Here is a 114018-nt window from a genome sequence, read left to right on the forward strand (position 1 = left end):
GAAAAGCCGGCGGTGAAGCCGCAGCCGGCGAGGGCGTCGAGCTCGGCCGGGGCCAGGCCCGGGGTCCACAGCCAGAACTCCGGTCCGCGGTCGCCGGCGAGTGCGGCGATCAGGTCGCGCCAGGCCTGTGCCGGGACGCGCTGCGCCCACAGGCAGCGGAACCCGGCGACGCCCGCATCGCGCCAGTCGGCAAGCGTGCCGCGCCACCAGTCCGTGAGCGCGGCCGGGTGGCTGCGGAAGCGGGCGATCGCAGCGCTCGGTGCCGCCGGCGCCTGGCGTGGGTCCGGCGGCGGCCCGTCGCTGCTGCGCCGCGGCCGGAAGCAGTCCGGATGCGCGGCGACCAGGGGCGACGTCGCCTCCACCTCGTCGAGCCGCAGGTCGATGACCAGTTCGAGCCCCGCCTTGCGGGCATCGGCCGCCAGCCGCGCGAGTCCTTCGCGCGCCGTCCCGGTCCAGTTCCAGGCAGCGCCGAGCCGGGACGGATCGCCAAGCCGCGCGGCGAGGACATCGTCCCCGCCAGCGAAGGGCGAGGGAATCACGGCGTGGGAAAAGCCGAGTGCGGCGCATCGCTCGAAGACCGCGGCCATGCCGGCCAGCGGGCTCAGCTGCGACGGAGGGAGGTAGCAGGCGCGAATAGGATGGACACGACTCATGGGGAATCCGTGGAGGGGGCGGAGGACAACAGCCGGCGCGTGGGCCCACTCGACTACAGCCGGCGTCAACGCGGCGCAGTCGTCCGCCCCGCCGCTGGCCGTTGCCCACGTCAGTGCCGCGGCCGCGGCGGCCTTTTGTCGGCATTGCGTTACGCGTACAGTGCCGGCGTAGCCCGGCTCGTCCCCCACCGACCCGGCTTGCCACGATCGTCGCCCCGCGGCGCGTGGCGCTTGGCCCAGTCGACCATCACTACAGGGGGACCCCCGATGCGCTCTTGCGACCTGCAACGCCATCCGCTCAGCACCGCCGTGTTCGCCGTACTCGTCTCGCTCACGTTCAGCGGCACCGCGCTGGCGCAGGACGCGCCGCCCGCCGAAACCCCCACCACCCTTTCGACCATCACCGTGACCGCGCAGAAGCGCGAGGAAGCGCTGCAGGACGTGCCGATCGTGGTCAACGTGCTGCCCGAGCAGCTGCTGCAGGACACCGGTGTTCGCGACATCAAGGACATGCAGGTGCTGGTACCCGGCCTCACCGTGACCAGCACGCAGTCCGCCGCGCAGACCACCGCGCGTATCCGCGGCATCGGCACCGTCGGCGACAACCCGGGCCTCGAGTCGTCGGTGGGCGTGGTGATCGACGGCGTCTACCGCGCACGCAACAGCGTCGGCTTCGGTGACCTCGGCGAGATGGAGCGCATCGAGGTGTTGAAGGGCCCCCAGGGCACCGTGTTCGGCAAGAACACCTCCGCCGGGGTGATCAACGTGATCACCCGCAGGCCGAGCTACACCCAGGCCGTGGAGGGTGAGGTCACCGTCGGCAACTACGGGCTGGTGGGCGTGTCCGGGTCCTACAACGACGCGCTCAACGACAATGCCGCCTTCCGCATCTACGCCACCAAGCGCGCGCGCGATGGCGTGGACGACGTCAACACCGCCGGCGGCCCGCGCCGCGAGACCGACGACGGCGACCAGAACTACCACTCACTGCGCGGCCAGCTGCTGCTGGAGCCCAGCGAGGCGCTCAACATCAACTTCATCGCCGACTACACCAGTCGCGAGGAGAACTGCTGCGTCACCGTCACCACCCACCGCGGCCCGACGGCGGCGATCATCGATGCGCTGACGCCGGGCGGGCAGGGGATCATCCCGGTGCCGGACATCGACCGCCGCCTGTCCTACGCCAACCGCACCACCGAGCAGGACATCAAGGACAAGGGCGTGTCGATGGAGGTCAACTGGACCTCGCCCTGGGCCAACGAGGCGGTGCTGACCTCGATCACCGCATTGCGCAACTGGGATGCGATCACCAGCATCGACTTCGACTACAGCGGCGCCGACATCATGTACCGCCCGCCGCAGGAGGATGTCTCGCTGGCGGCGTTCGAGAACTTCAGCCAGGAACTGCGGCTGACCGGCTCCAGCGACCGCGTCGACTGGATGGTGGGCCTGTTCTATTCCGACGAGGACCTGGCACGCAACGATTCCTACTACATGGGAGCCGCGTACGAGCCCTACCTGTCGACGCTGGTCGGCACGCAGGTGCTCGGTGGCCTGGCACAGCAGCTGGCGCCGCTCGGGCTGACGGTCAACACCGCCAACCCCGCGACGTTCCTGTCGCAGGTCAGCGGTCGCCCGTTCGGCACCAACTACACCGGCGTCGGTGCGCTCGACCGTTACAACCAGAACGCCAAGAGTGCGGCGCTGTTCACCAACAACACCATCCACATCAACGACGAGCTCGATGTCACCGTCGGCCTGCGCTACACCCGCGAAAAGAAGACCCTGCAGTCCGACTTCTCCAACCCCAACGGCAGCCTGGCCTGCGGTGCGGCGCTGTCCAATCCGGCCGCTCGCGTGGGCGGGGCGCTCGCGCAACGCATCAACGGATTCGCCAGCCTGCCGCCGGGGTTGCAGCAACAGCTACTGGGCCAGCTGGTTCCGGTGATCGCGCCGCAGGTGGCCGGCTTCATGTGCCTGCCCTGGGCCAACGTGCAGCACAACGGCCGCAGCACCTGGCAGGAGCGCACCGAGAAGGAGTGGTCGGGCACGGTCAAGGTCGCCTATGACTTCTCCGACGACGTGATGGGCTATGTCTCGGCCGCGCGGGGCTACAAGTCCGGTGGTTTCAATCTTGACCGCGTGCAGTCCTCCAACGGGCTGTCGTCGGGTGTCGGCGGCATCACCCCGGTCGACGACACCTCGTTCCCGGGCGAGTTCGTCGACAGCTACGAGCTGGGCCTGAAGACCGCCTGGGCCGACGGCAACCTGGTGTTCAACACCGCGCTGTTCCACCAGGAGTACGAGGACTTCCAGCTCAACAGCTTCCTCGGCACCGCGTTCGTGGTGCGCTCGATCCCGAAGGTGACCTCGACCGGTATCGAGGCCGAGGTGCTGTGGCAGCCCACCATCGAGGGGCTGATGGTGCAGGGTGGCGTGACTTATGCAGACACCAAGTACGGCAACGACCTGCTGCCGGATCCGGAACTGGTGGAGCTGCCGGGCAACCAGATGAGCTTCGCGCCGAAGTGGTCGGGCAACGCCTCGGTGACCTACGAATGGGACATCGGCTCCAACCTGCTGGGCCGCTTCAACGTCGGTGCCAAGTACATGTCGGAATACAACACCGGCTCCGACCTTGACCCGCAAAAGTTGCAGGACGGCTATGCGCTGGTCAACGCGCGCGTCGGCTTCGGTCGCCAGGACCAGCGCTGGATGCTGGAATTCTGGGGCCAGAACCTCACCGACGAGACCTATATGCAGGTCGGCATCGATGCGCCGATCCAGGCCGGTTCGTGGAACGCCTTCCTGGGCGCGCCGCGCACCTACGGCATGACCCTGCGCATGCGCTACTGATCCATCCGCACCGCCGTGGAAGGCCCGCCCGATGGCGGGCCTTCCTGTTTCCAGGGCCCGGCATCGGCATCGGCTACGCACCGGCCGCGGAAAGACTTCGCCCGGCGGATGGTTTACAACAGGCCTCCCCGCCGAACCCGGATCCGCGATGCCCGTTCCCTCCGATGCCGAGCTGCAGGCGCTGGCTGCCGCCACCGGCGAGCGTCTGACGTCCACGCACGACACCCTGGTGACCGCCGAGAGCTGCACCGGTGGCTGGATCGCCAAGGTGGTGACGGATATCGCCGGCTCGTCGGCCTGGTTCGACTGCGGGATGGCGGTTTACAGCTACGAGGCCAAGCAGGCGCTCCTTGGCGTGCGCCCTCAGACGCTGGAAGACCACGGTGCGGTGAGCCGCGAGACGGTGCTGGAAATGGTCGCCGGCGGGCTGGTGCATTCCGGCGCCACCCTCGCTGTCGCGGTCACGGGCATTGCAGGCCCGGGCGGCAGCACTGCCGACAAGCCGGTCGGCACGGTATGGATCGCCTGGAAGCGGCGTGGCGGCTACCCGCGCGCGGAATTGTTCCACTTCGATGGCGATCGCGAAGCCGTGCGGCGGCAGACCGTGGCCGCCGCACTGCACGGGCTGGAAGCGCTGTGATGCCCGTCGCTGCCGGAGGTCGCCGCTGATGTGGGAGACCCTCGGCACGGTGCGCGATCTCGGGCGTCTGCAGGAGATCGCCGTGGTGCTGGTGCGCTACGGGTTCGGTGATGTCGTCCAGCGCATCGGCCTGGCTGGCGCACTCGAACGCGCCGGGCGCCTGCTGCACCGGCAACACGCCAACGAGAAGCCGCGGATGTCGCCGCCCGAACGGCTGCGCCACGCATTCCAGGATCTCGGCCCGACGTTCGTCAAGCTCGGCCAGGTGCTGGCCACCCGCGTCGACCTGCTGCCGCCGGAGTGGATCCGCGAACTGTCGGAACTGCAGAACGCGGTGCCGGCGCTGCCGTTCGAGACCATCCGCCCGCAGCTGGTCGCCGACCTCGGTGCCGAGCCGGAGGACATCTTCGCGCGCATCGACACGCGCCCGCTGGCCGCCGCCTCGCTGGCGCAGACCCATCGCGCCTGGCTCGAGGACGGCACGCCGGTCGTGCTCAAGGTGCGGCGGCCGGGCATCCGCGAGGTGGTGGAAGCCGACCTGCGCCTGCTGGCGAGGCTGGCCGACATCATCGAGGCGCAGGCCCCCGACCTGCGCCGCTACCGCCCGGCCGACGTGGTCGCCCAGTTCGCCACCTCGCTGCGTGGCGAGCTCGACTTCGCCGCGGAATGCCGCCACGCCGAGCGCATCGCCGCCAACTTCGCCGGGCACGACGGGATCGAGATCCCGATCGTGTACTGGCACTGGACGTCGGAGCGGCTCAACGTGCAGGGCTTCATGGACGGCGTGGCCGGGCGCGACCTCGCCGGTGTCGATGCCCTCGGCCTCGACCGCCACGCACTTGCACGCACCGGTGCGGCAATCGTGTTGAAGATGGTGCTCGAGGACGGCCTGTTCCACGCCGATCCGCACCCCGGCAACATCTTCTATCTCGAGAACGGCGGCATCGGCCTGATCGATTTCGGCATGGTCGGTCATGTCTCGGAGCGCCGGCGCATGCAGGTGGCGCAGCTGCTGTACGGCCTGGTCGACCAGGACACCGAAGCGGTCACCGACATCCTGCTGGACTGGACCGAGGGCACCAGCGGCGTGGACGAGAGCCGGCTGCAGGTCGAGGTCGGCGCCCTGATCGACCAGTACCGCGGCCTGCCGCTGAAGGAACTGCGGATCGCCTCGATGCTGGCCGACGTCGCCGGCCTGCTGCGCCGGCATGCGCTGACCCTGCCGCCCGACCTCGCGCTGATGATCAAGGCCTTCCTGACCCTGGAAGGGCTGGGCCGGCAGCTGGACCCTGACTTCGACATGGCCACCGAGGCGCGGCCGTTCCTGCGCCGGGCGATGCTGGAACGCTGGTCGCCGCGGATCCTGGCCCGGCGCGGGCGGCGCACGGTGTCCGGCGCGCTGGATCTGCTCGGCGACCTGCCGCGCGACCTGCGGCGGGTGATGCAGGCCGCGCGGCACGGCCGCCTGCGCGGGCAGATCGAGATCACCTCGCTCAAGGCCTTCGGCGACCAGCTCAATGCCGCGGCGAACCGCCTGACCATCGGCGTGATCACCGCGGCGCTGATCATCGGCTCGTCGATCGTCATGAACGCCGTCGGCGGCGTGCCCAACCGATGGCTGATGGCGATCGGCGTGCTCGGCTTTGTCGGGGCCGCAGTTACCGGCATCTGGATCGTGCTGTCGATCTGGCGCAGCGGCCGCCGACGTTGACCGTCGCCGTGGTTAGTAGTAATACTACTAACCATGAAACTCACCGCCACCCAGCACGCCGTCCTCGCGCTCATCGCCGAGCGAATCGAGGCGGAAGGCATGCCGCCCTCGCAGACCGAGATCGCCCGCGCGCTGGGTTTCAGCAGCGTGCGCGCGGCGCAGTACCACCTCGAGGCGCTCGAGGCTGCCGGTGCGATCGAACGCGTGCCCGGCCGTGCCCGTGGGATCCGCCTGCTGGTGCAGGCGCCGGCCCCGCACCAGGACAGCCTCGACCTCGCCGGTGACCTCGCATCCCAGGCGTTACGGTTGCCGGTGCTGGGGCAGGTAGCGGCCGGCCTGCCGATCGGCGCAGGTGCACCCGACGTGCTTGCCGCGGCCGAGGATCACGTGGTCCTCGACCGGGTGCTGTTCTCGCCGGCGCCCGACTACCTGTTGAAGGTGAAAGGCGACTCGATGCGCGACGAGGGCATCTTCGATGGCGACCTCATCGGCGTGCACCGCACGCCGCAGGCGCGCTCCGGCGAGATCGTGGTGGCGCGCATCGACGACGAGATCACGGTCAAGCTGCTGCGCATCGGCAAGGACCGCATCCGGCTGCTGCCGCGCAATCCCGATTTCGCGCCGATCGAGGTGCAGGCCGGGCAGGACTTCGCCATCGAGGGCCTGTACTGCGGCCTGGTCAGGCCCAACCGCTGATGCGCAGCGCGTCGCACCTTTTCCGTTCGATGCACGGGGCGTTTCCTGACAGTCGCGGTCGCCGCCGGCCGATCGCGGTGTCCGGGCCAGCAACCGACGATGCAGGGCAGGCGGACGTGGTCGCAGCCCGTGCGACCGCCGCCACCTAGGCTGCGTCCCGACAGATCCTCTTCAACAGATTTCCCACTTTCCGGAGACCACGATGGACGAGAACAAGAAGCGCGCGCTCGCCGCCGCGCTGGGCCAGATCGAAAAGCAGTTCGGCAAGGGCTCGGTGATGCGTATGGGGGACCGGGTGGTCGAGGCCGCGGAGGTCATCGGCACCGGTTCGCTGATGCTCGACATCGCGCTGGGCATCGGCGGCCTGCCCAAGGGCCGCGTGGTCGAGATCTACGGCCCGGAATCCTCGGGCAAGACCACGCTGACGCTGCAGGCGATCGCCGAGTGCCAGAAGAACGGCGGTACCGCGGCCTTCATCGACGCCGAGCATGCGCTCGACCCGATCTACGCCGCCAAGCTCGGCGTGAACGTCGACGACCTGCTGCTCAGCCAGCCCGACACCGGTGAGCAGGCGCTGGAGATCGCCGACATGCTGGTGCGCTCGGCCGCGGTGGACATCGTGGTGGTCGACTCGGTCGCCGCACTGACCCCCAAGGCGGAGATCGAGGGCGAGATGGGCGACCAGCTGCCGGGCCTGCAGGCACGGCTGATGAGCCAGGCGCTGCGCAAGCTCACCGGCAACATCAAGCGCTCCAACACCCTGGTGGTGTTCATCAACCAGCTGCGACACAAGATCGGGATCATGATGCCGGGCCAGAGCCCGGAGACCACCACCGGCGGCAACGCGCTGAAGTTCTACGCCTCCGTGCGCCTGGACATCCGCCGCATCGGCGCGATCAAGAAGGGCGACGAGATCATCGGCAACCAGACCAAGATCAAGGTCGTCAAGAACAAGATGGCGCCGCCCTTCAAGCAGGTCATCACCGAGATCCTGTACGGCGAGGGCATCAGCCGCGAGGGCGAGCTGATCGATATGGGCGTGGATGCCAAGATCGTCGACAAGGCCGGTGCCTGGTACAGCTACGACGGCGAGCGCATCGGCCAGGGCAAGGAGAACGCGCGCCAGTACCTGAAGGAGAATCCCACGGTCGCGGTGCGTCTGGAAACCGCGCTGCGGGCGCAGTTCGTGCCGGCGGAAATTCCGCGCAAGGAAGCCGAAGACGCCGCGGAGGACGACTGACGACGCTGACGATTCCGCACGCACGACGATGGGCGCGGCTGCCGCTGACGCCGAGGCCGCCGCGCCGAAGCGCCGGCGGACGAAGCGTTGACCATGGGGCGGCCACGCCGCCCGCCGGCGGAACCTGCAGAAGACGCAGGGTCCACGGACCCCGCGCTGCCGGCGCAGGGTCCTGACGCGGTGTCAACGGACGACGCCACGGCACGGAAGAAGTCCCGCCCGCGCAGGGAGCAGACACCGGCGCAGCGGGCACTGGCATTGCTGGTACGTCGCGAGCACTCGCGTCGCGAGCTGGAGCGCAAGCTCACGGCCCGTGGGATCGAGCGCCATGACGCCAGGGCGGCGGTGGACCGGATGGCCGAGGCGGGCTGGCAGGACGACGGACGTTTTGCCGCGTTGCTGGCGCGTTCGCGGGCGGTCTCCGGATACGGGCCGCTGAGCATTCGCGTCGAACTCGAAAGCCACGGCCTGGGTGCCGAGGTGATCGACGATGCCTTCCGCGCGCTGGCCGAGGCCGGCGATGACGGCTGGCTGGAACAGGCCTGCGACCAGGTCCGGCGCCGGTTCCCGGTCGCCGCCGACGAGGACACCGAGGCCATGTGGAAGCGGCGTCGCAAGGCGGCCGATTTCCTGGTCCGCCGCGGTTTCGACAGGGACACCGTGCGCCGCGCCAGCGCGTTCGAGCTCGAGGATTAATGAGCGTCGGCCTGCTCCTGGTGTCGCGCGAACGGGTCATGGCAGCGGGGCTGCCGTTGCGCGATTTCCTTGCTCCACACATCCGGGCGTCGGTGCGCCGGGCGTTCGACAGGGATTGCGTTGACCCAGGCACGGGCAGACCGGAGCCAGGTCGTGTACCGGAACTGACCTGTGGCCCGCTGCCGGCAGGCGCGGGCATGCGCACGCCTGCAGCGGTGCCTGTCGCCCTGTTAACCTTCCCGGCCCCGGGTTGTCTGTTCCTCGTCGTGGCCGCATGCGTTGTGGCTGGCGCCGGATGGGTGCCCGTCCACGCCGCAGCCCCGCACGCATGAAGACCACAGCCGATATCCGTTCCGACTTCCTCGAATTCTTCCTGGGCAAGGGCCACACCATCGTGCCCTCCGCCCCGCTGGTGCCGGGCAACGACCCGACCCTGCTGTTCACCAACTCCGGCATGGTCCAGTTCAAGGACGTGTTCCTGGGTGCCGAGAAGCGCAGCTACGTGCGCGCGGCGGACGTGCAGCGCTGCCTGCGCGCCGGCGGCAAGCACAACGACCTCGACCAGGTCGGCTACACCGCGCGCCACCACACCTTCTTCGAGATGCTGGGCAACTGGTCGTTCGGCGACTACTTCAAGAAGGACGCGATCGCGTGGGCGTGGGAACTGCTGACCGAAGTCTGGAAGCTTGCTCCGGAACGCCTGCTGGCGACGGTCTACCACACCGATGACGAGGCCTATGCCATCTGGCGCGACGTGATCGGCCTGCCCGAGGACCGCATCATCCGCATCGGCGACAACAAGGGTGCGCCGTTCGCGTCCGACAACTTCTGGCAGATGGCCGACACCGGCCCCTGTGGCCCGTGCACCGAGATCTTCTACGACCACGGCGCGCACATCGCCGGCGGGCCGCCGGGTTCGCCCGACGAGGACGGCGACCGTTTCATCGAGATCTGGAACCTGGTGTTCATGCAGTTCGACCGTCAGCCCGACGGCACGCTGCTGCCGCTGCCGGCGCCGTGCGTGGACACCGGCATGGGCCTGGAACGCCTGGCGGCGATCCTGCAGGGCGTGCACAGCAACTACGAGATCGATGTCTTCGATGCGCTGATCCGCAAGGCATCCGAACTCACCGGCACCGCTGACCTCTCCAACAAGTCGCTGCGCGTCATCGCCGACCACATCCGCGCCTGCAGTTTCCTGATCGTCGACGGCGTGCTGCCATCCAACGAAGGCCGTGGCTACGTGCTGCGGCGGATCATCCGCCGCGCGTTGCGCCATGGCTGGATGCTCGGCGTGCGCCAGCCGTTCTTCTCGGCGATGGTGGCCACGCTCGACGGGCTGATGGGCGATGCCTATCCGGAGCTGCGCGCGCAGCGCAACCTGGTCGAGCGCAGCCTGCGTGCCGAGGAGGAACGCTTCGCCGAGACCCTCGATGCCGGCATGCGCATCTTCGACGACGTCGCCGCGCGCAGCAGCGGCACCATTCCGGGCGAGGATGCATTCCGCCTGTACGACACCTACGGCTTCCCGCTTGACCTCACCGCCGACATCGCCCGCGAGCGCGGCCTGCAGGTCGACACCGCAGGCTTCGACGCGGCGATGGAGAAGCAGCGCGAGACCGCACGTGCCGCCGGCAAGTTCGGTTCCGGGACAGGGCTGCCCGCCGACCTCGTCGCGCAGATCCTGCCGACGACCTTCCTCGGCTACCAGCAGCTCGAGGCCGAAGGCCTGGAAGTCGTTGCGCTGCTGCGCGACGGCCGCCCGGTCGAGCGCATCGAAGCAGGCGAGGACGCGGTGGTGATCCTCGACCGCACGCCGTTCTATGCCGAGTCCGGCGGCCAGGTGGGTGATACCGGGGCGCTGGAAGGCGAGGGCGGGCTGCGCTTCGAGGTCACCGACACGCGCAAGTTCGCGGGGCAGTTCCATGGCCATATCGGCCGTCTTGCAAGCGGTGCGCTTGAACGCGGCCAGCGCCTGGGCGGTCGGGTGGATGCGGCACGTCGCGGCACGATCATCCTCAACCACAGCGCGACCCACCTGCTGCATGGTGCGCTGCGCGACCAGCTGGGGACGCATGTCGCGCAGAAGGGTTCGCTGGTGGCGCCCGATCGCCTGCGCTTCGATTTCTCGCATTTCGAAGCGCTCACTGCGGACCAGCTGATCGCGATCGAGCGCGAGGTCAACGCCCAGGTGCGTGGCGACCACGCGGTGACCATCCGCGAGATGGACATGCAGGAAGCGCTGGACGCCGGCGCGATCGCGCTGTTCGGCGAGAAGTACGGCGAACGCGTGCGGGTGGTGACGATGGGCGAATCCGTCGAACTCTGCGGCGGCACGCACGTGGCGCGCACCGGCGAGATCGGCCTGTTCAAGCTGGTGTCCGAAGGTGGCGTGTCGGCCGGCGTGCGTCGCGTCGAGGCACTCACCGGCCAGGCCGCGCTCGAGCACGTGGCGGCCGAACAGCGGCAGCTGCAACAGGTGGCAGGCCTGCTCGGCACCACCACCGCCGAGGTGGCCGACAAGCTGAAGAGCGTGCTCGACCGGCAGAAGAAGCTCGAACGCGAGCTCGAATCGCTGAAGGCGAAAGCCGCCAGCGGCGCGACCGCCGACCTTGCCGGTGCCGCGGTCGACGTGGGCGGCATCAGCGTCCTCGCTGCACGCATCGAAGGCCTCGATGCGCGCGCGCTGCGCGATGCGATGGACCGCCTCAAGCAGCAGCTCGGCGATGCCGTGGTGGTGCTTGCCGGTGCCAGTGGCGGCAAGGCCGCGCTGGTGGCAGGCGTGAGCGGCGCCGCGGCCGGCCGCATCAAGGCGGGCGAACTGCTCGCGCACGTGGCCAGCCAGGCCGGTGGCAAGGGCGGCGGCCGTCCGGATCTCGCCCAAGGCGGCGGCGACGATGGCCCGGGTCTTGCAACGGCGCTCGCGGGCGTGGCGGCGTGGGTGTCGTCGCGCCTGCAATAAGCGCAGGCGTGACTTCCGACCTACTTATCCTTCAGCCAGCGGCCGGTATCATGTCGGATTGTCGTAACCAAATTGCAAGTGCGAGGTCGGGCTGGATCGCCCGGATCGCCGCTGGCAGGAAAGCCTGCCAGTCCATGGAGAAGTACTCATGTTGATTCTGACCCGGCGTGTCGGCGAAACCCTGATGATCGGCGACTCCGTCACCGTGACCGTGCTCGGTGTGAAGGGGAACCAGGTGCGCATCGGCATCACTGCACCGAAGGACGTTGCGGTGCATCGCGAAGAAATCTACCAGCGCATCCGCCGTGGCGAAGGCGCCGAGGGCATGGAAGGCGACACGGACGAAAATTGAGTTTGCCGCGTCCGGGCCGAACCGGTATCCTTCACCGCCCGGGTCGCACGGCCAACGTGCCGGCCCGGTGAACGGAGAGTTGCCCGAGAGGCCGAAGGGGCTCCCCTGCTAAGGGAGTATGGGGTCAAAAGCTCCATCGAGGGTTCGAATCCCTCACTCTCCGCCATTTTCTAGAGCACTTGTGCAAGGGAAATGTGTTCCGCCCGATCCCGTGCATCCATGCATGGGATCGGCTGGAAAAGCCGCTCGTTCCGAGCTGTTTTTCCGCAGCGTGGAACGAGCGTCATGACGATACACATCGATGCGGAAATGCATTGACGGCATCGGACACGACGGTCATAATTCCGCGCCTCACGCGCCCGTAGCTCAGCTGGATAGAGCACCAGGCTACGAACTTGGGGGTCGGAGGTTCGAATCCTTCCGGGCGCGCCATATCGAAGAAGCCACCCTCACGGGTGGCTTCTTTTTTTGTGTCCCTGCAGCCCCGGCCGGCGGCGACCGGACATCCACCGCTCACGCAGTTGCGGGGTGGGCGCGTTATCGTCGAGGCATGCACGCTCTGGTACCCGCAACACACGGCGCGATGTCGCCGCAGGACCTCGCCACCCTGGCCGAGGCACGCGCACTGCTCGAAAGCCCCGGCATCGCCGCGCAACTGGCGAACCTGGTGGGTGCGCCGGTGGAGTATCTGCTGGCGTACAGGCTTCCGCGCGGTGCCAGCCGTGCCATCAACGCGGCCGTGCGCCTCGCGTTGCGGCAGTCACTGCGGGTGGCGACCGCGACCCTGGGCAACGCGCGGCAGGTGCGTCCCACCCACGAGCGCATGCATACGGCCGCGGTGGCAGCGACCGGCGCCGCGGGCGGTGCGTTCGGGCTGGTCGGCCTGGTGGCGGAGTTGCCTCTCACCACCACGCTGATCCTGCGCTCGGTGGCGGAGATCGCCCGCAGCGAAGGTGAACGCCTCGACGATCCGCAGACCATGCTCGCCTGCTACGAGGTGCTGACGATGGGAGGAAGCAGCACCGCCGACGATGGCGCGGAGTCGGGTTACTTCGCCGCGCGTGCGGTGCTGGCGCAGCAGATCGTGGCTGCAACCGAATACGTCGCCGCGCACGGGCTGGTCAGCAGTGGCGCACCGGCACTGGTGCAACTGCTGAGCACGGTGGCGTCGGGGTTCTCGATCCGGATCAGCCACAAGTTGGCAGCGCAGAGCATGCCGGTGATTGGCGCGGCCACCGGGGCGACCCTCAATACGTTGTTCATGCGTCACTTCCAGCGCGCGGCGCACGGGCATTTCAGCGTGCGTCGCCTGGAGCGCAAGTACGGGCCGGAGATGGTGCGCCAGGCCTACGGGCAGCTGGCGGGGGCCGATGGCCGCGGACACCGCACGGTCGCATCCACGCCATAGCAGCGGCAGCAGGTGCCTGCGATGCGTGCCGGGCGGGTGCGCAGCGTCGATGCAGTCATGGACGCCAGGGTCGGGACGACCGGTCTTGCGTGCGCGAGCCGTCCGGCCCCGGCTGGCCGCTTGATCCGAGGCCACTGGGCCTTGCCATCGCGTGCTTGCTGTCGAGCACCCGGTGCGGCGCCGCGTGCGGCTGCGTCGTTCGCGGCGGGCAGCTCACACGTGGCGTCAGTCGTCGAAATGCCCGAATGGGCCGGCCAGCACCGCCGCCACCGCTGCGGGCGTGCGCATCCAGGCGAAATGGTCCGCACGGGTGCCAAGCATTTCGGCGTCGAGGGTCGTGACCTGCGCGCGGTGGCCGCTGCCGAGCTTGTCGAGCAGGAAGCGCAGCGACGGCTCGGGGCCCAGCCAGTCCTGCGCCATCACCACCGCGGTGGCGTCCACGTCCACGTCGCGAAGTCGGGCTTCCAGATCGGTTTCGAGCCCGGCGGCCGCGTAGCGTCCGCTCAGCCCGGTGCGTGCCCAGTCGGCGATGAGGCCGCGCGCCTCGTTGCCACCGAAGCCGATGGCGCGACCCGGCAGTGCGCCACGGCGCGCCGCAAGCCATGGCAGGAAACGGTAGACCAGCGGCAACACGTACCGTCGCGGCGCCGAAAAGGCGCGCCACCAGGGTGCGCCGCTGGCCACCAGCCACAGGCGGGATGCCGGCATTGGCGCGATCGCCAGACGGCAGCACGCCAGCTGCCCGCCCAGACTGTGGCCGCCGACGATGCGCGGCAGCCCCGGGAGCGCGGTGTCGACCGCGGCTTCGGCAGCCGGCAGGTCGGTGCACAGCAGGGTGCGGTAGCCCCAGTCGCAGTCGCGCGCCGCGCGCAGGCTGCTGCTGCCATGCCCGCGCCATTCGTGCAGGAACACCGCAATACCGCGCGCGGCCAGGGCCTCGGCGAACGGCAGGTAATGGCGCGCCGCCACCCCGAGCGCCGGCAGCCACAGCAGGCTCGCGCGCGGCGAATCGGGCACGCAGGCCAGCAGTTCACTGCGATGGCCATCTTCGGCGTGGACCGCGAGCGCGTGCACCTCGAACGCCGCTGGGGTCATGCCAGGCCGGCGCCGAAATGGTCGAGCACGCGGACGTCGCCACGGCCGGGCCGGTAGCCCCCGCGCAGCGCACGATGCACGTAGTCGGTGGCCGCTTCGGCCGATTCGGCCATTGCCATGCCAGTGCTCAGCCGCGCGGCGACCGCCGATGCCAGCGTGCAACCGGTGCCGTGGGCGCTCTCGGCCAGCCGCGGATGGCGCAGCACGCGCACGCCGTCGGCATCGGCGTACAGGTCGATGACGTCGTCCGCAGCGTCCTCGAGATGGCCACCCTTGAGCAGCACCGCGCGCGCGCCGAGCGCCAGCAGTTCGGCCGCGGCCGCATGCATGGCCTCGCGCGATGCGATGGCATGTCCCAGCAGCAACTCGGCTTCGGGCAGGTTGGGGGTGACCAGGGTCGAGAGGGGAATCAGCCGGGTGCGCAGTGCGTCCAGCGCGTCGGATTCGAGGAGACGTGCGCCGGAGGTGGCCACCATCACCGGATCGAGCACGATGTGCACCGGTGCATGTGCATCCAGCGCATCGGCGACGGCATGGATGAGGCCCGCGTGGGCGAGCATGCCCAACTTGACCGCACCGATATCGAAGTCGTCGAAGCAGGCGTCGATCTGCGCGCGCAGGAACTCCGGTGGCGGCGCGTGCACCGCGGTCACCGCGCGGGTGTGCTGGGCGGTCAGCGCCGCGATCGCCGACAGGCCATGCACGCCGTGCGCGGCAAAGGTCTTGAGGTCGGCCTGGATGCCGGCGCCGCCGCCGGAATCGGAACCGGCGATGGTGAGTGCGGAAACGATCGATGGGGTCTGCATGGGCCGCATTCTACGATCCGGCGTCCGTCACCGGCCCGGCCGCGCGCGCCGATGCCAGCAGGGCACGTGCAACCGCGATCGCCTGGGCGTAGTCCTCGGCGAAGCGGACATCGCCGGCATTCCGCTCGAAGCCCATGTCGGCCAGGATCCGTCGCGGCTGGGGCTGCAGGCCGGAAATCACCAGCGCGATGTCCTGCCGACGGCAGCGTGCGGCAAGGTTCTCCAGCGCATGCACGCCACTGGCATCGATGATCGGCACCAGCCGCATGCGCAGGATGAACACCCGCGGGGTGTCGGGCAGGCGGTCGAGCAGGGTGTCGACGCGATTGCTGGCGCCGAAGAACAGCGGACCGTTGATGCGGAACGCTTCCACGCCCGGCGGCAACAGCGTGCGCTGTCCCTCGTCCTCGTCCTCCGGGGCGCCGGGCCCGACGTCCACCGATTGCGCCATGCGGTGCATGAAGACGAAGGCGGCCGCCACCACGCCGGCCTGGATCGCCAAGGTGAGGTCGACCAGCACGGTCACCGCGAAAGTGAGCAGCAGGACCACGCGATCGCCCCATGGCGCCGACAGGGTGTGGCGGAACTGCTGCGCCTCGCTCATGTTCCAGGCCACCACCAGGAGCACGGCGGCGAGCGCCGCCAGCGGCACGTACGACATCAGCGGCGACAGCGCCAGCATGAACACCAGCAGGAAGCCTGCATGAAGGATCCCCGACACTGGCGAGCGTGCGCCGGCGCGGATATTGGTGGCCGTGCGTGCAAGCGCACCGGTCGCCGGCAGCCCGCCGAACAGCGCCGAGCCGACATTGGCCACGCCCTGCGCGACCAGTTCACCGTTGGAGCGGTGGCGCCCTCCCATCATGCCATCGGCGACCACGGCCGACAGCAGTGATTCCACGCCCGCCAGGAAGGCGATGGTGAACGCGCTGGGCAGCAGTTCGAAGGTGCGTTCGAGCGGGATGTGCGGGATCGCGAAATCGGGCAGCGACGAGGGCAGGGCACCGAAGCGCGTACCCACGGTTTCCGCCGGCAGGGCCAACGCCAGCGCCACCATCGTGCAGGTGAGCAGCGCGAACAGGAAACTGGGCCAGCGTGGGCGCCAGCGCCGCAGCGCGATGATCACCGCGAGGCCGGTTACGGTCAGTGCCACCGCCGCGGGCTGGGTGGTCGCAAGATGCTGCGCATACGCGGTCCAGCGGTCGACGAAACCGGCTGGCACCTCGCCCATCCGCAGGCCCAGTGCATCCTTGACCTGGCTTGAGAAGATGCTGACCGCGATGCCCGCGGTGAAACCGGTGATCACCGGCTGCGGCATGTAGCGCATCAGTGCGCCCAGCCGCAGCAGGCCCGCGGCGATCAGCATCAGCCCGGCCAGCAGCGTGCACAGGATCAGCCCACCGTAGCCGAAGCGCTCGATCACCACGAACACCACCGGGATGAACGCCGCCGTGGGCCCGCCGATCTGCACCCGCGAGCCGCCGAACGCGGAAATCAGGAAGCCGGCGACGATCGCGGTGTGCAGGCCCCTGTCGGGCGTGGTGCCGGAGGCGATGGCCAGCGCCATCGCCAGCGGCAGCGCGACGATGGCGACGGTGAGGCCCGCCACCGCGTCGGCACGCAGGTCGCCCCATCCGTAGCCGGCGCGCAGCACCGTCCACAGCTTGGGCTCGAACTCGCGCCGCCACGCCGGGGGCCGCGTGCCGCTCATCGATGGCTCCGCGATGGACAGGGTGCCGCGCGCATGGCGCGTTCGGGGGAACTGGTCATCACGCTGGTATCGGTGCTGGCGGGGATGCAGTCAAGCACCGGCCCGGCAGCCATGACCCGTAGCCGCCGGCACTCAGCCCTGCGGTTGGACCAGTTCCAGCACCCGTTCCGGCGGTCGCCCGATCACCGCCCGGTCGCAATGGACAAGGATCGGCCGCTCGATCAGCTCCGGGTACGCGACCATCGCAGCGACGGCGCGCGCGTCATCCAGGGCCGGGTCGCCCAGGCCGAGCGCGGCGCATTCCTCCTCGCCGGCGCGCAGCAGGGCGCGTGCGGGGATTCCCAGTGCAGTGACCACGGCACGCAGCGTGGCGGCGTCCGGGGGTGTGTCGAGGTAATGCACCACGCGCGGTGCGATACCGCGCGTCTGCAGCAGATCGAGCGCCGCGCGCGATTTCGAACAGCGCGGGTTGTGGTAGAGCACATACTCGCTCATCGCGGCCTCCAGGATGATGTGGGCCAGGGTACCCGGGCGCACGCGGAGATCTTCAAGGGGCGATCGCGGGGTCGTCGCCTGGGGCGGGCATTGCACCGCTGCGCCGCGTCACGATGGCGGTGGCGGTGACCTGCGCGGTGGTGTTACCGACGGTGGAGAACACGTCCGGGATCGTATCGACCGCCAGCAGCACGCCCAGCGGTTCCACCGGAAGGCCCATCGCCTGGGTGACCGGCATGTTGTTGGTCATGAAACTCACCTGGCCGGGCAGGCCCACCGCGCCCATGCTGATCACCAGGCTCAAGCCCACCGCAGTCGCCAGTTGTGTCGCGGTAAGGTCGACGCCGTACATCCAGGCGATGAAACAGGCCACGCCGATGTACTGCACCGGGCTGGTGATGCGGAACAGCGATACCGCCATCGGCAGCACCAGCGACGTGACCGCAAGCGGATAGCCCAGGCGCTGGCGTGCGGAATCGATCATTACCGGCAGTGAGGCCAACGAGGACTGGGTGCTGGCGGCGATCGCCTGCACCGGCACCAGCGCGCTCGCGAACCGTCGCAGCTTCTCGCCGGCCACCAGCACCGCCACCGCGTACAGCGCGATGGTCACGCTGATGTAGAGCAGGCACTGCACCGCGATGTAGGTGCCCAGCGCGCCGAGCACGCTCAGACCCACGCGTGCGCACACCGCAAGCACGAGTGCGAACACGCCGACCGGCGCCGCCCACAACACCCAGCGCACGATGACGATCATGGCGTCGCCCACGGTGCGCACCAGCTCCAGCATGCGCGCACGGCGGTCGGCCTCGAGCCGGGTCAGCGCGAAGCCGAAGAACATCGCAAACACCACGAGCGGCAGCATCGCGCTTGCCGCAGCGGCTGCCAGCGCATTGTTGGGGATCACCGCCGACAGCCACTCGCCCAGCGGCGGCGGCGTGGACAGCGTGGCCGGGCCCGCGATCGCGGCGCGGAAGGTTTCCGCCATGGTGTCGGCGCGCGGCATCAGCGACAGCAGCGTGGGCGCGGCGACCGCCGCGAAGCTGCCGGATGCCACCAGCAGCACCGCGAACACGATCATCGCCATGCGCGCGGTGCGCCCCGAGGCTGCGGCATCGCTTGCGGAGTTGATGCCGACCACCACCAGCGCCACCACCAGCGGCACCACGGTCATCTGCAGGGCGTTGAGCCACAGCCGGCCGATCGGTTGCACCGCATCGGCCACCTGTACGGCGGTTGCCGGATCGCGTGCCGCCAGGCCGAGGCCGACGGCGGCGCCCGCCAGCAGGCCGATCAGCACGCGTGCCGGGGCCGACAGGCGGAACCGACGGCGGGGCGGGGTGTCGTGCGTGGTCATGCGTCGGGAAATCCCGGGGGTGGAGGCGGCTGGGGAATGGGCAACATGGCGGAGACCGCAGGCCTCACGGTGCGGGCACCGGCAGGTCCCAGGCTTCGCGCAGGCGCGCGTGTTCGCGCGCCGGCAGCAGCACGAACACCGGACGCAGCTGCGGATCCAGCCAGTCCAGCAACTCGCGCATGCGCCCTTCGCCCATGGCGGTGCAGCCGGCGGTGGGCACCTCGGGGGCATCCCACAGGTGCGCGAAGATGCAGCTGCCACCACCCGGCTGGGCATCGGCGTTGTGCTCGATCACGAATCCGAGCTTGTAGCGCTGGTCCCCGTTCGCATGCAGGTCGCGGCGCATCGGCTCGGTGGAACCGGTGACCGCGTCGTCGCCGACGTCGCGGCTATCGACGATGCGGTTGTAGTGCGGCGAGGCCGGCACGTCGATGCACCAGTGCGAAGCCTGCATCGGGCGGTAGTCGAGTGCGGTGCGCAGCTGCCCGGGGTAGCCGAACGCGATGCCGATCGCGAATGCACCCGCCGGTGCGCGGCCGTCGCCTTCCTGTTTCATGGTGCCCGGCTGCTGCGGGTGCAGGCCGCGGCCCCAGGCCGTGCCGTTGCGGCCCACGGTCACGTCGGCGGCGCGGTCGACCTCGCGCCAGCCGCCGTCGGCCAGCCGTTCGTAGCTGCGCAGCGTGCCCGTGGTGGCGTTCCAGTCGGGCGTCACCACCAGCACCAGCTGGTTGGCGCCGGTCAGTGGCGCCGGGTCTTCCTCGGCCACGCGTCCGCCGCAGGCCGACAGCAGGGCACAACCGACGGCGAGCAGGGGCAGCAGCAGCTGTTGGCGGATCATCGGCATGCGGACGGCACCGGTCAGGATTCGAGCAACTGTCGCATCCGCGCAGTGCCGCGGTCGAGCAGCGGCATGCGCTCGTCGCCGTCCGCGCACAGCAGCAGGAACAGCAGGTCGAGCAGGTGCTGCAGGGCCGCCTGGTAGAGCAGGGGCTCCACGTGGGCACGGTCATCATGGGCCGATACCAGCAGCGCGTGGTCGGCCAGCGTGCGCAGCGGGTTGGCGGTGTGCCGGGTGATGCTGACCACACGGCCGGCACGCTCGCGGAAGATGCGCCCGAGCTCGCACAGCGCACTGCGGCGGCCGTGTTCGGACAGCACCACCAGCACGTCCTCGCGCCGCACCCGCGACAGCCCGATCGGCATGAGGGCCGGATCCGACAGGTACACCGCGAGCACGCCGGCCTGCACCAGCCGCAGCGCGAACGCGCGCGCACCGACGCTGTCCTCGCCCAGCCCGATCACGTAGACGGTGTGCGCGGTGCGCAGCGTGGCGGCGATCGCATCCAGCGTTTCCGGCGCATTGAGCGACCGCGTTTCCTGCTCCGCCGCCGACTTCGCCTGCCACAGCGCCTCGGCCAGCGCGGCGTGGCGCCCGGCCGGCGGCGCCGCCGAGGGCGCTTCCGACGAACCGTTGCCATCGCCGCGGGCGACATCCTCGCCCACCGCGAACTTGAGGTCGGGCCAGCCCTTGTAGCCGAGCTTCTGGCTGAACTTCACCACGCTCGACTGGCTGATCTCCAGTGCGTTGGCGAGCTGCAGCGAGGAGTAGTCGCGCAGCAGGTGGGCGTTGTCGAGCACGAAGTCGCCGATGCGCCGCTCGATCGCGGACATCTGGTCACGCTCGGAGCGGATCTTCAGCAGCGCCGACATCGCGCTCAGGCGGCCAGGGGTTGCAGGCCGCGGATCTCGCGGATGCCCAGTCCCGGCGCATCGCCGATCGAGATCTCCGATTCGTTGAACGTGACCCCGCCATCGACCGGGTCGTACTGCGCGAGCGACGGACCGTCGAGGTCGACCTTGCGGATGATGTCCGCCTTGGCGACCGCCACGTGCACCGCCGCGGCCACGCTGATGCTGGATTCGATCATGCAGCCGATCATGCACTCCACCCCGTGCAGGGCGGCGATGTCGGCCACGCGGATCGCGTTGGAGATGCCGCCGGTCTTCATCAGCTTGATGTTGACGATGTCGGCCGCGCGCATGCGCAGCAGGTCGATGACCTCCGCCGGGCCGAATACGCTCTCGTCGGCCATGATCGGCGTGTGCACGCGTTCGGTGACATAGCGCATGCCCTCGATGTCGCGGGCGCGCACCGGCTGCTCGACCAGTTCGAGTTCGACGCCGGCATCCTCGAGGTTGCGGATCGCCCACACCGCCTGCTTGGCGCTCCAGCCCTGGTTGGCATCCAGCCGCAGGCGGGCGCGGCCTTCGACCGCGGCGTAGATCGCCTTGACGCGTTCGATGTCGACGCCGATCTCCTTGCCGACCTTGATCTTGAGCGATTCGAAGCCGCGGTCGATCGCCGCCAGCGAGTCGGCGACCATCTTGTCGATGTAGTCGACGCTGATGGTGATGTCGGTGGTGATTACCGGGTCGCCACCGCCGAGCATGCGGTACAGCGGCGCGTCGTAGAGCTGCGCCCACAGGTCGTAGACGGCGATTTCCACCGCCGCCTTGGCGCTGGTGTTGCGCTCGGCGCTGGTGTGGATCAGCTGCAGGATGCGGTTGAGGTCGGCGACCTCCATGCCGATGATGCGCGGCGCGATCACCTGGTCGATCGCGGCGATGATCGAGCCGCGTGTCTCGCCGGTGATGACCGCGGTCGGCGCGGCCTCGCCATGGCCGATATGGCCGGTGTCGGTATGCAGCCGCACCACCACGTCCTCGACCGCGTCGATGGTGCGCAGTGCGGTCTTGAACGGGGTTTTCAGCGGCACGCGCAGCAGGCCGAGCTCGATCCTTTCGATCTTCATTGGGTCCCTTCGGAGGTCAGCGGATGCGCACGATGCTGGTGATGCGGTCGATGGTGTCGGTGTCGCGCCCGGACATCATCGGTTCGAGTGCGGTCACCACCACGCCCGACAGCGACATGCGCACGTAACCACCATCGGCACCGCGGTAGCCGGTGCCGGAGGTGTCGTGGATGACGTAGGTCATGCCGTCGTCGCGGCCGATCATCATCATCACGTGGCCCGGGATGTAGATCAGGTCGCCGACCTGCATGTCGGCAACCGCCGCCAGCCGCTCGTCGCGGGTGGAGTCGGCGGTCAGCACGGTCTTGTCGAAGGCCGGGCTCACCGCCTGGTCGCGGGTGTTGCGCGGCATCTGCACGCCCATGCTGCGATAGATCTCGGACACGAAGCCGCTGCAGTCGCGGGCGTTGAACGAATGCCCCCAGCCGTAACGCTCGCCGAGGAACCTGAAGCCCTGGCGGATCAGGTTGGCCGGCGTCAGCGGCAGCGGCTCGGCCGAGACCTCCGCCGTACGCGGCAGCAGCGCCGGCACGAACTCCAGGCTGCCGTCGCCGCGCCGCGCCGGCAGTTCGATGACGTGGCCGAACGCAGGGTGCTGGCCATGGACCTGGTCCTGTGCCGGCCAGTCCTCCAGCAGCGGCACGCGCACGCCCATGTCGAGCTGCAGCTCGGAGATGTCCGGGCGCACCGGGTTGAACACCGTGCGCGCGGTGGCGCCGGTCACCAGCAGCGACGGCGTGCGGGTGCGGTAGGCGGCCATCTGCTCGCGGGTGCCGGTGGCAAGGCGCGAGGTCTCCATCCACGCGAGGTAGCGGTCGCTCGCCACGAACGACCAGCTGCCGTCCGCGGTCGTGTGCAGCACCGCCAGTGCGTCGCCCGGGAACAGGCCGCTTTCCTGCAGGCGGTCGATGTCGACGTCGCCGGCAGTGGAGAAGATCCGCCGCGTGGTCGGGAATGCGCGCAGGTCGGCGCGTTCCACCGCCAGCCCGAAACGCGGCTGCACGCGGGCGGGGATGGCGTCGAGCGCCATCTCGCGCTCAAGCGTGTCGAAGAACGCCGGCTCGACCGGGGCGCCGTGGACATCGTAGCGATCGGCGCTCGGGCGCTCCGACAGCGCCTCGATCCAGGCCCGCACCTCGGCCCCGTCGAGTTCGCCCGGGAATGCGGCCATGTCGCGCACGCTGTCGTCCTCGGCCAGCAGGCGGGCGTTCTGCGTCTTGATGGCGGCGCGGTCGAGATGGACACGATCCGCATCCGCCCCCGCCTGGCGTACCCAGTATTCGGGGTCCAGATGACGGTCCGCGACGCCGACGATGCCGTGGGCGGGCGTGGCCAAGTCCGCGGTGGAAGGCGTCGGGGCACGTGCGTGCGCCAGTGCGCCGGTGGCCAGCAGCAGTGCGATACACAGCGCACGCGCCGGCAACGGGAGGGTCGGCCGTAGGCTCATGGGAATTCCCCGGCGTGCACCGTGCACGCTCTGTCCGGAAGTTATGGAATAGATTCTTCGCGATATCAAGGCCGGCAGAATAAATTATTGACCGGTTGTGACGCCCATGCTACATACCGCCTCACAGGGGATAGGTCCGGCAAGGGGGCAGCATGCTGCAGGTCGGGGTACGCCTGGGAGTTCCGGTTCTGGTGGTGGTCACGGGCATCCTGTGCCTGTTGTCGCTGGCCGGCCATGCGCAGGATGACCTCCCGCCGCCGGCAGCTCCCGAGGTCCATGCACTGGTGGAGCGTGGTGATTTCGCTGCCGCCGAGGCCCGCATCGCCGCACTGCTGGCGACGGACGGGCTGTTGCCGGACGAGCGCCGCGGCCTCGAGTTCCAGCGCGAACGCATGCGCCGCATCCGTCTGGATTTCAGCCTCGACACCGCGGCCGCGCGCGAATCCATCCGCCGCCAGGTGCCCGATCTCGCGGACGCCGAATTCGCGGAGTGGACCGCCGGCGGCAAACTCGAGTCGATGCGGATCGATGGCGAGACCCGCTACTTCAACCGTTCGGTCTCCAACATGTTCCGGCTGCACCCGGACATCGCCGCGCGGCGTGCACCACCCGCGCGGACGTCCGGTTCCGGCCCGTACGAACGCCCCCATCCGCACCATCGCGACGTCATCGAGGCCGCGCACGCAGCGCCCGGCGCGGGCGTGGCGCCACGCCGGGTGCGCGTGACCCAGTCGTTGACGGTGAAGCCGGACGCGGTGCCAGCAGGCGAGACCATCCGCGCCTGGATCCCGTATCCGCGCGAGATCGACGGCCAGCAGGAGGGGCTGCGGCTGGTCGCGAGCGCACCGTCCTCGCACCGCGTCGCACCGGCCGATACCCTGCAGCGCACCGTGTACATGGAACAGCAGACGGTCGCCGGCGAACCCACGCGCTTCTCGGTGAGTTACGACCTCACCGTGCATGCCCGGCATGCCCATATCGATCCGGAGCGCGTGCAGCGCATCGACGCCGCCGCCCACCCCGAACTTGCGGCGCACGTGGCCGAGCGCGCGCCGCACATCGTGTTCTCGCCTGCGATGCGGGCGTTTTCCGAGCGCGTGGTCGGCGACGAGACCAATCCCTACCGGATCGCGCAGAAGCTGTTCGCGGCGGTCGACGACATCCCCTGGGGGGGTGCGCGCGAGTACTCGACCATCGGCAACCTCGGCGAACACGCACTGCACGCCGGTCACGCCGACTGCGGCCAGGTGACCCTGCTGCTGATGACCCTGCTGCGCATGAACGGCATTCCCGCGCGCTGGCAGTCGGGCTGGGTGTATTCCGAGGACCACGAAGGCCACGACACCATGCACGACTGGGGCTGGCTGTATCTCGCGCCCTACGGTTGGGTGCCGATGGACGTGACCACCGGCCTGCTGGCGACGGACGACGAGGACCTGCGCTGGTTCTATCTCGGTGGACTGGACGCCTACCGCATCGCGTTCAACGACGATTTCGGCCGGCCGTTCGTGCCGGCCAAGACCCATTTCCGTTCCGAGACCGTCGACTCGCAGCGCGGCGAGGCGGAGTGGCGCGGCGGCAACCTGTACTTCGATCAATGGGACTACGCATTCGACTGGCAGATGCTGCCCGCCGTCGAGTGACATCCGGAATGGATTCAACACAACGACTATCACGCTGGGGAGAAAGTGGCATGAGGAGCAAGACGATTCGCAAGGCGGCACTGTATCTGGCGCTGGGCGCCTGCCTGGGCGCGATGGCGCCCTCGGTGATGGCGCAGCAGGTCACCGGTGCGGTCGCCGGCCGTGCCACGGCAGGCGACCAGATCAGCGTGACCCACCGCGCCACCGGCCTGACCCGGACAGCCACGGTCTCGGCCGACGGCAGCTACCGTCTCGGCCAGCTTCCGGTGGGCGATTACCAGTTGCAGACCCTGCGCGACGGCCGGCCCGTGGGCGAGCCGGTCACCGTCAACGTCGCCCTCGGCGGCACCACCACGGTGAACCTGGGTTCCGGCGGCGGGGTTGCGAACCTTGCGGCGGTGCAGGTGGTCGGGTCGCGCGTGGTCAACCGCGTGGACGTGCGCTCGACCGAGACCGCCACCACCGTCAACCGCGAGGAGATCGCGCGGCTCCCGGTGGCGCAGAGCCTGAGTTCGGTGGCGATGCTGGCGCCCGGCGTCATCAGCGGCAACTCCAGCCTGGGCGGTATGTCCTTCGGCGGCTCGTCGATCGCCGAGAACTCGGTCTTCATCAACGGCCTCAATGTCACCGACTTCTACCGGCGCCAGAGCTTCTCCACCGCGCCGTTCGCGTTCTTCCGCGAGTTCCAGGTCAAGACCGGCGGCTATTCGGTCGAGTTCGGCCGCAGCACCGGCGGCGTCATCAACGCCGTCACCCGCTCGGGCACCAATGAACTCGAAGGCGGCGTGGAAGTGACCTTCCAGCCCGACGCATGGCGCGCCGACTTCCAGGACCGCTACTACGACGACGGCACGATCAACACACGCGGCAGCCGCGACCGTCAGAGTTTCACCAAGGCCAACGTGTGGGCGTCCGGCCCGCTGATCCGCGACCGCCTGTTCCTGTTCGCGATGTACGAGCAGCGCGACAACGAGTCGCGCTACACCAACTCGACCGGTTCCACCTGGACCAACAGCGGCGCAGACGACGGGTTCTGGGGCGCGAAGATGGACTGGAACATCAACGACGACCATTCGCTCGAGCTGCTGGCGTTCTCGGACGAGAGCGAAACCGGCTACGACAATTTCGGCTACAACTGGGACACCAACGAACGCGGTGCCCTGTCCGGCGAGCGCACGGTGGAAACCGGCGGCAAGAGCGGTTCGGTCACCTACACCGGCCATTTCGGCGAGAACTTCACCGCCAAGGCCATGTACGGCATCAACCGCAGCCAGAGCTACTCGCGTTCACCCGCGGACACGCCCTGCGACTGGGTCACCTACAACACCGCATCGTACGGCGCGGCCTACCGCGCGATGGGGTCGCCGGTCCTGGGCTGCCACCCGGGCGCCTCGGTGGTCTCGCACGAGGACGAGCGCGAGGTCGGTCGGCTGGACTTCGAGTGGGCGCTGGGCGACCACCTGCTGCGGTTCGGCGTCGACCACGAACTGATGACCACCGACCGCGTCACCGCATACCCGGGTAGCGGCGTGCAGTACACGGCCTACGGTCGCACCAGCGCCACCCAGGTGCTCGACAACGGTGTGCCGCTGCCAGCCGGCGTCAACGCGTTCCTGATGGGGCGCGAGCGCGCCGACGGTGGCGTGTTCGACATCACCGCCACCGCCTACTACCTCGAAGACATCTGGAATGTCACGCCGAACCTGCTGATCAACCTCGGCGTGCGCGTGGACAACTTCAACAACAAGACCGCGACAGGCGACAGCTTCATCAAGCTCGACAACCTGGTCTCGCCACGGTTCGGTTTCTCCTGGGATACGCGCGGCGACGGCACCACCAAGCTGTTCGGCAACCTCGGCCGCTACTACATGCCGGTGACCAGCATCATCAGCTACAACTTTGCCGGCGGCCTGCTCGACGAGCGCAGGTTCTATCCGCTGGAGGGTTGGCGCCAGGAGACCAATCCGGTGACCGGCGCGACGTACATGGCACCGATCATGGGCGCGCAGATCGGCCCCGTGGATGACCAGTTCAACATCAGCGTGCGCGACTACCGCCAGAGCGTGGACCAGGACATCGACGCGGTGTACCAGGACGAGGCCATCCTCGGCTTCCAGTCGATGATCAACCAGGCCTGGTCGTGGGGCGTCAATGCCACCTACCGGCGCATGCCCAACGCAATGGACGACGTGCGCATCAACGCACTGTGCGGGCAGCGCCACGGCACGTTGTGGCCGATCGCCAACCCCGGCGACGAGCTCACCCTGTGGGGCACCACCGAGATGGGCTGCGCGCAGGATGGCTGGGTCACCATCGACACCTCGAAGGAGGGCTACATCACCGTCGGCAGCAACCGGATCATCGGTTACGCCGATCCGAAGCGGACCTACAAGGCGCTCGAATTCCAGATCGATCGCGCCTGGGACGACAAGTGGGCCTTCAACGCGTCGTACCTGTGGTCGAAGTCGGAGGGCAACCACGAAGGCCCGGTGAACTCCGACACCAACTACGGTGACACCGGCATGGTCCAGCACTGGGACCATCCGGCCAACAACGACCGCTACGGCTACCTGTTCAACGACCGCCGCCACCAGCTCAAACTGCGCGGCAGCTACAGGTTCAACGAGATGTGGTCGGTGGGCGGTACCTTCACCGCGCTGTCGGGCGGCCCGATCACCGCGTTTGGCGTGACCTGGCCGGACGAGAACTTCGCCGTCGCCAGCTACACCAGCGAAGGCAGTGGCGGCGGCACCGGCTGGCTGTGCGTGCAGAACTGTGCCGGCGCCTGGGACCAGCGCGTCTACGAGTTCTCGCCGCGCGGCGCGTTCGGGCGCATGCCGTGGATCTTCGACGTCGGCGCCAGCGTGACCTGGACGCTGCCGGTCGAGGGCATCGACCTGCGCGCGCGCTTCTCGGTGTTCAACCTGCTCAACCACCAGCGCGAGGTCAACGTGCGTGGTCGCTACGAGGGCAACCCGGGCGTCGTGCGTCCGTACTTCGGCACCGCGACCGGCTGGCAGGCACCGCGTTCGGCGCAGCTGGTCGTGACCTGGAACTTCTGACCGCCGGATGTACCCGGTCCGCCTCCGCGGCGGACCGGTCAACCGCGGCGCAGCCGTGCTGCGCCTCCACTGCGGAGGTCCGCGGAACATCGCGGGCCCCGCCGCATGTCCATGCGCACCGCATGACGTCGATATGCGCCTGCGGGCGTGGCGTCACGGCAACCGCGCATCGCAGACGGAAACGACGTAGACCATGACCACCCGTAGATCCTTCCCGGCGCTCGCCTGCCTGCTGGCGCTATGCCTGGCGCCATCGGCCGGCGCTGCCGGCGACCGGCCCGCCATCACCGTGGACGCGGCAGCCGTCGACACCCTGTTCGACGACACCATGTCGCGCTACCGCCTGCCCGGGCTCGCAGTGGGCGTGGTGGTCGATGGCGAAGTCGTTTACCAGCGCACCGCGGGCGAGTTGCGCGCGGGGGAGGGCGAGGCGATCACCCCGCGCTCGCTGTTCAAGGTGGCCTCCAACACCAAGGCGATGACCACCGCGTTGCTGGCGCGGCTGGTCGATCGCGGCCTGCTGGCCTGGGACGACCCGGTCATCAGGCACCTGCCGGACTTCCGCATGCACGACCCGTGGGTCACGCGCGAGATCCAGGTGCGCGACCTGCTGATCCACAACAGCGGCCTGGGGCCGGGCGCGGGCGATCTCATGCTCTGGCCCGAACCCAACCATTTCACTCGCGAGGATGTGGTCGCCGGCCTCGCGCACCTGAAGCCCTTGCACAGCTTCCGCTCGCGTTATGCCTACGACAACACGCTCTATATCGTCGCCGGGGAAGTCGCCGCAGCTGCGGGCGGTGCGTCATACGAGGAACTGATGGAGCGCGAGGTGTTCGCGCCGCTGGGCATGTCGCGTTGCGAGGCCGGTGGTTTCGACCGCGACGCGGTCGGCGATGTCGCCCAGCCGCATCGCCACGTCGGTGGGCGCAATGTGGTGTATCGCGAAGACGGAGCCGTCGTCGACACCGTGCCGATGGCCGCGGCCGGCGGCGTGCGCTGCAGCCTCGAGGACATGCTGGTGTGGACGCGCATGTGGCTGCAGCCCGCGCAACATGGCCTTGTCGACGGGCACCCGTGGCTGTCGGACGCGCGCCGCCGCGAACTGTGGACGCTGCACATGCCGATGCCGCTGGGCGGCCGCATGCGCGAGTGGGATGGCAGCCGCTTCTACGGGTATGGCTACGGTTGGCGCCTCAACGACGCGCATGGCCGCCTGAAGGTCTCGCATACCGGCACGCTGTCGGGCATGTACTCCGCGCTGACGCTGCTGCCGGAACTCGATGCCGGCTTCGTGATGATGACCAACGGCTCGGGTGCCGATGCACGCACGGTGCTGGTGCAGGCGCTCTCCGACCTGCTGGTGCGCCCGGGCGGGGCGATGCCGGTGGCCGCGTATGCGGAAGTACTGCAGCGCGAACGCGACGAGGCGCCTCCGGCGCGGCGTGCCCCTGATACCTCCGCGCGGACCACGGTCGCGGCCGATGATCCCGCCGTCCCGACCGGGCTTTACCGCGATCCGTGGTTCGGCGAGGTCCGGCTGTGTCCGGATCCCCGTGGGATGGTCTTTGCTTCGGCCAAATCGCCCACGCTCACCGGGCTGCTCATGCGGCTCGACGGGCGCATGTTCGTGGACTGGTTCGACGACAGCATCGGCACCGATGCCTGGGTGGAGTTCACCATGGATGGCGACGTCGCCGGCATGACGATGGCAAAGGTCGATCCGCAAGCGGATTTCAGCTACGACTTCGAGGACCTGGCGTTCCGGCGCGTGGGTACGTGCCAGTAGCGAATTGCGTCATGGCACCTGGGCCGCAGCGGTTGCGCAGCGTGCGGGGAACGGCTGTGGTTCTGGCGGGCCGGGAGGCCATGGTCGGAACTCGCCCTGCGGGGCCTCAGCCGTGCAGGCCGATGGCGACGGTCTCGCCGCAGAGCATGTGCACTTCCACGCCGGTGGGATGACCGGTCGAATGGTGGCGCGACCGCGCGAGGCGGGTGGCGCGGTCGATGGCGACGATCTTGTCGAGGTTGCGTTCCAGCGCGAACCCGCCGATGCGGATCAGCCACCCGGGCTGGTCCGGTTCCACGGTAATCAACGTGCGTTCCATCGAAGCCCCGGTTGAAGTGTCCCGGTCCAGCGCCGGCCGTGCCCGGATCGTCGGGCGTCTTCCGTTGAAAGCGGCGTCCGCTGTCATCGCATGGCCAGACTGCCGGGATCCATGCAGCATGGGCGCGGGCGCGACATGGCGCCGTCGGCGCAGGACGCGCCGGTGCGTAGGAAAAGTCCGAATGCGGACGCGGAAAATCCCTGCCGCAGAAACGAAAAAACCACCCGGAGGTGGCTGTTCGTACGCTGGTGGGCGGTGCAGGGATCGAACCTGCGACCCTTGCCGTGTGAAGGCAATGCTCTACCGCTGAGCTAACCGCCCGTGAAGCGATGGTGGCCGGGGAGGGAATCGAACCCCCGACACGGGGATTTTCAATCCCCTGCTCTACCAACTGAGCTACCCGGCCAGGTCACGCGACGCGGCCGAGCCGTGTGCGAGGGCGGCATGATACGGATCGCAGGCGTCCGCGGCAAGCGTTCCGGCGGCTGAATCAACATGGGGCGATGCTTGCAGCCCGCCAGTCGCACCGGCATGTTGCGGCTACCGCATTGCCACGTTGCTGGAGCACGCCATGACGATCCGCAAGGCCGCACCGTTTCCCACCTCGGCGCTGGCGCTGGCGATGCTCGTACTCGCCGGCTGCGCCACCGGCTCGATTCCCGATGCGCAGAAGCTCGACCTGCACCGCAGCCATGCCGGCGAGCCGGTCAGCAGCTTCAACTTCTTCGGCCGCCTCAATGGCTGGACGCCACTGGGCGACAGCGCGCTTGCAGTCTGGACGCGACCGGGCGAGGCGTTCCTGCTCGAGCTCACCGGCCGCTGTCCGGACCTCGATTTCGCGCAGGCGATCTCGTTGACCAGCACGCAGAACCGCGTGCATGCGCGCTTCGACAAGGTGATCCCGCTCAGCAGCAATCCGCACCGGATCCCCTGCCATATCGCGGCGATCCGGCCATTGGACACCCGCGCGCTGCGCACGGCCGAGCGCGAGCTGCGCGAGGGCGAGGTGGTGGCGGATCAGCCCTCGGGGGACGCCGGCACGTAGCCGGCGGGTTTTTCCGCGCCGCCGCCGAAGAGGAATTTCTCCATCTCGGTTTCCAGGAACGCGCGGTGCTTGGGATCCAGCGGCGACAGCCGGTTCTCGTTGATCAGCATCGTCTGGTGGGCCAGCCACGCCGACCATGCGGTCTTGCCGACACCGGCATACACGCGCTTGCCGAGCTCCCCGGGCCACGGCACGAAGTCCAGACCTTCGGTCTCGCGCTGTTCGTACTGGCAGAACACCTGTCGGGTCATCGGGTCTCTCCTGGGGCGGGGGATGGGCGCTGGGCGGCGGCATCGAGCAGGCGGCGGATGGGCGCCGGCAGGCCGATGGCATCGAACGCCGCGGGCGGCACCCAGCGCAGATCGTCATTGTCGCCCACCCGGGTGCGCGGGGTGACGCCGCGCCAGCGGTGAGGGTGGATCAGCAACCGGTAGTGGCTGAAGCCATGCGGCACCGGCGCAAGTGCTTCGCCGCATGCAAGCCGTGCATGGCTGTCGGCAAGCGCGTGTGCCGCATGCGCGTCGCCGGCTTCGGGCAGGGACCACAGCGCTGCCCAGATGCCGGTCGGCGGACGTCGCTGCAGCAGGATGCGGCCCTGATCGTCTTCCAGCACCACCATGTGGGTCTGGCGCTCCGGCAATGCCTTGCCAGGCCGCGGCGTCGGCAGCTCCGTGGTGCGGCCCTCGCGGCGCGCGATACAGCCGTCGGCCACCGGGCACAGCAGGCAGTGCGGGGCGTGGCGCACGCACACCGTCGCGCCGAGATCCATCTGCGCCTGCGTGTAGTCGGCCATGCGCGCATCCGGCAGGTGGGAGGCGGCGTGCGCCCACAGCACGCGTTCGACCGCAGGCTGTCCCGGCCAGCCACCCACGCCGTGCCAGCGCGCAAGCACGCGCTTGACATTGCCATCGAGGATCGGGAAACGGTCGCCCCAGGCCTGCGACAGGATCGCCCCGGCGGTGCTGCGGCCGATGCCCGGCAGGGCGAGCAGGGCATCGAAATCGCGCGGCAGGTCACCATCGTGCAGCTCGACGCAGGCGCGCGCGGCCGCGTGCAGGTTGCGCGCGCGCGCGTAGTAGCCCAGGCCCGACCACAGCGCGAGCACCTCGTCCTGCGGCGCGGCGGCGAGCGCGCGAACATCCGGCAACGCTGCAACGAAGCGCTCGAAGTAGGGCACCACCACGGCGACCTGGGTCTGCTGCAGCATGATTTCCGACAGCCACACGCGGTACGGCGTGCGTGGGTGCTGCCAGGGCAGGTCGTGACGGCCGCTACGGTCGAACCAGGCCAGCAGACGCGTGGCGAAGGCGTCGGCGCTCATGGTTGCATCCGTCTGTCGTCGTCGGACGGCTGGTCGTCGATGCGGATCTCCACGCCGTGCAGCGTCGCGCCGGGGATTTCCAGCACCGGTGCGCGCACGGTGCCGGCGACCGGCGGCAGCGGGGTACCGGCGCCGAGCTGCGCGAGCCAGCCGGGGATCGCGTCGGTGTGCACATGGCCTTCGAAACGGGCGTCGCCGCGTGACAGCCGCAGCGCCAGCGGTGTGGAGAGGTCGGGTGCGCCGTCATAGCCTATCGCGAAGGGCGTCGGCTCCTGCGCGCGGTCGAGCGGCGCCGGCAGCACCGGCCAGGCAGACGGCCATTCGGCGAGGCTGCCATGCATGGCAAGCGACAGCCCGTCGCGCAGCACCAGTCCGCCACCGGCGCGCAACCGCGGCAGCAGCCCCTGGCCGCGCAGGGTCACCGCCAGCGGATCGATGCGCAGCCCGCCCGCGGCGATCAGCACTTCGCCGGCAAGCCCCGCCACCAGCGGATGGGTGGAATCGTCCAGTTGCAGATTGCCGCGCAGGGACAGCGCCGTGCGTTTCACCGCGATGCGCCCACCGGCCGTATCGAGGCGGCCGGACAGGCGCAGCCACGCCGGCAACCGCCAGCTCGCAGCCGTGGGGGCCGCCGTGCCGGCAATGCCGATGCCGGCCTGCGCGGAAGCACGTGTCATCGCCACGCGCAGGTCGAACGGCGCACGCAACGCAGCCGCCACATAGCGTCCGCGCACATGCGCACGCAACGGGGCGTTCATGGCGAACTCCGGCAGCTCGATAGACAGCGCTTCCAGTCGCCAACCAGCGGCATCGATGCGGCCACCGGTGATGCCGATGCCGTCGACGAACACGGGCGCGGCCCCGTCGCCGGCCGGGCGCTGCCCCCACCAGCGCAGGAACGCCGGCAGGTCGAGCACGGGTGCATCCAGTTCCAGCCGTTGCACGTCGAGCACGGCGCCGCGCGCGCGCAGCGTCGACCAGGGCACCGACAGCAGCACGCGGTCGGCGCCCAGCAGCGGCGTCGGCTGTCCCGGCACGCGCGCCACCACGTCGTGGGCCACCAGTTCCGGGGTGCCGCGCAGGCGGTAATCGAACGCGGACGCCGTGATCTCAAGCCCGCTGGCCGTTCCTGCCATCTCCAGCAGGAAGCGCCCGACAGTCTCGGCACGGGTGGCCCAGCGCAACGCCGCCAGCGCCACCAGCAGCAGCGCCACGATCACGACCAGCGCGACCGCGCGCCGGCGGCTCACTGCGTGGCCGTGCCTTCGCTGCCCAGCGATGCCGGCAGCAACGCGTCGACAAAGGCCTGGGCATCGAATACGCGCAGGTCCTCCGGGCGCTCGCCGATGCCGGCATAACGAATCGGGATGCCGAACTCGCGCGCGAGCGCGAACACCACGCCGCCCTTGGCGGTGCCGTCGAGCTTGGTCACCACCAGGCCGGTGACGTTCACCGCGGCATGGAACTGGCGCAGCTGCGAGATCGCGTTCTGGCCGGTGGTGCCGTCGACCACCATCAGCACCTCGTGCGGCGCGGCGGGGTCGACCTTGGCCAGCACGCGGCGGATCTTGCCGAGTTCGGCCATCAGCCCCTGCTGCGTGTGCAGGCGGCCGGCGGTATCGGCGATCAGCACGGTGGTGCCGCGTGCCTTCGCGGCCTGCAGCGCGTCGAACGCCACCGCGGCGGGGTCGGCCTCCTGGCCCTGGGCGATCACCTGGACATCGTTGCGATCACCCCAGGCCTGCAGCTGCGCCACCGCGGCGGCGCGGAAGGTATCGCCCGCGGCCAGCATCAGGCTGTGGCCCTCGTCCTTGTAGCGGTGGGCCAGCTTGCCGATGGTGGTGGTCTTGCCGACGCCGTTGACGCCGACGGTGAGGATCACGAACGGCCTGGCGGCAGGGTCGATCTCCAGCGGACGTGCCACCGGCTTGAGCATCTCCACCAGTTCGGTGCGCAGGGCCGCGAGCAGTGCGTTGGCGTCGGCGAATTCACGGGCCTTCATGCGCTTGCGCATGCCTTCCACCAGCGCGGTGCTGGCGGTCACGCCGACGTCGGCAGTCAGCAGTGCGGTCTCGATCTCGTCGAGAAGGTCGTCGTCGAGCCGTGGGTTGCGCGAGAACACGCCGCCCAGGCTGCGTGCGAAGCCGGTACCACGCAGGCGCTCACGCCAGCTGGCTGCCGCGGGGGCCGGTTCCGGCTTCGGGCGCGGTGCCGACATCGCGGCGATGATCGCGTCGGGCGACATCGGGGCGCTGGCCGCAGCCGCCGGGGAAAGCGACGCGGCAGCGGCCGTCGGCAACGCCGATGCATGCGGGATCGGCGACGCGGGCGCCGCACCTGCGGCTGGCGTCGCGGCCGTCGCCTGAGCGGTGGCACTGGCCGGCGCGTGTGTTGCCGTCGTTTGAGCGGCGGCGGCGGCGGTGGCGGGCGCGGCGCCCGGAGCCGGCGTCGCGGTTGCCGTGGACGTCGGAGCGCCGCTGCCCGGTGCTTCCGTGGCGGACGATGGCACTGCTGCCGTGTCGCTGGTGGCAGCGGCCTGCACGGCAGGATCGACCGCCGGCGTCGGCGCGGGCGACTGCGACGCCAGCTCGTCGACACGGTTGCTGGTGCTGTCCGCCGGCGCCGTCGTCGGGAACGCGGCCGCAAGCTCCTCGGCGCTGAAGCCGCGGCGCGGCTTCGGGCTTTCCTCGGGTTTGCGACGGAAGAAACTGGCCATGCGTGGGGGCTCGACGTGGGGGCGACATGCTATCACCGGGGTCCGCGACGACCCGGCGACGGGAGGGCGGGAGAAGGGCGCCGGCCTCTGCAGCCGGCACCCGGGCACGTCAGCCGGCCAGTTCCAGCAGCAGCTTGTTGAGCCGCTTCACGTAGGCGGCCGGGTCCTTGATGCCGTCGCCGGCAGCGAGCGCGGCCTGGTCGAACAGCACCCGCGACAGGTCGCTGAAGCGCTGCGGATCCTGCTCGGCATCGAGCTTGGCGATCAGCGGATGCTCGGGGTTGAACTCGAACACCGGCTTCGACTCCGGTACCTGCTGCCCGCTGGCTTCCAGCAGCTGCCGCAGTTGCGGGCTCACCGCACCCTCGGTGAGCGCGAGGATCGCGGGCGAATCGGTCAACCGGTGCGAGACCCGCACCTCCTGCACGTCGTCGCCCAGGATCGCCTTGAGCCGGCCGGCCAGTGCTTCCTTGGCCTTCGACGAGGCTTCCTGTGCCTGCTTCTCCTCGTCGGTGGCGAGCTTGCCGAGGTCGAGGTCGCCGCGCGCGATGTCGGCGAACTGGCGGCCGTCGAACTCCGTGAGGTAGCCCATCAGCCACTCGTCGATGCGGTCGGTCAGCAGCAGCACCTCGATGCCCTTCTTGCGGAACACCTCCAGGTGCGGGCTGTCCTTGACCTGCGCATGGGTTTCGCCGGTGAGGTAGTAGATGCGGTCCTGGCCTTCCTTCATCCGCGCCACGTAGTCGGCAAGCGCCACCGACTGCTCGCCGGTAATGTCATGCGTGGACGCGAAGCGCAGCAGGCCGGCGATCTTCTCGCGGTTGGAGAAGTCCTCGGCCGGGCCTTCCTTCAGCACCTGGCCGAATTCGCGCCAGAAGGTGCGGTAGGCCTCCGGCTTGTCCTTGGCCAGCTTCTCCAGCATGTCGAGGCTGCGCTTCGTCAGCGCGGCCTTCATCGAGTCGATCACCGGGCCGGCCTGCAGGATCTCGCGCGAGACGTTGAGCGAGAGGTCGGCCGAATCGACCACGCCGCGCACGAAGCGCAGGTACATCGGCAGGAACTGCTCGGCCTGGTCCATGATGAAAACGCGCTGCACGTAGAGTTTCAGGCCCTTGGCGCCGTCGCGTTGATAGAGGTCGAACGGTGCGCGCCCGGGCAGGTACAGCAGCGAGGTGTATTCCAGCTTGCCCTCGACCCGGTTGTGGCTCCAGGTGAGCGGGTCGCTGAAATCGTGGGCGATGTGCCTGTAGAAGGCCTGGTAGTCCTCGTCCTTGAGTTCGGTCTTCGGACGCGTCCACAGCGCACTGGCCTGATTGACCGCTTCCCATTCCGGGGCTGCCGCATCCTTGTCGTCCTCGCCATGACGCTCGGCGCGCATCTCGATCGGCAGGCCGATATGGTCGGAGTACTTCTTGACGATGTTGCGCAGCGTCCACCCGTCGGCGAAGCTGTCGTCGCCGTCCTTCAGGTGCAGCACGATGCGGGTGCCGCGCTCCGGCTTGTCGATGGTGGCGACCTCGAATTCGCCTTCGCCGGCCGACGACCAGTGCACGCCTTCGGACGCGGGCAGGCCGGCGCGGCGGCTGTACACGTCGACCCGGTCGGCAACGATGAAGGCGCTGTAGAAGCCGACGCCGAACTGGCCGATCAGGTTGGCGTCCTTCTTCTGGTCGCCCGACAGCGCCTTGAGGAAGTCGCCGGTGCCGGACCTGGCAATCGTGCCGAGATGCGCGATCGCCTCGTCGCGGCTCATGCCGATGCCGTTGTCGTCGATGGTGACGGTGCGTGCCTGCGTGTCGAAATCGATGCGGATGCGCAGGTTCGGATCTTCCTCGAGCAGCGCGGGCTGGCCGATCGCCTCGAAGCGCAGCTTGTCGGCGGCATCGGCCGCGTTCGACACCAGCTCCCGGAGGAAGATCTCCTTGTTGGAGTACAGCGAATGGATCATCAGGTGCAGCAGCTGCTTCACCTCGGTCTGGAAGCCCAGGGTTTCCTTGTGGGTGTCCGTGGTCATCGTGGTTCCGTCGACAGAAGGGTTGGTGTGCGGGCCGCGCAAGGCACGGCGACAGCGGGCAGATGAGGGCCGCTGCCGCCGCAATCAAGGGCGGGCGCACGTGATGGCTGGTCTATGATCCTGCTCCGTCGCGTCAGCAGGACCTTTTATGGCCCGTCGAAACAGTCCCGGTACCGGTGCGTCGCGCTTAGCGCGAGGGCCGGGAATGGGCTCGGTGCGCATCGTCGGCGGGCGCTGGCGGGGCAGCCGGCTTCCGGTGCCCGATGCGCCCGGCCTGCGTCCCACGTCCGACCGCGCCCGCGAAACACTGTTCAACTGGCTGCAGCCATGGCTGCCCGGTGCGCGCGTGCTCGACCTGTTCGCGGGCAGCGGCGCGCTGGGCTTTGAAGCGGTGTCGCGCGGCGCCGCGCAGGCGGTGCTGGTGGAGCGCGATGCCGCGCTCGCGGATGCGCTCGAGGCCAGCGTCCGCCGGCTCGATGCGGCCGACAGCGTGCAGGTGGTGCGCGCCGATGCACTGGAGCTCCTGCGCGCGCCGCTGCTGGGCCGTTTCGACGGGGTGTTCTGCGATCCGCCGTTCGAGGGCGGCCTGTGGGCCACCGCACTGCAGCGGCTGGCGCCGTGGCTCGCCGACGATGCCTGGCTGTATGTGGAATCGCCGGCTGCGGCGCCGGTGCAACCCGACGGCGACTGGCACCTGCACCGCGAGGGCGGCACCCGCGACGCCCGCCATGCGCTGTACCGGCGCGGTGCCGGCTGAGCGGCGGCGGTCGCAGCGACACTGATACACTGACGGCCCTGTCGCCGCACGCCGAGCCATGCCTGCCATGAGCGCGCCCCGCAGCCGCATCGCGGTCTATCCGGGCACCTTCGACCCGATCACCAACGGCCATGTCGACCTGGTGGGCCGGGCGTCGCTGCTGTTCGAGAAGGTGATCGTCGGCGTGGCGGAAAGCGCCGCCAAGGGCCCGACGCTTCCGCGGGACCAGCGCGTCGACCTCGCCCGCGAGGCGCTGGTGCAGTTCCCGAACATCGAAGTGCGCGGCTTCGCCTCGCTGCTGGCGCATTTCGTGCGCGAGGTCGAGGCCGGCGTGCTGCTGCGCGGCCTGCGCGCGGTGTCGGACTTCGAGTACGAATTCCAGCTCGCCAGCATGAACCGGCATCTCATCCCCGAGGTCGAGACCCTGTTCCTGACCCCGGCCGAGCAGTACGGCTTCATTTCCTCGTCGCTGGTGCGCGAGATCTCCCGCCTCGGCGGTGACGTCTCGGGTTTTGTGCCCGCGGCGGTGGCCGACGCGCTGCAGGCCGAATGGCGGCGCAACGAGAAGTGATCACCACCCACATGCCGAACCATCCATCCACGGGGAGCTCCACCATGAAGACCATCAACAACGTGCTGCTGGCCGCGTGCCTGGCCCTGCCGCTGGCCGCGTGCCAGCAGGAAGAGGCGCCGCAGCAGGTCGAGCGCGCCGCGGTGCCGGCGCCCACCACGGAAGACAGCGCGGCCTGGCGCACCTACCTGCAGGACCAGGTGCCGCGCCACATGGAGGGCATCACCAACCAGCCCTACATCTACCTGGTTCCCGGCGAAAGCACCGAGGACTTCGAAGGCAGCTACGAGCGCCTGCTCGACAAGGCCCGCCTCGACCTGCAGCGCGGCATCATCCGCGGCAACCTGCTGGCCTATGCCGGCCCCAACTCGAACCGTGTCGCCGATCTCGTGGTCGCCGCGTTCGAGGGCGTTCCGGAAAACACGATGCAGGGCGTGCGCGTGGTCTACCTGGGTTCGGCGGAAGAGAACCCGCGGGTCGAGGCAGCGGTGGCGCCGGCCGGCGTCGAGTACCGCTTCGTCGAGGCGAAGTGACCGCGGATCGTCACCCGACATCCGCTTTCGCCTTCCCGGCTCCGGCCGGGAAGGTGGGCGCAGGACGCCGCCAGCGCGTCTGCGCGGAGGCGCCGCCATGGCGCTGATCATCAACGAGCTCTGCGTCAACTGCGACGTCTGCGAGCCCGTCTGCCCCAACAAGGCGATCACCATGGGCGCGGCGATCTACGTGATCGACCCGGCCCTGTGCACCGAGTGCGTGGGCCATCACGATGAGCCGCAGTGCGTGATGGTATGCCCGGTCGAATGCATCGACCCGGACCCCGCATTTCCCGAGACCCCGGAGCAGCTGCTGGCCAAGTTGCGACGGCTGGAGGATTCCGAATGACCCACGCCATCCGGCGCCCGGCAGCCTGGTGGCTGCTGCTGACGCTGTGCCTGTTCGTCGCCCCGCTGGCCGCCGCCGACGGCAGCCGCACGCCGCTCGCGGAGCGCCCGCCCGGAGCCGCGGTGGCATCCGCGCACTCGCTGGCAACCGATGCCGGCCTTCGCATCCTGCGCGAGGGCGGCAACGCGTTCGACGCCGCGATCGCGGTCTCGGCCACGCTGTCGGTGGTGGAGCCGATCAGTTCCGGCATCGGCGGCGGTGGGTTCTTCCTGCTGCACGACGCCGGCAGTGGCCGCGACATCTTCATCGACGCACGCGAGACCGCGCCGGCCGCGGCGACCCCGGAACGCTACCTCACCGCGGACGGCGGGTTCGACCGCGACCGCGCCGAGAACGGCCCGTGGGCCGCCGGCATTCCGGGGCTTCCCGCGGCATTCGTCCATCTCGCCGAACGCTACGGCAAGCTGCCGCTGGCACAGTCGCTGGCGCCGGCCATCCACGCCGCGCGGGAAGGCTTCCCCGCCTACGGCCGCATGACCCGCGGCTACGAACGCCGCCGTGCGGTGATGGAGCGCTACCCCGGCACCCGGGAAGTGTTCCTCGCCCAGGGCCGGCCACTGCGCGATGGCGACCTGTTCCGGCAGCCGGATCTTGCGCGCACGCTGGAGCGCCTCGCGGCCGAAGGCTTCGACGGCTTCTACCGCGGCGAGACCGCGCGCCTGCTCATCGACGGCGTGCGCGCCGAGGGCGGCGAGTGGACGGCGGAGGAACTGGCCGCGTACCGCGTGGCCGAGCGCGAGCCGATCCGCTTCGATTACCGCGGCTGGGAGATCGTGACCGCGCCGCCGCCGTCGTCGGGCGGCATCGCGCTGGCGCAGATGCTGCAGATCCTCGAACCCTACGACCTCGGCGCACTCGAACCGGCCACCCGTGCCCACCTCACCATCGAGTCGATGCGCCGCGCGTTCCGCGACCGCACCTTCTACCTCGGCGATCCGGACTTCGTCGACGTCCCGCAGCGCCTGCTGACCAGCCGCGACTACGCCGCCGGCCTGCGCGCCACCATCCATCCCGCCAGGGCCACGCCCAGCGACCTGCTGTCCGGCGAACCGACGCCGCTGGAAGACGAGGAAACCACCCACTTCTCGATCATCGACGCCGATGGCAACCGCGTGGCCGGCACGCAGACAGTCAACCTGCTGTACGGCTCCGGGCTGATCCCGCCCGGCACCGGGGTGCTGCTCAACAACGAGATGGATGATTTCGCCCTCAAGCCCGGCACGCCGAACGCGTTCGGGGTGATGGGTTTCGACGCCAACGCGCCGGCACCGGGCAAGCGCATGCTGAGTTCGATGACGCCGAGCTTCATGGTGCGCCCGGACCGCGTGGCGGTGTTGGGTACCCCGGGGGCTCGCGCATCATCACCATGGTGCTGCTGGGCATGCTCGGGTACGACGCCGGCTTCGGTGCGCAGGAGGTCGCGGCGCTGCCGCGCTTCCACCACCAGTGGATGCCCGACGTGGTCTCCGCCGAGCGCGGCATGTTCGACGCGGCCACCGCGGCTGCGCTGCGCGCGATGGGCCACGAGCTGAACCTGCCGCCGGACGAGGCCGCGGGTGGGCGCGGTTCCAGCCACGTCTGGGGCAACCTGCAGACGGTGCTTTGGAACCGCGTCGACAACACCCTGGAAGGCGGCACCGACCCGCGCAACGATGTCGGCGAGGCGAGGGTGGAGCTGCGCGCGACCACGCCTGCGCCATGAAGCTCTGGTCCCTGCAGGGCAATTCCCAGCAGCTCGATGGCGGCGCCATGTTCGGCAACGCGCCGCGCGCACTGTGGACGCGCTGGTCTCAGCCCGACGAGCGCAACCGCATTCCGCTGGCCACGCGCGCGCTGCTGGCAACGCCGCTCAACGGAAAGACCGTGCTGTTCGAGACCGGCATCGGTGCGTTCTTCGACCCCGCACTGCGCGACCGCTACGGCGTGGTCGAGGAGCACCACGTGCTGCTCGATTCGCTGGCCGAAGCCGGTTTCTCGCACGAGGACATCGACGTGGTGGTGCTGTCGCACCTGCACTTCGACCACGCCGGCGGCCTGCTGTCGGCGTGGAGCGAAGGCCGGGCGCCGGAGCTGCTGTTTCCGAACGCCACCTTCCTCACCAGCCGCCCGCACTGGGCGCGCGCCACGAAGCCGCACGCGCGCGACCGCGCAAGCTTCATTCCCGAGCTGCCGGGCCTGCTGGAAGCCAGCGGCCGCCTGCAGTTCGTCGAAGGCGACCGCTCGCCGCTGCTCGGCGATGCGGTGCGCTTCCGCTACAGCGATGGCCATACGCCGGGGATGATGCTGGCCGAGATCCTCGGCCCCGAGCGCGTCGACGGCCAGCCGCACGGCGGCGTGGTGTTCTGCGCCGACCTCGTGCCCGGGCGGCCGTGGGTGCACGTGCCGATCACCATGGGCTACGACCGCAACCCCGAGCTGCTGATCGACGAGAAGGATGCGCTGCTGGCCGACGCACTGGCGCGCGACGTGCATCTGTTCTTTACCCACGATCCGGACATCGCGCTGGCGCGGGTGGTGCGCGACGACCGTGGCCGCTATGCGACCACGCATGAGGTCGCCTCGTTGCAGGCGCGGACACTCGGCGGCTGAGGATGCGCATTGCCGGCCTGCTCCTGCTGCTGTTGGCCATGGGCACCGCAACAGCGCAGGCGCCGGTTGCCCCGGTGCAGCCGCAACCCGCGGAGCGCCTGGTCGACCGCGAATTCGGTATCGCCAGCAGCGGTTACGCGTTACGCCGCGACGTGCAGATCCTGCGACGGGTGCCCGGTACACAGGGCGACCGCCTTGTCTGGCAGGACGTCGAAGTGCCGTCCACGCAGCTACCGGACGGGCGTGCCGATCCCGCTCCGCCGCTCGCGGCATGGGTGTGGCTGGCGCCCGCGCGGATGCCCGATGGTGACGAGCTGCCGCACGCGCTGATCGTGGAACTGGGGGTCTGGCGGCTGCTGCATCCGGATCCGGCGCTTCTCCCACCGAACCTGGCGGCCACCTTCCAGCGCGTGGGCGACGTGCTCACCACGGCGGCCGATCCGATGGCACCGCAGGCCGGCGACCTGCGCTTGCGCTGGTCGGAACTGGTGCTGCCCGATGGCACCGGTTTCGTTGCGACCGACGACGGCTGGGTTGCAGTCGCCGCCGATGCCGGCCACGACGCCGCGGTAGCCGCGGACTCCGCCGCGGACACGCGCATTGAAGAGTCCGGGCCGTACTGGCGCTACTGGCTGGCCGCCGGTCTGTTGCTGGCGATCGTCGCCCTCATGGCCTGGCGCCGGCAGCGGCGACGCTGAGCCCGCACGGGCAGCGCGTCATCCCACCCGCGTTCCGAAGATCCGGTCCCCAGCGTCGCCGAGGCCCGGCAGAATGTAGCCCTTCTCGTTGAGGCGCTGGTCGATCGCGGCGGTGTAGACCTCGACATCCGGATGCGTCGCCTCCAGTGCACGCAGGCCTTCCGGTGCCACGACCAGGAAGATCGCGCGGATGCGTCGTGCGCCGGCGCGCTTGAGCATGTCGACGGTGGCGATCAGGGTGCCGCCGGTGGCGAGCATCGGGTCGAGAATCAGCGCATCGCGCTCGTCCAGGCGGCCGGTGAGGCGTTCGAAGTAGGGCACGGGCTGCAGGGTCTCCTCGTCGCGCTGCAGGCCGACCACGCTCACCTTGGCCGCCGGGATCAGCGACAGCACGCCGTTCAACATGCCCAGCCCGGCACGCAGGATCGGCACCAGGGTGATCTTGGCACCGGCGATGCGCCGCACTTCCACGTCACCCGCCCAGCCGCGCTGCACCGCGGGCTCGGTCTCGAGGTCTGCGGTGGCCTCGTAGGCCAGCAACGTGCCGAGTTCGGTGACCAGCTCGCGGAAGGCCTTGGTCGGCAGCTCGGCATCACGCAGCAGGCCGATCTTGTGCTGCACCAGCGGGTGGCGGACTTCGACGATCTTCATGGCGGCTCCAGGTAAGCGATGGGCGCAGTGTCGCGCAAACCGGCGTGACCGCAACGCTGTCATGTGACCGGCACATTGCTGTCATGGGTGTGCAACCGCGTGGCAACAGCATGTGCACCAGTCGTCCACACCCAACGGATCCCCGTGACCAGCAGACATCCGCTCCCGGCCGCGATCGCCATCGCACTGGCCGCCCTTGCCGCGCCCGGCGCGTTCGCGCAGTCGCTCGCACCGCCCACCCCCGGCATGGATGCCACCGATCTCGACCGCGTCGTGGTGCATGGCCAGTACGAATCGCAGATGCGCGCGATCGACTTCAAGCGCGCGTCCGATGCCATCCAGGACACCGTGTCCGCGGACTCCATGGGCCAGTACCCCGACCAGAACGTCGGCGAATCGCTGTCGCGCCTGCCGGGCATCAGCGTCACCCGCGACCAGGGCGAAGGCCGCTACGTGGTGATCCGCGGCCTCGATGCCGCACAGAATTCGGTCATGGTCGACGGCGTGGGCATGGGCACGCCGGAGGACAGCAGCCGCGCCGCACCGCTGGACGTGATCCCCTCGGACTCCACCGAGCGGCTCACCGTGATCAAGGCGCCGACGCCGGACCTGCCCGGCGATTCGCTCGGCGGCACCATCCTGGTCGAATCGGCATCGGCCTTCGACCGCGACGGCCGCAACATGCGCCTCAAGGCCGAGCTCGACCACCAGACCCTCAGTGGCGAAACCAGCCCGAAGGCGGCATTCAACTTCAGCGACATCTACAACGGCACCTTCGGCGTGGCCTTCGGCGTGAGCTGGCAGGACCGCGACTACGAGTCCGACAACATCGAGGTCGAATACGACGACCAGTTCGAGGATGTCACCGGCGAGCGCCTCACACCGGTGGAGGTCCAGCGTCGCAAGTACCAGATCAACCGCGAGCGCACCGGCGTCAACCTCAACCTCGACTGGCGGCCGGACAACAACAACCAGTACTACCTGCGCACGCTGTTCACCGACTTCACCGATGCCGAGACCCGCCAGAACCAGATCCTCCCGGTGGGCGAGGGCGACATCGTCGATTACACCGGCGACAGCTGGACGGTGGAGAACATCGCCGCCGACGATTTCGGCCGCCGCCTGCGCTACCGCACCAAGGAGGAGGACAACCTCACGATGAGCGCCGGTGGCATGAACCGCGTCGGCCAGGCGCGCTTCGACTACCAGCTCGGCTATACCAAGGCGCGCGAGCGTGTCGACGACGAGATCGAAATGCGCTTCGAGTACCTCGGCGATGACGATGTCGCGATCGGCATCGGTCCCGGCCGCATCCCCGCGTTCGATGTCATCGACCCGGCCGGCGGCGACGCCTGGCTGCGCAACGCCAACTACGGCCTCGACCGCCTGGTGATCGCGCCCAAACAGGTCGACGACGACTCCCTGAGCGCGAAGTTCGACGTCAGCTGGAACGGCGACACCATGGCCGTGAAGGCCGGCGTTCTTGGCCGCTGGCGCGACCGCGACGTCAACGTCGACGAGGCCGAATACCGCCGTGGCCCGGACGTGGACCTTGCCGCATGGACCACCGGTTCGCCCGGCTATCGGCACGGGGACTACGGAGACGGCATGTCGTCTGCAGCGATGCGCCGCTTCGTGCGCGGGAACCGCGGTGCGTTTTCCGCGCGACCGCAGGACGTCGCCGAAAACACCATGGTCTCGCTGGTCGAGGACTACACCGCAAGCGAGGACGTGCTGGCCGGCTACCTGATGGGCACGCGCGACATCGGCAACCTGCGCGTCATCGCCGGCGCGCGCGTTGAGCGCACGGAGTTCGACGCCACAGGCTGGATGGTCGACCTCGACGCGGACGGCGAGCTCACCGCCGCCCCGACGTCATCGTCGAGTTCGTACACCAGCGTGCTGCCTGGCCTGCACCTGCGCTACGACACCGGCAACGACTGGGTATTGCGCGGCGCTGTGACGAAAACGATCGCGCGGCCGACCTTCGGCGACATCTCGCCGCGGGTGAACATCCACCGCGACGACGGGGAGGTGTCGCTGGGCAATCCGCAGCTCGATCCCTACGAGTCGCTCAATGTCGATCTTTCCTTCGAGCGTTACCTCGGCGAGTCCGGCATCTTCTCCGCCGGCATCTTCCACAAATCGATCGACGGCTACATCGTCGAGACCTGGACCGGCAGCGATCCGCAGTTCCCGGGGTACGACGTCACCCGCCCGGTCAACGGCGAGGACGCGGAAGTACTCGGCGTCGAGCTCAACTGGCAGCAGAAGCTCGACTTCCTGCCCGGCGCATGGAGCGGCCTGCTGGTCGGCCTGAGCGGCACCTGGCTGGACACGGAGTTCGTTGCCGGCACCGAGGACCGCGCAGGCGAGACGTTCGCGCTGCCGCTGTCTTCGGAGCGGCTGTACAGCGCGCACATCGGCTGGGAGAACGATCGCCTCAGCACGCGGCTGGCTGTCGTGCATCGCAGCGAGTACCTCGACGAAATCGGTGACGACGCCCGCTACGACCTGTGGGTCGCGCCCAACACACAACTCGACTTCAGCCTCGACTACAGCATCAACAACGACTGGAGCGTGTACCTCGAAGCGGCGAACCTGCTCGATCGCCCGCTGGAGGTCTACCAGGGCTCGCGCGACTTCACCGTGCAGAACGAGCTGTACGGCCGCAGCTACGCGCTCGGCGTCAAATTCAACTTCTAGGGGCACACACGATGAAGCAGACAAGGGGTTTCCGCATCCCGCACGAACTCGCCGCCTGCGCACTGGCGCTGGCCATCGTCGCCTGCAGCAATGACGCGCCACCTCGACCGGCGGCGATGGATGCGGAGGATCGCGCCGACGTCGCCCGCGAAGCCAACCGCGCCGATGCCGCACGCGCGGTCGAGGTGCCCGAGGCATTCGCCACGCCGATGACGCCGGAGGACAACATCGACTCCGTTGCCAGCTGGACCGCAGCCGATGGCCGCGTGCTGCTGCTGGCCACCGCCAAGTCCACCCATCGCCTGGTGGTCTACGACGGTGCCACCGGTGAACGCGTCCGCCATGTGGGCGGGCAGGGCACGGGGCCAGGCGAGTTCGACCGGCCCAACGGTATCGCCATCGCCGATGACCTGGTGTTCGTAGTCGAGCGCGACAACCGCCGCGTGCAGGTGCTGCAGCTGCCGGACATGCGCACGGTGGCCGAGTTCGGCGCCGACGTGCTGCAGCTGCCGTACGGCATCTGGATCAACGACACCGGCGGCGGTTACGAGATCTACGTGACCGATGCCTACATGGCCGGCGAGGATGCGCAGGGCGAGGACATCCTGCCGCCGCTGGAAGCGCTGGATCGTCGCGTACACCGTTTCGCCTTCTCGCGCGAGGGAGATGGATTCAGCGCACGCCATATCGACGCGTTCGGCGACACCTCGCCCGAGGGCGCGCTGCGCGTGGTCGAGTCCCTATGGGGCGATCCCGCCAACGACCGCCTGTTGATCGCCGAGGAGGACGAGACCTACGCCAACGAGTTCAAGGTGTACGACCTGGAAGGCCGGTTCGCCGGGCGCACCATCGGCGCGCAGTTCCTGCAGGCGCAGGCCGAGGGGATCATGCTCAGGACCTGCGCCGACGGCAGCGGCTGGTGGATCACCACCGAGCAGGGCAAGGGACGTACGGCGTTCCATCTGTTCGAACGCACGTCGCTCGAGCACGTCGGCGCCGTCAGCGGGCCGACGGTCGCCAACACCGATGGCATCTGGTTGCATGACGCGCCGACCGCACGCTTCCCCGATGGCGTGCTGTACGCGGTGCACGATGACCAGGGCGCGGTCGCCATCGACTGGCGCGACATCGCCAACGCACTGGAGCTGCCCGCATGCGCGCGCTGAGCCATCGCGACCGCGCGGTTCCCCCGGGCCCGCGCCGGGCCGCTTCCTTCGCGGGTTGCCGGCGGCTGATGACGGCACTGCTGCTGGTCGTGCCGTTGACGGCGCCGGTGCTCGCCGCTGATCGCTTCGGCCCGGGCATCCATGCGCTCGAGCCGAACACCCTGGTGCCCTCCGGCGACCTGCACTACGCGCCAGCCGCCCGCCCGGATCGCATCCTCGCCACGCCGGCGGCCGACCCCGCACGCGGCTTCCAGGTCTCCTGGCGCACCTCGGCGGGCATCGAGGCGCCAAGGCTGGAACTGGTGGTGGCCGACGATTCCCCGGCCGTGGGCGAGCCGCGCAGCCTGGCCGCGCGCAGCAGTGCCTTCGCGACCGGCAATGGCGCGGGCCACCAGCACCGGGTGGACGTGGACGGGCTCGAGCCCGACACGCTGTATGCCTTCCGCGTCGAGGGCGGCAACGGCTGGTGGAGCCCGTGGCGGCAGCTGCGCACCGCCGCCGCACCGGGCGCCGCGCTGGAGTTCCTGTACTTCGGCGACACCCAGAACAAGAACGCAAGCCACGGCAGCCGGGTGCTGCTGGAGGCGTTGCGGCATGCGCCGCAGGCGCGGCTGGCGCTGTTTGCCGGCGACCTCGTCAGCGGCGGCGATGGCGAGGACGACAACGAGTGGGGCGAGTGGGCCGACATCACGGCAGCGATCGCCGCGACGATGCTGGTCGCCCCGGTGGCCGGCAACCACGAGTACTTCAAGCAATTCGAGGACACGCCCCGGGAGCGCCGCGTGCTCGGCCAGCACTGGCCGCACATGTTCGCGCTGCCGGACAACGGTGCGCCGGGTGCGGAGCGCACCACGTACTGGTTCGACATGCATGACGCGCGCTTCGTCGTGCTAGACGGCACCTCCGCGCTCGACCTGGGCACCGCGGCCGCGCAGGCGACGTGGCTGGATGGCGTGCTGCGCGACAACCCGCGCGCGTGGTCGATCGTGGCCATCCACCAGCCGCTGTACTCGCCACGCGAGGGGCGCGACAACGCGCTGCTGCGCGAGCACCTGATGCCGGTGCTGGAGCGGCACCAGGTCGACCTGGTGCTGCAGGGCCACGACCACACCTACGGCCGGCGCGCGGGCGATGCCGGTGCGGCCACGCCCCAGTACGTGGTGTCGGTGGCCGGTGCCAAGCAGTACCTGCTCTCGCAGCAGGCGCGCGACACCATGGCGCCGGTGGCCGAGGACACCCAGCTGTTCCAGGTGCTGCGCATCGACGGCGACACCCTGCGTTACGAGGCGCGCACCGCCACCGGCAGGCTTTATGACGCGTTCTCGCTGGTCGGTACTGCGCGTGGCGCGCGCACGCTCGTCGAGCATCCGGAAGGGCGCGTCGCCCAGCGCGAATGCGGCCGCGAGGCCACGCTCAAGGGCCGCACCGACCGCTGCTGGGAATAGCAGCGGGGGCGGCGCGGTAACCCTGCGTTCCACTGCTGGCAGGTGACGCCGGCACCGGGCGTCCCCATCCTTGGGGCATGTCCACCCTGCGGAGCCCGCCATGAGCGCCATCGACCCGACCCGCTACGCCCGTGTTGCCGGCCGGCTGCGCGGCGCGCCCACCTCCGATGGCGCCGGCGTGCGCCTGACCCGCGTGATCGGCAGCCCGCAGCTGCCGGATCTCGATCCGTTCCTGCTGCTCGACGAATTCGGCACGGAACGTGCCGAGGACTACATCGCAGGCTTTCCCGAGCATCCGCACCGCGGCTTCGAGACCGTCACCTACATGCTCGACGGCCGCATGCGCCACCGCGACAACAAGGGCCACGAGGGCCTGCTGGTGCCCGGCGGCGTGCAGTGGATGACCGCCGGCAGCGGCCTGGTGCACTCGGAAATGCCCGAGCAGGAAGCCGGCCGCATGCGCGGCTTCCAGCTGTGGGTGAACCTGCCGGCGAGGGACAAGATGACCGCCCCGCGCTACCAGGAGTTCGGCCCCGAGCGCATCCCGGTGGTGCGCCCGGCCGAAGGCGTCGAGGTCAGGGTGATCGCCGGCGAGGTCGACGGTGTCGCGGGCCCGATCGCCCAGCCGGCCACCGACCCGCTGTATCTCGACCTCGCCCTGGACGCAGGCCGTGACTGGACGCACCTGCTGCCTGAAGGCCACAACGCCTTCGTCTATGTCTACGAAGGCGCGCTGACCGTGGGCGAGGGCGATGACGCGCGGCCGCTGTCGGCACAGGAATTGGCGGTGCTCGGCGGTGGTGATGTGCTGCGCCTACGGGCGGACGTCGCGACGCGCGCGATCATCGTCGCCGGTCGCCCGCTGCGCGAGCCTGTGGCCCGCCACGGCCCGTTCGTCATGAACACCCGCGAGGAACTGATGCAGGCCTTCGTCGACTTCCAGGAAGGCCGCTTCTAGCGGGCTGCAAGGCGACCGTATCGCGGTCGCCGCAGCCCTCAGTTCGCCGAGAACCGCGCCTCGTCGAAGCGCAGCGATTCCACCAGCCGCTGGTTCTCCTGCAGCTGCTCGCTGGTGCGCGCATGCAGCCACACGTGCATCACCTGCCCGTTGTCGAGTTCCACCAGCGTCTCGCGCACCAGCGTCGACGGATCCGCCGCCACCTCGCCGCGATACCAGCGGATCTCCTGCCCGGCCACCACGCCGCGCTCCTCGCGGTTGCTGCGTGCCGGCTCGAACGGCGAACTGCCGGCCAGGTACAGGCCGAATGCCTCGCGGCCGTCGGCATCGGTGGCCCGGCAGATCAGGAATGAATCGCTGCTGCGCTGCGTCCAGGTGAGCGCCGCATCGCCGGGCAGGCGAGGGCATTCGTCGGCCTGCTGGGCGTATGCCAGCGGCGCGAACAGCGTGGACAGCAGGATGGCGGCAGCGGCGCGCGGCAGCCGGCGTGTGGTTCTGGTCATTCGACATTCCCCCTTGTTGGTCACCGCGCGATCCCCATCGCGCATCGGACCTTCCCGCCCACGACCTTAGACCTGTGCGGGCGCCATTACAAATTGCGAACTGCGTCGCACTTCCGTGTGCGTGCGATGCATACGTCGATGCACGCGCGCGTGGCCGCGCCTACGGGCGCGGCAGGCAAGGAGCGATCGCGGACCGCCAGGCATCCAGCTTCTCCTCCAGGCGCATCGCGGCATGCGCGGGGCTGGTGGACGGCAGCGCCACGCTCGCGACCTGCCGTGGCAGCCACGGCGCCACATGCCGGGCGAACAGGCGAGCCGCCGTCCCGCCGTTGAATGCCACCAGCGTGATCCGTGGACGCGCCGCGAAGAAGGCGTCGAAGTCATTGACCACGATGCTGCCGGGTTCGATCCGTGCATCCAGGCTGCCATCGCGCACGCAGTGCGCCAGCACATCCCACAGCGCGATGCCGACATCAGCGAGCCGTTGCAGTCGCTGCGGGTACGGGAACTGCGGGCCTGCGTCGGCGATCGTGCCCATGATCGGCCAGAACGCATTGCGCGGATGTGCGTAGTACATCTGCGCCGTGAGCGATGCGGCACCCGGCATGCTGCCCAGCACCAGCACGCGCGCATCGGCGGTGGCGACCGCAGGCAGGCCGGTGAGCGTCGCCGTCATGCGCGGCAGTGGAGCGAGCGGTGCGACCGCTCCTGTTTCAGAACTCGCGCTTCGACAGACGCGCATCGCCATCGGCGCGGATGCGGACCTCGTACACCTCGCCGTACACGCTCTCGTCGATCGGAGGCACCGGGCACGCGCACAGGGTGGACACCAGCATCGGCACCGTGTTGCTGTGGCCGACCACCAGCACCTGCTGGCCGACATGGCGCAGGTGCATCACGGTCACCGTTTCCGTGGGCGGTGCACTGCCGTCGTATTCGCGTACCTCGAGCCCCTTCGCATCGGCCAGCGGACGCGCGGTCTCGCGCGTGCGTCGGGTGGCGGTCGAGTAGATCGCCGACAGCGGAACATCGGCCAGCAGTGTCGCCAGCGCCTGCGCGCGTGCGCGCCCGGCCGCGGTCAGCGGTGGATCCTCGGCCGGGGCCTCGGCCTTTTCCGCGTGGCGCACCACGATGAACACGGTGTCCGACCCCGGCTTCGGCAGGCCGGCACAGGCGGACAGGAGGATCAGCAGCGGCAACAGCAGCAGGCGGCGCATCGGGGTTCCGGATCGGGGCAGCCCGTGCATGATGCCGGCGCCGGCACGCGCTGACAAAGTCGGCGGTGCCGGGCGGCCCCGCAGCAGGCGTCAGCGCAGCACATACGAAGCGAGCACGCTCTGCACTTCGTGGATGTCGAGCTGCTTGTTGAACTGCCTCTGGATCGGCACCGGATTGCCCGACAGCCAGATCTTCAGCTCCGCATCGAGGTCGAACGAACCGGCGGTTTCCACGCTGAAATGGACCACGCTGCGGTAGGGGATCGAGTGGTAGGACACCTTGCTTCCGGTCAGGCCCTGCTTGTCGACCAGCACCAGGCGCTTGTCGGTGAACACGAAGTAGTCGCGGATGAGCTTGTACGCGTGCTCCACCGTTTCCCCCGGCGCCAGCACCCGGCCGAACTCCTGCTGGATCCGCGCAGGGTCGATCTTCGACGCATTGCCGAGCAGCCCATCAAGAATTCCCATCGTCGAACCTGTGCGGTGGGGTAGTGAAGTGGATGAAAGCCACCGGGCCTACTGCACCCGGAAGTCATTGATATCGAATCCCCGCGGCGGCGGTGGCATGACAGCCGCCAACAACAGATAGACGACGATTCCGCCGGCGCCGGCCGTAAGCAGTGTGCCGAAACACCATGCGATCCGGACGCTTCCGGGCCGCCAGCCGAAGTGGCTGGCGATTCCACCGCAGACGCCGAACAACCACTTGTCCCGGGACCGGGTCAGTCGAGGCTTCTCTGGCGATGACATGGAGGCTCCCGGGTCTGGTCTCTGATCCGCGGCGCCATGCATGGCACCGGTCTGATGGGTGGTCACCCGGTCGATACGCCCGACGCAGCCGACCCGTTGTACTGCAGCAGATCCCAGAGATTGCCATACGGATCCCGGAAATACGGCCACAGTCCCACCGCCACCCAGCGTTTGCCTTCGTCGGGACGTGGCGAGTCCTCGACCAGACGGAACCCGAGGGTGCCGACGTAGAACGCCAGGGCCTCGTCGTAATCACGGACCAGAAGCGAGACGTGGGCAAGTGCCTGTTGCATGGCGAACCCGGGCCCAGCGTTACGTTTTGCCGCCCCGCGGTGCAGCCGGGCGCTGGCGGACAGACCAGCCCAACAGCACCAGCCACGACAGAAGCGCGAGATAGGTCGGCAGACGGAACACACTCGATGTGTCGAGCGAAAAACTCCGCGCCAGGAAGAAAATGCAGGCCCACAGGGCCACGTTCGCGGCCGCAATCAGGAAGCGGGAGCGGTGACGGGTTGTAAGTGCGATCACGCTGGGCATCAGCGCGACCGGCGCGGTCGCGAAAAAGAAGATGAGAACGAGTGTCTGGTTCATGCGCGAGGCTGGATTGCGGAGGCGGTCAGTTGGCCCGGCACCCGGGCCGTCGAACACGCCTCAGTCCGGGAGCAGCAGGCCATCCCGAGCAATCCTCGCATTGCGCGCCGGGCACCACCAGCCTCCGGGCATCGCCTCGCGCAAGCCCGAGGGTTTGCAAAAGCGGGGCGATGCCAACGGCCTGGGAGGCTGACCCCCACGCAACACTCCAACGGCGGCAAGCAGCGTCTCGGCGCGATCAGTCGCCGCGGCGACAGCGACCTGCGCAAGTTGCGGATCCAGGGTGCGAGAAGCAGCTTGCAGCGGGCGAATGCGGTTGCGCTGGAGACTGCCAGCGCCGAGCAGATCTGGATCCGCGGCCTGGCGCAACGAATGCCCTTCGGCAAGGTGCTGGTGGCCATCGCCAACAAGCACGCGCTACAGCTGTGGGCGATGCTGGCGTGCGACGAGGACTACGACGCCGAGCCTTGGCTCAGGCATCCGATGGTGCAGAGACCGGCGAAGCACAAAACACGCGCCATAGCCGCCTGAGGGGTCGGCACGGCGCACGAAGTTCAACGCCAGAGCGAACAGGTAGCAAGCGGTCAGACCGTCCCGGAGAGAGCCTGACTAACAAGGTGGCGCCATCGAATGACACGGCTGATCCCCGTGCACGGGCGAATCCGATGAACGAAAGAGGCCTTCGGGTGCGGTGTTTACCCTGGTCCGGATCAGCAACACCGATCCAACAAGACCGATTACGGAAATGCAGTCTGGCAACGCTTTGATCACCCATCACTCTGGCGAGTGTTCCTGCAATACCGACAACAGGAGAACAGCAAATGCCTCAACGCTCAGGCGCGGCGCTCATGCACTCGGAGTTGACCGGAAGCTCCTTGCGGAATTGTTAGATGTGAGCGGCCGAGAGCTCACGAACGCGTCCCCGAGCGGCTCACCTGGGTACCGCACGCTTTGCACACCCAGCCACCGAAGGCGGCCTGCCTGATGGAAGATGGCAAACGAATACGAGGAAGCGGCTCGGAGCAATTGGGGCAGCGAGTGCGTGGAGCCAGCAAGCTAAACGCGAGAACGACAGATCCTCCCAATAACCCAGCCCAGAGCCCGGTGACTACATGCTCGTCCATTCTTTCTCCTGCACACCTAACACCTAAGTTAAGCCGCGCCGCGTAGTGGAGCGAACCACATGGCAAGCTGTACCTGCCATGTGGTTCGCGGAACGAAGCGGTGTCGGCTTGAACGAGTAAAAAGGAGACTTCCCACTTCGGCGGCGAGCCGCTCGGCATCGAGTGCCATGATTGTGTTTCGACGAACAATCAAACGAAGGGGAAGTCTCCAATGGGCACTATAACCATGGGTGTGGACCTGGCAAAGCAGGTGTTTTCGGTGGCCGAGCTGGACGCTGCCGGGCGGGTTCGACAGCGCCGCGACCTCAAGCGCGACGCCTTTGCTGCATGGCTGGTCCAGCTGCCGCCCGGCACGGTGGTGGCGATGGAAGCCTGCAGTGGCGCGCATCACTGGGCGCGGCGCTGCCACGCGCACGGGCTGGTGCCGCGCCTGATGGCGGCGCAGTTCGTCAAACCGTTCCGCAAGTCGCAGGGCAACAAGAACGACCGCAACGATGCCGAGGCGATCGCCACGGCCGCGCGACAGGGCAACATGCGCTTCGTGGCCGTAAAGACAGTCGACCAGCAGGCGCGGCTGAGTTGGCATCGCGTGCGCGAAGGCTACAAGGCCGAAGGGCTGGCCATTAGCAACCGTCTGCGCGGTCTGCTGGCCGAGTTCGGCGTGGTGGTGGCGCGCAGTGACCACGCGCTGCGTCGCGCGCTCGGGGATGAGGTCGTACGCCAGCAGTTGCCGGCGATGCTGCACGGGCTGCTCGATGATCTGCAGCGACACTGGCAACAGGTGCGCGAGCGGGTCGCGGCCTGCGACGCTGGCATCGCCACGCACGCCAAAGCCGATGTTCGCAGCTTGCGTGCACAGCAGCTGCTCGGCGTGGGACCGCTGACCGCCGATGCGGTGATCGCCACGATCGGTGATGGGCGCGATTTCATGCATGGCCGCCAGCTATCAGCGTGGCTGGGCCTGACCCCCACGCAACACTCCAGCGGCGGCAAGCAACGGCTGGGCGGGATCAGCCGCCGCGGCGACAGCGACCTGCGCACGTTGCTGATCCAGGGCGCGAGAAGCAGCTTGCAGCGGGCGAACGCCGTTGCGCTGGAGAAGGCCAGCGCCGAGCAGATCTGGATCCGCGCACTGACGCAACGCCTGCCCTTCGGCAAGGTGCTGGTGGCGATCGCCAACAAGCACGCACGGCAACTGTGGGCGATGCTGGCGCGCGACGAGGACTACGACGCCGAGGCCTGGCTCAGGCACCCGATGGTGCAGAGACCGGCGAAGCGCTCACACGCCATGGCCGCCTGAAGGCGCGCAGGGCAAACGATGTTCAACGCCAGAGCGAACAGGTAGCAAGCGGTCAGACCGCCCCGGAGAGAGCCTGACTAACAAGGTGGCGCCATCGCATGACACGGCTGATCTCCGTGCATGGGCGAATCCGATGAATGAGAGAGGCCTTCGGGTGCGGTTTTTACCCTGGTCCGGATCAGCAACACCGATCCAACAAGACCGATTACGGAAATGCAGTCTGGCAACGCTTCGATCACCCATCACTCTGGCGCGTGTTACTGCAATACCGACAACAGGAGAACAGCAAATGCCTCAACGCTCAGGCGCGGCGCTCATGCACTCGGAGTTGACCGGAAGCTCCTTACGGCATTGTTAGGCACCAATGCTAGCCGAAGAAGCAGGCATGCTTGTCCTCTGCCACCAAGGAAAGAAACCGGTCAACTGTGCCGACCTGAGGCGTGGGTGGATAGGCATGCCACTTCAGGTCCGCTCGCATCCAGAACACCTTCCAAAGGTTTGTAGTTCTGACAAACGTAGCCTTCGCGACCGGCTGTTCGATGATCTCGCCAGGAGCGCCACGCCACCGCGGACGAACCTCAAAGATCTCAACGCTTTGCCCATTAATGCGATACGAAAGATCCAATTCATGTCGGATGTGTGGCGGCGGGCGATGCTCCTCGACGAACTTTCCGACAGCCTTTTCCACTCGCTTGGTCTCTAGCTCACTAAATGCCATGGTCACTCGGAATGGTTGGTTTGGTGCCTAACACCTGAGTTAAGCCGCGCCGCGAAGCGGCGTCGGCTTGAATGAATTGTTAGGGCTCATTGCCCAAGTCCTTCTGCTTTTGCCAAAGAGGCTTGAGGGCCAAAACTATGAAATGAGCGACGCTGTAGCCGATCGCAAAATAAGTTAACCACACCAGTTTTTGTGTCAACGTCCCGCTTCGGTCAAGGGGTGGTAGCAAGAATGTAGAGAGAACTGCGACCGCCAGAATCACAGCGATCGTGCGGGGGCGGAAGTCAAAGCTCCAGCCCGTTGTGTAAGAAACAATGAAGTACACCGCTCCAATGATTAAAACGTCAAGTGGATCGCTGCCTGTGTCCGGTGCACCTATCGCTGCCCACATGACTAGAAGGCACAAGAAGACAAGTTGGAATCTTATGCTGGGACCGAGAATTGCCATTTAGGCCTAACACCTGAGTTAAGCCGACTGCGTAGTGGAGCCAAAGCCATGGCAAGCTTTTCCTGCCATGGCTTTGGTGTAACGAAGCAAGTTCGGCTTGAACGAATTGTTAGGCCCCAGCTTACACTGCGCCAAGCCGCTAGCGGACGTGGTTTCCCGGCCGTTCCCACAATACCTCAATGGCCTCTGCGAAGCGCCGCTGGTCTGTGGGGTCGATTAGTTCTGCGGATATGACGGTTCCGCCTTGTACAACGACGCGCACAGAAATTGAAGTTCCTGTCCAGCAGTAGACAAGCCGGCCCCAATCCCAGTCGTCATAGTTCGTTGGGCGGCCGACGGCTTTAAACATGCGATCTGATGGTTGATTAGCATAGTTCGCTGGCTCTCGAAAAAATGAGCTCAGCAAGCTGTCGGACCTAGATGCTGCTGGATAGCTGGGGAGTGATGGCGGTATGGCAGGCGTGAAGACTCTACGAATGGCATGCAGCGCTTTCCACATAACGTGTTTCACCTGTCACAAGCTAGATCAGAACGTCTGTGGGGCCTAACACCTGAATTAAGCCGCGCCGCGAAGCGGCGTCGGCTTGAATGAATTGTTAGGCGCGTCTCTCTCGATCTGCATGACTACTCCATGTTGTACAGCTCGATAAGCTTTTCCATTACCGCCATTTGCTGCTCAATGAACGATGCGCCTTGAGCCTCCATCGATCCAGCTAAGTGCATGAGGGGCTTCATGACCTCTTGCTTGTTCATAACCATGGCAGAGAACAACTTGGGAACCCCATTGTGCTCCGCTGCGTTTTGTACGCCATAGATAAATTCTTCAATTTTGTCTCGGTCAGCCATCCATGATGGTAACCGTGTGCTACCGGAAACAACTTCACGATGCGCCCTTAGCTTGTCAGCATGGTGCATCCTAGTCTTGGCCTGAAGATAGCCACGAATAACGAGAAGAGAGATATACGCAACGATCGAGAGGCCAGCTGTTGGCCAAGCTAGGATCAGAGCAACAAAGAAAAGAATAACCATCAGATCGGGCGCCCCCTAGCGCCTAACACCTAAGCTAAGCCGCGCCGCAGCGGGGCGTGAAGCACATGGAAAGCTGTACCTGCCATGTGGTTTGCGCCCCGATGCGGAGTCGGCTTGAGCGCGTTGTTAGGCACCGTGCCGTTCGAAGTGAAGCACGTCGTGCCACTGGCCAGAGAGCCAGAAGCTCTGGCTTGAATGGCCGAATTGCACAAAGCCGTTTCGCAGAAGCACTTTGGCCGAGGCTTCGTTCCCTACACGAACTGCGGCCTCGACTCGGTGAAGCCGGAGCCGCACAAAAGCATAATCTAGCGCAAGCCGAACTGCCTCAGTCGCGTAGCCTTTGCCGCCATGGTCTTGGGCTACGCGATAGCCCAGTTCCGCGCTATGGAAGTGGTCGCCACGGACCCGGGTAAGGTTGACACGGGCGACAAGGTGGCCCGACCCGTTTCTCGCGAGGAACTGATACGCGCTGCCCTCTGCTGCTTCGGCCTGAGCAACTGCGATCGCCTTTGCGATTCCGCCCGGCTCATAGAAGGATGTCGCCCTCGCATTAATATGTGATTCGAAGAACGCCCGGTTTGTGAACTCAAACTGCCCCAAGTCCTGTTCGTCCTCGGCCGTGGGTGCAGATAGCGACAGCATATGGGAGGGGCCTAACACCAGAATTAAGCCGCGCCGCGAAGCGGTGTCGGCTTGAATGAATTGTTAGGCGGCACGCGACGCCATGCAACGAGCCACGCAGCGACCGGTAGAGGGACAACCTGCATGACGAGGGCCCATGACGTGTACCAAGACAGCGGAGTCTGGCCCAGCAAGTGAGCTGCGGGGAGGTATGCCCAGGCGAGGAACGCAAGCAGGGCAATCAGCACATACCAAGCGTAATGCCAGGGCTTGAGCAGGCGAAGCACAAGGACGGCTGGCATAGACAAGACGACATGTAACGCGAAATCAATGGGGAAAAGCATCGCGTTTGAGGCAACGGTACCTATTCTCAGCGAATGTACCCAAGTTGCCACGGAAAAGTGCACGGCAAGGTACGCGAACACAACCGATACAAGCACGCCGTGCGCAACGCCAATTGCAACCGCGCCGCCAACCGACACAAGCTCTCTCAAGCGCACCATATCTTCCTCCTGCCGCCTAACACCAGAGTTAAGCCGTGCCGCGAAGCGGCATCGGCTTGAACGACTCGTTAGGCCGCCGTTCCCTGGCACCTGCGCCCGACGTGCGACCGCCCAACCCCTGAGGCGAACAGTACAACAAGCGCCGTGTTTGGTGCTGCCGAAGCGCACCACGCGCGCGGCCAAGAACTCTCACCGCGCACTGACCGAGGCCGATTCGGAAGGTCGAATCTTGCGAAGGGTCGCGCCTGTCCGAAGCCGAGGTGCTGCAGGGCTGACTGCCGATGCCTGCACCGCGCGTGCAAGGTGCAAAAGCTGCGGGCAAGCGAGGCGTTACCGATTGCCTAGAACCAAGCAACAACAGTGCGGGAAACAAGGCCTAACACCTAAGTTAAGCCGCGCCGCAGCGGGGCGTGAAGCACATGGCAAGCTTTTCCTGCCATGTGGTTTGCGCCCCGATGCGGTGTCGGCTTGAACGCATTGTTAGGCCGCAGCACGTTCACTGACCGAGACCCCGCAGGATGGGCAGTGACTGAGCCTTGGCCTGAACGGACCAAGTGGAACAAGCTTGTGTAGAGATAACCACAGCCTAGCGTGACAACGGGGACAGCGCGATGCCCGGTGCAAATAGCCGAACGCAGCGAGCATGACGGCAATGACGCCGAAGCTAACTAAAACTGTAAGTTGCGGCGGCACTGTGACCATAGCGATGAGTCCCATCAACCAAACGGCAAGGACAGCGACAATGAAGTTCCGCTGTGCTTTTGCCAATGTGTCGAGGATAGTCATCTGCGGCCTAACACCAGAATTAAGCCGACCCGCGAAGCAGGTTCGGCTTGAATGAATTGTTAGAGCGCACCCGCTGCAGTAGGTGAGTGATTAGTGCAATGGGGACGCCGTACAAGCCAACGAGGTATGCAACGGCCGGCTCTATGGCCACGGAGCATACGGTAGCAACGACAAGAACAATAAGTAGCGTTGAGATAATGGAGGCGCGACCTCGTTGCAGCAGTGCCGCGTACAAAGGGCACCCGATGAGGAGCGTGGCCGGCGCGGCAAAGAGCAGCGCGATGGCGAGAAGAGGAAATGCCGCTAGCGGCACAGAGAGCCAATCATGAAGTTGCGGCGCGGGATTGGAGAAAGCGATTCCGACTCCCAAGAGCACGGATGCGAGGTAGCCACCAGCGAACAATCCGATGATCCCGCAGGGAATCGTTCTTCCAATGGCCGAGGAGTACTTCATGTGCGCGCTAACACCTAAGTCAAGCCGCGCCGCGTAGTGGAGCCAAGCACATGGCAAGCTGTACCTGCCATGTGCTTGGTGTAACGAAGCGGTGTCGGCTTGAACGCATTGTTAGGCCCTAGGCTGCGCTATTGCACCACTGACCCATACTGCGAGAACCATGGGAGTCACGTGCAGCACGGACAGGCTGTAGAGCCTGCCAAGCGAGAAATCTAGCTGGGTAGCGGTACCTTCTTTGTTTGGGTCCGATGCTCGCACACCGGTGATGGGTTGCGGAAGCCCGATCAACTCGAACTCTACAGGGCTATCCCGCCGGACTGGTTCGGTGCGCTGCTGGGGTGAACAGGTCGAAACCTCAAGCCCCAATGCGGGATGCGCTTCCTGGATCAGATCGACCTCGCAGGGAGCAATCTGCACGCTCTCTCCAGTCGCGAGTTGGAGCCAGATTTTCGACGCCGTAGCGGCACTTGGCAATCCACGTAGTGCAGGGTGCTCTAGCCGAAAAGGCAAGAGTTGAACCGATTGCACTACCTGTCCAATCAGTAGAGAACTGTCCATAGGGCCTAACACCAGAGTTAAGCCGAGACGCGTAGTGGAGCGGGCCAGGTGGCAAGCTTTATCTGCCGCCTGGCCCGCGTAACGAAGCGGCTTCGGCTTGAACGACTCGTTAGGCCGCCGCTGCCCAGCACTTGTGCCCGACCCGCGACAGCCCAACCCTTGAGCCGAACACTACAACAGCCCTTGCCAGAACGCTTGGGTTGGCGTTTGGCACGACCGGAGCTGGATGGCCGGTGCGCGCGGCCAAGAACTCTCACCGCGCTCTGTGCGAAGCCGACTCGGCAGGTTGAATCTTGCGGAGAGTCGCGGCTGTCCGAAGCCGAGTTGCTGCAGGGCTGACTGCCGATGCCTACACCGCGCGTGCGAGGTGCGAACGCTGCGGATAAGCGAGGCGCCGCAGATTTCCTGGAGCCCGGCAACAACAGTGCGGGAAACAAGGCCTAACGCCTGAATTAAGCCGACCCGCGAAGCGGGTTCGGCTTGAATGAATTGTTAGGCCGCACGCCGGTCATGATTGGCGACCTTTTGCGATCTCCTGGACGGCCTTGCGAGTGTCTTGCACGTCGTAGTGAACCGAAAGGATTGCAGCCGTAACAACAAAGTAGCCGATACCGACGGAAAAACCGAAATCCATGCCCAGCAGCACCGCCGGCACCAGAGAGAACAGGATGGTCCAGAAGAGCTTGATGGCAACGCCAAGCAGGTCGTTGGATGTGTGTGTCACGAGTTGCTCCCCTTGGTACTCGCCGCAGATCAGCCTGTGCGGCCTAACGCCTGAATTAAGCCGACCCGCGAAGCGGGTTCGGCTTGAATGAATTGTTAGAGGGCGTCACGTGGAATACGCCTGCTCTACATTGCTATTGAGAGTGACCAAGCCGCCTAGGACGACCAGTGAACAAGTGAACAACTTGAAATCTCGGTCAGACGATCCGACTGGTTGAGCCAAGAACTTGCCACCATGGAATAGGTTGTTTCTGACGCAACGAACGTAAGCGATGAGGCGTTCTGCTTGAGAGACGCCGGCGGCAACAGGTACGGCCGACCAAGAAAGGCCTGCCGCGGCAGAGTACGACTGACGCAAAGGCGGATTTGCCACCAAATAGGCGACAGATGCATCTAGTTCTGGTGTTGCAGCCGAGTTGAAGTTTGCGGCGATTGACTGGCCGAAGGTTGTCCAGTCTGGTTCCGCATAGCCGCGCTGGCTGGACTTGGCAAAGCCGCCCGCTTTTAGCGCGTACTCAAAGCGCGAAAATATGCCAAGGAACTCACATGCGAGTTCTCTGGGCATGTGGAGCTTTTGCCAAGGAGCCTTGAGCATTCAGAGCCCTCTAACACCAGAATTAAGCCGTGCCGCGAAGCGGCATCGGCTTGAATGACTTGTTAGGGCGCAACCGCATGAGCCGCACCCTTTCCGTTCTTGACTAAGTAGATGATACGGCCGGATGGCACCTCTTGATTCAGGGTGAACCGGATCTTCGCGGAACACCGGCACGCTGCCACCGGCTCACCGCCGCTGTCCGTGTCAATTGCTAAGGTGAGCGAACCCCAATCGGGCAAGAGTTGAGGTCGCGTGACGCGCTCGCCGCAACTCAGTCCGACAAGTCCAGATACTAGCAAGCGAGCATCGGCGCGCTCGACGGTAAGTCGATCTTGGCCATATGGATCGTGAGTTTCATCGCAGGAAGCGAGCTCTTCAAAGCTGAAGGACTCGGCAGAGGACGCGGTGCCTGGGGATGCAGCAACCAAGAAAGCTATGAGTAACGTGAGCCTATCCATTGCGCCCTAACACCTGAATTAAGCCGCGCCGCGAAGCGGCGTCGGCTTGAATGAATTGTTAGGCCTCGCAGGTTAACAAAGTAAGTGCAACACCCACGCCACCCGGAAAGGAAAAGGTGAGCTGGCAGACTGGGGAGGACTTCTCCGGCAAGAGACGATCCTTCATGTACAGCCAGCTCACCCAGGGTGAAAGATACACGCTGGGCGTCCTCAATCGACACGGCCTCACCGGCCGCGCCATCGCCCGAATCATGGGCCGCGACCCGAGCACGATCAGTCGTGAGCTACGGCGCAACGCCTGCCACGCCACCGACGGCGCCTACCGACCCAGCAAGGCCCAGGAGCGAACCAACGGTCGACGGCGGCGCTCCCGGCGCGTGAAGCAGCATGAGCCCGGTATTCTCGAGGCCATCGAGGAGCTTCTGCGAAGCGAGCAGTGGAGCCCCGAGCAGATCGCGAACTGGCTGGCCGACAACAACGTCGCCAGGATCAGCCACATGACCATCTACCGCCACGTGCACAGCGACGCCAGGCGCGGTGGCACGCTCCGCAGCTGCCTGCGCCAAGGCGGCAAGCGCCGACGAAAACGCACGTTCGGCCCAGAGAAACGCGGCCGCCTGCAGGGCAAGCCCATGATCGACACCCGACCCGAAGCCGTCGAGACCCGCGACGAAGTGGGCCATTGGGAAGGAGATACCGTCATGGGCTCGGTCACCGAGCGCGACTGCCTCCTGACCCTGGTCGAACGCAGCACCGGCCTCGCTCTGGTCGCCAAGCTGCCGCATCGCACTACGACTGCAGTGAACCGGGCCGCGCTGAAGCTGATCCGCGAAAGCGGCCTGCCGTTCAAGACCATTACCTGGGACAACGGCACGGAGTTCCATGGCTACAAGGAGCTCGAGCAGGCCGCCCACATCCGTTGCTACTTCGCCTACCCGCACCGCCCATGGCAACGCGGCAGCAACGAAAATTTCAACGGGCTGCTACGGCAGTACTTTCCCAAACGAAGAAGCCTTGCAAAAGTACGGCAAGGCCACTGCGACACCATCGCCCACAAGCTCAACCACAGGCCCAGGAAACGACATGGCTACAAGTCCCCGATCGAGCGACTCGAAGAACTACTCGGGGTGTTGCACTTCGCGTGTTAATTCACCCCTGTGTATTAGGCGTCTTGTCGCGAGCCCAAAACTCCACCAGGATCGTCATAAGCGCCCACGTAAGAAGTGTGGGGCGAATTTTCCCGGGCACAAGATTATTTCCGTTCAGCAGTAGGTCAATTATCTCTGGAAGAAATGCGGAATAAGCTAGGGCTAGAGCAGAGTAGACAATGCGATTTCGGCTCGATGAGATGAAAAGAATAGCGATCACGCTGCCGGCGAGGACGAGCAAGACCTGCCCGAACTGGAGATCACTCAGGTTTTCAGTTCCAGCAAAGACAAAGCCTAGGACTGCCCCAAAGAACATATTCAAGCCATTGAGATTAGCTCGATACTCGCTGGCGGACATTCGTCCGAGTCCGATCTTGGCTAGTAATGCAGTGAGCTTTTCCAAATTACTGACTCCTCTAATCCCAGGCCTAACGCTTGAGTTAAGGCGTGCCGCGAAGCGGCATCGCCTTGAACGAATTGTTAGCCGGCCGGCCGTTGATGCATTGATAGCCAACAAGCCGCTCTTCCAAGTGTGCTGCAGTCAGAAGCTCAGGATAGACACGGCCACGCAAGCTATGAATGAGCGCGCGGTCGCACGGATAACTACGTGATGACTCCAGCACTTTGATGCCAACCACCGAGCCATCCTCCACCACGGTGAAGGAGAGTTTGGCTTGGCAGGTATAAGTTCGCCCGAAACAGTCATCCGGTGGCACCGGAACCTCCGGAACCTCAAGCGGCTCCGGAGTTGATGGATTAGCCATAGCCAACCCGCTCGTGAAGATGGCAATCAGCATGAGAGCGCCAAGAGATTTCATAGCCGGCTAACACCTGAGTTAAGCCGCGCCGCGAAGCGGCGTCGGCTTGGACGAATTGTTAGGCAACATGCTAGTACACCTTGGTCGTTCTGATTTCGTAGACAAATTCGGGTGCGTTTGCGTACTGGAGTGCTGTATCCCACAGCGGATGCGTGCGGTCAGAGAGGTTTGCGGCCAAGGCCTTTATTTCTGACGGAGCGTCTTCGCGGAAGAAACTGGTGTTGCCCCGATTCCTGTCATAGCTGACGCCACGCACCTCGAACTTGAGCGGCCTAGTCTTGGCGGCCTTTTGCTGCTCGACGTCGGTGTGCGCAGTTTCCCAAGTGATTGCGCGCACCATGAGGTAGTACGCCTTCTCATCGACTTTGCCATTCACCGCAAAGGCAGCCTTCGGCGGGTACTTCGGTTGGAGCCTTCGGGGGTAAAGGCCGCCGACGACGAACCTAAAGTGCATGTTGTTCGGCGACATTTCATAGCGCTCGAAGTCCACCGGGTCTACCCAGTGACCTTTCGCCTCTACGAGGTGTTCCTTAACGAACAGGACGGCGAGAGCTTCCTCAGACCCTGCGTACTCCCGGTAGCGTGCGAGTAGCTTCTGATCCATGTGTCACCTCGCCGGAAAGCTGCCCATGTTGCCTAACGCCAGAATTAAGCCGTGCCGCGAAGCGGCATCGGCTTGAATGAATTGTTAGGTGCTGGGCAACGATGCCACGAACACCGAGAAGAGCTTCCGGTCAGCAGGGGACTCCAAAATTGCCGCGAGCTGAGCGATGTTATCGCGAGTAGCAAATGCTCTAAGCGTAGCCACGACCTGTTCCATTTGGTCTAGCCGGGCATCCAAGCCGCCGGTAACTTTGTCCAGATGCCTCGCTTCCTTGTCAGAAAGGCTGCTTACATCAACTCCTTCAAGACGGTGAAGTGCTGGCTCCAGCTCAAGGAGGTCATTGCGGACGGTGTCATAGGACTGCAGCGCAGCGATGTGAGATAGGCGCCCCACGGTCTCAGTGACGTAGTACGGCATGTCTGGCCGAGCGATACCGGACTCCAGGGCGATTTCGCGCTCGCGCTTGGTGCCTCTTCTGTTCGTGGTGATTGCCCCATCACCACTGCGCATCATCCGCTTAACGCTATCGGCGACTGGTTGGGGCACACCGGTCCCGCGTAGGGAGGTGACGGCTTTGTACGCGGGGCGAGCGCTGTCCCTGAGGTTGTCGAAGCGGGCGAGGAGCGCGGGCAGCCGGCTCTGAACAGCTTCCAACCTTTCGCGACGCTCCTTGGCGCGCAGATCCCTGTCGAAGATCTTTTGTAGGCTCGTGAAGACAACGGAGAATGCGCTCTTCCCGCATACGCTCCCGAGATTCGTAACCTGCCCGTCAGTGGTGGTTACGAGGTAGCCGTTGCCATGAGGCTGTTTGCAGCTTTTCAACCCGCAGGGCTGCCTGCTACTAAACGAGTAAACGCCAATGATCTCCTTCAGGGCTGCCGACTTTGGATCAAGTGCCCTGACGAAACCAGGGGTCTCGTACACCTCATCCCAAGAGGTGAGGCGAACGACACCTCTTTCAACGCTGATAGTGATCATCAACCAGCGCCTAACACCTAAGTTAAGCCGAGACGCGCAGTGGAGCGAAGCACATGGCAAGCTGTATCTGCCATGTGTTTTGCGGAACGAAGCGGCTTCGGCTTGAACGCATTGTTAGAGGGCGGGCGGCGGAATCTCTTCGTGCGTCCGCAAGGGCCCAATAACCTCATTGATATTGGGCCACACCTGATACGCCGTCCAGTCTCCGAGCCCATCAGGCGAGCAGTACACCAAGAACTCACTGGAAGATTTGACACTCTGCTTATACACGTAAACGCCGCACCCGCGAGCCCTGTTTCCGGCCAAGGTGCGCGTGATGTCTCCTCGGATGTCGGTTTGCCACGATCCAGGATACATCTCTGAGATAGTCGGCTCTCTCGCAGCGACTTGGTCCTGGTACGTCCTATCCGAGAAAAGGAAGTACCAGCAGGCGATAGCAACGACGATGATGACGGGCAACGCGAAAAGTGCTGATCGAAGCTCTTGGCGAGCTGCTTCTTCTTGATCCGCCGACATATGTCTCTCCAAGCCCTCTAACACCAGAATTAAGCCGCGCCGCGAAGCGGCGTCGGCTTGAATGAACTGTTAGACATCATTGGCGTGGAGCCGAGCAGACTGGCGGCTTCGTGCTTCACAAAGTAAATGAACGGAGTCAACTGATCAGCGCGTGAGGCCAAGCAATCCATCCCTTGTCCAAGGTAAGCCTGCTGGGCTTCAAGCAGCACGGGCTGATGTTGGACGGGCAGGCGTTCCATTACCCAGTTGGCAGCTACATCCTTCGGCGCGATCTTGCCGGTTGCTGCGCTGTACCAAATGCGAGACAAAGTAAGCACTACATTCCGCTCGTCGCCTGCCCAATCCGGTTGTGAGTTCCATAGTTTCAAGGTGTCGGCCAGTGCTTTGAATAGATCGCTTTCCGGGACTGGGTTGAAGAAATCTTCCGCGGCCGAACCTGCCAAGGCAAGGCTGTGTTGCCTTGCTTTAGTTAGCAGAATAGCCAGATCAACATCGGTTGTCGCGGGCTCGAAGATGCCCGCAAGAATGTCCTTGCGCTGCCACTCCCCGAATTGCAGTTCCCGTCTGGCTGGATAACGCCAAGGAACAACATCGCCGTACACGACGATGGTAACTTCCAAGGCACGGAGAGCTTCACTTTGGCCGGGAGAAGCGGAAACTTCCAGGAAATCTACGAACAGAGCCTGCCGCACAGTCTCATCGAGCTGTGCAGTCACAGTAACCAGCAAATCAATATCACTGCATGGCTTCAGGCCACCGTCGAGTGCAGAGCCGTACAAATGCACGGCCAGCAACGTCGATCCCAGATGATGCTCGATGACGTTGAGTGCCTGTGATAGCTGTACCGAAATCTCGGCGGGCACTGCGTTGCTCATGATGTCTAACGCCAGAGTTAAGCCGAGACGCGTAGTGGAGCGAAACACATGGCAAGCTTTACCTGCCATGTGTTTTGCGTAACGAAGCGGCTTCGGCTTGAACGACTTGTTAGGCCGCCGCAAGCCGAGCTTGCGCCCGACCTTGCGACAGCCCAACCCCTGAGCCGAACACTACAACAAGTCTGGCCGAACGGCCTGAGGCTGGCACTTGCCGGGGACGGAGCCAAAACCAGCGACTCGCGCGGCCAAGAACTCTCTCAGCGCCCTGTCCGAAGCCGACTCGGCCGGTCGAATCTTGCGGAGAGTCGCGCCAGTCCGAAGCCGAGGCCCTGCAGGGCTGACTGCCGATGTCTGCACCGCGCGTGAGAGGTGCAAACGCTGCGGATACGCGATGCGCTACAGATCGCCTGGAACCCAGCAACAACAGTGCGGGAAACAAGGCCTAACACCTATTCGAAGACAAATCGGGCTGTAACGTCGCCCCCGTAACCCGTTGTTTTCCCCGTCCCGCATCCGGGATTTTCCTACACCCACAACGGCTTGCGTCGGATGTGGGTGCCTAATCCTGGTGCGTAATCTTGGTGCTGGATGCCGCTGACCAGGAAGGTCGATGGGACGCTACCACCCCACGGATCGGGGAACAACGAGTGATGGAGTCAGCGCCGGTGAGAGCCGTCCGGGCGGGCTGCTGGAGCGGATGCGGGGGCGGATCCGACGGCTCGGGCTTGCCCGCAGGACGGAGGATGCCTATGTGGGGTGGGCCGTGCGGTTCATTCGCGCCAACGGCAGGCGGCATCCGCGCGAACTTGGCGGGCGCGAGGTGGAAGCGTTTCTGACCTCGCTTGCGGTATGTGGAAATGTCGCGCCTTCCACCCAGAACCAGGCCCTTGCGGCACTGCTGTTCCTTTACCGCGAAGTGCTCGGGCAGGACCTGCCGTGGATGGAGGACATCCGTCGCGCGAAGAAACCGCGCCGGCTGCCGGTGGTGCTGTCGCGCGAGGAGTGCGCGGCCGTGCTCGGAGAAATGTCGGGCGTGCACTGGCTGATGGCTTCGCTGCTGTATGGCAGCGGCCTGCGGCTGATGGAGTGTGTGCGGCTGCGGGTGAAGGACGTCGACTTTTCCCGCGGCGAGATCACCGTGCGGGGTGGCAAGGGCGGGCGGGATCGCCGCACGATGCTGCCCGGGGCGTTGTTCGCGCCGTTGCAGGCGCAACTGGAGGAGGTGCGGCGGATCCATCGCCGTGATCTCGACGCGGGATATGGTGCGGTCTGGCTGCCTTCCGCGCTCGCCGTGAAGTTTCCGACCGCGGCCCGTGAACCCGGTTGGCAGTATGTATTCCCGTCGGGCGCGCGCAGTATCGATCCGCGCAGCGGCATCACCAGGCGCCATCACCGCGATGAAAAAGGGCTGCAGCGTGCCTTCAGGCTGGCGGTATGCAATGCCGGGCTGGTGAAGCCGGCCACCTGTCACACACTGCGGCATTCCTTCGCGACCCATCTGCTGGAAGCGGGCTATGACCTGCGCACCATCCAGGAGCTGCTGGGGCACAAGGATGTATCGACCACACAGATCTATACGCATGTGCTCAACCGCGGTGGTCGCGGCGTGCGCAGTCCGCTCGACACGGTGCCCGCGTGAGCACTGCGCACGTGCATCCGTTGGGGGCCGCGGTGGCCACGGCGCTGGTCGCAGGCGCCCTTGGCACATTGCTGCTGCCAGCCTTGCCGGCATGGCCCTGGTGGTGTGTGGTGGCGGTCGTCGGGCTCTACGGCTGGTGGCGCGGCGGTACATGGCGCGTCGGCGGTGCGTTTGCCTGCGGTGCGTCCCTGGCCGGCCTGCACGCGGTGTTCGCCCTCGCGCTGCAGTTGCCGGCGGAGCTCGAGCGTGCCGACGTGCCACTCTCCGGGCGGGTGGTGGGACTTCCCGAGCACGATGTCGACCGCACCCGCTTCCTGTTTCGCGTCGATCGCGGCGACGCGATGTCCGATGCGCTGCAGGGGCGCCTGTTGCGGCTGGCCTGGTATGACGACCGCGATGGCGCTTCGACCGGGCGGCATGCGCTGGAAGCCGGCAGCCGGTGGGCCTTCACGGCGCGCGTACGTGCGCCGCGTGGACTGCGCAATCCCGGCTGGTACGACAGCGAGAAGCACGCCTTTGCACGCCGCATCGCCGCGGTGGGATACGTCCGTGACCGCGAGCCGCCGGTGCCGCTGCGCGCCGGGCAGGGCATCGACCGCTGGCGCGAACAGGTGGCGCAGCGGATCGAGGCCGCGGTGCCCAGTGCGTCGTCGCGCTACGTGCGTGCGCTGGCGCTGGGCGATACGCGCGGGCTCGACGAGATCGACTGGGAAACGCTGCGCGCCACCGGCCTGACCCACCTGATCGCCATTTCCGGCTTCCATGTCGGTCTGGTCGCGGGTTTCTTCGCGCTGCTGGCCGGCGGGTTGTGGAGGTTGTGGCCGCCGCTGGGCCGGCTGCTGCCGCGGCCGCATGCGGCGGTGCTGGCAGCGTTTTCCGCGGCGCTGTTCTATGCGGCGGTCGCCGGCTGGGCGCTGCCCACGGTGCGCACGGTGCTGATGATCGGCGTCGCGATGGCCGCGCGCCTGTGGCGCCGCCCGCTGGGCGTGGCCGATGCGCTCGCACTGGCCGGCATCGCGGTGGTGGCGGTCGATCCGCTGTCGCTGCTCACTGCCGGGTTCTGGCTCAGCTTCGCCGGCGTGGCCTGGCTGGTCTGGTGTCTGCCGGATGCGCAGGGCAAGCCGGTGCTGGCCAGCTTCCTGCGCGCGCAATGGGTGGCCACGCTCGGCCTGCTGCCGCTGACGGTGATCCTGTTCGGGCAGGCATCGCTGGCCGGTCCGCTCGCCAACCTGGTCGCCATTCCATCGTGGAGCCTGGTGGTGGTGCCGCTGTCGCTGCTCGGCACGGCACTCGATGCCGTGCACGCGGGCTGGGGCGCCGGCACCTGGCGGCTGGCCGCGTGGTGCTTCGATCTGGGCTGGCCGCTGTTCGAGCGGCTGGCGGCCAGCGGCGCCTCGCTGTGGTGGCTGCCGGAGGCGCGATGGTTCGCGTTGCCGCTGGCGGTGCTGGCGGCGTTCTGGCTGCTGCTACCGCGTGGTGTGCCCGGCAAGCCGCTGGCGGCGCTGTTGTGGCTGCCGCTGCTGTGGCCCGATCGACAGCTGCCCGAGCATGGGGCCGCCGACATCACCGTGCTCGATGTCGGGCAGGGCCTGTCGGTGCTGGTGCGCACGCGCCACCACGCGCTGCTGTACGACATGGGGCCCGCGGTTCCCGATGGCTACGACGCCGGCGAACGCGTGGTGCTGCCTGCCCTGCACGCGCTGGGCGTACGCCGCGTGCACACGACGGTGGCCAGCCATGCCGATCTCGACCATGCCGGCGGGTTGGCGGCGGTGCGGCGCAGGTTTCCGGCAGCGCCATTGTTCGCGCCCGAACACGCCGGTCTCGAGGGCGCGGCGCCGTGCCTCGCAGGAAGCAGCTGGGCGGTGGATGGCGTTGGCTTCCGCTTCCTGCATCCGCCGCTGCATTTTCCCGATTTCCGCAACGAGGCCAGCTGCGTGCTGCGGATCGACACCGCGCACGGGGCGGTGCTGCTGGCCGGCGATATCGGTGCGGTCGTCGAACGCGAGCTGGCGCGCGCGGATCCGGCCGGGGTGCGTGCAGAGGTGGTGCTGGCCGCGCACCATGGCAGCGGGAAATCGTCCGATCCGCTGTTCGTTGCCGCCACCGGCGCCCGGCATGCGCTGGTGTCGACCGGCCACGGCAACCGCTTCGGCCATCCGCAGGCCGAGGCCGTCGGCCGCTGGGAAGCTGCCGGCGCGCGCGTGCACGACACCGCGGCTGCCGGCGCGCTGCGGGTCCGGCTGGATGCGCGGGGCGTCTCGGTCGCAGAACGCCGCGCCAGCCATCCACGGCTGTGGGATGCCGCCCGGCGCCAGTCGCGGCTCGCCGATAGCCAGTAGCGCCAGCCGGCACGTCGATGGGTGCCGTCGCCTGCCGCCGCTGCGCCCCACGGTGGCTACGCTATCCTAGCGCCCGGTTTTCGTGGACGGCCGCTGCGGCCCGGGGAATACGACGTGCTTGAACTGGTCAAGGCCGGCGGCTGGCCGATGATTCCGCTGTTGCTGCTGTCGGCGGTGGCGCTGGCGATCGTGGTCGAGCGGTGCTGGGCGCTGCGTCGCAAGGCGGTGCTTCCGCCGGGCCTGGGCGACGAGGTCCGCGCCTGGGCTGCGCGCGGGCGGCTGGATGCGACCCATATCGAATCACTGCGCCAGACCTCGCCGCTGGGCGCGCTGCTGGCCGCCGCGCTCGACGTGCGCAACCGCAGCCGCGAGGAGATCCGCGAGCGCATCGAGGACACCGGTCGCCACCTCGTGCACCGCATGGAGCGCTATCTGAATGCGCTTGGCACGATTGCCGCCGCGGGTCCGCTGCTGGGCCTGTTCGGCACCGTGGTGGGCATGATCCAGATGTTCATGGGGGTGATGGACCACGGCGTCGGCGATGTGAACCAGCTGGCCGGCGGTATCGGCAAGGCGCTGGTGTGCGCGGCGGCCGGCATGATCGTGGCGATCCCGGCGCTGATGTTCCACCGCCATTTCCGCGCCCGCATCGACGGCTACATCGTCGAGATGGAGAGCGAGGCGATCCGCCTGATGGACGCGATCGACCCGCGCAGCCGCCGCCCCGTAGCAACCGCCGGTGCGCCGGTGGCGCCCGCGGTGGGCGACCCGGCACTGGCCGTGCAGGGCTGAGCCATGCGCATCCGCGACCGTCGCGCCCGCGACGAGCCCGAGCTCAACCTGGTGCCGTTGATCGACGTGATCCTGGTGCTGATCATCTTCTTCGTGATCACCACCACCTTCGACGCGCGTTCGGTGATGAAGCTGGAGCTGCCGCGCGCCAATGCCGAGGACACCCAGGCGCAGACGCAATCGCTGAGCGTGCTGGTCAATGCCGACGGCCGCTATTTCGTCGACGACCGCGAGGCCCTGCGCACCGACGTCGAATCGCTCAAGCGCACCATCGCGGAAGTCGCCGGCGACGACCGCCAGCGGCCGGTGCTGCTACGTGCCGATGCACGCACCCCGCACCAGGCCGTGGTGACCGCGATGGACGCGCTGGGCCAGCTTGGTTTCCGACAGATTTCGATCGCCACCGCGCCCGACGCGGCGACGCGTTGAGCAATACCCGATGACCCAGCAGCAACCCAAGCCGCCGGCCGCCTGGCCGATCTACCGCCGCCTGCTCGGCCACGCCGGCCGCTACTGGCCGCTGCTGGTGATGGCGATGATCGGCATGGTCATCGAGGCGGTTGCCGGTGGGGCCTTCGTCTACCTGATGGGCCCGCTGACCGACGACGGCTTCGTCAATCCGCAACCCTGGGCCGCGATCTGGCTGCCGCTGGCGATCGTCGGCCTGTTCCTGATGCGTGGCGTGGCCACCTTCGCCTCCGATTACGGCATGGCGCGCACCGGCCGCAGCGTGGTGCGCGACATGCGCGAGCAGGTGCTGGGCAAGTACCTGCGCCTGCCGAGCGCGCGCTTCGACGACGAGGCGGTGCCGGCGATGGTCAGCCGCCTCAATTTCGACACCGAACAGGTCGCCCAGGCCAGCACCGACGCGCTCAAGGTGCTGGTGGCCGATGGCCTCACCATCATCTTCCTGCTCGGCCTGATGCTGTGGACCAGCGTCAAGGTGACGATGGCGATGATCGTGGTGGTGCCGCTGATCGGCGTGCTGGTGTGGGTGGTCGGCCGCCGCTACCGGCGCATCAGTTCCGGCATCCAGACCGGCATGGGCGATCTTGCGCAGAGTGCCGAGCAGTCGCTGGCCGCGCAGCAGGACGTCAAGGTGTATGGCGCGCAGCGGTTCGAGCAGGACCGCTATTCCACGCTGACCAACCGCGTGCTGCGGCTCAACATGAAGGTGGAGACCACCCGCGCCATCGCATCGGGGCTGGTGCAGATCTTCGCCGCATGCGCGCTGGCGGCGATCATCTGGGTGGCCACCCGCGAAGCGCTGGAACAGGCGCTGTCGCCGGGCGAATTCGTGCAGCTGATGACCGCGATGATGGGCATCATCCCGTCGCTGCGGCGCATCACCAACGTGCAGAGCGTGATCGGCCGCGGCGTGGCGGCTGCCGAGCGCATTTTCGCCATCCTCGACGCCGACGAGGAGCGCGATGTCGGCGGCCGCCCGCTGGAACGCGCGCGCGGCGAGCTGCGCTTCGAGGGCGTCGGCCTGCGCTACGAGCGCGACGCCGGGCATGTCGCGCTGGAGGACATCAGCTTCACGGCTCGACCGGGCACGGTGACCGCCATCGTCGGCCGATCCGGCAGCGGCAAGACCAGCCTGGTGCGCCTGGTGCCGCGTTTCTACGAGCCCACCAGCGGCCGCATCACCCTCGATGGCGTACCGCTCGACGAGTACCGGCTGGCCGACCTGCGCCGGCAGATCGCCCTGGTCGGGCAGCGGGTGATGCTGTTCGACGATTCGGTCGCGGCCAATATCGCCTACGCCGCCGATGCCTCGCCCGAGGCCCTGCGCGCCGCGGCGGAAAGCGCCAACGCCTGGGAGTTCATCGAACGCCTGCCACAGAAGATGGATACCGCGATCGGCGAGAACGGTTCGCGGCTGTCGGGCGGCCAGCGCCAGCGCCTGGCGATCGCGCGCGCGATCCTGCGCGATGCACCGATCCTGATCCTCGACGAGGCCACCGCCGCGCTCGATACCGAATCGGAGCGGCTGGTCCAGGTCGCGCTCGATCGCCTGATGCCCGACCGCACCACGCTGGTCATCGCGCACCGGCTGTCCACCATCGAACACGCCGACCAGGTGCTGGTGCTCGACCACGGCCGGCTGGTGGAGCAGGGCACGCATGCCGAGCTGCTCGCGCAGGGCGGCCTGTATGCGCACCTGCACCGGATGCAGTTCCGCGACGGCGACGCATGAGCGGTCGCACCCGCACCCCGCCGCGCTGGTGGTTCGACGGCGCCGCCCCGCCGCTGTGGTCGCGCCTGCTTGCGGGCGTCTACGGTGGTGCCGTGGCGGTGCGCCGCGGGCTGTATGCGCGTGGCCTGCGCCGACGCCTGGGTGCGGATGCGCCGGTCATCGTCATCGGCAACCTGATTGCCGGTGGCAGCGGCAAGACGCCGCTGGCGATTGCCCTGGTCGAGCGCCTGCGCGATGCCGGCTGGACGCCCGGCGTGGCCAGCCGCGGCTACGGGCGCGACCGTGCCGAGGACGCGCTGTGGGTCACCCCGGACACGCCGGTGGCGCTGGCCGGTGACGAACCGTTGCTGGTCGCCCGACGCACCGGCGTGCGTGTCCGGGTCGACCGCGACCGCGCCGCCGCTGCGCGCGCGCTGGTGGCCGCCGGCTGTGACGTGGTGGTCTGCGACGACGGCCTGCAGCACTACCGGCTGCGCCGCGACCTCGAGATCGAGGTGATCGATGGCCGCCGCCGCTACGGCAATGGCCTGCTGATTCCTGCCGGCCCGCTGCGCGAGCCGGCGGAACGCGCGGGTGGCGTCGCGTTCCGCGTGGTCAATCGCGGGACCGCGGTGCCGGGCGAAACCGGATCCGAAAGCACCGGCTTCGGCGAATGGCCGATGCGCCTGCAGTCCACGCGCGCGTTGCCGCTGCTGGGCGGCCGGCCGCTGTCGCTGGATGCCTTCGTCGGCAAGCGCGTGCACGCGGTGGCCGGCATCGGCGATCCCGAGCGTTTCTTCGCCGGGCTGCGTGCGCGCGGGATCGGCGTGGTGCCGCATGCGTTTCCTGACCATCACCGCTACCGCGCCGGGGACCTGCAGTTCGGCAGCGACCTGCCGGTGCTGATGACCGAGAAGGACGCGGTGAAGTGCGCAGCGCTCGCCGGCGAACGCCACTACAGCGTGCCGGTCGATGCCGGGCTCCCCGAGGCGTTCTGGGTGGCGCTGCTCGATCGCCTGCGGGCGTTGCGCACCGCTCCGGGCTGAGCCGCAGCCGCGCGCGTGGCATCATCGCGCGATGATTCCAGACTTTGTCGTGGCCATTCCGGCCCGTCACGCATCCACCCGTCTGCCAGGCAAGCCGCTGCAACCGCTGGGCGGCGAACCACTGGTGCTGCACGTGGCCCGGCGCGCGCTGGCCGCCGGCGCACGTGACGTCTGGGTCGCCACCGACGACCCGCGCATCGCCGCGGCCCTCGCGTCCACCCCGGTGCACGTGGCGATGACCCGCAGCGACCATGCCTCCGGCACCGACCGTCTCGCCGAGTGCGCGGAGATCGCGGGGTGGAGCGACGACACCATCGTGGTCAACCTGCAGGGCGACGAGCCGTTCGCGCCCGCCGATGGGATCCGCGCGGTGGCTGCGCTGGTGGCATCGAGCGGCGCGCCGATGAGCACGCTGGCGGCACCGGTCGAGGATGTGGAGACGCTGTTCGATCCCAACGCCGTCAAGCTGGTGCGCGCCGCGAATGGTGATGCGCTGTATTTCAGCCGCGCACCCGTGCCGTGGCCACGCGATGCCTTTGCGCAGGCGCGCGACCGTCTGCCTGCCGGCCACACCTGGCTGCGCCACATCGGCATCTACGGCTATCGCGCCGGCTTCCTGCGCGCCTTCGCGGCGATGCCGCCGGCGGTGCTGGAGCAGGTGGAGGCGCTCGAGCAGCTGCGCGTGCTCGAAAGTGGGCACCGCATCGCGGTCGGCCTGGCGCCGTCGCCGTTCCCGCCCGGGATCGACACCCCCGAAGACCTCGCGCGTGCCGAAGCGCGCCTGCAGGAGCACCGCAATGTCTGAGCCCACGCGTCTGCTGGTCGTCTGCCTGGGCAATATCTGCCGTTCGCCGATGGCCGAGGGCGCGCTGCGCCGGCAGCTGGCCGAGGCCGGCCTGGACCACGTGGAGGTGGACTCCGCCGGCACCGGCGACTGGCACGTCGGCAATCCGCCCGATCCCCGCGCGGTCGCGACTGCCGCGCGCCATGGCGTGGACCTCTCGGGCCTGCGCGGGCGCCAGCTGACCACCGCCGATTACACCCGTTTCGACTGGCTGCTGTGCGCCGACCTGCAGAACCTCGCCGACGTGCGTGCCCGCCGGCCGGCGGAGGCGACGGCAGGCATCGCGCTGCTCACCGACTGGGCCGGGGTGATGACCGGCGACGGCGCCATTCCCGACCCCTACACCGGCGGCGACGACCACTTCGAGGATGTGTGGCAGGTGGTCGAGGCCGCCGCCCGCGGTGCGGTGCGCCGGCTGCAGGCCCCGCATCGCGGCGATGACGCATAATCCCGCGATTGCGGCTTCCGGACGGCCCATGGAACACACGCTCGCCCCCGAGTTTCCGGCCAGCCTCGACTGGCTCAACACCACCGAGCCGGTGCGCATGGCGCAGCTGCGCGGCAAGGTCTGTGCGCTGGCCTTCATCAACGCGGGCTCGGCGTGGTCCACCCAGCGCCTGAACGACCTCGCGCACCTGCATGCGCGCCACGGCGAGCGCCTCAACGTGGTGGCGATCCACGTGCCGAAGTTCGAGCACGAGCGCGATGCACGCCGCGCCGGGCGGCGCCTGCGCCGGCAGAAGTTCGAGTTCCCGCTGGCCCACGACGCCGACTGGGTCGCGTGGCAGCAGTTCGGCATCGAGGCGTGGCCGACGGTGGTGCTCATCGACGGCGACGGGCGCATCCGCGACCGCGTGGTCGGCGAAGGGCCGATCCGTGAACTGGACATGCGCGTGAGCCAGCTCATCGCCGGGCTGGTGCCGCGTTCGCGCAGCACCCGGCCGATCGAACTGCGTCGCGGCGGCGAGCCGGGACTGCCGCTGCGCTTCCCGGTGGGCATCGCGCTGTCGGGCGGTTATCTCTACGTGGCCGACAGCAACCACCACCGCGTGCTCGAGTGCGACCAGGGCGGGCGCGTGTTGCGCCAGTTCGGCAGCGGCGGCCCGGGCTTCATCGATGGCCCGATGGAACTGGCGGCGTTCAACCGCCCGCACGGCATCGCCATCGAGCGTGACACCCTGTACATCGCCGACAGCGGCAACCACGCGGTGCGGCGCATCCAGCTGCGCACCGGCGATGTCGATACCGTGCTCGGGGCCGGGCGCCCGGGCACCGCGGAGCCGGGAATCGTCAGCGATCCGCGCGCGGTGATCCTCGACCAGCCGCGCGCGGTGGCGCTGGCCGGCGGGCACCTGTACGTGGCCTGCGCCGGCGACAACCGTATCTGGGATCTCGACCTCGGCCAGCGGGAACTGTCGCTGCTCGCAGGGTCGGGGGCGCTCGACGTCGTCGACGGCACCGGCGAGATGGCCGCCTTCGCCGAACCGGTCGGCCTGGCCGCCGTGCAGCAGGCGGTGTACGTCACCGATGCCGCCGGGTCCGCGATCCGCAGCGTGAACGTGCGCACCCGCCAGGTGCAGACGCTGGTGGGGCAGGGCGCGTGGGAGTTCGGCCGCGCCGACGGGCAGCGCGTGGATGCGCGCCTGCAGCAGCCGCAGGCGCTTGCACTCGACCCCGACTCGCCGCGCCTGTGGATCGCCGACAGCGGCAACGACGTGCTGCGCACGCTGCGCCTGGGCGGTGGCGAGCTGGGAACGTTCGAACTGCCGCGGCCCCTGCACGGCCCGTCCGGGCTGGCGGTGGCCGATGGCGTGGTGTGGATCGCCGATACCGATGCGCATGCCGTACTGCGGCTGGACACGCGCGACGGCACGATGAGCCACGTGCCCATTGGCGAATGATGCCCGTGGGCGGCCCATGAGCCCGGGCAGGAACCGCGGCGATGGCGGCGGGAGCTTCGACGGCAAGGCGTTCGTCAGCACGCTGAGCACCGCGCCCGGGGTCTACCGCATGCTCGCCGCCGACGGCGCGGTGCTGTACGTGGGCAAGGCCGCGTCGCTGCGCAAGCGCGTGGCCAACTACTTCAGCGCGACGCCGAAGCCGACGCGGATCATGTCGATGGTGTCGCAGATCGCGGCCATCGAGGTCACCGCCACGCGTACCGAGGCGGAAGCGCTGTTGCTGGAAAACCAGCTGATCAAGTCGCTCAAGCCGCGTTACAACGTGATGCTGCGCGACGACAAGAGCTACCCCTATGTGCTGCTCACCGGCGACGAGTGGCCGCGGCTGGCGTTCCACCGCGGCCCGCGCTCGATGCCCGGCCGCTACTTCGGGCCATACCCGAGCGCCAGCAGCGTGCGCGAGACGCTCAACGTCATGCACAAGCTGTTCCGCCTGCGCAGTTGCGAGGACAACGTGTTCCGCAACCGTTCGCGGCCGTGCCTGCAGTACCAGATCGGCCGCTGCAGCGCGCCCTGCGTGGATCTCGTGGATCCCCGGGACTACGCCCAGGCCGTGCATCGCGCCAGCCTGTTCCTCGACGGCCGCAGCAGCGAACTCAACGAGGAACTCGCACAGGCCATGGAGCAGGCGTCGGAAGCGCTGGAGTTCGAACGCGCCGCGGCGTTGCGCGACCTCATCGCCACGATCCGCGGACTGCAGGCGCGCCAGTATGTGGATGGCAGCATCGCCGACCTCGACGTGCTGGCCTGCACGATGCAGGGCAGCCAAGCCTGCGTGATGCTGCTGGCGTTCCGCGATGGCCGCAATCTCGGTACCCGCGCGTTCTTCCCGCGCACTGCCGGCAGCGAGGATCCCGCCGAGGTGCTGGCCGCGTTCGTCTCGCAGTACTACGCCGAGCAGCCACCGCCGCGCGAGATCGTGCTCGACCGCGCGATCGAGGATGTCGCGCTGTTGCAGGAGGCGTTCTCGATCAATGCCGGCCGGCGCGTGCAGATCAAGACCAGCGTGCGCAGCGAGCGCGCCGGTTACGTGGAACTGGTGCGGCGCAATGCGGCGCTGTCGCTGGCCGCGCGCATCGACAGCCAATCGGCGCAACAGGCGCGGCTGGAGGCCCTGCGCGAACTGCTGGGTCTGGACGCGGCACCACGGCGCATCGAGTGCTTCGACATCAGCCACACCATGGGCGAGGCCACCGTGGCGTCGTGCGTGGTGTTCGACGGCGAGGGTCCGGTGCGTTCGCAGTACCGCCGCTACAACATCACCGGCGTGGTGCCCGGCGACGACTACGCCGCCATGCACCAGGCGCTGACCCGGCGCTTCCGACGCGCAGCCGCCGCGCTCGCCACGCCGGAAGCTGCAGCGGACGGTGAGCCGGCCAGGGAAGCCCGCGAAGCGGTGCTCCCGGACGTGCTGCTGATCGATGGCGGCGCCGGCCAGGTGGCGCAGGCACGCGACGTACTGCAATCGCTCGGCATCCCCACGCGAAGCGCTGGCAATCCGGACGGCGTGCTGCTGGTCGGCGTGGCCAAGGGCGAGGCGCGCAAGGCCGGCCACGAGACCCTGCTGCTCCCCGACGGCCGCGAACTGAAGCCCGGGCCGGAATCCGCGGGCCTGCAGCTGGTCCAGCAGGTGCGCGACGAAGCGCACCGTTTCGCGATCACCGGGCACCGCGGGCGCCGGCAGAAGGCACGCAGCGTGAGCCGCCTGGAGGACATTCCCGGCATCGGACCACGCAGACGCGCTAACCTGTTGCGGCATTTCGGCGGACTCGCCGGCCTCAGGGCCGCCGGTGCCGAGGAGATCGCGCAAGTCGAGGGCGTCAACGCCGCGCTGGCGCGACGCATCTACGACAGCCTGCACGGCACCGATTCCGCGACCTGACCGAATGAAGCTCACCATCCCCACCTGGCTCACCCTGCTGCGGATCCTGATGATCCCGCTGCTGGTGGTGGTCTTCTATCTGCCGTTCAAATGGACCAACTTCGCGTCCGCGGCGATCTTCGGGGTGGCGGCGATCACCGACTGGCTGGATGGCTGGATCGCGCGGCGCTACCACCAGTCGTCGGCGTTCGGCGCCTTCCTCGACCCGGTGGCCGACAAGCTGATGGTGGCCGTGGCGCTGTTCCTGATCGTGCAGGGCCACCCCACGCCGTGGATGGCGTTCTGGGCGGCGGTGATCGTCGGCCGCGAGATCGCGGTTTCCGCGCTGCGCGAGTGGATGGCCGAACTCGGCCAGCGCGCCACCGTACGCGTCGCCGCGATCGGCAAGTTCAAGACCGTGGTGCAGATGGTGGCGCTGCTGTGCCTGCTGTATTCCGTCACCCCGGATCGCCCCGCGCGGGCCACGCCGTGGATGGGCGAGCTGGTCTTCCACATCGGCGACTGGCTGCTCGCCGCGGCTGCGCTGTTGACGCTGTGGTCGGGCATGCTGTATCTGCGCGCAGCGTGGCCGGTGCTGATGGAAAGCGAACAGAAAGGTGTTCAAAAAGGTGTTGACACCTCCCGAAGTCAGGTTAGAATTTCGTCTCCACCGCGGGAATAGCTCAGTTGGTAGAGCGCAACCTTGCCAAGGTTGAGGTCGAGGGTTCGAGCCCCTTTTCCCGCTCCAGTTTCCACAGGACCCCGCTTGCGGGGTCTTGTTTTATCCGCGAAGTGAACGGCTTTCCGCTAGACTTCGCACCGCGTCACCGGCCTGGTGGCAGAGTGGTTATGCAGCGGACTGCAAATCCGCGTACGCCGGTTCAATTCCGACCCAGGCCTCCAGAACAACAGGCAACGGCCAAGGCCGTCAGCCCCGCGTCCAACCGCTGCGGACACGCACGCGGAGGTCGCCGCAGAGACCCGCGCAAGCGGGTCTTCTGCGTTGTGGGGTTCGCGCATGGGCGAGACGTCCTGCACCGCTGCGGATGGTCGTCATCGGGCGGATGCCGCGGATGAAGCGGATGTAGCGGATGTAGCGGACGCGCGGGACCCTTCGCATCGAAGCGGTATCGAGTCCTGCATCGCGTGCTTCCGCTGCCGGTCGCGCTCAGGCACCCTATGCGCGCCTGCCCGGATGGCGAAACTGGTAAACGCAGCGGACTTAAAATCCGCCGGCCGCGAGGCTTTCCGGGTTCGATTCCCGGTCCGGGCACCATCCTCGAAGAAGGCGATCCCTTGACCGCACCGCCAGATCCCACCCAGGCCCGCATCGGCGTCATCGGACTCGGGTACGTGGGCCTGCCGCTGGCAGCGGCGTTCGGACGCAGCCACGACACCGTCGGCTTCGACATCGATGCGCAGCGCGTCGACGAACTGCGCGTGGGCATCGACCGCACGCGCGAAACGCAGGCCGACGAACTCGCCGCCGCGGTGCACCTGCGCTATACCGCGAACGCCGACGACCTTGGCGACCGCAACGTCTATATCGTTACCGTGCCGACGCCGATCGATGCACTGCAACGCCCGGACCTGCGTCCGCTGCAGGATGCGAGCGCGCTGCTGTCGAAGCTGATCGCGCCCGGTGACCTGGTGATCTACGAGTCGACCGTGTATCCGGGCACCACCGAGGAGATCTGCGTGCCGATCCTTGAGGCGGGCTCCGGGCTGCGCTTCAACGTGGACTTCTACTGCGGCTACAGCCCGGAGCGCATCAACCCGGGCGACCGCACGCGGCGGCTGGCGGACATCCCCAAGGTGACCTCGGGCTCGACGCCGGAAGTCGCCGCGGTGGTGGATGCGCTGTATGCCGGCATCGTCACCGCGGGCACCCACCGTGCGCCGTCGCTGCGGGTGGCCGAGGCCGCCAAGGTGGTCGAGAACATCCAGCGCGATGTCAACATCGGGCTGATCAACGAACTGGCGATGATGTTCGATCGCCTCGGCATCGACACCCTCGACGTGCTCGAAGCCGCCGGCACCAAGTGGAATTTCCTGCCGTTCCGTCCCGGCCTCGTGGGCGGCCACTGCATCGGCGTCGATCCGTACTACCTCACCCACAAGTCGGAATCGGTGGGTTACCACCCGGAACTCATCCTCGCCGCGCGCGGCATCAACAACCGCGTCGGTGCGCACGTGGCGCTGCGAGTGGTCGGGCTGCTGGGTCAGCGCGGCGTGCCCGCAGCCGGCGCGCGGGTGCTGGTGCTGGGGCTGACCTTCAAGGAGGACTGCCCGGACCTGCGCAACAGCCGCGTCATGGACGTGGTCGACGGCCTGCGCACGGCCGGCGCCGACGTCGACGTGCACGACCCCTGGGCCGATCCGGACGAGGCACGGCGCATGCATGGCATCGAACCGGTCGCCACGCCGGAGCCCTGCGGCTACGACGCCATCGTGCTCGCGGTCGCGCATGCGTTGTTCCGCGACTGGTCGCCCGACGCCGTGCGCGCGCTGGGCAAGCCCGGTGCGGTGGTCTTCGACGTCAAGTCGGCGTGGCCGCGCGACCTGGTGGACGGGCGGCTCTAGCGCCAGCCGTCGTACGCTGCTGCGGCGCCGACGACAGTCGCGGCTGCAGGGCGATGACATCGACGCCGTTAGACTGCGCCCATGGCTATCTCGATCTCTTCCGGCATCGGCCGCTATCTCCTGTGGTGGTTGACGATCGCGTTGACCATTGCAGGCGTCGGCCTGGGCATGGTGTGGCCGCAGTGGTGGTGGGGTGCGGCCATCGGCGCGGTGCTTGCGACCATCGGCACCGTGGATGTGCTGCAGAAGCGCAGCACCCTGCGCCGCAACTACCCGTTGCTTGCGCATTTCCGTTACGGGCTGGAATCGATCGGCCCGGAGATGCGGCAGTACTTCATCGAGGGCGACACCGCCGAGGTGCCGTTCTCGCGCCAGCAGCGCGCGCTGGTCTACCAGCGCTCGAAGTCGGTCAGCGACGTACGTCCGTTCGGTTCGCAACACAGCGTGTACGCGGTGGACTTCGAGTGGATCAACCATTCGCTGCGACCGCTGCACCTGGAGGAGCACGACTTCCGGGTGGAAGTGGGGCCCGACTGCGCGCAACCGTATTCGGCCAGCGTGTTCAACATTTCGGGGATGAGTTTCGGTGCGTTGTCGGCCAATGCGATCCTCGCGCTCAACGCCGGGGCGAAGGCGGGCGGCTTCTGCCACGACACCGGCGAGGGCTCGATCTCGCGCCATCACCGCGTGCACGGTGGCGACCTGGTCTGGCAGATCGGCTCCGGCTACTTCGGCTGCCGCAATGCATCGGGGTTGTTCGATCCGAAGCGGTTCGCGGCAAACGCGCAGGACCCCCAGGTCAGGATGATCGAGCTCAAGCTGTCGCAGGGCGCCAAGCCCGGCAAGGGCGGGCTGCTGCCGGGCACCAAGGTGACGCGCGAGATCGCCGAGGCGCGCGGCGTGCTGGAGGGCGTGGACTGCATATCGCCCTCGCATCATTCCGCGTTCGATACGCCGGTGGGGCTGCTGGAGTTCATTGCCCGGCTGCGCGAACTGTCGGGCGGCAAGCCCACCGGCTTCAAGCTTGCGATCGGGCATCCATGGGAATGGTTCGGCATCGCCAAGGCGATGCTCGAGACCGGGATCGTGCCGGATTTCATCGTCGTCGACGGCGCCGAGGGCGGGACCGGCGCCGCGCCGGCGGAGTTCATCGACCACGTCGGCGTGCCGATGCACGAGGGGCTGATGCTGGTGCACAACACCCTGGTCGGCATCGGCCTGCGCAACCGCGTGCGGATCGCCGCCGCGGGGCGGGTGGTCAGCGCTTTCGACATCGCACGCACGCTGGCCATGGGTGCGGACTGGTGCAACTCCGGGCGCGGTTTCATGTTCTCGCTGGGCTGCATCCAGGCGCTGAGCTGTCACAACGACCAGTGCCCGACCGGCGTGGCCACCCAGGACCCGGCACGCTGGAAGCAGCTCGACGTCGCCGACAAGGCGCTGCGCGTGCAGCGCTACCACGAGAACACCCTGCGCGCGCTGCGCGACCTGGTGTCGGCCGCTGGCCTGTCGCATCCGGCCGAGATCTGCCCGGAACACATCCTGCGGCGGGTGTCGCCGACGCAGATCAGCTCGCTGTCGGCGCTCTACCGCTTCCTCCAGCCCGGCGAACTGCTGGACGGCGAACCGGAGCACGCGGTGTTCCGCACGTTCTGGGCAACGGCACGCAGCGATTCCTTTGCGCCACCGGGGCGGGTCGGGGTGCGGTGGCGCTGAGGGCGCTTCGGCCCTTCGACCGCTACAGCACCTCCGACGCGTAGTCCGCCAGACGCGATCGCTCGCCGCGGCGCAGGGTGATGTGCGCGCTGTGCGCCCAGGCCTTGAAGCGGTCGACCGCGTAGGTGAGGCCCGACGTGGTCTCGGTGAGGTAGGGCGTGTCGATCTGTTCGACGTTGCCCAGGCACACGATCTTGGTGCCGGGGCCTGCGCGGGTGATCAGCGTCTTCATCTGCTTGGGCGTCAGGTTCTGCGCCTCGTCGAGGATCAGCCAGCGCGACAGGAAGGTGCGCCCGCGCATGAAGTTCATCGAACGGATCTTGATGCGGCTGGCGAGCAGGTCATTGGTGGCCTGGCGGCCCCAGCTGCCGCCTTCCTGGTTGTGGGTGAGCACTTCGAGGTTGTCGGTGAGCGCGCCCATCCACGGCGTCATCTTTTCCTCCTCGGTGCCGGGCAGGAAGCCGATGTCCTCGCCGACCGAGACCGTCGCGCGGGTCATGATGATCTCGCGGTAGCGCTGCTGGTCCATCACCTGCGCGAGGCCCGCGGCCAGTGCCAGCAGGGTCTTGCCGGTGCCGGCGGTGCCGAGCAGGGTGACGAAGTCGATCTCGGGGTCCATCAGCGCGTTGAGCGCGAAGTTCTGCTCGCGGTTGCGCGCGGTGATGCCCCACACGCCGTGCTGGCTGGTGCGGAAGTCGTCGACGATCTGCAGCACCGCACGGTCGCCTTCCACGCGGGTGACGCGGAATTCGGCGTCCTCGTCGCCGGGCAGGTAGAGGAACTGGTTCGGATGCCAGTCGTCGTCCTCGTCCATGCGCACCTCGTACCAGGTGCGGCCGCGGTCGGTCCACGACTTCAGGTCCTTGCCGTGGCGCTGCCAGAAGTCCTCGGGCAACGCGGTGGCGCCGGTGTAGAGCAGGCTGAAATCGTCGAGCGCGCGGTCGTTCTCGTAGTCCTCGCTGGGGATGCCGGCGATCGCCGCCTTGATCCGCAGGTTGATGTCCTTGGAAATGAACACCACCGGGACTTCCGGCGTGTCGCGGCGCAGCTGCAGGATGGCGCCGAGGATGCGGTTGTCGGGCGCGACCGCACCGAACGAGGCCCTGTCCTCGCTGGGCACCGTGGTCTGGAAGCGCAGGCAGCCGCTGCTGGCGATGCCGCGCAGCTGCACCGCGCCCGGGCGGTTGAGGGTGAGCCCGGATGCGATGCGGTCGGCGCCCTGTTCCTCGATCAGCTCGTTGATGAAGCGGCTGACCTGGCGCGCGTTGCGGCTCGCCTCGGAGGTGCCCTTCTTGCCGTTGTCGAGCTCCTCGATGACCTGCATCGGCAGGTAGACGTCGTGCTCCTCGAAGCGGAACAGGGCGGTCGGGTCGTGCATCAGCACGTTGGTGTCGAGCACGTAGATCCGCTTGCCCTTGGTCATCATCATCGACGGTGTCCGTATGGAGGGAGGGGTGTGGAACGCGCACGGCCGCAGGCCACCGCGGCCCGCGTAGCGGGGCGGTGGCACGTGGCCGATGCGTGGGGAATCACTGGGAGCGGGCCGCCTGCAGGGCGTCGAGCACCGCCTGCGCATGACCTGGCACGCGTACCTTGCGCCAGGCCGTGTGGAGGCGGCCACCGGGATCGACCAGGAAGGTGCTGCGCTCGATGCCGAGCACCTTGCGCCCGTACATGTTCTTTTCGCGGATCACGTCGAACGCGCGGCACAACGCTTCGTCCGTATCGCTGACAAGCGCGAAGCGGAAGCCCTGTTTCGCGCAGAAGTTGTCGTGCGACTTCACCGAGTCGCGCGAGACGCCGAGGATGGTCGCGTCCAGCGCCTCGAACCGCGGCAGCAGCGCATTGAAGTCGAGGCCCTCGGTGGTGCAGCCGGGCGTCGAATCCTTCGGGTAGAAATAGATCACCAGCCAGCGGCCGGCGTAATCGGCGAGCGTCGCCTGCGAACCACCGGACAACGCCAGCGGTAGGTCGAGGGTGGCGCGGTCGAGCGTGTCGCCAGGCTTCATCCGGTATCCGTCGAGCGTGTCCATGCCGTCGGTCAGAACTTCATCGGGTCCATGATCGCGTCCAGGTTCAGGTGGTCGCAGAACTCGAGGAAGTCGTCGCGCAGCGCCGCGATGTGCATGTCCGCCGGCACCCCGATGGTGACCTGCGCGGAGAACATGTCCGCGCCGGTCTGCATCGCACGGTAGCGCGAGGAGTGCAGGCTTTCGATGGTGATGCCCTGGCGGTCGAAGAAGTCCGCCAGCTGGAACAGGATGCCGGGCTTGTCGGCGGCGATGACCTCCACCACGTACGGCAGCAGGTTGGACTGCATCGGCTTCGGGCCGGTGCGATACCAGACCAGCTTCAGGCCCTCGTCGCGGTCCAGCCGCGACAGCATCGCCTCGAGCTTGGCCACGGCATCCCAGGAACCGGTGGCCAGTGCCGTCACCGAGACGTCGCGGCCCACCGTGGACAGTCGCGCGTCGACCATGTTGCAGCCGCTGTCGGCGATCCGCCGGCTCACCGCAAGCAGCGGCGAGTTGGGATGCGTCGTATAGGCGTTGATCAGCAGGTGGTTCTCGTTCGGCGCAGGCCGGGAGGCGGGATCTGGATCGGTCAAGGCGGCATCCGCGGCAGTCGGGTGGGGCGGTCCGGAAAGGCTCCGGACGCCGCGGCCAGCATACTTGCCGCTGCTTCCGGGCCGCAAGTAACATCGTCGATCTTCGCGGCGCGATGCCGTGCTTTTCCGCGGGTTTTACCCGCATCAACCGGATCACGACACCTTGCGACTGACTGGAAGCATCACCGCGCTGGCGACCCCGTTCACGGCCACCGGCGAACTCGATCTGGACGCCTGGAAGCGGCTGCTCGCGCAGCAGCTCGACGGTGGCACCCAGGGCGTCGTGGTCGCGGGCTCCACCGGCGAGGCCGCCGCGCTCTACCACCCCGAATTCGACCTGCTGGTGCGCACCGCGGTGCAGGTGGTGGCCGGCCGCGTGCCGGTGATCGTCGGCACCGGCAACTCCGCCACTGCACGCACGATCGAGCAGACCCGGCGCGCGGCCGATCTGGGCGCCGACGCCGCGCTGGTGGTGACCCCCGCCTATGTACGTCCCACCCAGGCCGGTTTGCTGGCCCATTTCCGCGCGGTCGCCGACGATGGCGCACTGCCGGTGCTGCTCTACAACGTGCCGCCGCGCACCGGCTGCGACATGCTGCCGGAAACGGTTGCCGAACTCGCCGGGCATCCGGCGATCGTCGGAATCAAGGAGGCGGTGTCCACCCACGAGCGCATGCAGGCGCTGCTGGCACTGCGTGACGACGGGTTCGTGGTGCTGAGCGGTGATGACCCGACGGCGGCACGGGCCATGCTGGCCGGGGCCGACGGCGTGATCTCGGTGGTGTCGAACATGGTGCCAGCGGCGTTCCGGCGCCTGTGCGATCTGGCCACCGGCGGCGACCGGACACAGGCGGACGCACTCGACGCGCAGCTGCAGACGCTCTACGCCTTTGCAGGCGTCGAGCCCAACCCGATTCCGGTCAAGGCGGTGCTGGCGCGGATGGGCATCGGCCATGGCCTGCGCCTGCCGCTGACCACGCTGTCGCCCGCGCACGCCGCCGCGGCCGATCGCGCGCTCGAGCTCGCGCAGGCGCTGGAACGCTCCAGCCGCGATACACTCGCGTCCTGACCTGCAGGAGACCCCGATGTCCCGTTCCGATACCCGCCTTCGTACCGCCGTTCTTGCCGGCCTGGCCATCGCGGTACTGGGCACTTCCGGTTGCAGCTGGTTCCGCAAGGAAAACGCGATGTATGCGCAGGCCCCGGAAACCCGCCCGCTGGAAGTGCCGCCGGAACTCGACCGCCCGCGCACCGACGGCGCGATGCTGGTGCCGGAAGCGACGCAGTCGGTCAGCCGCTCCGAGATCGGCACCCAGCGCGCACCGGTGGCCAGCGCCACCGGCTTCAGCGTGACCGGTGAACGCGACCAGATCTTCACCCGCGTGGGCGAAGTGCTCAACACCATCGATGGCGTCACCATCGCCAGCAGCGCTCAGCTGCTCGGCACCTACGACATCAGCTACCAGGGCACCAGCTTCCTGGTTCGCGTGGCGATGACCGGCGACGGTGCATACATCTCCGCAGTGGACCCGCGTGGCGTGCCGGCTTCGGGCGATGCGCCGAGCCAGCTGATCACGCAGCTGCGCGCCGGCATGGGCCAGTGATGCAGGGGTAACGCCCCGGTGTGATCAACCTGCAACGGGCGCTTCGGCGCCCGTTTGCATTGGCACCGCGTGGCCTGCCACGTTCAGTGGGCGTCGGTGGCGGGCGTTGGCGTGGGTGTCGCCGGTGCCGAGAACGGGATCGTGTCCGGCGCCGTCGCGCCGCCTGAGATGATGAAGCTCATCGCCTGGTCGACCGTCCAGTCGGTCGGGGTGAGCTTTTCGACCGGTACCACCTCCAGGTAGCCGGACGTCGGGTTCGGCGTGGTCGGCACGTACACCGCAGCGAGCTCGCGGCCGGTGCCGGCTTCGCGCATCACCCGGGTCACCAGGCCGATGGATTTCATCTGGTCGTGCGGGAAGTCGATCAGCACCACCCGCTGGGTGGTGCCCGGCTTGGTCTGCAGGATGTCGAGCAGCTTGCGCGAACTGCCGTAGATGATGCCGGCCAGGGGCACCCGGGCCACGAACCGTTCGAACACGCGCAGCAGGCTCTGGCCCACCACGCGGCGGGTCAGCCAGCCCACCACCAGGATCGCCAGCAGCGTCGCCATCGACGCGATGGCGTTCTGTACCCACAGCGCGCTGGCCCAACCGGCCTCGTCGGGAAACCACGCCGCGATGCGCATCGACACCGGCGCCACCCACGGCAGGCTGATGTCGCTCAACAGCACGAAGACGAACTTCACCACCACCCAGGTCAGCCAGATCGGCAGCAGGGTGAGCAGGCCGGCAATGAACCACCGCTGCAGGCGGCGGTGGAACGGGATGGATTCGGACATGCGCGAAGTCTAGCGGCTGCGCGCACGCTTACCGGGTTGGCGACCGCGCTCAGGGCTCGCGGACGAGGCGGAAGCCGACGTCGTCGTAGCCGCGCCCACCGTCGCGCGCGCGGCTGTCCTCGTCGCGTCGCCAGCTGCTGCCACGCACCTTGCGCCGTACGCAGTCGCCCTCGCAGTCGAGCAGCCATTCCGCCACCGCGCGCGAACCCACTGCGGCTGCACTGCCGGACGCTTCCACGGTGGTGGGGAGGCGGTAACGGTGGCCGTTGCGCGCGCCCAGCCACTGCGCGAACGCCTGTGCGTCGTCCCACGAGACGCAGACGACGGGATCGGCGTTGTTCTGTTCGAAGCCGGGGTCGGTCCAGTCGCGGCGTGCGATCACCCGCAGCACCGAGGCACGCTCGCGGCACAGCGTGGCCGGGCGGCCGGTGGCTTCGGCGAAGCGCGCGTACTCGCTGCGGCTGATGTGGCGGCGGGTGAGCGCGTAGGCGCCGTCGCCGCTGCGCACCACCGTCATGCGTGCCGGATCGCCCGGCAGCACCGCGCCCACCGCAGGGATCGCCTCGGCCTGGCGGCGCAGGCGTCCGAGCGCGTCCGCGTCGAGGTTGGCGACCCCGGCCAGTGCAGCCGCCTTGCGCGCGGCCTCGCGATCGAAGCGCCTGGCGGCCGCGTCGATGCGCACGGCGAGCGCGGCAGTGGTGTCCCGCCGCAGCTCCCGGGCGAGATCGTCATCGGCGAGACCGGTCGCCTGTACCAGCGTGGCGATGCGCTCGAAACGGGCACGCGCGTCGGCATCGTCGCCGTTCTTCGTGGCGCGCACCGCGTCGGTGGCCAGCGCGCGCGCGAGCTGTGCGGACAGCTGCGGCAGTTCGAGGTGATCGGGTGCGATGCGCGCGACGGCGACGAGGCTGTCGTAGGCGTTGTCGTCGGACGGCGACACCAGCCGGCGCTGCTCGAGCTGGCGTCGTGCGTCCTCGACCAGCGTGCTGGCTTCCGATTCCGGTGCCGCGCGCAGCAGGGCGTCGTCGGGGTTGTCGATCACTGCGGCGCCACCCACAGCCATGCTGTCGGCCGCCGGTTGCGGTTGCGATGCACGGAAGAAACCGCGCGCGGTGTCGTCGCCATGGCGCAGGCCGAAGCCGAGGCCGGCGGCCAGGATCAGCCCGAGCACGATCCACGCCCCGCGCGGCAGGTCGCGCATGCGCGCCACGCCGGCCGCCGCGGCATCGCGCGGCGAGAAACTGCGCTGCGGCCCGTACGGGATGCGTTCCAGCGCCTGCAGCATGTCGGCGGCATCGTGGTGGCGCTTGAGCGGATACTTTGCCATCGAACGGTCGATGAACTTCTGCCAGTGACGCAGGTGCGGTGGCAGCCGCGGGATCGGATCCTGCGCATGCATCACCGCCATCGACAGCGCGTCCTGCGCCTCGAACGGCAGCCTGCCGGTGAGCATCTCCCAGGTCAGTACGCCCATGGCGTAGAGGTCGGCGCGATGGTCGACCTCCTCGCCGCGCGCCTGCTCCGGTGCCATGTAGGCGGTACTGCCCAGCGCGAGCCCGGCACTGGTGACGCGGCTGCCATAGCCGCGGCGCAGGGCGATGCCGAAATCGGCGAGCAGCGGGCGGTCGGCGTCGTCGAACAGCACGTTCTCGGCCTTGACGTCGCGGTGGATCACCCCGCGCGCATGCGCATAGGCCAGCGCCGACAGCAGCGCGCGCAGGATCTCGCGGATACGTGCCTCGTCCCCGGCCAGGTCGCGCTGGCCGAGGTGGCCGCGGGTCATGTGCGGCATCACGAAGAATGGGCGGTCGTCGGCGGTGCGGCCGATCTGGTGGATGCCGACGATGTGCGGATGGTCGAGGCGGCCGATCGTTCGCGCCTCGTTCTCGAAGCGGCGGCGGCTGACCTCGTCGCCGAGGGCTTCCGGGCGCATCACCTTGATGGCGACGTCGCGGCCCAGCGATTCCTGCCGTGCCAGATACACGGTCGACATGCCGCCGTCCGCAATCCTGCGCAGCACCCGGTAGCCGGCAACCTCCGGCAACGGCGTTGCCGCGTCGTGGAATGTGGACCGGTCCTGCATGCCGCCCCCTGTCAGGCCCGCAGCATAGCCACGCCGGCCATGGTTGTGGTGAATCGCGTGGCGTGCGGTCGCCGCCACCAGCGGTTGCAGCGGAGATCCGGCGCAGGCGCATGCCGCATCGTGCGGGTCACGCCTGGCGGCGGTCCTTCTTGCGGCGTACGTAGATCTGCTTGCGCACGCGTGCGACCACGTCGCCGTCCGCATCCACGACGTCGGTCGAGAACCAGTGCAGGTACTTGTCGCCGCCGGCGGTCTGCGCGTGCATGGTGGCGAGCGTGGCCTCGTCGAGCACGAACTGCGCGCGTACGGTGCCGCGGCCGGGCTTGAGGAATTCGATCCCGCCGGCGCGGTCCCAGACGTAGTGATCGCGGCCGATCGCTTCCTTGACCAGAAGCATCCAGAACGGATCGGTCATTGCGAACAGGCTTCCGCCGAAATGGGTGCCCACGTAGTTGCGGTTCCACGGCCGCATGCGCAGCGCCACCCGGGCGCTGCGCCAGTCGCGTGCGATGTGTTCGACGCGGATCCCCGTGCACAGGAACGGCGGCCACAGGTTCATCAGCAGGCGCAGTCGATCGGCCGTCATCTCGTCACGGAAGGGCAGGGCGCGACATTCTGCCATACGCGCAAGTACGGTTGCGGCCCGTCACCGGCGCCGCGTCGGTCAGAACAGCAGCGAGGCCATGCGGCGGCGGTAGCGGCCCACCAGTTCGGCGTCCTCGACCACGCGGAAGGCGTCGATCAGGCTGCGGCGCGGCAGGCCGTTGTCGTAGTCGCGGTCCAGGCGCAGCATCTCGATGAAGTGCTGCAGGCCGGCCTCCGGATTGCCTTCGACGATCTCGCGCACGCCGAGCAGGTGACGGGCGCGCAGGTCGGCGGGATTGCCGGTGAGGGCCTGCTCGAGTTCGGCCCGCGACGGCGCGCCCTTCAGCAGCGCGGCGAAGCCCAGGCGTGCGCGCGCCTGCACGCTGCGGTCGTCGGTGGCCAGCGCGGCCGGCAGCCCGTCGAGCAGGCCCTGGGCCTCGTCGGTCTCGCCGGTACGCAGCAGCGCCACTGCCAGATCAAGCCGCAGCTCGTCCTTGCCGGGCTCGGCGGAGACGGCATCGCGCAGGCGTGCGACCTCCGCCACGGGGTCGAGCGGCGCATCCGCGACCGGCTCCTCGGCCGCTGCCGCCGGCTGGATGCCGTGGCGGGCAAGGAGTTCGCGCAGCTGGCCTTCCGGCACCGCACCGGGAAAGCCGTCGACCGGCTGCCCGCCGACCAGCAGGAACACGGTCGGCACCGAGCGGATCTGGAATGCCGCGGCGATCTGCTGTTCGCGGTCCACATCCACCTTGGCCAGCAGGAATGCGCCGTTGTATTCGGCCGCGAGTTTTTCCAGCACCGGGCCGAGCGTCTTGCACGGACCGCACCATTCCGCCCAGAAATCGAGCAGGACCGGGACCTCCATCGACTTCTGCAGCACATCGGTTTCGAAGTTGGCGACGGTGGCGTCGAAGACGTGGGCGGGCTGTGCGGTCATGCGGCTGTTCCTGGCGATCCGGGCCAAGGACAATGGTGCCGTTGCCGGCGGAATCCAAGTGTGGCCGGCATTTCCCCACAGAACCCCGGTGTTTTTCGCATGCCTGCCGACCGCGTATCCATGTCCCCCCGACGGTTCGCGCCGGCCTGCGCCGCGCTGGCCTTTCTACTGGTGATCGTGGCGATCGCGTCCGGCGCACTGTGGTGGCCGGGGCTTTCGCATACCGGGCATCCCATGGCCCTGCCGGGCGCTGGCGGCGTGCCCCACGCGGCCGGCTACAACGCGCTGGCCTTCGTGCTGCCGGGCGTGCTGGCATGCCTGCTGGCGCTCTGGCGCTACAACGCGTTGGCGCCGGCCGCAGGCTGGGTCGCCCGGATCGGCGCACGGCTGTTGCTGGTGGCCGGTACCGCCTGGGCCGCGCAGGGCGTATTCGCGCTCGACCTGCGCGAACTCGACGGGCCCGCGGGATACCTGCACGCCGCGGCATGGACGTGCTGGTGGCTGGCCGCCGCGAGCGGGCTGGCGCTGCTCGGGTCCGGCGATCGTCGAGGGCGCCGGCTGGACTGGACCATCGCGACCCTGCTGGTGCTGCTGGCGTTGCTGCCGCACTGGCCGTGGCCTGCGGCATTGAGCCAGCGGCTGGCCGCGCTTGCCTGGTTCGGCGGCTGGCTGGCGTGGTCGCTCCGCGGGCGGCGCGTTTCAGGCCTGCGCTGAGGCGTGCAGCACCCGGTCGCGGCCTTGGGCCTTGGCGCGGTACAGCGCGGCATCGGCGATTTCCAGCAGCAGGCCGGCGTCGGCGCTGTCGTGGGGCGCGGTGGCGATACCGATGGACATGGTGACCGGCCCCAGCGGCCTGTCCATGTGGCGGATGGTCAACGATGACATCGCCCGGCAGATCTCCTTGCCGCGCAGGATCGCGGACGCGGCATCGGTTTCCGGCAGCACGATGGTGAATTCCTCGCCGCCATAGCGGCATGCGAGGTCCTCGGCGCGCACCAGCGACTGCAGGATGCGTCCGACATGCGCGAGCACCGCGTCGCCCGCGGCGTGGCCGTGCTCGTCGTTGAAGCGCTTGAAGTGGTCGATGTCGATCATCATCAGCGACAGCGGCAGGCGCCGGCGTTCGCAGCGCAGCATCTCGCGGACCAGGTTCTCCTCCAGATAGCGGCGGTTGAACAGTCCGGTGAGGGGGTCGCGGATCGACTGCAGGCGCAGTGTTTCGCGCAGCTGCAGGTTGGCGATCGCCATGCCCATCTGCTCGGCGATCGCGATGATGATGGGGGCGTCGTTGTCCTCGACACCGTCGCTGGTGCGGCCACTGACGTGCAGCAGGCCGAGCGACGCGCCCTGGGCGACCAGCGGCACGCACAGGCTGGAGACGCCCTCGACCGGCGTATCGGGGTCGATATGTTCGCAGCGCAGGCCGCCGCTGCGGCCGCGGGTGTAGTGCGGCTGGCCGCGGCGCAACGCCCAGCACTGCTCGTGCATGATCACGTCGCCGCTGCTGATCACCTGGTTGCCGAAGCTGGCCGCGCTCTCGAGGAAGTTCTGCGAGGTCCTGGACAGGTAGCAGCGGCCGCTGGAGCCGGGTACCAGGTCCTGCACCGTGCGCATGGTCAGTGACATCAGTTCATCGCGGCTCTGGCAGCTCTGCAGCAGGCCGGCGTAGACGCTCTGCGTGCGCCGCTGCTCGGCGAGGGTGTCGCGCAGCACCAGCGCCTGCTGCAGTTCGGACACCGCATGCCGCGCTTCGCGCTCGAGCTGGCGGCTGCGCCTGTTCTCGCGCGCGAGGCCGACCAGCAGCATGCCCAGCAGGATCAGGGCGATGGTCATCGCCAGCACGATGAAGAGCACCAGGGTCGTCGCCTCGCGTTCGCTGCGCTCGCGCCGCTGCTGCAGCAGCATCTGTTCGACGGCGTGCATTTCCTGGCTGAGCGCGGTGAGTTCCGCGACGCGGCGCAGGTTCACCCCGGCATCGCGTCGGCGCACGTCGGCGTCGGTGGCGTCGAGCGACTCGACGTCGAGCAGCACCTGCATCGCCGCCATGTGGCTGGCGATCGCTCCGGCCAGCGTGCGCGCGCGCGCCTGCTGCTGCGGGTTGTCGGCGGTCAGTTCCACGAGCTGGTCACCGAGCCGGTCGGCCCGTGCCATTGCCGCGAAGGCCTGCGGGCGGTACTCGGCCACGCTGGTGTTGCGGAATCCGCGCGCGTTCGCCTCTGCCGCGCGCACGGCCGCATCGGTGGCCTCGATCAGGTTGATCACCCGATAGCTGTGTTCGAGCGAGTTGCTGGCGGCCTGGAAGCTGCGCACACCCATCACCGCGGCGATGCCCGCGCCCAGCAGCAGCACCAATGCGATCGCCACCGCGGGGATGCGCAGGCGTCGGGTGCGGGAGGGGGGTACGGACATCGGCATAGTCTAGCCAGATGGACGATCCGCCCCGGCCCGGGCCGCCGCGCGCTTCGTGGCGGTGCCGGGGGGCGTAGGGTAGGCTTGCGGGCTCCCCGCAATGTCCCTTCCTGCCGTGTCCGAAGCCCAGTCCGAGTCCCGTCCGTACGACCCCGCGGCCGTCGAAGCCGCCGCCCAGCAGTACTGGGACAGCACCCGGGCCTTCGAGGTCCGCGAGGATGACAGCCGGCCGAAGTACTACTGCCTGTCGATGCTGCCGTACCCGTCGGGGGCGCTGCACATGGGCCACGTGCGCAACTACACGATCGGCGACGTCATCAGCCGCTACCAGCGCATGACCGGCAGGAACGTGCTGCAGCCGATGGGCTGGGACGCGTTCGGCCTGCCGGCCGAGAACGCCGCGATCAGGAACAGCACGGCGCCGGCGAAGTGGACCTACGCCAATATCGAGCACATGCGCGGGCAGCTGAAGTCGCTGGGCTACGCGCTCGACTGGTCGCGCGAGTTCGCCACCTGCCAGCCGGACTACTACGTGCACGAACAGCGCATGTTCGTGCGCCTGATGAAGAAGGGCCTGGCCTACCGTCGCAACGCGGTGGTGAACTGGGACCCGGTCGACCAGACCGTGCTGGCCAACGAGCAGGTCGTCGACGGCCGCGGCTGGCGGTCCGGTGCGCTGGTGGAAAAGCGCGAAATCCCGCAGTGGTTCCTCAAGATCACCGACTACGCGCAGGAACTGCTCGACGGCCTCGACGCGCTGCCGGGCTGGCCGGATTCGGTCAAGACCATGCAGCGCAACTGGATCGGCCGCAGCGAGGGCCTGGAAATCGGCTTCCGCGTCGATGGCGAGGCCGAACCGCTGATGGTCTACACCACGCGGCCCGACACGCTGATGGGCGTCACCTTCATCTCGATCGCCGGCGAACATCCGCTGGCGCAGAAGGCCGCGGCGGCGAACCCGGAACTCGCGGCCTTCATCGCCGAACTCAAGCGCGGCGGCGTGTCCGAGGCCGAGATCGAGACCCAGGAAAAGCGCGGCATGGCCACCGGGCAGTGGGCGATCCACCCGCTCACCGGCGAGGACGTGCCGATCTACGTGGCGAATTTCGTGCTGATGGGCTACGGCACCGGCGCGGTCATGGCGGTGCCCGCGCACGACCAGCGCGACTGGGAATTCGCCCGCGCCTACGGGCTGCCGGTGCGCCCGGTGATCGTGCCGGCGGCGGTACGCGATGCGCTGGATGAAGTGGTCGGCGACGTGGCGGTGGATGCCGATCCGTTCCAGGCCGCGCTGGCCGGCGGCTCGGTCGATGCCTACGACACCTCGGTCGCGGTGCGGGTGGTGCGCGAGTACCTCGACGCCATCGAGCAGCAGGGCGCGTACACCGAGCGCGGCACGCTGATCAATTCCGGCGAATACAACGGGATGGACTACGACGCCGCGTTCGCCGCACTGGCCGCGCGCCTCGAGGCGGACGGCAGCGGCCGCCGCAAGGTCAATTTCCGCCTGCGCGACTGGGGCGTCAGCCGCCAGCGCTACTGGGGCTGCCCGATCCCGGTGATCTACTGCCAGGCCTGCGGTGCGGTGCCGGTGCCCGAGGACCAGCTGCCGGTGCTGCTGCCCGAGGACGTGGCGTTCTCCGGCGTGCAGTCGCCGATCAAGGCCGATCCGGAGTGGCGCAGGACCACCTGCCCGCAGTGCGGGGCGGCCGCCGAGCGCGAGACCGACACCTTCGACACCTTCATGGAGTCGAGCTGGTACTACGCGCGCTACACCTCGCCGGGCGCCGCCGACATGGTCGATGCGCGCGCGAAGTACTGGACGCCGGTCGACCAGTACATCGGTGGCGTCGAGCACGCGATCCTGCACCTGCTGTATTTCCGCTTCTACCACAAGCTGTTGCGCGACCAGGGCATGGTGGACAGCGACGAACCCGCGGTGAACCTGCTCACGCAGGGCATGGTGATCGCGGAAACCTACTACCGCGACAACGCCGGCGGCTCGAAGGACTGGATCAACCCCGCCGACGTGGATGTCGAGCGCGACGAGCGCGGCCGCATCACCGGCGCGCGCCTGAAGGCCGACGGCCAGCCGGTGTCGATCGGCGGCGTCGAGAAGATGTCGAAGTCGAAGAACAACGGCGTCGACCCGCGCGCGATGGTCGACCGCTACGGTGCCGATACCGTGCGGCTGTTCTCGATGTTCGCCGCGCCGCCGACGCTGTCGCTGGAGTGGAACGAGGCGGGCGTCGAGGGAATGTCGCGCTTCCTGCGCCGCCTGTGGAGCCAGGTGGAGCGACATGCCGCCGCCGGCCCGGCGCCGGCGTTGGATGCATCGCAGCTCACCCCGGCGCAGAAGACCCTGCGCCGCCAGCTGCACGAGACCATCCAGAAGGTCGGCGACGACTATGGCCGCCGCCACAACTTCAACACCGCGATCGCCGCGGTGATGGAGTTGCTCAACCACGTTGCAAAGTTCAACGAGGACGGCGACAGCGCGCGCGCGCTGCGGCAGGAAGTCTTCGAGGCGATGGTGCTGATGCTCAACCCGATCACGCCGCATGCCAGCCACGCGCTGTGGCAGCTGCTGGGCCACCCGCAGACGCTGCTGGAGGACCACGGCTTCCCGGTGGCCGACCCGCAGGCGCTGGCGCGCGACGCGGTGACCCTGGCGGTGCAGGTCAACGGCAAGCTGCGCGCCACGATCGAGGTCGCGGTGGACGCCGAGCGCCCCGCGATCGAGGCCGCGGCGCTCGACGAACCCGGCGTGTCGCGCTTTCTCGACGGCATGCAGGTGCGCAAGATCATCATCGTTCCCGGCAAGATCGTGAACATCGTCGCCGGCTGACCGCCGGCCTGCTCACGCTGCTCCCCGATTCCCGCTCCCGCCCCACACAGACTCCGGCCATGCGCAGATTCCTCCCGCTCGTCCTGCTTTCGACCCTGCTGCTCGGCGCCTGTGGTTTCCACCTGCGCAGTGCGCTGAGCCTGCCGCCGGACCTCGGCGCGGTCCGGGTGGTGACCCAGGATCCGTACAGCCCGCTGCGTGATGGCCTCGAGCTGGCGTTGCGCCAGGCCGGTGCCGACATCGTGCCGCCGGCCACCGCCGACGTGGCGACGCTCGGCGTGCTGTCCGAGCGCTGGGCGGAGACCCCGCTGTCGGTCGACCAGTTCGGGCGCGCGCAGGAGTACTCGCTGCGCTACGCGGTGGTGTTCCGCCTGCGCGGTGCCGACGGTGCCGACCTGGTGCCGCAGCAGGCGATCGAACTCGCGCGCGACTACACCTCGAGCCCGACCGAGCTGATCGGCACCGAGAGCGAGCGCGAACTCCTCGGCCGCGAGATGCGCCGCGAGATGGTTGCCTCGATCGTGCGCCGCATCGACGGGGCCTCGCGGCAGCCGTAGGGCCGGGCGGGCGATGGAGCTGACCCCGGAACGTCTCGTCGCCCAGCTCGGGCAGGGGCCGCTGCGTCCGGTCTACCTGATCGCGGGTCCGGAAACGCTGCGCGTGCTCGAAGCCGCCGACGCGGTGCGCATCCGCGCGCGCGAGCAGGGCTACGCCGAACGCGAGGTCTTCGAGCCCGAAGGCCGCGACATCGACTGGAACGCGCTCGAGGCCACCCTGCGCGCGCCCAGCCTGTTCGCCGCACGCCGGGTGATCGAGATCCGGCTGCCGACCACCAAGCCCGGCAAGGACGGCGCGAAGGTGATCAGCGAATTCTGTGAGGCCCCGCCCGACGACATCCTGCTGCTGGTGACCGGCGGCGAATGGAGCCGCCAGCACGGCGGCAAGTGGAGCGAGGCAATCGGCCGGGTCGGGCAGATCGCGGTGGCGTGGGGCGTCAAGCCGCACGAGATGCCGGACTGGATCGAACGCCGCCTGCGCCGCCGCGGGGTCAGCGCCGACCGCGATGCCGTGCAGCGGCTGGCGGACCGGGTCGAGGGCAACCTGCTGGCGGCCGCGCAGGAGATCGACAAGCTGGTCCTGCTGGCCGAGGGCGCGACGCTCGACAGCGCACGGATGGACGACCTGGTCGCCGATGCGGCGCGCTTCGACGTGTTCCGGCTGGTGGATGCGGCGCTGTCCGGCCAGGCCGCGCAGGCGGTGCGCATGCTCGCCGGGCTGCGTGCCGAAGGCGAGGCGGTGCCGGCGCTGATGGGCATGGTGGTGATGGAACTGCAGCGCGCGGCGGCACTTGCGCGCGTGCAGGCGCGCGGCGGCAACCTCAATGCGGAGTTCCGCGCGCAGCGGGTGTGGGACTCGAAGCAGGCGGTCTACACCCGCGCCCTGCAGCGGCATCCCGCACCGCGCTGGGACCAGTTCCTGGCCGCGGCCGGGCGCATCGACCGCATCGCCAAGGGGCGAGCGCCCGGCGATGCCTGGCAGGCGCTGGAGCGCCTGCTGGTGGCGGTGGCCGAACCCCGCGCCGCGTCCCTGCTCGCATGACCCGCGCACTGCCCGATGTGGCTGCGGCCCGGCGCCGATGAGCACGTATCCGGGAGCCGGAGCGTTGGCGGGACGCCTGCGTCGGCGGGTAACCGGCGCCCTGGCCCCGACATGTCGGCCGCCCGTGCCGATCCGCGTCGATCCGCGGCGAAAGTGCCTGCCGGGTCGATGACCGTCGCGGACGTCACCAAGGGCGTACAGGAGGAGCCCGCGTCCCTGCTGGTGCTCTACGGCGGCACCTTCGACCCGGTCCACAACGGACATCTCGCCGTGGCGCGAGCCGCGCGCGACCTCCTCGGCGTGCCCGTCCACCTGATGCCGGCTGCCGATCCGCCACACCGCGCCGCACCCGGTGCCGATGCCGCGACCCGCGCCGCGATGCTGGACCTGGCGCTGGCCGGGGAATCGGGGTTGCAGGTGGACCGCCGTGAACTGCAGCGCCCCGGACGCAGCTGGACCGTCGACACCCTCCGCGCGCTGCGGGAGACCGCGCCGCTGAGGCCGGTCGCGTTGCTGCTGGGGGCCGATGGCTTCCGTGGCCTGCCGCAGTGGAAGGAGTGGCAGGCGCTGTTCGCGCTCGCGCATCTCGTGGTCGCCGAGCGCGCGTGCGATCCGCTCGACCGGGATCTGCCGGCTGCGCTGGCCGACGCCGTCGCGGACCGCTGGACCGCGGACCCCGGCGACCTCCGGGCCACGCCCGCGGGGCGGGTGCTGCGGCTGCGCCAGCCGCTGAGTCCGGAATCGGCGACCGAGGTGCGCCGCCGGATCGCCCGTGGCGAGTCCTGGCAGGCGATGGTGCCGCCGGCGGTGGCTGCACGGATCACGACCGACGGCCTGTATGCACACGGTGGCGACGGCGGTGCGCCGTTATAATCCGGCGCAAATCCCAGAGTCCATCGCTTTGACCAGCCCTGCCCAAGTCATCAAGACCCGTCTTCCCACCCCGCCGCCGTCCGTCGATGTCCTGCTCGAGCAGGTACGCGCGGCCACCGAAGAACTGAAGGCGCGCGACGTCGTCGAGCTCGACGTCCGCGGCAAGTCGAGCGTCTGCGACTACATGGTGGTGGCTTCGGGCACCTCCAGTCGCCACGTGAAATCCATCGCCGACGAGGTCGTCCGCTTCGCCAAGAAGCTCGACGTCCAGCCGCTGGGCGTGGAAGGCGAGCGCGAAGCCGAATGGGTGCTGGTGGACCTCGGCGACGTCGTCGTGCACGTCATGCTGCCGCGGGTGCGCGAGTTCTACGCCATCGAGCGTCTGTGGACGGTCGGCGACCAGCCACCCGACACGGGCGCCGCCGCGCGCTGATTGCGCGGTGAAGGCGCGCCTGGTCGCCGTGGGCGAGCGCGCGCCGGGCTGGGTCGCGGACGGGTTCGCCGAATACCGCAAGCGGCTGTCGTACTGGCTGCCGCTGGATCTCGTGGAGATCGAGCCCGGCCTGCGCGGCAAGGGCCGCGACGCCGTGCGTGCGCGGCAGGACGAGGGCGCGCGCGTGCTGGCGGCACTGCCGCGGCAGGCGCAAGTGGTGGCGCTGGATGTCGAGGGTCGGGCGCACTCGTCCGAAGACCTGGCCCGTCGCCTGGAGCACTGGCGCGGGCAGGGCCGCGACCTCGCGGTACTGATTGGTGGCCCGGAAGGGCACGCGCCGGAAGTGCTGGCGCGTGCCGACGAGCGCTGGTCGTTGGGGCCACTGACCCTGCCGCACATGCTGGTGCGGCTGGTCGCGGCCGAGCAGCTCTACCGCGCGGCGGCGATGCTGGCCAACCACCCCTACCACCGCGCGTAGCGCTGCTCAGCCCTCGTCGGCGGCGGTGTCCGGCGCGTCTTCCGGCTTGCGGCCGAGGCCGCCGTGGTCGGGGTCCTGGCCGCGTGGCTTGCCGACGTTTCGTGCGTCGTCACCGTCACGCGGGGTGCGCTCGGCATAGCCGGACTTGTCGGCGTCGTTACCCGCCGGGGTATCCTTGCGGGGGCTGCTGTCGTGCGGATGGTCCGGGCTCATGGGTGCCTCCTCAACGGCCGAGTTCGAAGACCACGTCGAGCGACGCGGACAGGGTGGTTTCACCGGGCGAGACCGGGCTGCTTTCCGCACGCGCGTCCATCGCTGCCATGCGCATCATCGGCATCGGCTGCATGAAGCCGCCGCCCTCGCTGATGCTGACGATCCGCCGCACGCGCAGGCCGAGCGTGTCGGCATACATCGAGGCGCGGGTGCGCGCCAGCTCCAGGGCCTTGCGGCGCGCCTCGTCGTAGACCGCCTCGGGCTGGTCGATCTCGAAGCTGGGGCCGTTGACCTGGTTGGCGCCGTTGGCCACCAGCGCATCCAGCACATCGCCGATGCGCGCGACATCGCGCAGCTTCAGGTTGACGGTGTTGCTGGCCTGGTAACCGGTGATGACCGGGGATTCGTTGTCGACATGCCGGTACTGCGGATGGATGTTGAGCCCGGAGGTCTGCACGTCGCGCTCCTGGATGCCGGCGGCGCGGATCGCGCGCATGACCCGGTTCATCTGTTCGGCGTTGGCGCGCAGCGCGGCATTGGCGTCGGCGGCGCTGGTCACCACGCCGGCGGACAGGGTGGCGACGTCGGGGGTACGGCTGGCCTCGGCGCGGGCGCTGACCGACAGCAGGGTGCTGTCGCTGGCCGCCTGCGGTGTGGCCGGGGCCGACGGGGTCTGGGCACGGGTGGGCATGCTGGTCGCCAAGGTTGCGAGGGCGAGGGCTGCCACCAGGGCGGTGGCGAGCGGGCGAAGTGTCATTGGGGTCTCCGGATGTGCCCGAAAGGGTCGAGCCGCTCCAGTGAACGGGCCGTGAGCCTGAATGGGGTTGACGGCGGCGTGCCAGCGGTGCGCCGGGGTCGCGCGGGTATCCTGTGCGCATGCTGCTGCTTGCCTCGAAATCGCCCCGGCGCCGTGAGCTGCTGGGGCGCCTGGGTGTCCCGTTCGCGGTCCTGGATATCGACATTCCCGAAGTGCGCGCCCCGGGCGAGACGCCGGAGGCCTACGTGCGCCGGGTCGCCCGTGACAAGGCCGGGGCCGGCTGGGCGGCAGCGCCGGCGGGGACCTCCGCGGTGCTCGCCTCCGACACCGAAGTCGTGCTCGACGACCGCGTCTACGGCAAGCCGGTCGACGACCACGATGCCGCATCGATGCTGCGCAGCCTCGCCGGGCGCAGCCATGAGGTGCTGACCGCGGTGGCACTGCGCTCCGCGGCGGACATCGACGAGGTGCTGGTCAGCACCACGGTGACCTTCGACGCTCTCGACGAGCACGCGATCGCCGCCTACGTGGCCACCGGCGAGCCGATGGGCAAGGCTGGCGCCTATGCGATCCAGGGCGGCGCCGAGCGTTTCGTCACCCATCTGGCGGGCAGCTATTCGGCGGTGATGGGCCTGCCGCTGCACGCGACGGCCGGGTTGCTGCGTGCGGCGGGGTTGATGCGATGAAGGCCGGCGGAACTGCGATGATCGTCGGCTTGCGCGCACGCGCGTCTGCCAAGGGATAGGTCGGTATGTCGGAGGAAATCCTGGTCAACGTCACCCCCCGCGAGACCCGCGTGGCGGTGGTCGAGAACGGCATGCTGCAGGAGCTGCACATCGAACGCGGTGCCAGCCGCGGCGTGGTCGGCAATATCTACAAGGGTCGCGTGCAGCGGGTGATGCCGGGCATGCAGGCGGCGTTCGTCGACATCGGCCTGGAGCGCGCCGCGTTCCTGCACGCCAGCGACGTGATGCGCTCGCTGCCGGCGCCGGAGATGGACGCCGAGGCCGGCGCGCTGCCGGTGCCCGCCACGGTGCCGCCGATCGCCGAGCTGCTGCGCGACGGCCAGGACGTGGTGGTGCAGGTGGTCAAGGAGCCGATCGGCACCAAGGGTGCGCGGGTCACCACCCAGATCAGCATTCCCTCGCGGTATCTCGTGCTGCTGCCGCAGTCGAGCGTGGTCGGCATTTCCGCGCGCATCGAGGACGATGGCGAGCGGCGCCGGCTGAAGACGCTGGTGTCGGACCTCGCCCAGAGCAGCGGGCCGTACGGCTACATCGTGCGCACCAATGCCGAGGGCCAGGCGGAGGAAGCGCTCGCCGACGACATCGCCTACCTCGCCCGCGCCTGGGCACTGGTCGGCGAGGCCGCGGCGTCGGCACGCGTGGGCACCTGCGTCTACGAGGACCTCACCCTGCCGATGCGTGCCGTGCGCGACCTGATGCGGCGCGACGTCGACAAGGTGCGGGTGGATTCGCGCGAGACCTACGAGCGCGTGCGCGCCTTCGCCGCGCAGTACATGCCGGCGCTGGCTGACGGTGACGGCGGCCCGCTGGCCGAGCGCATCGAGCACTACGCCGGCGCGCGGCCGATCTTCGACCTGTACGGCGTCGAGGACGAGATCCAGCGCGCGCTCGACAAGCAGGTGCCACTGAAGTCGGGCGGTTACCTGGTCATCGACCAGACCGAGGCGATGACCACCGTCGACGTCAACACCGGCTCGTTCCTGGGCCAGCGCAACCTCGAGGAAACCGTCTACCGGACGAACCTGGAAGCGGCGCAGGCCGTTGCGCGGCAGCTGCGGCTGCGCAACCTCGGCGGGATCATCATCATCGACTTCATCGACATGGTGGATCCCGAGCACCGGCGGCAGGTGCTGCGCACACTGGAGAAATCGCTGCTGCGCGACCACGCCAAGACCACCGTGTACGACTTCTCGCCGCTGGGGCTGGTGGAGATGACCCGCAAGCGCACCGTCGACAGCCTCGAGCGGCAGCTGTCGGAGACCTGCCAGACCTGCGGCGGGCGCGGCATGCTCAAGACCACCGAGACGGTGACCTACGAGGTCTTCCGCGAGATCGTGCGTGCGGTGCGCCAGTTCGAATCCGCACGCCTGCTGGTGATCGCGTCGCCGAAGGTGGTCGCGCGCATCACCGACGAGGAATCCACCGCGGTGGCCGAACTGGAGGAGTTCCTCGGCAAGTCGATCCGCTTCCAGGCCGACGAGCAGTACCTGCAGGAACAGTTCGATGTCGTGCTGCTCTGACCCCGCCACGGTCGTGCCCCTGCGGCGTCGCGGCGCCGCGCGTGCGGGCGCTGGCCGGCCATGGCGCAGGTCCATCGAGTGGTGCGCGGCGTCCGTCCGCGCCTGCATGCAGGCACCCGCGTCGCCAGCCCTGTGCGAGCCTGACAGGTGGCGGCCGGCGTGAGCCCGGTGCGCCGCCATGCGCGCCGTGCCGGCCGCTGGACCTGGTACCTGCTTGCGCTGGTGCTGGTGGTCGTCGCGCTCGCCGGCGGCATCGCCTCGCAGCTGCTGCTGCCGCTGGCCGAGCGCCACCCGGATCGCGTCGCCGCATGGCTGGGTGAGCGTGCGGGACGACCGGTCGGCTTCGATTCGCTCGACACCACCTGGACCCGACGCGGGCCGCTGCTGCAGGTCACCGGGCTGCGCATCGGCGAGGTGGACGCGCCGGTTGCGATCGGCACGGCGGAGATCCTGGTCATGCCGTACACCGGCTGGCTGCCGGGGCGCTCGCTGACCGAACTCCGCCTGCGCGACCTGCACCTGCAGCTCGAGCGGCACGATGACGGCAGCTGGCATGTCCAGGGCCTGCCCGGGCAGGCCGCCGGTGACAGCGACCCCTTCGCCGGACTCGAGCGCATCGGCGAGGTGGTGCTGCGCGATGGCAGCCTCGATATCGTCGCGCCGGGGCTCGGCATCCACACCCATGTGCCACGGATCGACCTGCGGCTGCGGGTCTCGGGCGACCGCGTGCGCGCTGCGGCCAATGCCTGGCGGGTGGAGGCCGATGCCCCGGTCCGGGCGGTGCTGGACCTAGCGCGCGGGAGCGGCGACGGCCGCGCCTGGCTGGGCATCGCCCGGGCGGATCTCGACGGCTGGTCGCCGCTGCTGCGCTACGCCGGGGTGGCGGTGGTCGATGGCCATGGCGATGCCGATGCCTGGGCGACCCTGTCCGGGCGCAGGGTGGTGGCGATGCGCGCCCGCGCGGAGCTCGAGGATGTCGCCCTGCAGGCGGTCAGCGGTGAGAGCGACGAGGCGCGCTTCGAACGGCTCGATGCCGACGTGCAGTGGCAGGCCGGCGATGCCGGCTGGCGGCTGGACGCCGGTCGCCTGCGGCTGACCGCCCATGGCGCCACCCAGTCGCTCGACGGGGCGGTGCTGGGGTCGGGCGCTGTGCTGGCGTTTGCCGCCGACCGCATCGATGCCGGGCCGCTGCTCGCACTGCTGCCGCTGTCGGACCGGCTGTCGCCTTCGCTGCGCAGCTGGCTGCGCGAGGCGTCGCCGCGTGCGGTGCTGCACGACGTGGCGCTGGTGCGCGACGCCGACGGCCGCATGCGCGTGCAGGCGCGCATCGAGGACGCGGGCTTCGTCCCGGTCGGCGAGCGCCCGGGCCTGCTGCGTGCGGGCGGGCGCCTGCGTGGCGACGCCGGGGGGCTGGTGTTCGAGCCCGACCCCGCCACGCGCTGGCGGCTGGACTGGCCGCTCGGCTTCGGCGAGCCGCATGACTTCAGCCTCGACGGCACCATCGCCGCCTGGCGCGACGGGGCCGGCTGGCAGGTGCAGACGCCCGGCCTGCGGATCGCCGGCGACGGCTATGGCGCCCATGTGCGCGGGGGGCTCGGCTTCGCGGCGGGCAGCGGGCGGCCGACGATCGATATCGCCGCCGCCGTCGACGAGGCGGAGATCCCGGTGGCGCGGCGTTTCTGGGTGCGCCATGTGATGTCGGAGGCCACCATCGGCTGGCTGGATGCAGCGCTCGTCGGCGGACGGGTACGCAACGGCCGCGCGGTGGTTTCGGGTGACCTGGATGACTGGCCGTTCCGCGCCACGGCAGGCCGCCCCGCGCCGGGGCTGTTCCACGCCGAGGCGGAGCTGGTGGATGCGCAGGTGCGCTTCCAGCCGGAGTGGCCCGCCGTCGAACGGCTCGACGGCCGGGTGCGTTTCATCGCCAATGGCTTCGACCTGCGCGGACGCGGCGCACTGGCGGGCGTGGACGTGGCGCAGCTGGAGGCGGGCATCGCCGATTTCAGCCAGGCGCCACTGCGCGTCAGCGCGGAGTCGGGCGGTGATATCGCCGCGATGTTCGCGATGCTGCGGCGGACCCCGCTGTACGCCGGCCTGTCGCCGACCCTGGACGGGCTGCGCGCGGCGGGGCCGGCCAACGCGCGCTTCGCGATGGAGCTCGACTTCGGCGAGGCGCCGCTGATCGACGGTGCGGTGCAGTTCGACGGCGTGCGCGTGGCCGAGCAGGCGTGGGGCCTGCAGCTCGACCAGCTGCGCGGACGCCTGCGCTACGACCAGCACGGCTTTGCCGCCCCCGCGCTGCAGGCGCAGATGGACGGCCGTACCGCGCACCTGCGCCTCGCCGCCGGCGAGGGACATGCACGCGATCCGCGGCTGGCTTTCGAGGGCGAACTCGGGGCGGTGGTCGGCATCGGCACGCTGATCGATCGTGTCCAGGCGCTGGAGTGGCTGCACCCGCGCGCCCGCGGACGGTCGGCATGGACGGTGGGGGTCGAGGTACCGCGCGATACCGGTGGCGACGATGCCCCGCCCAGCCTGGTGCTGCGCTCCGACCTGCGTGGCACCACCCTCGACCTGCCGGCGCCGCTTGCGAAGCCTGCCGGGGCGGCCCTGCCTGCCGAAGTGCGCGTCGAACTGCCGCTCGACGGCGGCAACGAACTGGCGGTGCGCCTGGGCCAGCGCATGGCCCTGCGCGCACGCGTGGATGGCGATGCCACCGGCCTTGCGATCGCCCTGGGCGGCGCTGCGGCCACCGCGCCTCCGGCTTCGGGGGTGGTGCTTGGTGGCCGCACCGCCGAATTCGCGGTGATGGACTGGCTGGGGCTGCTCGGGGGCGCAGGCGGGGAGGGCGATGGCGATGGCGAGGGTGGCAGCATGCCGCTGCGGCGCATCGACCTCGCGGTCGACCGCCTGAGCCTGATGGGCGGGAGCTTCCCGGATACCCGCATCCGCGCGGCACCGGCCGCGGGCGGCACCGCGCTCGGTTTCGAGGGGCCGGCGCTGGCCGGATCGCTGCAGTTGCCGGATGGCCGGGGCCCGGTGGTCGGTCGCTTCGAGCGCGTCCACTGGCAGCGCACGCCGCCGGTCGCGGGCGCCGCCGCGCGCGCGCGCGGAGCCGCTCCGGCCGACGACAGCAGCGATCCCGCGCGCCTGCCGGCACTGCAGATCGACGTCGCCGACCTGCGCCTGGGCGACGCCCGCCTGGGCGAGGCCAGCCTGCGCACCCGCCCGGTGGCCGATGGGCTGCAGCTCGAGCGCCTGCAGGTGCGCGCGCCGGGGCAGGCGATCGACGCCACCGGCGAATGGCGCGGCCGCGGCAGCGCCCAGCGCACCCGCGTGCAGCTCGATATCGACAGCCAGGATTACGGCGCCCTGCTGGCCGGCCTCGGCCAGGGCGAACGGCTGCGTGGCGGTAATGGCCGCATCGGCTTCGCGGCCGCCTGGCCCGGCAGCCCGACCGGTTTCCGCGTCGAGGCGCTGGAAGGCCGGCTGTCGCTGCTGGTCAAGGACGGGCAACTGGCCGATGTCGAACCCGGCGCCGGGCGGGTGCTGGGCCTGCTCAGCGTGGCGGAACTGCCGCGTCGCCTGACCCTGGACTTCCGCGATTTCTTCGAGCGTGGCTTCGCCTTCAACCGCATCGGCGGAGAAGTGCATTTTGCCGACGGCCGTGCGCGTGCCCAGGGACTGGCGCTCGACGGGCCGGCGGCGGAGATCCGCATCGGCGGCAGCGCCGACCTGCGCGCGCAGACCTACGACCAGACCATCGACGTGCACCCGCGTTCGGGCAACCTGCTGACCGCGGTCGGTGCCCTGGCGGGCGGGCCGATCGGCGCGGCGGTCGGCGCCGCGGCGGGTTCGGTGCTGCGCCGGCCGTTGGGCGAGATCGGCGCCTCCACCTACCGGGTCACCGGGCCGTGGAGCGATCCGCAGGTCGAGGTGATCCGACGCGAGCCACATCGCGCGGAAACCGATGCGCAACCACCGCCGGACCCGGGCGCGCCCGCGGAGTGACGGCACGGTCCATGCCACCACCGCGGTTGCCCCTGCGCATCCGCGCCCCCATCCTTTGCCGATGACCGATTCCCCGATTGCGCTTGCCCAGTCCCGCCTGCTCGCTCCCGCAGGCCTCGATACCCACCAGCTCGACCAGGCGTTCTCGGCCCTCCTGGGCCCCGGCGTCGATTTCGGCGACCTCTATTTCCAGCACTCGCGGCGCGAGAGCTGGAGCATGGAAGACGGCATCGTCAAGGACGGTGCCCACTCGATCGAACAGGGCGTGGGCGTGCGCGCGATTTCCGGCGAGAAGACCGGCTTCGCCTATTCCGACGACATCGATGCGCAGGCGTTGCTGGTGGCCGCCGGCTCGGCGCGCGCGATCTCGCGCGACGGCCGTGCGGTCGCGCCGCAACGCGTGACGCTGCCGGCCGGCAGTCGCGCACCGCTGTATCCGGCGCTCGATCCGGTCGACAGCCTCGACAACGCCGCCAAGGTGGAAGCGCTGCGTCGCATCGACCGCCTGCTGCGCGCCGCCGACCCGCGCGTGCGCCAGGTGATGGTGAGCCTGTCGGGCACCGTCGACACCATGCTGGTGGCGCGCTCGGACGGCGTGATCGCCGGCGACGTGCGCCCGCTGGTGCGGCTCAACGTGCAGGTGCTGGTGGAACAGGATGGCCGCCGCGAATCCGGCTATGCCGGCTACGGCGGGCGTTACGGTTACGAGGAACTGCTGGCAGATGGCCGCCCCGAGCACTTCGCCCGCGAGGCCTTGCGCCAGGCGCTGGTGAACCTCGACGCGGTGGATGCGCCGGCCGGGATCATGCCGGTGGTGCTGGGCAACGGCTGGCCGGGCGTGCTGCTGCACGAAGCGGTGGGCCATGGTCTCGAAGGCGACTTCAACCGCAAGGGCACCAGCACCTACGCCGGGCGCATCGGCCAGCGGGTGGCGGCACCGGGCGTGACCATCGTCGACGACGGCACCCTGGATGGCCGCCGCGGCTCGCTCAATGTCGACGACGAGGGCACGCCGACGCGCTGCACCACGCTGATCGAGGACGGCGTGCTCGCCGGTTACATGCAGGACACCCACAACGCGCGGCTGATGGGCGTGGCGCCGACGGGCAACGGGCGTCGCGAGTCGTTCGCGCATCTGGTGATGCCGCGCATGACCAACACCTACATGCTCGCCGGCAACGACGACCCGGAAGACATGATCCGCTCGGTGAAGAAGGGCCTGTACGCGGTCAACTTCGGCGGCGGCCAGGTCGACATCACCAGCGGCAAGTACGTGTTCTCGGCCACCGAGGCCTATCTGATCGAGGACGGGCGCATCACCGCGCCGGTCAAGGGCGCGACGCTCATCGGCAACGGCCCGGAGACCATGCGCAAGGTCAGCCGCATCGGCCACGACCTCGCGCTCGACGACGGCGTGGGCGTGTGCGGCAAGGACGGACAGAGCGTGCCGGTCGGCGTGGGCCAGCCGTCGCTGCTGATCGACGGCCTGACGGTGGGTGGCACGCAGGCGTGACTGCGGTGTGCTGCCACGGATCAGCGCGGGTCAACACGGATCGGGGCGATAAAGGCGAGCGCCGTCCTGCGCCCGATCCGCGCACACCCGCGTCAATCCGCGGCTGGAAGCTCCGCCCCGTCCTGCGTCGTGTCTGCAGCCAGCACATCGCGCAGCAGCCGGAACAGTTCGCGATAGGCGTGCGGCGGCCTGTTCTTCGCCCGTTCCTGCGCGGCGTTGCGGATCAGCGTGCGCAGCTGCTGACGGTCGGCATCGGGATGCTCGGCCAGCAGGTCGGCGAGCGCGGTGTCGCCGCCCTCCAGCAGCCGGTCGCGCCAGGTTTCTGCACGGTGCAGCAGCGCGGTTTCCTGTCGCGCGGCCTCGCCGCCGGCATCCATCGCATCGCGGATGGCGTCCAGCGTGTCGTCGTCCTCGCGGCGCATCTGCTTGGCCAGGAACGCCAGCTGGCGCTTGCGCGCGATGTGCGAGGTGATGCGCTGCGCGTCGCGGATATGCGGCAGCAGGTGGTCGGGCAGCGGAAGTTTTTCCAGCTGCGCCGGAGTCATGCCCACCAGTCGTTCGCCCAGTTCCAGCACTTCCAGTGCATCGCGCCGTTGCTGGCTGCGGCTGGGCGAGAGGAATTCGCCGGTTTCGTCGTCGCGTCCGCGCATCGTCGGTCCTGTGTGCAGGGCGGGGTGGATCCCCGGGTCGCCCGCGCGGGCGCGGCGGCGCGGCGGACGTCAATCATCAAAGGATAATCCATTGGACGTAGTGACTTCCCCGAAACACACCGCCGACGACAGCCTCGCGCGGATTGCCGCGCTCGAGGAGGTGGCGCGGCGCGCACTCGACCTGTGCCGCGCACGCGGAGCCAGCCAGGCCGAGGTGTCGTGCTCGGAAGAGCAGGGCCTCAACGTCGGCGTGCGCCTGGGCGAGGTGGAAACGGTCGAGGCCACCCGCGACCGCGGGGTCGCGCTGACCGTCTACTTCGGCCAGCGCAAGGGCAGCGCCAGCACCGCCGACCTGCGCGACGACAGCCTGGTCGCCACCGTCGAGCAGGCCTGTGCGATCGCGCGCTACACCGAGGAGGACCCGGCCGCCGGGCTCGCCGACCCGGCGCTGATGGCGACCTTCCTGCGCGAGTTCGACAGCTGGCACCCCTGGGCGCTGGACGCGGACGAAGCCGTTGAACTGGCACTGGCCTGCGAGCAGGCCGGGCGCGATGCCGATCCCCGGATCGGCAATTCCGACGGTGCCTCGGTGGGCAGTGGCGCGGCGGTCTCGGTGTATGCCAACTCGCACGGGTTCGTCGGCAGCAGCCGCGAGACCCACCACAGCCTCGGCTGTGCGCTGATCGCCGGCCAAGGCGAAGCCATGCAGCGCGATGGCTGGTACACGTTCGCGCTCGCACGCGACGACCTGCAGGCACCTGCAGCAGTGGGGCGCGAGGCCGCGCGGCGCGCGCTGTCGCGGCTGGATCCACGGCCCATTCCGACCGGCGCGATGCCGGTGCTGTTCTCGACCGAGATGGCGCGTTCGCTCGTCGGCCACCTGCTGGGTGCGGTGTCGGGCGGCGCGCTGTACCGGCGTGCGAGCTTCCTGCTCGACAGCCTTGGTGAGCAGTTGTTCCCCGACTGGTTCGCAATCCACGAGCGCCCGTTCCTGCCCCGCGGCCTGCGCTCGACGTCATTCGACGACGAGGGCGTGGCGACGCGCGAGTCGGCGCTGGTCGAGGCCGGCGTGCTGCAGCGCTACGTCCTCGGCAGCTATTCCGCGCGCAAGCTCGGCCTCGTGACCACCGGCAATGCCGGCGGCGTGCACAACCTCGAGGTGGCCGCCAATGCCGGCAACCTGGCCTCGATGCTGCGCGACATGGGACGTGGCCTGCTGGTCACCGAGCTGATGGGCCAGGGCGTCAACAACGTGACCGGCGACTATTCGCGCGGTGCGGCAGGCTTCTGGGTGGAGAACGGCGTGATCGTGCACGCGGTCGACGGCATCACCATCGCCGGCAACCTGCGCGACATGTTCCGCGACATCCGCGCGGTCGGCAGCGACCGTGATCCGCGCTCGCATATCGGCACCGGGCCGATCCTGCTGGACCGGATGACCGTCGCCGGCGGCGAATGACGTTAGGCTGTCGGACGGAGCACCTCTCCGTCGCCCGCGTGGTTGGCGCCGTCGCGCGGGCACTGCACCCGCGCGCCTGGGGAACGACATGAACGCACCGTACGACCACGACGCACCCACGCCCGTCAGCACCAGCGGCATCGCCGCGGATCAGCGCCAATGGGCGATGTTCGCCCACCTGTCCGCGTTGCTCGGCGGGCTCGTCACCGCCGGCTGGGCAGGGGGCGTGGGCTGCTTCCTCGGGCCGCTGGTGATCTGGCTGATGAAGCGCGAGACCATGCCGTTCGTCGGCGACCAGGCGAAGGAAGCGCTGAATTTCAACATCACCGTCGCCGCGATCATGCTGGTGCTGTTCCTGGTCGGCATCTTCACTTTCGGCATCGGCTTCCTGCTGACCGTGCCGCTGATGGTGATCGTCGCGCTGGTGTCGCTGGTCTTCATCATCATCGCCGCGATCAAGGCAAACGACGGCGTGGCGTACCGCTATCCGTTCGCGATCCGCTTGGTGAAATGACGCAGCGCGCGCCTGCGCGCATAGGTCGTCGGTTGGGTTGGACCGCGTTGCAGGCGGTCCCATGATGGTGGCCGGGGGCGCGATGTCCGCGCCCGGCAGGAGACCGTCATGGCACATGTCCAATCCATCACCACCTCCAATGAGCGCGGCTGGGCCATGGCCGCGCACCTCACCGCCCTGGTGCTGGCACTGATGACCAGCTGGCTGGTCGGCGTTGCCGGGGTGGTCGGGGCCGGGGCGATCTGGCTGCTCAAGCGCGACGACTCGCCATTCATCGCCCGCCACGCGCGCGAGGCGGTCAACTTCAACCTCAGCATGCTGATCTATGCCGCGGTGGCCTGCGGCATCGCCGCGGCGCTGGTCGGGTTGACCGTGCTGACCCTGGGACTGGGCGTGATCCTGACCCTGCCGGCCGGTCTGGCGCTGCTGATGGTGATCGTCGCGATCGCGCTGATGTGGCTGGTGTGCAGCATCATCGCCGCGGTCAGGGCGTGGAACGGCGAGGAGTACCGCTATCCGCTGACCATCCGCCTGCTGGACTGAGGGGCTTTGAAACACGCCCGCGCGCTGGCGCCTTCGGCGTCCGTCACCCGCCGCGTGATCAGTTGTTGCGGGTAATCGCGTGGCGCCCGAGTGCCGCCAGCGCCGATGCGCGCTCGCCGAACGGGGCGAGCGCCGCGTCCATCGTCGTCGCCAGTGACTGCAGGCGGGCGCGCGAGGCGTCGACGCCGATCAGCGCCGGGAACGTGGCCTTGTCCTGCGCCGCATCCTTGCCGGCGGTCTTGCCGAGGGTGCTGCTGTCGGACTCGACATCGAGCAGGTCGTCGCGGATCTGGAAGGCAAGCCCCAGCGCATCGGCAAACGTATCCAGTCGTGCGGCGGTCTGCGCGTCCACATCCGCAGCAAGCGCACCCAGCCGCACCGCGGCACGCAGCAGCGCGCCGGTCTTCATCGCATGCAGGCGTTCGAGTGCCTCGATATGGGGCACACCGTTGCCGGTAGCGGCGAGATCGCGCGCCTGGCCGCCACACATGCCGCCAGCACCTGCCGCCACCGCGAGCTCGCGCAGCATCGCCACCCGCGCGGCTGCGGGCTGCGGGGCATCGGCGAGCACCGCGAATGCCAGCGACTGCAGTGCATCGCCGCACAGCACCGCGGTGCCCTCGTCGAACGCCACGTGCACGGTCGGCTGGCCGCGCCGCAGCGCGTCGTCGTCCATCGAGGGCAGGTCGTCGTGGACCAGCGAATAGGCGTGGATCAGTTCGACGGCGGCCGCCGCCGGATCCAGTGCGTCTTCGGCGGCTCCGAACGCGGTGCCGGTGGCGTACACCAGCAGCGGACGCATGCGCTTGCCGCCGAGCAGGGTGGCGTGGCGCATCGACGCCAGCAGGCGCGGCTCGCTACCGACGAGCGGGTCCAGCGCGCTGCCGATGGCATCGTCGGCGCGCTGGCGCCAGGCATCGAAACGGCCGGAAACGGCCGCGGGCGTCTCAGACATCGTCGCCGGCGGCGGGAAACGGTTCGCCATTGCCGGGCTGGCCGGGGTCGCTCAACAGGCGCACGCGCAGTTCGGCCTGTTCCAGTGCCTGCTGGCAACGGCGATACAGGCCCACGCCGCGCTCGTAGGCGGCCAGTGAATCCTCGAGACTGAGTTCACCGTCCTCCATGCGCTCCACCAGCGCTTCGAGCTGTTCGAGCGACTGCTCGAAATCGCTCACCGGCGAGGTGCTGTCGGCGCCGTCGGCGGGGAGGGCGGGGTCGGAAGTCTGCTTGCGTGCCATGCGCGCAT

The 114018-nt window shown here is 68.5% G+C and carries 102 protein-coding genes, 7 tRNA genes and 1 pseudogene (1 of these 110 cut by a window edge); 61 read left to right on the forward strand and 49 right to left on the reverse strand.

Annotated features, from left to right (window positions below):
- Positions 1–653: the start of an alpha-1,4-glucan--maltose-1-phosphate maltosyltransferase gene (locus ERL55_RS05155; RefSeq protein WP_129135475.1), read on the reverse strand. 2584 nt of this gene lie to the left of the window's left edge; the window shows 653 of its 3237 coding nt (coding positions 1–653); it begins with the start codon at positions 651–653; its stop codon lies beyond the left edge, outside the window.
- A 267-nt stretch (positions 654–920) separates the two neighbouring features.
- Between ERL55_RS05155 and ERL55_RS05160 the strand changes: the two genes are divergently transcribed.
- The 11 genes from ERL55_RS05160 to ERL55_RS05210 all read left to right on the forward strand — a co-directional run bounded on the left by ERL55_RS05160 (position 921) and on the right by ERL55_RS05210 (position 13214).
- Positions 921–3509, forward strand: a complete 2589-nt coding sequence (locus ERL55_RS05160) for a TonB-dependent receptor (protein ID WP_129135476.1) — start codon at positions 921–923, stop codon at positions 3507–3509.
- Positions 3510–3657: 148 nt separating this feature from the next.
- Complete coding sequence (locus ERL55_RS05165; RefSeq protein WP_129135477.1) at positions 3658–4149, forward strand: CinA family protein; 492 nt, start codon at positions 3658–3660, stop codon at positions 4147–4149.
- Positions 4150–4177: 28 nt separating this feature from the next.
- A complete protein-coding gene (locus ERL55_RS05170; protein WP_129135478.1) occupies positions 4178–5860 on the forward strand; it encodes an AarF/UbiB family protein in 1683 nt (560 codons plus the stop codon).
- A 33-nt stretch (positions 5861–5893) separates the two neighbouring features.
- Complete coding sequence (gene lexA, locus ERL55_RS05175; RefSeq protein ID WP_129135479.1) at positions 5894–6556, forward strand: transcriptional repressor LexA; 663 nt, start codon at positions 5894–5896, stop codon at positions 6554–6556.
- Positions 6557–6758: 202 nt separating this feature from the next.
- Positions 6759–7796 carry a recombinase RecA gene (recA, locus tag ERL55_RS05180; protein ID WP_129135480.1) on the forward strand — a complete coding sequence of 346 codons (1038 nt, stop codon included), beginning with the start codon at positions 6759–6761 and terminating at the stop codon, positions 7794–7796.
- Between the two features lie 180 nt (positions 7797–7976).
- Positions 7977–8492, forward strand: coding sequence for a regulatory protein RecX (locus ERL55_RS05185; RefSeq protein ID WP_241685848.1), 516 nt, complete (start codon positions 7977–7979; stop codon positions 8490–8492).
- A 295-nt stretch (positions 8493–8787) separates the two neighbouring features.
- Positions 8788–11454 (forward strand): alanine--tRNA ligase, encoded by a 2667-nt coding sequence (gene alaS / locus ERL55_RS05190; RefSeq protein WP_129135482.1) that lies wholly within the window; start codon positions 8788–8790, stop codon positions 11452–11454.
- Positions 11455–11602: 148 nt separating this feature from the next.
- Complete coding sequence (gene csrA / locus ERL55_RS05195; protein WP_100322859.1) at positions 11603–11806, forward strand: carbon storage regulator CsrA; 204 nt, start codon at positions 11603–11605, stop codon at positions 11804–11806.
- A gap of 73 nt (positions 11807–11879) precedes the next feature.
- Positions 11880–11972 (forward strand) — tRNA-Ser (locus ERL55_RS05200).
- 189 nt (positions 11973–12161) lie between these two features.
- Positions 12162–12238 (forward strand) — tRNA-Arg (locus ERL55_RS05205).
- A 118-nt stretch (positions 12239–12356) separates the two neighbouring features.
- Positions 12357–13214, forward strand: a complete 858-nt coding sequence (locus ERL55_RS05210) for an EcsC family protein (RefSeq protein ID WP_129135483.1) — start codon at positions 12357–12359, stop codon at positions 13212–13214.
- Positions 13215–13439: 225 nt separating this feature from the next.
- On the opposite strand, the gene ERL55_RS05215 is transcribed toward ERL55_RS05210, so the two are convergent.
- From ERL55_RS05215 to ERL55_RS05255, 9 genes are all read right to left on the reverse strand, one after another.
- Positions 13440–14309: an alpha/beta fold hydrolase gene (locus ERL55_RS05215; protein WP_129135484.1), complete on the reverse strand. Its 870-nt coding sequence runs from the start codon at positions 14307–14309 to the stop codon at positions 13440–13442.
- The gene (thiD, locus tag ERL55_RS05220; RefSeq protein WP_129135485.1) at positions 14306–15115 is read right to left on the reverse strand and encodes a bifunctional hydroxymethylpyrimidine kinase/phosphomethylpyrimidine kinase; all 810 of its coding nucleotides are present in this window, start codon (positions 15113–15115) and stop codon (positions 14306–14308) included. The genes ERL55_RS05215 and thiD overlap by 4 nt, the downstream gene beginning before the upstream one ends.
- 10 nt (positions 15116–15125) lie before the next feature.
- A complete protein-coding gene (locus tag ERL55_RS05225) occupies positions 15126–16826 on the reverse strand; it encodes a SulP family inorganic anion transporter (RefSeq protein WP_129135486.1) in 1701 nt (566 codons plus the stop codon).
- Positions 16827–16958: 132 nt separating this feature from the next.
- Positions 16959–17321, reverse strand: a complete 363-nt coding sequence (gene arsC / locus ERL55_RS05230) for an arsenate reductase (glutaredoxin) (RefSeq protein ID WP_129135487.1) — start codon at positions 17319–17321, stop codon at positions 16959–16961.
- Between the two features lie 52 nt (positions 17322–17373).
- Positions 17374–18678, reverse strand: coding sequence for a cation:dicarboxylase symporter family transporter (locus ERL55_RS05235; protein WP_343132720.1), 1305 nt, complete (start codon positions 18676–18678; stop codon positions 17374–17376).
- Positions 18679–18742: 64 nt separating this feature from the next.
- Entirely contained in the window at positions 18743–19522 is a 780-nt protein-coding gene (locus ERL55_RS05240; protein WP_241685849.1) for a hypothetical protein, read from the reverse strand.
- Positions 19523–19536: 14 nt separating this feature from the next.
- Positions 19537–20388: a MurR/RpiR family transcriptional regulator gene (locus ERL55_RS05245; protein ID WP_129135488.1), complete on the reverse strand. Its 852-nt coding sequence runs from the start codon at positions 20386–20388 to the stop codon at positions 19537–19539.
- 5 nt (positions 20389–20393) lie between these two features.
- Positions 20394–21491: a dipeptide epimerase gene (locus tag ERL55_RS05250; protein WP_129135489.1), complete on the reverse strand. Its 1098-nt coding sequence runs from the start codon at positions 21489–21491 to the stop codon at positions 20394–20396.
- Between the two features lie 16 nt (positions 21492–21507).
- The gene (locus ERL55_RS05255) at positions 21508–22938 is read right to left on the reverse strand and encodes an SH3 domain-containing protein (protein WP_129135490.1); all 1431 of its coding nucleotides are present in this window, start codon (positions 22936–22938) and stop codon (positions 21508–21510) included.
- Between the two features lie 152 nt (positions 22939–23090).
- Between ERL55_RS05255 and ERL55_RS05260 the strand changes: the two genes are divergently transcribed.
- The 3 genes from ERL55_RS05260 to ERL55_RS05270 all read left to right on the forward strand — a co-directional run bounded on the left by ERL55_RS05260 (position 23091) and on the right by ERL55_RS05270 (position 29432).
- Positions 23091–24581: a transglutaminase domain-containing protein gene (locus ERL55_RS05260; protein ID WP_129135491.1), complete on the forward strand. Its 1491-nt coding sequence runs from the start codon at positions 23091–23093 to the stop codon at positions 24579–24581.
- Between the two features lie 50 nt (positions 24582–24631).
- Positions 24632–27643, forward strand: a complete 3012-nt coding sequence (locus ERL55_RS05265; RefSeq protein ID WP_129135492.1) for a TonB-dependent receptor — start codon at positions 24632–24634, stop codon at positions 27641–27643.
- Positions 27644–27836: 193 nt separating this feature from the next.
- The gene (locus ERL55_RS05270) at positions 27837–29432 is read left to right on the forward strand and encodes a serine hydrolase (RefSeq protein WP_129135493.1); all 1596 of its coding nucleotides are present in this window, start codon (positions 27837–27839) and stop codon (positions 29430–29432) included.
- Between the two features lie 106 nt (positions 29433–29538).
- Here ERL55_RS05270 and ERL55_RS05275 read toward each other — a convergent pair whose 3' ends face one another.
- The 3 genes from ERL55_RS05275 to ERL55_RS05285 all read right to left on the reverse strand — a co-directional run bounded on the left by ERL55_RS05275 (position 29539) and on the right by ERL55_RS05285 (position 30157).
- Positions 29539–29751 carry a hypothetical protein gene (locus tag ERL55_RS05275; protein WP_129135494.1) on the reverse strand — a complete coding sequence of 71 codons (213 nt, stop codon included), beginning with the start codon at positions 29749–29751 and terminating at the stop codon, positions 29539–29541.
- Positions 29752–29997: 246 nt separating this feature from the next.
- Positions 29998–30072: transfer RNA gene (locus ERL55_RS05280), tRNA-Val, on the reverse strand.
- Positions 30073–30081: 9 nt separating this feature from the next.
- Positions 30082–30157, reverse strand: a tRNA-Phe gene (locus tag ERL55_RS05285).
- A gap of 165 nt (positions 30158–30322) precedes the next feature.
- On the opposite strand from ERL55_RS05285, the gene ERL55_RS05290 reads away from it, so the two are divergent.
- On the forward strand, positions 30323–30796 hold the full coding sequence (locus ERL55_RS05290) for a DUF6491 family protein (protein ID WP_241685850.1): 474 nt from the start codon (positions 30323–30325) through the stop codon (positions 30794–30796).
- Here ERL55_RS05290 and ERL55_RS05295 read toward each other — a convergent pair.
- From ERL55_RS05295 to htpG, 5 genes are all read right to left on the reverse strand, one after another.
- Positions 30769–31047, reverse strand: a complete 279-nt coding sequence (locus tag ERL55_RS05295; RefSeq protein ID WP_129135495.1) for an oxidative damage protection protein — start codon at positions 31045–31047, stop codon at positions 30769–30771. The two genes, ERL55_RS05290 and ERL55_RS05295, sit on opposite strands and share 28 nt — an antisense overlap.
- The gene (mutY, locus tag ERL55_RS05300; protein ID WP_129135496.1) at positions 31044–32117 is read right to left on the reverse strand and encodes an A/G-specific adenine glycosylase; all 1074 of its coding nucleotides are present in this window, start codon (positions 32115–32117) and stop codon (positions 31044–31046) included. Before mutY ends, ERL55_RS05295 begins: the two co-directional genes overlap by 4 nt.
- Positions 32114–33367, reverse strand: coding sequence for a hypothetical protein (locus tag ERL55_RS05305; protein WP_129135497.1), 1254 nt, complete (start codon positions 33365–33367; stop codon positions 32114–32116). The genes mutY and ERL55_RS05305 overlap by 4 nt, the downstream gene beginning before the upstream one ends.
- Positions 33364–34833, reverse strand: a complete 1470-nt coding sequence (gene ftsY / locus ERL55_RS05310; RefSeq protein ID WP_129135498.1) for a signal recognition particle-docking protein FtsY — start codon at positions 34831–34833, stop codon at positions 33364–33366. Before ftsY ends, ERL55_RS05305 begins: the two co-directional genes overlap by 4 nt.
- Positions 34834–34942: 109 nt before the next feature.
- Positions 34943–36847, reverse strand: a complete 1905-nt coding sequence (htpG, locus tag ERL55_RS05315) for a molecular chaperone HtpG (RefSeq protein WP_129135499.1) — start codon at positions 36845–36847, stop codon at positions 34943–34945.
- Positions 36848–36995: 148 nt separating this feature from the next.
- Between htpG and rsmD the strand changes: the two genes are divergently transcribed.
- The 7 genes and pseudogenes from rsmD to ERL55_RS05350 all read left to right on the forward strand — a co-directional run bounded on the left by rsmD (position 36996) and on the right by ERL55_RS05350 (position 42404).
- Positions 36996–37604 carry a 16S rRNA (guanine(966)-N(2))-methyltransferase RsmD gene (rsmD, locus tag ERL55_RS05320; RefSeq protein WP_129135500.1) on the forward strand — a complete coding sequence of 203 codons (609 nt, stop codon included), beginning with the start codon at positions 36996–36998 and terminating at the stop codon, positions 37602–37604.
- Between the two features lie 67 nt (positions 37605–37671).
- Positions 37672–38175 carry a pantetheine-phosphate adenylyltransferase gene (gene coaD / locus ERL55_RS05325; protein WP_129135501.1) on the forward strand — a complete coding sequence of 168 codons (504 nt, stop codon included), beginning with the start codon at positions 37672–37674 and terminating at the stop codon, positions 38173–38175.
- A 44-nt stretch (positions 38176–38219) separates the two neighbouring features.
- The gene (locus tag ERL55_RS05330) at positions 38220–38708 is read left to right on the forward strand and encodes a hypothetical protein (protein WP_129135502.1); all 489 of its coding nucleotides are present in this window, start codon (positions 38220–38222) and stop codon (positions 38706–38708) included.
- Between the two features lie 97 nt (positions 38709–38805).
- A complete protein-coding gene (locus tag ERL55_RS05335; RefSeq protein WP_129135503.1) occupies positions 38806–39057 on the forward strand; it encodes a YfhL family 4Fe-4S dicluster ferredoxin in 252 nt (83 codons plus the stop codon).
- Positions 39054–40819: pseudogene (ggt, locus tag ERL55_RS05340) on the forward strand (gamma-glutamyltransferase). The gene ERL55_RS05335 and the pseudogene ggt overlap by 4 nt, the downstream one beginning before the upstream one ends.
- Positions 40816–41706: an MBL fold metallo-hydrolase gene (locus ERL55_RS05345; protein ID WP_129135504.1), complete on the forward strand. Its 891-nt coding sequence runs from the start codon at positions 40816–40818 to the stop codon at positions 41704–41706. Before ggt ends, ERL55_RS05345 begins: the two are co-directional and overlap by 4 nt.
- A gap of 2 nt (positions 41707–41708) precedes the next feature.
- A complete protein-coding gene (locus ERL55_RS05350) occupies positions 41709–42404 on the forward strand; it encodes a hypothetical protein (protein ID WP_129135505.1) in 696 nt (231 codons plus the stop codon).
- A gap of 18 nt (positions 42405–42422) precedes the next feature.
- Here the strand turns inward: ERL55_RS05350 and upp are convergent, their stop codons facing one another.
- Positions 42423–43055: a uracil phosphoribosyltransferase gene (upp, locus tag ERL55_RS05355; protein ID WP_129135506.1), complete on the reverse strand. Its 633-nt coding sequence runs from the start codon at positions 43053–43055 to the stop codon at positions 42423–42425.
- Positions 43056–43199: 144 nt separating this feature from the next.
- Here upp and ERL55_RS05360 point away from each other — a divergent pair, with 144 nt between their 5' ends.
- The 4 genes from ERL55_RS05360 to ERL55_RS05375 all read left to right on the forward strand — a co-directional run bounded on the left by ERL55_RS05360 (position 43200) and on the right by ERL55_RS05375 (position 49330).
- Complete coding sequence (locus ERL55_RS05360) at positions 43200–45761, forward strand: TonB-dependent receptor (RefSeq protein WP_129135507.1); 2562 nt, start codon at positions 43200–43202, stop codon at positions 45759–45761.
- A gap of 11 nt (positions 45762–45772) precedes the next feature.
- On the forward strand, positions 45773–46927 hold the full coding sequence (locus ERL55_RS05365; RefSeq protein WP_129135508.1) for a 6-bladed beta-propeller: 1155 nt from the start codon (positions 45773–45775) through the stop codon (positions 46925–46927).
- Between the two features lie 68 nt (positions 46928–46995).
- A complete protein-coding gene (locus ERL55_RS05370; RefSeq protein WP_129137222.1) occupies positions 46996–48372 on the forward strand; it encodes a metallophosphoesterase family protein in 1377 nt (458 codons plus the stop codon).
- A 100-nt stretch (positions 48373–48472) separates the two neighbouring features.
- On the forward strand, positions 48473–49330 hold the full coding sequence (locus ERL55_RS05375; protein ID WP_129135509.1) for a pirin family protein: 858 nt from the start codon (positions 48473–48475) through the stop codon (positions 49328–49330).
- A 38-nt stretch (positions 49331–49368) separates the two neighbouring features.
- Here ERL55_RS05375 and ERL55_RS05380 read toward each other — a convergent pair whose 3' ends face one another.
- The 7 genes from ERL55_RS05380 to ERL55_RS05410 form a co-directional block, all read right to left on the reverse strand.
- Positions 49369–49833: a hypothetical protein gene (locus ERL55_RS05380; protein WP_129135510.1), complete on the reverse strand. Its 465-nt coding sequence runs from the start codon at positions 49831–49833 to the stop codon at positions 49369–49371.
- Between the two features lie 160 nt (positions 49834–49993).
- Positions 49994–50509 carry a DNA-deoxyinosine glycosylase gene (locus tag ERL55_RS05385; RefSeq protein ID WP_129135511.1) on the reverse strand — a complete coding sequence of 172 codons (516 nt, stop codon included), beginning with the start codon at positions 50507–50509 and terminating at the stop codon, positions 49994–49996.
- 37 nt (positions 50510–50546) lie between these two features.
- Positions 50547–51050 carry a histidine phosphatase family protein gene (locus ERL55_RS05390; RefSeq protein ID WP_164972119.1) on the reverse strand — a complete coding sequence of 168 codons (504 nt, stop codon included), beginning with the start codon at positions 51048–51050 and terminating at the stop codon, positions 50547–50549.
- A gap of 90 nt (positions 51051–51140) precedes the next feature.
- Positions 51141–51518, reverse strand: coding sequence for a PH domain-containing protein (locus ERL55_RS05395; RefSeq protein ID WP_129135513.1), 378 nt, complete (start codon positions 51516–51518; stop codon positions 51141–51143).
- A gap of 48 nt (positions 51519–51566) precedes the next feature.
- Positions 51567–51842, reverse strand: coding sequence for a PspC domain-containing protein (locus ERL55_RS05400; RefSeq protein WP_343132722.1), 276 nt, complete (start codon positions 51840–51842; stop codon positions 51567–51569).
- Positions 51843–51862: 20 nt separating this feature from the next.
- Positions 51863–52093 carry a VOC family protein gene (locus ERL55_RS05405; protein ID WP_129135515.1) on the reverse strand — a complete coding sequence of 77 codons (231 nt, stop codon included), beginning with the start codon at positions 52091–52093 and terminating at the stop codon, positions 51863–51865.
- Positions 52094–52112: 19 nt separating this feature from the next.
- Positions 52113–52391: a hypothetical protein gene (locus ERL55_RS05410; protein ID WP_129135516.1), complete on the reverse strand. Its 279-nt coding sequence runs from the start codon at positions 52389–52391 to the stop codon at positions 52113–52115.
- Between ERL55_RS05410 and ERL55_RS15235 the strand changes: the two genes are divergently transcribed.
- Together ERL55_RS15235 and ERL55_RS05420 are read left to right on the forward strand one after the other, a co-directional pair.
- Positions 52305–52922 (forward strand): transposase, encoded by a 618-nt coding sequence (locus ERL55_RS15235; protein ID WP_256386138.1) that lies wholly within the window; start codon positions 52305–52307, stop codon positions 52920–52922. The two genes, ERL55_RS05410 and ERL55_RS15235, sit on opposite strands and share 87 nt — an antisense overlap.
- An 804-nt stretch (positions 52923–53726) precedes the next feature.
- Positions 53727–54815 carry an IS110 family transposase gene (locus ERL55_RS05420; RefSeq protein WP_129135517.1) on the forward strand — a complete coding sequence of 363 codons (1089 nt, stop codon included), beginning with the start codon at positions 53727–53729 and terminating at the stop codon, positions 54813–54815.
- A gap of 367 nt (positions 54816–55182) precedes the next feature.
- On the opposite strand, the gene ERL55_RS05425 is transcribed toward ERL55_RS05420, so the two are convergent.
- The 5 genes from ERL55_RS05425 to ERL55_RS05445 form a co-directional block, all read right to left on the reverse strand.
- Positions 55183–55533, reverse strand: a complete 351-nt coding sequence (locus ERL55_RS05425; protein WP_129137223.1) for a DUF3024 domain-containing protein — start codon at positions 55531–55533, stop codon at positions 55183–55185.
- 1072 nt (positions 55534–56605) lie between these two features.
- On the reverse strand, positions 56606–57010 hold the full coding sequence (locus tag ERL55_RS05430; RefSeq protein ID WP_129135518.1) for a hypothetical protein: 405 nt from the start codon (positions 57008–57010) through the stop codon (positions 56606–56608).
- Between the two features lie 126 nt (positions 57011–57136).
- Positions 57137–57652 (reverse strand): GNAT family protein, encoded by a 516-nt coding sequence (locus tag ERL55_RS05435; RefSeq protein ID WP_129135519.1) that lies wholly within the window; start codon positions 57650–57652, stop codon positions 57137–57139.
- Between the two features lie 2788 nt (positions 57653–60440).
- A complete protein-coding gene (locus tag ERL55_RS05440) occupies positions 60441–60656 on the reverse strand; it encodes a hypothetical protein (protein ID WP_129135520.1) in 216 nt (71 codons plus the stop codon).
- A gap of 105 nt (positions 60657–60761) precedes the next feature.
- Positions 60762–61250 (reverse strand): hypothetical protein, encoded by a 489-nt coding sequence (locus tag ERL55_RS05445; RefSeq protein ID WP_206733371.1) that lies wholly within the window; start codon positions 61248–61250, stop codon positions 60762–60764.
- A gap of 622 nt (positions 61251–61872) precedes the next feature.
- Between ERL55_RS05445 and ERL55_RS05450 the strand changes: the two genes are divergently transcribed.
- Positions 61873–62856, forward strand: a complete 984-nt coding sequence (locus tag ERL55_RS05450) for an IS30 family transposase (protein ID WP_129135522.1) — start codon at positions 61873–61875, stop codon at positions 62854–62856.
- 1 nt (position 62857) lies between these two features.
- Here the strand turns inward: ERL55_RS05450 and ERL55_RS05455 are convergent, their stop codons facing one another.
- The 5 genes from ERL55_RS05455 to ERL55_RS05475 all read right to left on the reverse strand — a co-directional run bounded on the left by ERL55_RS05455 (position 62858) and on the right by ERL55_RS05475 (position 66647).
- Positions 62858–63259 carry a hypothetical protein gene (locus tag ERL55_RS05455; RefSeq protein ID WP_241685851.1) on the reverse strand — a complete coding sequence of 134 codons (402 nt, stop codon included), beginning with the start codon at positions 63257–63259 and terminating at the stop codon, positions 62858–62860.
- A gap of 37 nt (positions 63260–63296) precedes the next feature.
- Positions 63297–63674: a hypothetical protein gene (locus ERL55_RS05460; RefSeq protein WP_129135523.1), complete on the reverse strand. Its 378-nt coding sequence runs from the start codon at positions 63672–63674 to the stop codon at positions 63297–63299.
- A 70-nt stretch (positions 63675–63744) separates the two neighbouring features.
- Positions 63745–64278 carry a hypothetical protein gene (locus ERL55_RS05465; protein ID WP_129135524.1) on the reverse strand — a complete coding sequence of 178 codons (534 nt, stop codon included), beginning with the start codon at positions 64276–64278 and terminating at the stop codon, positions 63745–63747.
- Between the two features lie 84 nt (positions 64279–64362).
- Positions 64363–65256 (reverse strand): hypothetical protein, encoded by an 894-nt coding sequence (locus ERL55_RS05470; protein ID WP_129135525.1) that lies wholly within the window; start codon positions 65254–65256, stop codon positions 64363–64365.
- Positions 65257–65801: 545 nt separating this feature from the next.
- Entirely contained in the window at positions 65802–66647 is an 846-nt protein-coding gene (locus tag ERL55_RS05475; RefSeq protein WP_129135526.1) for an AadA family aminoglycoside 3''-O-nucleotidyltransferase, read from the reverse strand.
- Positions 66648–67344: 697 nt separating this feature from the next.
- On the opposite strand from ERL55_RS05475, the gene ERL55_RS05480 reads away from it, so the two are divergent.
- The 16 genes from ERL55_RS05480 (at position 67345) to ERL55_RS05555 (ending at position 83610) form a co-directional block, all read left to right on the forward strand.
- A complete protein-coding gene (locus ERL55_RS05480; protein ID WP_129137225.1) occupies positions 67345–68286 on the forward strand; it encodes an integron integrase in 942 nt (313 codons plus the stop codon).
- A complete protein-coding gene (locus ERL55_RS05485; RefSeq protein WP_129135527.1) occupies positions 68283–70628 on the forward strand; it encodes a DNA internalization-related competence protein ComEC/Rec2 in 2346 nt (781 codons plus the stop codon). Before ERL55_RS05480 ends, ERL55_RS05485 begins: the two co-directional genes overlap by 4 nt.
- Positions 70629–70742: 114 nt before the next feature.
- Entirely contained in the window at positions 70743–71420 is a 678-nt protein-coding gene (locus ERL55_RS05490) for a MotA/TolQ/ExbB proton channel family protein (protein WP_129135528.1), read from the forward strand.
- Positions 71421–71423: 3 nt separating this feature from the next.
- The gene (locus tag ERL55_RS05495) at positions 71424–71849 is read left to right on the forward strand and encodes a biopolymer transporter ExbD (RefSeq protein WP_129135529.1); all 426 of its coding nucleotides are present in this window, start codon (positions 71424–71426) and stop codon (positions 71847–71849) included.
- 10 nt (positions 71850–71859) lie between these two features.
- Positions 71860–73620 carry a lipid A export permease/ATP-binding protein MsbA gene (gene msbA / locus ERL55_RS05500; protein ID WP_129135530.1) on the forward strand — a complete coding sequence of 587 codons (1761 nt, stop codon included), beginning with the start codon at positions 71860–71862 and terminating at the stop codon, positions 73618–73620.
- The gene (gene lpxK / locus ERL55_RS05505; protein ID WP_129135531.1) at positions 73617–74645 is read left to right on the forward strand and encodes a tetraacyldisaccharide 4'-kinase; all 1029 of its coding nucleotides are present in this window, start codon (positions 73617–73619) and stop codon (positions 74643–74645) included. The genes msbA and lpxK overlap by 4 nt, the downstream gene beginning before the upstream one ends.
- A gap of 34 nt (positions 74646–74679) precedes the next feature.
- Positions 74680–75450 carry a 3-deoxy-manno-octulosonate cytidylyltransferase gene (gene kdsB / locus ERL55_RS05510; protein WP_129137226.1) on the forward strand — a complete coding sequence of 257 codons (771 nt, stop codon included), beginning with the start codon at positions 74680–74682 and terminating at the stop codon, positions 75448–75450.
- Complete coding sequence (locus ERL55_RS05515; RefSeq protein WP_129135532.1) at positions 75443–75937, forward strand: low molecular weight protein-tyrosine-phosphatase; 495 nt, start codon at positions 75443–75445, stop codon at positions 75935–75937. The genes kdsB and ERL55_RS05515 overlap by 8 nt, the downstream gene beginning before the upstream one ends.
- A 28-nt stretch (positions 75938–75965) precedes the next feature.
- Positions 75966–77390: a thioredoxin-like domain-containing protein gene (locus ERL55_RS05520; protein ID WP_129135533.1), complete on the forward strand. Its 1425-nt coding sequence runs from the start codon at positions 75966–75968 to the stop codon at positions 77388–77390.
- Between the two features lie 16 nt (positions 77391–77406).
- The gene (gene uvrC / locus ERL55_RS05525; protein WP_129135534.1) at positions 77407–79332 is read left to right on the forward strand and encodes an excinuclease ABC subunit UvrC; all 1926 of its coding nucleotides are present in this window, start codon (positions 77407–77409) and stop codon (positions 79330–79332) included.
- A gap of 4 nt (positions 79333–79336) precedes the next feature.
- The gene (pgsA, locus tag ERL55_RS05530; protein ID WP_129135535.1) at positions 79337–79993 is read left to right on the forward strand and encodes a CDP-diacylglycerol--glycerol-3-phosphate 3-phosphatidyltransferase; all 657 of its coding nucleotides are present in this window, start codon (positions 79337–79339) and stop codon (positions 79991–79993) included.
- Positions 79984–80059: transfer RNA gene (locus tag ERL55_RS05535), tRNA-Gly, on the forward strand. The genes pgsA and ERL55_RS05535 overlap by 10 nt, the downstream gene beginning before the upstream one ends.
- An 81-nt stretch (positions 80060–80140) precedes the next feature.
- Positions 80141–80214, forward strand: a tRNA-Cys gene (locus tag ERL55_RS05540).
- Positions 80215–80500: 286 nt separating this feature from the next.
- Positions 80501–80587 (forward strand) — tRNA-Leu (locus ERL55_RS05545).
- Positions 80588–80607: 20 nt separating this feature from the next.
- Positions 80608–81894 carry a nucleotide sugar dehydrogenase gene (locus tag ERL55_RS05550; protein WP_129135536.1) on the forward strand — a complete coding sequence of 429 codons (1287 nt, stop codon included), beginning with the start codon at positions 80608–80610 and terminating at the stop codon, positions 81892–81894.
- Positions 81895–81999: 105 nt separating this feature from the next.
- Positions 82000–83610: an FMN-binding glutamate synthase family protein gene (locus tag ERL55_RS05555; RefSeq protein WP_206733400.1), complete on the forward strand. Its 1611-nt coding sequence runs from the start codon at positions 82000–82002 to the stop codon at positions 83608–83610.
- A 22-nt stretch (positions 83611–83632) separates the two neighbouring features.
- Here the strand turns inward: ERL55_RS05555 and ERL55_RS05560 are convergent, their stop codons facing one another.
- The 3 genes from ERL55_RS05560 to ERL55_RS05570 all read right to left on the reverse strand — a co-directional run bounded on the left by ERL55_RS05560 (position 83633) and on the right by ERL55_RS05570 (position 86218).
- Positions 83633–85033, reverse strand: coding sequence for a PhoH family protein (locus ERL55_RS05560; protein ID WP_129137227.1), 1401 nt, complete (start codon positions 85031–85033; stop codon positions 83633–83635).
- Positions 85034–85139: 106 nt separating this feature from the next.
- Entirely contained in the window at positions 85140–85619 is a 480-nt protein-coding gene (locus ERL55_RS05565; RefSeq protein WP_129135538.1) for a peroxiredoxin, read from the reverse strand.
- Between the two features lie 32 nt (positions 85620–85651).
- On the reverse strand, positions 85652–86218 hold the full coding sequence (locus ERL55_RS05570; protein ID WP_129135539.1) for a glycine cleavage system protein R: 567 nt from the start codon (positions 86216–86218) through the stop codon (positions 85652–85654).
- 163 nt (positions 86219–86381) lie between these two features.
- On the opposite strand from ERL55_RS05570, the gene dapA reads away from it, so the two are divergent.
- A complete protein-coding gene (dapA, locus tag ERL55_RS05575; protein ID WP_129135540.1) occupies positions 86382–87287 on the forward strand; it encodes a 4-hydroxy-tetrahydrodipicolinate synthase in 906 nt (301 codons plus the stop codon).
- A 16-nt stretch (positions 87288–87303) separates the two neighbouring features.
- A complete protein-coding gene (locus ERL55_RS05580; protein ID WP_129135541.1) occupies positions 87304–87822 on the forward strand; it encodes a hypothetical protein in 519 nt (172 codons plus the stop codon).
- Between the two features lie 83 nt (positions 87823–87905).
- On the opposite strand, the gene ERL55_RS05585 is transcribed toward ERL55_RS05580, so the two are convergent.
- The 4 genes from ERL55_RS05585 to trxA form a co-directional block, all read right to left on the reverse strand.
- Entirely contained in the window at positions 87906–88601 is a 696-nt protein-coding gene (locus ERL55_RS05585) for a DUF502 domain-containing protein (RefSeq protein WP_129135542.1), read from the reverse strand.
- A gap of 49 nt (positions 88602–88650) precedes the next feature.
- Positions 88651–90684 (reverse strand): bifunctional serine/threonine-protein kinase/formylglycine-generating enzyme family protein, encoded by a 2034-nt coding sequence (locus tag ERL55_RS05590; RefSeq protein WP_164972120.1) that lies wholly within the window; start codon positions 90682–90684, stop codon positions 88651–88653.
- A gap of 127 nt (positions 90685–90811) precedes the next feature.
- Positions 90812–91270: a DUF4442 domain-containing protein gene (locus tag ERL55_RS05595; RefSeq protein WP_129135544.1), complete on the reverse strand. Its 459-nt coding sequence runs from the start codon at positions 91268–91270 to the stop codon at positions 90812–90814.
- Positions 91271–91348: 78 nt separating this feature from the next.
- Complete coding sequence (trxA, locus tag ERL55_RS05600; RefSeq protein ID WP_129135545.1) at positions 91349–92206, reverse strand: thioredoxin; 858 nt, start codon at positions 92204–92206, stop codon at positions 91349–91351.
- 120 nt (positions 92207–92326) lie between these two features.
- Between trxA and ERL55_RS05605 the strand changes: the two genes are divergently transcribed.
- Positions 92327–92920 (forward strand): DUF998 domain-containing protein, encoded by a 594-nt coding sequence (locus ERL55_RS05605; RefSeq protein WP_164972121.1) that lies wholly within the window; start codon positions 92327–92329, stop codon positions 92918–92920.
- Here the strand turns inward: ERL55_RS05605 and ERL55_RS05610 are convergent.
- The gene (locus ERL55_RS05610) at positions 92906–94615 is read right to left on the reverse strand and encodes a diguanylate cyclase (protein WP_164972122.1); all 1710 of its coding nucleotides are present in this window, start codon (positions 94613–94615) and stop codon (positions 92906–92908) included. The two genes, ERL55_RS05605 and ERL55_RS05610, sit on opposite strands and share 15 nt — an antisense overlap.
- 100 nt (positions 94616–94715) lie before the next feature.
- On the opposite strand from ERL55_RS05610, the gene leuS reads away from it, so the two are divergent.
- The 6 genes from leuS to rlmH all read left to right on the forward strand — a co-directional run bounded on the left by leuS (position 94716) and on the right by rlmH (position 100846).
- Positions 94716–97463 (forward strand): leucine--tRNA ligase, encoded by a 2748-nt coding sequence (gene leuS, locus ERL55_RS05615; protein ID WP_129135548.1) that lies wholly within the window; start codon positions 94716–94718, stop codon positions 97461–97463.
- Positions 97464–97522: 59 nt separating this feature from the next.
- On the forward strand, positions 97523–98020 hold the full coding sequence (gene lptE, locus ERL55_RS05620) for an LPS assembly lipoprotein LptE (RefSeq protein ID WP_129135549.1): 498 nt from the start codon (positions 97523–97525) through the stop codon (positions 98018–98020).
- 13 nt (positions 98021–98033) lie between these two features.
- Positions 98034–99062, forward strand: coding sequence for a DNA polymerase III subunit delta (gene holA, locus ERL55_RS05625; protein WP_129135550.1), 1029 nt, complete (start codon positions 98034–98036; stop codon positions 99060–99062).
- A gap of 168 nt (positions 99063–99230) precedes the next feature.
- Positions 99231–99935, forward strand: coding sequence for a nicotinate-nucleotide adenylyltransferase (nadD, locus tag ERL55_RS05630; RefSeq protein WP_129135551.1), 705 nt, complete (start codon positions 99231–99233; stop codon positions 99933–99935).
- Between the two features lie 28 nt (positions 99936–99963).
- Positions 99964–100368, forward strand: coding sequence for a ribosome silencing factor (rsfS, locus tag ERL55_RS05635; RefSeq protein ID WP_129135552.1), 405 nt, complete (start codon positions 99964–99966; stop codon positions 100366–100368).
- A 7-nt stretch (positions 100369–100375) separates the two neighbouring features.
- The gene (gene rlmH / locus ERL55_RS05640) at positions 100376–100846 is read left to right on the forward strand and encodes a 23S rRNA (pseudouridine(1915)-N(3))-methyltransferase RlmH (RefSeq protein ID WP_129135553.1); all 471 of its coding nucleotides are present in this window, start codon (positions 100376–100378) and stop codon (positions 100844–100846) included.
- Positions 100847–100852: 6 nt separating this feature from the next.
- Here rlmH and ERL55_RS05645 read toward each other — a convergent pair whose 3' ends face one another.
- Together ERL55_RS05645 and ERL55_RS05650 are read right to left on the reverse strand one after the other, a co-directional pair.
- Positions 100853–101059: a hypothetical protein gene (locus ERL55_RS05645; RefSeq protein ID WP_129135554.1), complete on the reverse strand. Its 207-nt coding sequence runs from the start codon at positions 101057–101059 to the stop codon at positions 100853–100855.
- Positions 101060–101069: 10 nt separating this feature from the next.
- Positions 101070–101816, reverse strand: a complete 747-nt coding sequence (locus ERL55_RS05650; protein WP_129135555.1) for an SIMPL domain-containing protein — start codon at positions 101814–101816, stop codon at positions 101070–101072.
- A gap of 119 nt (positions 101817–101935) precedes the next feature.
- Here ERL55_RS05650 and ERL55_RS05655 point away from each other — a divergent pair, with 119 nt between their 5' ends.
- From ERL55_RS05655 to tldD, 4 genes are all read left to right on the forward strand, one after another.
- Positions 101936–102502, forward strand: coding sequence for a Maf family nucleotide pyrophosphatase (locus tag ERL55_RS05655; RefSeq protein WP_129135556.1), 567 nt, complete (start codon positions 101936–101938; stop codon positions 102500–102502).
- Between the two features lie 65 nt (positions 102503–102567).
- Positions 102568–104082 carry a ribonuclease G gene (rng, locus tag ERL55_RS05660; protein ID WP_129135557.1) on the forward strand — a complete coding sequence of 505 codons (1515 nt, stop codon included), beginning with the start codon at positions 102568–102570 and terminating at the stop codon, positions 104080–104082.
- A 159-nt stretch (positions 104083–104241) separates the two neighbouring features.
- A complete protein-coding gene (locus ERL55_RS05665; RefSeq protein ID WP_164972123.1) occupies positions 104242–108093 on the forward strand; it encodes a YhdP family protein in 3852 nt (1283 codons plus the stop codon).
- 61 nt (positions 108094–108154) lie between these two features.
- Entirely contained in the window at positions 108155–109606 is a 1452-nt protein-coding gene (gene tldD, locus ERL55_RS05670; RefSeq protein WP_129135559.1) for a metalloprotease TldD, read from the forward strand.
- Between the two features lie 92 nt (positions 109607–109698).
- Here tldD and yjgA read toward each other — a convergent pair whose 3' ends face one another.
- Positions 109699–110256, reverse strand: a complete 558-nt coding sequence (yjgA, locus tag ERL55_RS05675) for a ribosome biogenesis factor YjgA (protein WP_129135560.1) — start codon at positions 110254–110256, stop codon at positions 109699–109701.
- A gap of 91 nt (positions 110257–110347) precedes the next feature.
- On the opposite strand from yjgA, the gene pmbA reads away from it, so the two are divergent.
- The 3 genes from pmbA (at position 110348) to ERL55_RS05690 (ending at position 112772) form a co-directional block, all read left to right on the forward strand.
- Positions 110348–111715: a metalloprotease PmbA gene (gene pmbA, locus ERL55_RS05680; RefSeq protein ID WP_241685852.1), complete on the forward strand. Its 1368-nt coding sequence runs from the start codon at positions 110348–110350 to the stop codon at positions 111713–111715.
- Between the two features lie 88 nt (positions 111716–111803).
- Positions 111804–112229, forward strand: coding sequence for a DUF4870 domain-containing protein (locus ERL55_RS05685; protein WP_255683403.1), 426 nt, complete (start codon positions 111804–111806; stop codon positions 112227–112229).
- Positions 112230–112337: 108 nt separating this feature from the next.
- Positions 112338–112772, forward strand: a complete 435-nt coding sequence (locus ERL55_RS05690) for a DUF4870 domain-containing protein (protein WP_129135562.1) — start codon at positions 112338–112340, stop codon at positions 112770–112772.
- Between the two features lie 58 nt (positions 112773–112830).
- Here ERL55_RS05690 and ERL55_RS05695 read toward each other — a convergent pair whose 3' ends face one another.
- Positions 112831–113727 carry a farnesyl diphosphate synthase gene (locus ERL55_RS05695; protein ID WP_129135563.1) on the reverse strand — a complete coding sequence of 299 codons (897 nt, stop codon included), beginning with the start codon at positions 113725–113727 and terminating at the stop codon, positions 112831–112833.
- Positions 113720–114010, reverse strand: coding sequence for an exodeoxyribonuclease VII small subunit (locus ERL55_RS05700; protein WP_129135564.1), 291 nt, complete (start codon positions 114008–114010; stop codon positions 113720–113722). The genes ERL55_RS05695 and ERL55_RS05700 overlap by 8 nt, the downstream gene beginning before the upstream one ends.
- Positions 114011–114018: the final 8 nt, after the last annotated feature.

This window comes from Luteimonas sp. YGD11-2 (genome assembly GCF_004118975.1).
Lineage (GTDB): Bacteria > Pseudomonadota > Gammaproteobacteria > Xanthomonadales > Xanthomonadaceae > Luteimonas > Luteimonas muca.

Bases quoted from the DNA above. Each gene is read 5' to 3' on its own strand.
- ERL55_RS05160 (WP_129135476.1), top strand. From the start codon at position 921: ATGCGCTCTTGCGACCTGCAACGCCATCCGCTCAGCACCGCCGTGTTC.
- ERL55_RS05165 (WP_129135477.1), top strand. From the start codon at position 3,658: ATGCCCGTTCCCTCCGATGCCGAGCTGCAGGCGCTGGCTGCCGCCACC.
- ERL55_RS05170 (WP_129135478.1), top strand. From the start codon at position 4,178: ATGTGGGAGACCCTCGGCACGGTGCGCGATCTCGGGCGTCTGCAGGAG.
- lexA (WP_129135479.1), top strand. From the start codon at position 5,894: ATGAAACTCACCGCCACCCAGCACGCCGTCCTCGCGCTCATCGCCGAG.
- recA (WP_129135480.1), top strand. From the start codon at position 6,759: ATGGACGAGAACAAGAAGCGCGCGCTCGCCGCCGCGCTGGGCCAGATC.
- alaS (WP_129135482.1), top strand. From the start codon at position 8,788: ATGGGTGCCCGTCCACGCCGCAGCCCCGCACGCATGAAGACCACAGCC.
- csrA (WP_100322859.1), top strand. From the start codon at position 11,603: ATGTTGATTCTGACCCGGCGTGTCGGCGAAACCCTGATGATCGGCGAC.
- ERL55_RS05210 (WP_129135483.1), top strand. From the start codon at position 12,357: ATGCACGCTCTGGTACCCGCAACACACGGCGCGATGTCGCCGCAGGAC.
- ERL55_RS05215 (WP_129135484.1), bottom strand. From the start codon at position 14,309: ATGACCCCAGCGGCGTTCGAGGTGCACGCGCTCGCGGTCCACGCCGAA.
- thiD (WP_129135485.1), bottom strand. From the start codon at position 15,115: ATGCAGACCCCATCGATCGTTTCCGCACTCACCATCGCCGGTTCCGAT.
- ERL55_RS05225 (WP_129135486.1), bottom strand. From the start codon at position 16,826: ATGAGCGGCACGCGGCCCCCGGCGTGGCGGCGCGAGTTCGAGCCCAAG.
- arsC (WP_129135487.1), bottom strand. From the start codon at position 17,321: ATGAGCGAGTATGTGCTCTACCACAACCCGCGCTGTTCGAAATCGCGC.
- ERL55_RS05235 (WP_343132720.1), bottom strand. From the start codon at position 18,678: ATGACCACGCACGACACCCCGCCCCGCCGTCGGTTCCGCCTGTCGGCC.
- ERL55_RS05240 (WP_241685849.1), bottom strand. From the start codon at position 19,522: ATGCCGATGATCCGCCAACAGCTGCTGCTGCCCCTGCTCGCCGTCGGT.
- ERL55_RS05245 (WP_129135488.1), bottom strand. From the start codon at position 20,388: ATGTCGGCGCTGCTGAAGATCCGCTCCGAGCGTGACCAGATGTCCGCG.
- ERL55_RS05250 (WP_129135489.1), bottom strand. From the start codon at position 21,491: ATGAAGATCGAAAGGATCGAGCTCGGCCTGCTGCGCGTGCCGCTGAAA.
- ERL55_RS05255 (WP_129135490.1), bottom strand. From the start codon at position 22,938: ATGAGCCTACGGCCGACCCTCCCGTTGCCGGCGCGTGCGCTGTGTATC.
- ERL55_RS05260 (WP_129135491.1), top strand. From the start codon at position 23,091: ATGCTGCAGGTCGGGGTACGCCTGGGAGTTCCGGTTCTGGTGGTGGTC.
- ERL55_RS05265 (WP_129135492.1), top strand. From the start codon at position 24,632: ATGAGGAGCAAGACGATTCGCAAGGCGGCACTGTATCTGGCGCTGGGC.
- ERL55_RS05270 (WP_129135493.1), top strand. From the start codon at position 27,837: ATGACCACCCGTAGATCCTTCCCGGCGCTCGCCTGCCTGCTGGCGCTA.
- ERL55_RS05275 (WP_129135494.1), bottom strand. From the start codon at position 29,751: ATGGAACGCACGTTGATTACCGTGGAACCGGACCAGCCCGGGTGGCTG.
- ERL55_RS05290 (WP_241685850.1), top strand. From the start codon at position 30,323: ATGACGATCCGCAAGGCCGCACCGTTTCCCACCTCGGCGCTGGCGCTG.
- ERL55_RS05295 (WP_129135495.1), bottom strand. From the start codon at position 31,047: ATGACCCGACAGGTGTTCTGCCAGTACGAACAGCGCGAGACCGAAGGT.
- mutY (WP_129135496.1), bottom strand. From the start codon at position 32,117: ATGAGCGCCGACGCCTTCGCCACGCGTCTGCTGGCCTGGTTCGACCGT.
- ftsY (WP_129135498.1), bottom strand. From the start codon at position 34,833: ATGGCCAGTTTCTTCCGTCGCAAACCCGAGGAAAGCCCGAAGCCGCGC.
- htpG (WP_129135499.1), bottom strand. From the start codon at position 36,847: ATGACCACGGACACCCACAAGGAAACCCTGGGCTTCCAGACCGAGGTG.
- rsmD (WP_129135500.1), top strand. From the start codon at position 36,996: ATGGCCCGTCGAAACAGTCCCGGTACCGGTGCGTCGCGCTTAGCGCGA.
- coaD (WP_129135501.1), top strand. From the start codon at position 37,672: ATGAGCGCGCCCCGCAGCCGCATCGCGGTCTATCCGGGCACCTTCGAC.
- ERL55_RS05330 (WP_129135502.1), top strand. From the start codon at position 38,220: ATGAAGACCATCAACAACGTGCTGCTGGCCGCGTGCCTGGCCCTGCCG.
- ERL55_RS05335 (WP_129135503.1), top strand. From the start codon at position 38,806: ATGGCGCTGATCATCAACGAGCTCTGCGTCAACTGCGACGTCTGCGAG.
- ERL55_RS05345 (WP_129135504.1), top strand. From the start codon at position 40,816: ATGAAGCTCTGGTCCCTGCAGGGCAATTCCCAGCAGCTCGATGGCGGC.
- ERL55_RS05350 (WP_129135505.1), top strand. From the start codon at position 41,709: ATGCGCATTGCCGGCCTGCTCCTGCTGCTGTTGGCCATGGGCACCGCA.
- upp (WP_129135506.1), bottom strand. From the start codon at position 43,055: ATGAAGATCGTCGAAGTCCGCCACCCGCTGGTGCAGCACAAGATCGGC.
- ERL55_RS05365 (WP_129135508.1), top strand. From the start codon at position 45,773: ATGAAGCAGACAAGGGGTTTCCGCATCCCGCACGAACTCGCCGCCTGC.
- ERL55_RS05370 (WP_129137222.1), top strand. From the start codon at position 46,996: ATGACGGCACTGCTGCTGGTCGTGCCGTTGACGGCGCCGGTGCTCGCC.
- ERL55_RS05375 (WP_129135509.1), top strand. From the start codon at position 48,473: ATGAGCGCCATCGACCCGACCCGCTACGCCCGTGTTGCCGGCCGGCTG.
- ERL55_RS05380 (WP_129135510.1), bottom strand. From the start codon at position 49,833: ATGACCAGAACCACACGCCGGCTGCCGCGCGCCGCTGCCGCCATCCTG.
- ERL55_RS05385 (WP_129135511.1), bottom strand. From the start codon at position 50,509: ATGACGGCGACGCTCACCGGCCTGCCTGCGGTCGCCACCGCCGATGCG.
- ERL55_RS05390 (WP_164972119.1), bottom strand. From the start codon at position 51,050: ATGCGCCGCCTGCTGCTGTTGCCGCTGCTGATCCTCCTGTCCGCCTGT.
- ERL55_RS05395 (WP_129135513.1), bottom strand. From the start codon at position 51,518: ATGGGAATTCTTGATGGGCTGCTCGGCAATGCGTCGAAGATCGACCCT.
- ERL55_RS05400 (WP_343132722.1), bottom strand. From the start codon at position 51,842: ATGCATGGCGCCGCGGATCAGAGACCAGACCCGGGAGCCTCCATGTCA.
- ERL55_RS05405 (WP_129135515.1), bottom strand. From the start codon at position 52,093: ATGCAACAGGCACTTGCCCACGTCTCGCTTCTGGTCCGTGATTACGAC.
- ERL55_RS05410 (WP_129135516.1), bottom strand. From the start codon at position 52,391: ATGAACCAGACACTCGTTCTCATCTTCTTTTTCGCGACCGCGCCGGTC.
- ERL55_RS05420 (WP_129135517.1), top strand. From the start codon at position 53,727: ATGGGCACTATAACCATGGGTGTGGACCTGGCAAAGCAGGTGTTTTCG.
- ERL55_RS05425 (WP_129137223.1), bottom strand. From the start codon at position 55,533: ATGGCATTTAGTGAGCTAGAGACCAAGCGAGTGGAAAAGGCTGTCGGA.
- ERL55_RS05430 (WP_129135518.1), bottom strand. From the start codon at position 57,010: ATGGTTATTCTTTTCTTTGTTGCTCTGATCCTAGCTTGGCCAACAGCT.
- ERL55_RS05435 (WP_129135519.1), bottom strand. From the start codon at position 57,652: ATGCTGTCGCTATCTGCACCCACGGCCGAGGACGAACAGGACTTGGGG.
- ERL55_RS05445 (WP_206733371.1), bottom strand. From the start codon at position 61,250: ATGCTCAAGGCTCCTTGGCAAAAGCTCCACATGCCCAGAGAACTCGCA.
- ERL55_RS05450 (WP_129135522.1), top strand. From the start codon at position 61,873: ATGTACAGCCAGCTCACCCAGGGTGAAAGATACACGCTGGGCGTCCTC.
- ERL55_RS05460 (WP_129135523.1), bottom strand. From the start codon at position 63,674: ATGAAATCTCTTGGCGCTCTCATGCTGATTGCCATCTTCACGAGCGGG.
- ERL55_RS05465 (WP_129135524.1), bottom strand. From the start codon at position 64,278: ATGGATCAGAAGCTACTCGCACGCTACCGGGAGTACGCAGGGTCTGAG.
- ERL55_RS05470 (WP_129135525.1), bottom strand. From the start codon at position 65,256: ATGATCACTATCAGCGTTGAAAGAGGTGTCGTTCGCCTCACCTCTTGG.
- ERL55_RS05475 (WP_129135526.1), bottom strand. From the start codon at position 66,647: ATGAGCAACGCAGTGCCCGCCGAGATTTCGGTACAGCTATCACAGGCA.
- ERL55_RS05480 (WP_129137225.1), top strand. From the start codon at position 67,345: ATGCGGGGGCGGATCCGACGGCTCGGGCTTGCCCGCAGGACGGAGGAT.
- ERL55_RS05495 (WP_129135529.1), top strand. From the start codon at position 71,424: ATGCGCATCCGCGACCGTCGCGCCCGCGACGAGCCCGAGCTCAACCTG.
- msbA (WP_129135530.1), top strand. From the start codon at position 71,860: ATGACCCAGCAGCAACCCAAGCCGCCGGCCGCCTGGCCGATCTACCGC.
- lpxK (WP_129135531.1), top strand. From the start codon at position 73,617: ATGAGCGGTCGCACCCGCACCCCGCCGCGCTGGTGGTTCGACGGCGCC.
- ERL55_RS05515 (WP_129135532.1), top strand. From the start codon at position 75,443: ATGTCTGAGCCCACGCGTCTGCTGGTCGTCTGCCTGGGCAATATCTGC.
- ERL55_RS05520 (WP_129135533.1), top strand. From the start codon at position 75,966: ATGGAACACACGCTCGCCCCCGAGTTTCCGGCCAGCCTCGACTGGCTC.
- uvrC (WP_129135534.1), top strand. From the start codon at position 77,407: ATGAGCCCGGGCAGGAACCGCGGCGATGGCGGCGGGAGCTTCGACGGC.
- pgsA (WP_129135535.1), top strand. From the start codon at position 79,337: ATGAAGCTCACCATCCCCACCTGGCTCACCCTGCTGCGGATCCTGATG.
- ERL55_RS05560 (WP_129137227.1), bottom strand. From the start codon at position 85,033: ATGACCAAGGGCAAGCGGATCTACGTGCTCGACACCAACGTGCTGATG.
- ERL55_RS05565 (WP_129135538.1), bottom strand. From the start codon at position 85,619: ATGAAGCCTGGCGACACGCTCGACCGCGCCACCCTCGACCTACCGCTG.
- ERL55_RS05580 (WP_129135541.1), top strand. From the start codon at position 87,304: ATGTCCCGTTCCGATACCCGCCTTCGTACCGCCGTTCTTGCCGGCCTG.
- ERL55_RS05585 (WP_129135542.1), bottom strand. From the start codon at position 88,601: ATGTCCGAATCCATCCCGTTCCACCGCCGCCTGCAGCGGTGGTTCATT.
- ERL55_RS05590 (WP_164972120.1), bottom strand. From the start codon at position 90,684: ATGCAGGACCGGTCCACATTCCACGACGCGGCAACGCCGTTGCCGGAG.
- ERL55_RS05595 (WP_129135544.1), bottom strand. From the start codon at position 91,270: ATGACGGCCGATCGACTGCGCCTGCTGATGAACCTGTGGCCGCCGTTC.
- trxA (WP_129135545.1), bottom strand. From the start codon at position 92,206: ATGACCGCACAGCCCGCCCACGTCTTCGACGCCACCGTCGCCAACTTC.
- ERL55_RS05605 (WP_164972121.1), top strand. From the start codon at position 92,327: ATGTCCCCCCGACGGTTCGCGCCGGCCTGCGCCGCGCTGGCCTTTCTA.
- ERL55_RS05610 (WP_164972122.1), bottom strand. From the start codon at position 94,615: ATGTCCGTACCCCCCTCCCGCACCCGACGCCTGCGCATCCCCGCGGTG.
- leuS (WP_129135548.1), top strand. From the start codon at position 94,716: ATGTCCCTTCCTGCCGTGTCCGAAGCCCAGTCCGAGTCCCGTCCGTAC.
- lptE (WP_129135549.1), top strand. From the start codon at position 97,523: ATGCGCAGATTCCTCCCGCTCGTCCTGCTTTCGACCCTGCTGCTCGGC.
- holA (WP_129135550.1), top strand. From the start codon at position 98,034: ATGGAGCTGACCCCGGAACGTCTCGTCGCCCAGCTCGGGCAGGGGCCG.
- nadD (WP_129135551.1), top strand. From the start codon at position 99,231: ATGACCGTCGCGGACGTCACCAAGGGCGTACAGGAGGAGCCCGCGTCC.
- ERL55_RS05645 (WP_129135554.1), bottom strand. From the start codon at position 101,059: ATGAGCCCGGACCATCCGCACGACAGCAGCCCCCGCAAGGATACCCCG.
- ERL55_RS05650 (WP_129135555.1), bottom strand. From the start codon at position 101,816: ATGACACTTCGCCCGCTCGCCACCGCCCTGGTGGCAGCCCTCGCCCTC.
- ERL55_RS05655 (WP_129135556.1), top strand. From the start codon at position 101,936: ATGCTGCTGCTTGCCTCGAAATCGCCCCGGCGCCGTGAGCTGCTGGGG.
- rng (WP_129135557.1), top strand. From the start codon at position 102,568: ATGTCGGAGGAAATCCTGGTCAACGTCACCCCCCGCGAGACCCGCGTG.
- tldD (WP_129135559.1), top strand. From the start codon at position 108,155: ATGACCGATTCCCCGATTGCGCTTGCCCAGTCCCGCCTGCTCGCTCCC.
- yjgA (WP_129135560.1), bottom strand. From the start codon at position 110,256: ATGCGCGGACGCGACGACGAAACCGGCGAATTCCTCTCGCCCAGCCGC.
- ERL55_RS05685 (WP_255683403.1), top strand. From the start codon at position 111,804: ATGAACGCACCGTACGACCACGACGCACCCACGCCCGTCAGCACCAGC.
- ERL55_RS05690 (WP_129135562.1), top strand. From the start codon at position 112,338: ATGGCACATGTCCAATCCATCACCACCTCCAATGAGCGCGGCTGGGCC.
- ERL55_RS05695 (WP_129135563.1), bottom strand. From the start codon at position 113,727: ATGTCTGAGACGCCCGCGGCCGTTTCCGGCCGTTTCGATGCCTGGCGC.
- ERL55_RS05700 (WP_129135564.1), bottom strand. From the start codon at position 114,010: ATGGCACGCAAGCAGACTTCCGACCCCGCCCTCCCCGCCGACGGCGCC.